Raw genomic sequence first — 115,343 nt, forward strand, 5'->3', positions numbered from 1 at the left:
CCCAGTGCCGACGGTTCGAGGCGTTGATCGCGAACTCCTCGCAGGCCTCGGAGATCTGCACGCCGCTGCGGGCGAGGCGGAAGCAGCCGGCCTTGCGGTCGAGCGTAAAGACGTCGACGCCGTCGCCGAGAGTGAGCACCAGCGAGGTCTGCGGACCGTAGGTGACGAACCCCGCCGCCAGCTGCGCCGAGCCGCGCTGGTGGAAGGCGAGCGAGAGATCGTCGGGCGCGGGCAGGATCGAGAAGATCGTGCCGACGGTCATGTTGATGTCGATGTTGGAGGAGCCGTCGAGCGGATCGATCGCGATGCAGATGCGGCCTTCCCGATCGACGATCTGGGCTTCGCGCATCTCCTCCGATGCCAGCGCCGCGATCGGCAGCCTGCCGATGCAGCGGCGCAGGATCGCGTCGGCCTGGACGTCGAGATCGCGCTGAACGTCGCCGTCGCTGTTGCGGCCCGTCGTCAGGCCCGAGGCGTCGGCGAGATCGCCGGAGGCAATGAGATCGGCGATCTCGATCGCCGCTGCCGCGATGGCATCGACGGCGGCCGCCACCGCGAGCGCATGCGGTGCGGTCTCAGAATACCGCTGAAGGAGGTCGTCCAGCCTGAGTTGCCCGGTCATCTGCGTCCATCCCTTGCTGGCGCCGCATCCGTTTCCCTCCCCAGTGGAGGTCGATGCGGTCAGTCCCAGCAGGATGAGATTGACAGGCCCCGCTTAATAAGGAAAATTTCTATTCATAATGAGCGTCAAAGAATTTTCTTATAATAGCCTCAGCCATGGGGCGGCCCAGCTCCGGCATCTGACCATCCGGCAGCTGCGCTCGCTTGCGGCGCTCTCGGCCAAGGGCAGCGTGACGGCGGCGTCCAGCCATCTCGGGCTGACGCAGCCGGCCGTGACCCAGCAGCTGCGGCAGCTTCAGGACCTTGCAGGTTTGCCGCTGGTGCAGCGGACCGGCGACGGGATGCTGCTGACCGAGGCTGGCAAGGAGGTCCTGGCGCTGGCCGAGCGGGTCGAGGCCGCCATCATGGACTGCCAGGGCGCGCTTGACCTGCTCGCGGGGCGGACCGGCGGCACCGTGCAGCTTGGCGCCGTCTCGACCGCGAAATACTTCGTGCCGCACGCGATCGCGGCGTTCTCCAAGCGGCATCCCAAGATCGAGATCAAGCTCACCATCGGCAACCGCGAGGAGATCCGCGAGGCCATGCACGGCTACGACCTCGATTTCGCGGTGATGGGTCGGCCACCGGCCGACGTCACGGTCGACGTCCGTCAGCTCGGACGCAATCCGCACATCATCGTCGCGCGCAAGGGACACTGGCTGGAGAAGGATTCCGGCCTCAACCTGACCGACCTCGTGCACGAGACCTTCCTCACCCGCGAGCCCGGCTCGGGGACGCGGACGCTGATGGAGGGCATGTTCCAGAAGTCGGATCTCGAGCCGATCATCGGCATGGAGATGAGCAGCAATGAGACCATCAAGCAGGCGGTGATCGCCGGGCTCGGCATTGCCTTCATCTCGGCCCACACCGTGGCGCATGAGCTCGCCGAGGGCCGGCTCATCGTGCTCGACGTCGCCGGCCTGCCGATCGTGCGGCAATGGTACGTGATCCGCCGCAGCGACAAGGTGCTGCTGCCGCCGGCGCAGGCGATGTTCGATTTCCTGGGCTCGGAAGGCTCGAACTATCTGCCCGATGTGCCTGAGCTCGGCGGACGCTAGCCCGCGCGCGCTCAGCTCATCAGCTTCATGGCGAGCGTCGCCGCCAGCACCACGATGATCTGGAGCAGGCGCTCCGTCGTGAAGATGCGGTTGAATGTGGTCATCGCTTGCCCCGGCCGGCGTGAAGGAGATGTCGGTCGGCTCGTGACTAGCACAGGCGGGCGGCGAGACAACTCCGTAATTGCCAGGGTCTTATCTGCCGTCAGCCTGTTGCAAGCGGACCGCAGCTCACGCCCTCCCCGACAGGCGATCGATCCACCACGCGAGAGCGCGCCCGGCGCCCGCCTCGAAGCCGATCATCGGCACGCCCGCGGCCACCTCGCGAAGGCGGCGAATGTCGGCGGCGATGATCGGCTCGGCATCGACGCCGGTTGCGTCGACGGCCCCGAACCGGACCAGTTGCCGCGCCTCGAGGCGATCGGCGACATGCTCGACCACGCTGCGCAGGCTGCGCGGCTCGCCACTGCCGAGATTGACTGCTCCGGTCAGATCGCTGTCGAGCACCGCGGCGATCATCTGCGCGAGGTCCTCGACATAGACGAAGTCGCGCAGCTGCCGGCCATGCGAACAGTCGAAGTTTTGGCCCGCGCGCAGATGCCGGATCAACGAGGGGATAAGACGCGCCTCCGGTTCGCGCGGGCCGAACGGGAAAAATACGCGGCCCCAGGCGGCACCGGCGGCGATGTAGGCTTCGGCTGCGCTGAGCTTGGCCTGTCCATACAGGGTCGTCGGACGGCACTCGCTCGCAAGTTCGTCGCACAAGCCGTTCTGCGGGCCGTATTCGAGACAGCTTCCGATGCCGAGGATGCGGCTGGTATCGCAGGCTCTGGCCCGCGCGAGCAGATCGATGCTCGCCTCCGCCCAGAGCCGGTTGACGGGATCGTCACGATAACGGCCCGGCCGCGCTTCCCAGGCGAGATGGACCAGATGCGTCGGGCGCGATGCCGATAGCACCTGCACGCGGCCGGCTTCCGTGAGGAGATCAGCAGCGAGCCACGTCACGCCCGCGGTTGACGGTTGAGCCGAGCGCGCGACGCCATGGACCTCGAAGCCGCGATCGGCCAGGGCAGGCAGCAGCGCACGGCCGAGGAATCCGGACGCGCCCGTGACCAGCACCCGCTTCATGCGAGAAAAGGCAGCGCACGGTCGCGCGCGGACAGAATCGGATCAGGAAGCGGCCAGGCGATCGCCAGCGACGGATCGTCCCAGCGAATGCCGGCCGCACCCTGCGGGTCATAGGGCACGTCGATGAAATACATCAGCTCGGTGCCGCCTTCGAGCGTCTGGAAGCCGTGCGCGCATCCGGCGGGAATGAACACTGCATTAGGCCGGTTGGCGGCGAGCTCGACCGCGCACCATTGCCCATATGTCGGCAGCGACCGGCGCAGATCGACGATCACATCGAAGGCGCGGCCGGACACGCACCGCACCAGCTTGGCCTCCGGCCGCCCTGCCTGGTAGTGCAGGCCGCGCAACGTGCCGGCGCGCTCGTTGCGGGACAAGCTGTGTTGCGAAAAATGCGTCGGCAGACCCTGTGCGGCGAAGGCTTCCGCGTCGAACAGCCGGGCGAAAAATCCGCGCGCGTCGGTCTCCGGCTCGATCCCGATTTCGATGACGCCCGGCAGGGTCAATGGCGTGAACTTCATCTCAAGCCCCCGCGCGGCGAGTTGCACACACCGCCATTGCGAACATCCGTTCACCGGAACGCGTTTTCGGTTGCATCATGCGCAACGTTAACGGAATTTGCGTGGCTTGAGGCAATTCAGTAACAGCCGCGGCATGACGGCACAACGGGGCGATCCGTCCATGGACAGGCATCGATGCCGCTTCTGCGCGGACGAGCTCGACGAGACCTTCATCGATCTCGGCCTGTCGCCTCTCGCAAACTCTTTCGTGCCGCCGGAGCGCGCGGACACGACCGAGCCGGCCTATCCGCTGCATGCCCGTGTCTGCCGGGCCTGCGGGCTGGTCCAGCTGCCGCAATTCGAGTCTGTGGCGAGCATCTTCGACCAATATCTCTACTACTCCTCCTATTCCGAGAGCTGGCTGCATCATTGCGAGAGCTACGCCGCAGCGATGATCGTCCGCGCGAAGCTCGGCGTAACGTCCGTGGTGATCGAGATCGCCAGCAACGACGGATATCTCCTGCAATATTTCCGGCGTGCCGGCATCCGCGTGCTCGGCGTCGAGCCCGCCAGCGGCCCCGCGGCGGCTGCCATCGCCAAGGGCATTCCAACCCGGACCTGCTATTTCGGGCGCGACGTCGCGCGCGCGCTGCGGGCCGAAGGACACAGGCCCGATCTGGTCGTCGCCAACAACGTGCTGCCCCACGTCACCGACATCAACGACTTCGTCGCGGCGCTGCGCATTCTCCTGCCTGAGACCGGGCGCGCGACGCTGGAGCTGCCGCATCTTCTGCATCTGATCGAAGGCATCCAGTTCGACACGATCTATCACGAGCACCTGTCGTACTTCTCGCTCGCAACCCTCGAGACCGTGTTTCGCGCACACGGCTTGCGCATCTTCGATGTCGAGGAATTGCCGACGCATGGCGGCTCGCTGCGCCTGCACGTCTGCAACCAGGCTGCGCCAGAAGGCCCCTCGCCCGCACTCGAGAGATTGCGCCGGCGCGAAGCTGAAGCGGGCATCGACCAGGCGGCGACCTATCGTGGTTTCCGTGAGAAGGTGGCGGCGAAGCGCGAGATGATCCGCGGCTTCCTCGTCGCGGCGCGAGGTGCGGGCAAGACGGTGCTGGCCTATGGCGCGCCCGCGAAAGGCAACACGCTGCTCAATTATTGCGGCGTCACGTGCGAGCTGATTCCGTTCACCGTGGACCGCAATCCGCACAAGCAGGGCTTGCTGCTGCCGGGATCGCATCTGCCGATCCGCGATCCCGCCGCGCTGATCGCGGCCAAGCCCGATTACGTCTTCATCCTGCCCTGGAATCTCAAGGACGAGATCATCGCCCAGTTGCCGGAGGTTCGTCGCTGGGGCGGGCAATTCGTCGTGCCCGCGCCCGATCTCACGATCATATCGTGAGCGATGGTTAACGATCAGGCCGCGCGCGGAGCGGCGTAATCCGTGCGCGTCGCGAAATAAGCTTCCAGCTCCGACAGCGCGCGCGCTTCCCAATCCTTCGCCTGCTCCAGCAGCGACCAGCTCTGGCCCGGACGGAATGCAGCGGTCTGGCGATAGAGCGATGCGATGCCGCGGTAGCGACGCACGTTCTCCAAGATGGCGTGACCGGTGATGTGGCCGTTCATGTCCGAATACTCCCTCGTCATTCCCGCGGGAGAAACTGCGACCAAATCTTTTTCGAAAAGTTAGCGGCGCGCGGCGAGCATGCGGATGGTTGCCGAACTGTTGCGCGCGCGCAACGCGCATGGTCGTGCACGGCCGATCTATTGCGGATTCAATGCCGCACTCTCGCCCGGATGCTTCAACCCGCCGCGGCCGACCATCGCCATGGTCGCGCGGCAGAGATCGGCAAGGCCGATCACCAGCACGGCGAGCAGGCAGAACAGGTTGATGGAATCGGCATTCGCGCTGGTCAGCGAATTGAATTCGAAGAAAGGCGGCATGAACGCCCACCACACCAGCGGAACGGTCACCAGCGCAGCCAACGCCGCCGACGGCACGCCAGCGACGAGCGCGAGCACGAAGAGGCCGGGCAGGAATGCCGCGAAATAGAGCTTTGCGCCGAGGGTGGCACAGATCCCTGAAGCACGGCCGACGTCGCAACGACGATTAGCCCGAGCAGAAATGCCTGCCACGACCATGGCCGTACCCGCGGTACGCCAAACAGCCCCGCACGCCTCATCAGCCTTCCCCTGCCGCCCGTTAACCAGGTCCGATTGCAACCAAAGTACTACAGCCGCGCCCGGACCACGAGGCGGAAATTGCGCCCGCGCGACGGGTAGGCAAACGGGCCGCATCGCGCAATTTGCGTCCGTGCCGGGCGGCTACTCGGTCGCCGCATAGAGCAGGCCGGCAACCGGCAGGGCTAGGCCAATGGCCGATGCCAATGTCCAGCCGCCTTGCGCGAAGGCGAAGGCGCCCAGCGCGGACCCGGCTGCGCCGGCGGCGAAGAACGTCGCCATATAGAGGCCGTTGAGGCGGCTGCGGTGCTCGTGCCCGAGCACGAAGATGGCGCGGAAGCCGAGGACGACATTCCCCTGAACGCCGATATCGATGGCGATCGCCGCCACGACCAGGCAAGCCAAGTTCAGCATCGATCCGGGCGCGCCGATATGCGTGATCAGGAATCCGGCGCCAGCGAGCAGCATCGCGACCCGCGTCGCCATGCGGCTGTGGCCGCGATCGGCGAGCCGTCCCGCGATCGGGGCCGCGAACACGCCGGCAACGCCGGCGAGCGCGAACAGCGCAATGCCGCGCTGGGTGAAGCTGAACTCGCTCGCCAGCAGCAGCGGCGCCACGGTCCAGAACAGCGTGAAGCAACCGAACAGGCTCGCCTGGTAGAGCGCGCGGCGGCGCAGCAGCGGCGTGGTGCGCACGAGCTCCGGCATCGACAGCAGCAGCGCGCCATAATGCATGCGCGCGACCGGCTTGCGCTTCGGCAAGGTCATCCAGAGCATGGCTGCGAGCACGATCATCAGCGCGGCCGAGCAGAAGAACACCGCATGCCACGACAGCGCCGCCGTGACGAAGCTCGCCACCGGGCGCGCCAGCATGATGCCGAGCATCAGGCCCGTCGAGACGTTGCCGACGACGCGGCCGCGGCTGGCTTCCGGCGCCAGATGCGCGGCAAAGGGAATGATGATCTGCACCGCGACCGAGCCGAGCCCGACGAACAGCGCGGCGAGCAGGAACGGCAGCGCGTGGGTCGCGAGCGCGGCCGCGAGCAGAGCCGCGGCGCCGAGCGCAATAACCGAGCAGATCAGCAGGCGATTCTCGACGAGATCGCCGAGCGGCACGATCAGCAGCAGCCCGGTGCCGTAGCCGATCTGGGTCATGGTGACGATCAGCCCGCCGGCTGCATTCGAGAGGCCGAGCGCGGCGCTGATCGGCGCGATCAGCGGCTGGGCGTAATAGATGTTGGCGGCGACCATGCCACAGGCCGCGGCAAGCACGATGGTCAGGCGCTGCGAGATCGCGTCCGGTTCGGGCGCGGTCTCGATCGTGGCATTCATCGTCATTCGCATCGGCTCCAGATAAGATATAGGGAATGACAATTCCCTATTCTGACAAAAAATTCAGGTAAGCAGCTTCATCGCGACGCTGACGAGGCGCAGCGCCTCGAGCCGCAGGCGGGTCTTGCCGACGACGCGCAGACCTTGCATGATGCAGATCATCAGCCGCGCGGTGTCCTCGGCGTCGACATGGCGGGGGATCGAGCCGTCGGCCAATCCTTCGCGAATGAGGCCGGCGATGAAATCTTCGTTGGACTTGAGCTGCGCGTTGACGCGGGCGCCGACCACAGGATCGAGCGCCGACAGCTCGACCGCGCTGCCGACGACGAGACAGCCGCGCCGCCCTTCGCTGCCGCGAGAGTGCTCGACATAGGACAAGAGCACGTTGCGGATTTTCTCACGGCCGTTTGCGCCGCGCGCCGCGGCCTTCTGCGTCTGCTCCTGGCGGAGATGGGTGTAACGTTCGAAGGCGGCGAGAAATATCGCATGCTTGTCGCGAAATGCCTTGTAGATGCTCCCCGTCGCCAGCCGCATCGCCGCGGCGAGGTCGCCGATCGAGGTCGCATGATAACCGCGCTCGCGAAACACCCGCACCGCCCTGTCGAGGGCGATGTCCATGTCGAACTCCCGGGGGCGGCCGGGCGGACGAGCAGGTCGAGATCGGCGGGCGGTCTTTTGCATTGCGGGATAATAGGAAATGAACGTTTCCGAATAAAGACACGAGCTTGTGAGTGGAGGAAATGAAGCTGGTACGTCTATCACCAGTTCTCGTGTTCCGGACGCGCTGCGGCGCGCAGTGGTGTGCGCAGAGCCGGGACTCATCCGATGCGGATTGCTCGGAGAGATGGGCCCCGGCTCTGCAGCGCATCGTCGATGGGACGCTGCGCTGCGTCCGGGCACGAGCGGAGTGGGGCGCGATACTCTCTCCACGTCATTGCGAGGAGCCCTTGCGACGAAGCAATCCAGAATCCCTCCGCGGAACGACTCTGGATTGCTTCGTCGCTTCGCTCCTCGCAATGACGGAGTGTGCGGCTGCAACGTCACTCTTGCGGCTCGCATTTCGAAGCCTAGCCACGCCTTCACAGCCTCGCGGCGCGTTTCGCCCGAGCTTTGCTTGATCGCTCCACCCTCTTTAGCCAAGAGGGCGCAGGGAAGGCCGGGTGCTGACATCGCACCCGCGGTCCGCTGCGCGAAAAGCACACGCAGGAAGAACCGCACAGCAGCATACAGGTGGTGCCGATCACTCGGCCTTCCCTGCGCGATGGTCGGACGGCTTATGCCGCGCTCTCCCGGGAGCCGAATTCCTTCTGGCCTCCCTCACCCTCACGGAATTCACCGGCCCTGCGCCGGTTGACGCAGATGCCGCATCCGCAAGAGCTTGACCGTAGCAACGACGGCCAGGACCACACGGTTTTGCCGTACGCACGGCCCGCCATGTCGCCGCAGTATTCCCAGCCCTGTCGACGGAGCCGGAAACTTACAGACGAGACGAACCTGACAGCGCCGTCCGTCCGCGCGATGCGAAGGGTTCACGGAGAGCAATCCGCCCTGCCCCTGGCTTTCGCGCCCGACGCTGCTGCGTCCACCGCAAACCCGGCTCTGCGATCACACGACAACATGACCGCCCCTCAAGGTGAGCCGGGATGGACGACACATACGTCAATTCCGAATTTCGGTAAAGTGGAATATTTTTGCGCGACGGGATTGACAGCGGGCGACACAGCCGCGCGAAGGATCGTCCGAGCGAGCGTAGCGCAATCCGAGGTTCTCGCGTCCGGACAAACAGATTCTTCAAGGCCAGTTGCTCGGATGAGGCTCTATGGCGCCGCTCCTTCGCTCAGCCGCGGCCCATGGAATAGAACTCCGCATTCGGACGCATGCTCGTCACGTTCGCAAGCCGGTTCGACATGCCGAAAAAGGCGGAGATCGCCGCGATGTCCCAGATGTCTTCCTCGGTGAATCCATGCTCCTTCAGCGCCGCGAAGTCGCTCTCAGACGTCTTGTGCGCTTCCGTCGAGACTCGAACGGCGAAATCCAGCATGGCCTTCTGCCGATCTGTGATGTCGGCCTTGCGGTAGTTGATGGCGACCTGATCGGCGATCAACGGATCCTTGGCGCGGATCCGCAGGATCGCGCCATGCGCCACCACGCAGTACTGGCACTGATTGAGGTTGCTGGTCGCAACGACGATCATCTCGCGCTCGGCCTTGGTCAGGTTGCCAGGCTTGTCCATCAGCGCGTCGTGATAGGCGAAGAATGCGCGGAACTCGTCCGGCCGGTGGGCGAGCACGAGAAAGACGTTCGGAATGAAGCCGGACTTCTCCTGCACGGCCAGGATGCGGCTGCGGATGTCGTCGGGCATATCGGCGAGATCGGGGACAGGGAAGCGGCTGACGGCGCGTGTTTCGGTCATGAGTTGAACTCCCGGGTTACTGCTCGTTGGAGATTGGCAAGATCGTCATTGTCCGTCACTTCGTGTCCGGATCATCGCAAGAAAGCCCGCAGCGAAGACGTCGAGCGCGTCGGGACGCCGTTCCAGCTTGGCGCGCAGCACCGCCCCCTCCCAGCCGGTCCAGAAGAATTGCGCGAGATTCTCGCAGTCGAGATGGTTCGATATCTCGCCCGCCCCTTGCGCCGACCGCAGGCAACGTGACGTTCGCGCTTCCCAATCCCGGAACACGGCGGCGAGGCGCTTGCGGAACGGCTCCGGCAGAACACCCATCTCCTGTCCGAGATTGCCGACGAGGCAGCCGCGCCGGTAGCGGTATCTCGCCATTCCCGAGCGAGCATCTGCGATGAAATCGTTGATACGGTCGAGCGGAGCACGTCCGGTGTCGTCGAACCAACGGTCCAGCTTGCGCGCGAAATAGCCGGCATAGGCGTCGATCAGCTCGAGGCCGAAAGCCTCCTTGCTGTCGAAATAATGGTAGAATGAGCCTTTCGGCACCTCTGCCGCGTCCAGAATCTCCTCGACCCCGACGGCGCTAAAACCCTTCTCGGTCAGGATCGCGACGCCGGCGCGTATGAGCCGAGCGCGCGGCGCGTCGGGCCGTGTCTGGTCCCTGGGCGGACGGCCACGGCGACGCTGTTCGGCTGATGGCGAAATCGCTTTCACGACGATTTATTAGACCGATCGCCTTGCAAAATCAATCCGTCCATCGAAGCCGCCTCTTCGATGGCATCGCGATCGACCGGCCACCGCGGATCCTACGCGGCCATGAAGATCGCAGGCTCGATTGAGAAGACGGGATGGCTGGCCGGCGAAGCGCGCCGACCGGGAAGTCTCGTTCACGACACCTGGGCACGCGATCCACATCCCGCGCCAAAGCACCTTGACAGATGGCCCGGCTTCGTTGATGTAATGTTATAACATTACATCACGTCATCCGAAATGCCCAATCCCAAGCGCCGCCGCCCTATCCCCTTGAAAAGGCTCTTCGATCTCCATGCACAAACTCCCCGTCACCGTCTTGTCCGGCTTCCTCGGGGCTGGAAAGACCACTTTGCTGAACCACGTCCTGAACAACCGGCACGGCCTGAAGGTCGCGGTGATCGTCAACGACATGAGCGAGGTGAACATCGATGCGGATCTGGTTCGCGATGGCGGTGCGAATCTCTCCCGGACCGATGAGAAGCTCGTCGAGATGACGAACGGCTGCATCTGCTGCACGCTGCGCGACGATCTCCTGAAGGAGGTCCGCGCCCTCGCCGAACACGGTCGCTTCGATTATCTGCTGATCGAATCGACGGGCATCTCCGAGCCGCTGCCGGTCGCGGCGACCTTCGATTTTCGCTCCGAGGACGGCGAAAGCCTGTCCGACGTGGCGCGTCTCGACACCATGGTGACGGTGGTCGACGCCGTGAACCTGCTTAGGGATTATTCGTCGACGGACTTCCTGGAGCAGCGCGGTGAAGCCCTCGACAACGACAAGCGCACGCTGGTCGATCTCCTCGTCGAGCAGATCGAATTCGCCGATGTGATCGTCCTGAACAAGGTCGATGACGCCCCGCCCGAGCAGCGCGAGGCGGCGCGCAAGATCATCCGCGCCCTCAACCCGGAAGCGGACCTGATCGAAGCCAACCACGGCCGGGTCGCTTTCGACCGCATTCTCGACACCGGCCGGTTCGACTTCGAAAAGGCGCAAGCACATCCGCTCTGGTACAAGGAGCTCTACGGCTTCGCCGATCACGTCCCGGAAACGGAAGAGTACGGCGTGAGGAGCTTCGTCTATCGCGCACGCCGGCCGTTCGACCCCGCCAAGTTCGACAGATTCATCAAGGAGCCCTGGCCTGGCGTCATTCGCGCCAAGGGGCACTTCTGGCTCGCGACCCGGCCGCAATGGCTCGGCGAAATCAGCCAGGCAGGTTCTATCATTCGCACCGAAGCCCTTGGTTTCTGGTGGGCCAGCGTGCCGGCCGAACGATGGCCGGACGATCCCCTTTGGCGGAAGAAGCTTCGACAGAACTGGAGCGACATCTACGGCGATCGCCGCCAGGAAATCGTGTTCATCGGCGCCGGCATGGATGAAGACTCGATCCGCGCCCGCCTGGACGCGTGTCTCGTCACCGGAAGGCCTGCGATGGACGTCGCGGAATGGGCACAGCTCGCCGATCCGTTTCCGGTCTGGCGGCGCGCGGACGAAGCAGCCTAGCGGAGGTACACATGGCTGATGTCATTCGACTCGTCCCGAAAGCCGAGCTCGAGCGGCTTCGCCTCATCCAGGAAGCTCGCGCAATCTACGACAGCATATTCCCGCCCAACGATCTGGACGGTGAGCCGCCGCATGGTTCGGCACGAAGCGCGCAAGGTGCATGCGAGTCCAACGGGAATTCAGTGCGCGAAAGCAACTGACGAAGATCCTTCTACGCCGGGGAGTGGGATTGCGCTTTTGTCCCGAGGGGGTTGCTGGAGCAATTAGCCCAGTTTAAAGAAGCCCTTATGCGCAAACTCGACCCGATCAAGCACGAGAAAAAGCGGCAAGAGATCCTGGCTGCCGCGATGCGCTGCTTTCTCAGAAGCGGACTGAGCGGCGCCTCGACGGCTCAAATCTGCGCTGAAGCCGGGATCAGCCCTGGCCACCTCTATCATTATTTCGAAAGCAAGGACGCGATCATCGCCGCGATGGCCGACGCCCGGCTCGAGGGCGCTTCCGAGCGATTCAAGCAGGAGGTCCATTGCGGCGGCTCGGTCATCTCCGCGCTGCAGTCGGAATTCGAACAGCCTGCAAATCCAGCCCAGTCGGCGCTTTTCTTCGAAATGCTCGCCGAGAGCCGACGCAATCCCGCGATGGGGAAGATCTTGCACGGCCGTAGTCGAAGCATGCGCAACCTCATCGCCGAGGTGATCCGCCACGGACAAGCGCAGGGGGAGATCCAGCCGGCATTGCACCCCGAGACTGCAGCTATGGCGATTCTCGGTCTGATGGATGCGAGAAAGGCGGTATCGCTGCACGATCCGAAACAGGACGCCAAGAAGGTCACGGCTCTCTTCAAGCTGTTCATCAATGGGCTCCTTTCCTCGGACGAAAAGACAGCAAAGCCCTCGCGGCCACGGACGCCTGCGCAACGATCGCGCTCCGCCTGATCCAGGCTCGAATAGGGACGGAGCTCTCACCGTCACGAGCTCTCACCGTCACGCCGCCTGATAGAGCAACTCATCCGTCAAATGCATCGCCACGATGGGACTACATCTTAATAGATTAAATGGTCTATAATTGGACTTCTGGATGAGGGATGATGGTCCTGTCGGACGCTGACGCGACCCGGCAATGTGCGCGAACATGCCGCCCCTCGCGCGGCAAGGCCGCCGGATCATTTCGCGGTTCGGTCAGACTGCGTTTGCAGTCCGCGCCTTTTTTCTGCGTGGCGAGGATGTTATACCATCATCCATTGGAACCATATCTTTAGCGGCCGGTTGGCTTGCTGTTGGGCCATCGCCCTCCAGGGCAGCCCGACAACCGGCGCGAGTTCTAGCCGAGCATCCGTCGGGGACCAATCCCATGATGGACCACGGGACTAGGGTTGGAAATCGGTTGTTAGCAGCGTTGCCGCCGGCGGATTTCGCTTTGCTTAAACCTCATTTGCGGAAAGTCGTGCTCGCGCGCGATGCCATATTGGTTCGATCGGGCGATCGGATCGAACACCTTCTCTTCCCCTGTGGTGGCGCGATAGCCTTCATCGTGGACTTGCCCAATGGTCAAACGGTCGCCACGGCGGTGATCGGCCATGAGGGTGCCATCGGTCTGTCGTCTGCGCTTGGCGTATCCCGCTCACCCGTCACAGCGGTCGTCCGCGTCCCAGGGGCAGTGCTGCAGATGCCGGCAGCGCAATTTCTGGCGGCTCTGCGTCGCAGCCCCGCGATCGCATCCATGGTGCAGATTTTCACGCGATCGCTGCTGACGCAATTGCAGTATGTTGCGGCCTGCAATGCCCTGCACTCCGTGGAAGCGCGGATGGCGCGCTGGCTGCTTCACATTCACGACCGGGCAGATGGCAGCAACCTCATCCCGCTCACTCAGGAGACTATATCAGAGCTACTGGGCGTCCGCCGCACCACCGTCACGCACGTTGTGAGTGCGTTGCGGGCGTCAAGGGGATTGAAATCGAATCGGCGCGGCCAGCTCGAGATTGACCGGCCGCGGCTCGAAGCCGTTGCGTGCGAGTGCTACAAGCTGATGAGCCGCAAGATCGATCGGATCGTTTCCCAGGGCGCAGCCGAGCTTCTTCACGCCACGACGGCGCGAGACGCTTGCCAGCTCCCCGGCTGACCATCCGGGGCAGGCTCGTGGACCCAGGCCTCTCTCGCGAACCACTCGTGTGTTGTCGCGCAGATCCGGCAATAGGTGCGCGAAAAGAAAACTGCACTGGATCGGAACCTCTCGCGATTGGTCTCGATACCCGTTGAAATGGCGCTCCCCGTTTCCGGGCACTTGATCATCACCATACCCATATTGATTTCCTGCAATCGTTTGCCGCCCCGGCTACGCGAACCCAGCGTCGGCTGGACCGCACCTCTTCTTCGCGAGATGCCTGTCCAGCCGATCCGCACGGCTGGTAGCCTCGATCAGACAGTCTTATGCGACGGTCCTGTTCAATACCCGGTTGAAGCCGGCCTTAATGGGATCGGTCGTGTCGATCGCGACCCGCTGCGCGAGCTGCCAAAGCTCCCGGTTCTGCGCGGAGGCGACTTCGAAGGCTTTGCGGCTTTGGGCAGTCGAAAGATGTACGACTTCCGGCAACGACCTGGTCTCAGCGAGCCGGGACAAGAATTCCAGACTGGAACTGGTATTGTCCTTGGAAATCTCCATGACCCTGGCGCCGTAATCGACAACACCCTTCACGTTCATGGAACAAGCTTCGCGGAGAACGTCGCTGATCTCCTCGGAAGTCGCCTTCATGCTCTCGATATTTTTCTTGGCCATGGCGGCGCCATGCTCGGCGAAATCGCGGAAGACTTCCTGGAAATTCATGATCGGGAAATCGAACCTCGGCTTTGCTCCATTCGCAATATCATTCACTGGATCAGTATGCGTTCCGACTTTCACATTGGCATCATTCACGAGCTTTCATCCCTTCAAGCGAAACTAGGTGATGGATTGAAGACCCCTACCGCTCCTGGCGTTTGCTGCGTCAGAAGCTCAGTGCCCCTGTTCTTGGCGTAGGGATGCCGCTGCGGATGAACCGCTCGCCCCCCGTACCGGCAACGACTATGATCGATTAAAATCGGGCCATCCGTTCGCTTTCGGACACTCGCCGCGATAATTCGATGGAATTGCGAACAAGCGGCGCAGGCTTGGATTTCAAATATACCAATTTGCAGCGCACGCTCGCTTGCCCTCTGAGCTGAATCGCTTTCCGCACATAGCCCGGCTTACACCGGCCGCGCTGACGCTCTTCTTCGCGATTAACTCGGTCTCTGAGACTCTCAAGTTCTGCGAACTGCGAGGCCAACGCTTCGAGACGTTGCAGAAGAACAGCAGCGGGGTTGTCCGACCGAGCGCGCATGGCAGGCCTCCTCTCGAAATGTCCTGGAAAATTCCCCAGCCTTGACGACCGGGAAAAATATGCAATCGATCGAGATGCCGCGCGCTAACATTTGGCATGCTGCGTCGCCCAAACGATGTGGCGGCGCGTCGGGATCGCGCTCGGGTGTCGACGCGGTGCCCTCATGCTAAGATCCGGTTGCGCTCGAAACTCGAGTGGCCGGTCGCTCGCAATCGGGATTGCGCTTGCGCGCATTGTCATCTTTATCTGCACAATCGACGCTTCCGGCCGCGCTCGGATTTCCAGAGCTCCCCTCGGTCGCGACAGGACCGTTACCGCCCGATACCCCTCGACCACCGGATCCACCGCCGGACGTCCCGCCGGCTCTGGCTGACCCGCTCTGACGACCGCCGGACGCTCCACCACCTCCGGATCCGCCGCCACCTCCAGATCCCCCACCACCGGAGCCGGAGCTCCCTGACGATCGATCGTTGTCGAAGAATGACCGCCCGCCGTCATCGCCCCGCGTCGCGCCGCGCAAACCGCCTGAGCGTGCAATTGCTGTTGATGTGAGGGACGTGGACAGGAGTAGGGTCATGACCGGGGGTGTAACAGCCGCGAATCGTCCGCAGGTTTTCAAGAATGTCCGCCGATCGTCATCTTTATCGTCGTCGCGGGTCACAATGCGCACTCCTCTATTTAATAGCTTGCCCCCCCACAATATTATAAATTAAATAAATGCTCAACAAATATTTAAATGGCGCCGGTACCCGCGTGCAGCTTGGTGGAACCCTCCGGGCGCGTAGCGGCTTGCGGGTAGAGCGACGCCCCGTCCAACAGGCGCCCGTCCCGGGTAATTCTGCCGCATTGAACCCCAGGGCATGCCCCAGGCGCCGGAAATTCAGCTTGCATCCCAGCTTGATATTATTTAATTATATAATCTCTTCGTCGAATTTAACGCCACCGACGGATCATTGCCACATGCCACTACAATTTCACCGTCCCGCTGCCGAGGGCATTGAGATCTGGAGCGCAAGCAGCGATGGCTTCTCTTTCGTGATCAGTTTCGGGAGCCCCACCGGTCCAGGCTTTCATGGACGCTCCGGCTACTTGGCGAGTTGGCGCCCGCTTTTCGAGAATATTGGAGCCATCAAGATCAGCGGCTCGCCGTTTCAAACGCTGGCCGAGGCCGAAGGGGCCTGCCGCAGCATGCTTGAATGTCTGAGCGCGATCGCCGACGCTGACAGCACAAAACAATGACCAATATGAATGGAGCTACGCGCGTGACGCTCGCGTCATTTTGCGCCGGCCGGATCTCGCTGTGGTAGGCCGGAAGCGTTGATTTCACGCGCCTCCAAATGCAGCTCGTTCCGCGAAATCGCCAGTGCCGCAAGAACAGTCCGGTTGCTGATATCCAGCTTCTGAAAGATGTGATGGAGATGCACTTTGATCGTACCATCCGTGATTTTCAGGCAACGACCGATTTCCTTGTTCGACAATCCCTCAGATACGAGCCGCATGATCTGCCGCTCTCGGCCCGTCAGCTGCGTCAGTGACTTCTCTTCGCCAGCCTGAGGCTCCTCGCCGAGCTCTCCGGGGCTGGCCGAACGTGATGCCAAGCGTTGGTTTTGGGCTATCTTCCGCAGGGTCGCGACCAACGTCTCCAGCTTGGCATCCTTGCCAACAATGAGACACGAGCCGTCCATAGCCGAGCTTTGCAGTTCGCGAACGCCTGCCGCATCTGCGAAGAGAACCACCTGAGTACCTTGGCCCTCGGCGTTTGCGAGAGCCAGCAAGTCCGGCAGCCTGATATCAGACATTGCAGCATCAATCAGCGCAATGTCCGGCACAAGAAGCCGTATCGACTGGATGCAGCTTGCTGCATCTCCGCAGGAGGCCACGACCGCGAGATCGCTCTGCGTCGAAAGGAGGCTGCTGATCCCCTGCAAGACGATCGGATGTCGATCCGCGATGACAATTCTGATGCGGCGCATGGTTCCTCTGCCCGAAGATCAAAACCCGCACGGCGGCGGTTTATTCCAGCACTGTCCCTGCTGGCTGGTGACGCGCGTTAACCATAAGGCGGGTCCGCAACGCAAAGCTCGGCATCTGCCACAGCACATATCGGCCGGGGCACCGTAACTTGCTTCGAAAATGCCTGCAGCACCGTATGAATGCGGGCTCCGCTCGCTAAGACCAGCCATGAATTCTTGTAAAGTCGGGCCCATTAGACAATTTTAAATAGACGTGCCAAACAAATTCTCGCAACGATATATTTGCGTTGACATCGACTCATCGTCCGCTGCGGATTATTACCAAGGATATATAGTTACGCTCGCGATTCAAATCTAACCTTCAGCAAAGTTTCGCCGAAAGTGAGGCGCAACTGGAAGGCAAGAAGCGTTTACCCATCCGCCGAGACGAGGGTGCGCACGGGTACAAATAGCGGCAATCTTTTGTTTTTGGCCGTAACGCCGGGAGGCTCAAAATGAGGAGCGCAAATTTTCTCAAGTGTCTGACTTCAAAAGAACTAAGCAGACAGACGTTTTTCAAGGAGAAGGGGTTTCAATCCCCATTATAGGACCGTTGAGTGCTGATCGGCAAAATGGATCGGCATCTTCGCCAGGCGGTCATCAGTAATCTTTAGTAGCGAGTAGGTGCTCACATGTATTCTGCGGCTATTCTGCGTCAAACTCATGAAGATTTGATCGTTCAATTCACCGAATTGCAAAATCTGCGTAGTCGTGTGTCGAAGGCCGAGCAGCGCATGTTCGGCAGAAGGCGAGCCAGTCGGCGAATCCTCCTTAGGAGACGCCCGCTCGGGCGGAACGTCGTCCCCAGCCGGTAGCGCAAACAAGCTTGCCCGACCGGGCTTGGACCTGATATGCCCCACTTCCTGCTTTGAGACTGGAAGTAGTGGGGACAGCTTCCAATGGACATCGACAACTGGACGTCCGCCAGTACGGCGGAGCTATGGCGGCTGTACGACGAAGTGACTGCGGTTCTTAGCCGCAGAATGACCGCGGAAAAAGTCAAGCTCGAAGAGCGACTTCGCAGGCTGGAGGGGACTGCCGAAGGCCCCGGGTCACGTGCACGCCGCCCCTACCCTCCGGTGCTGCCAAAGTATCGGAATCCCAAGAATCCGTCCGAAACCTGGTCGGGCCGCGGCAAACAGCCCCGATGGCTGAAAGCGCAGCTTCGCGCCGGCAAGAAGCTGAATGACCTCCTGATCAGCCGCCCATCTGGACAAAAGCGCCGCCGAACCGTCTGAAGCTCCGACTATCGTTAGGACGGCGGTGACAGAGCATTGCCGCAGGCGTCACTTTAACGGGTACCCTCCTCCTTCCCGTTGGGGCTGCCATCGTAGCCACCGTTGCCCTTGCCATTGCTGCCCTGCACAATCCGCCCACCAGAACTGGCGATAGCGGTTGAAGCCGAAAGCAGCAAAGCCATCGCTGGAGGAGTAACGACGGCGAATTCCCCCAGCTCTTCAAGTACTCCCGACGCTCGTCGATCTCGGCAGGGATGAGCCATGGCATCCTCCCGCCGGTCAGCCGGCACCACTCGGACCATCCGGCGACCGCCTGAAAATTATTTATTTTGACATTTGTATTTTGGGATTTAAAACTCAAATTAAATATGGAAACGCCGAGAGTAGGACAAACGAGGGCAATCAAAGACTTTTCCTGAGCGGTGCCTTGCGCCGAATAGGCATGCGCGAAACCTTGGCTGCACATTTTCATCGATGACGTCTTTCCAACAGAGTTATTGGACATGCCCGCGGGCCGAATGCACAGCCCTCAAAGAGTCCCTCTGACGACCACGAACAGCGGATTGAGGCCAGCCCTCCAGCATCTGTTGAGCTCGGCGGGTCGTCCCCGCTTCCGAGGATTCGCATCGGCAGCACCACCTGAGCGCTCATACGCGATCTGTTCTACATCGCGCTCCGGACAGCGCGCGGTTGGTTTCCGGAGCGCTCTGTTCAAAAACACGAGGAAGCCGGTTTCCTCCACGGGCAACAGCGGGGCAGATCGATGACCGTAACTGGAACAACGGTCGCGCAATTGCAATCTGGCGATGCGGGCATGAGAGCTTTTCGCAGACCGGGCTTCTCGCCTGTTCGTCTACGAACGCTGATGAAGCTCGCCGTCGCGGAAACGGGACTGGACATGTCGGGAATGACTGTGCTGACCGAAGCCGCGACTGGCGCTTATGCCGTGACCCCCGTCCTCGCAGCGATGGCCGGAGCCAAGCGCGTCCACGCGTTCGCGAGGCCCGGCCGCCACGGGACCGTGCTCGATGCCAAGCGCGAGACTATGGAGCTCGCGGCCCTTCTGGGTGTCGCTGACCGTATCGGGATTTTGGAAAGCATCAGCCCTGAGATACTCCACGGCGTCGATATCGTAACCAACAGTGGCCACCTTCGTCCTCTTACTAGTGAACTGATCGACCAGCTGCGCGACGACGCCGTGATTGCCTTGATGTTCGAGGCCTGGGAATTTCGCGGTGAGGACCTCGATATCGAAGCGTGCGCCCGGCGCGGAATTCCTGTGGTCGGAGTCAACGAGCGGCACCCCGCTGTCGACGTCTTCTCATTTCTCGGCCCGCTCGCCGTGAAGCAGTTGCACGACTGTGGTCTGGCGGTCCTTGGCAACAAGATAGGCCTGCTCTGCGACAACGACTTCCTTGCTCCCCTGCACACCGGGCTGACAAGCCTCGGCGCGAAGGTCAACACATTCAGCAGTGTTGCCGCTGTCCACCCCGACGCGTGGGACGCCTTCGTCGTCGCCTTGCAGCCAGCGACCACGCCACGCGTCGGCCAGGCAGAGGCGACACATTTGGCCGCCTGCGCGCGCGCCGGCGCTGTCGTGGTACAGTTCTGGGGCGATATCGATCGAATGGCGCTGGCGCGAAATGGCTTCGCTGTCTGGCCAACGAGCCCCGTCAAGCCGGGCCACATGGGCATTCTGCTCTCGGACATCGGCCCCGAACCGATCGTACGATTGCAGACCGGCGGCTTGCGCGCGGCCGAATGGGTTCGGCGCGGCGGCGCCGTAACTCCGGATGGCTTCGCCCAGCTCGTACCGTGGCCGGCGGCGACATGACGGAACCCCTGCAGCCCGATGTCGTGCTCCTCGCGGACGGGCCGACGGGCTTCGCGGCGCTTCGCTCCTTGGCTGCGCGGTGCCGTGTGGTCCAGATCTTCCGAAAACCGGACCAACCTGAGGCCCGCGCGTTGAGCGCATTCGCAGAAGCACGGGGCATCCCGGTTACGGAGTTGCTGGAGTTGAATCAGCTCCAGAAAGTGATCGAAGACCTGCGCCCGGCGGCAGTTGTGATCTCCTCGTTCGATCGGATCATTCCCCCGCGCATTCTTGCATCGTGTCGCTTCGTCAACGTGCACTATTCCCTTCTGCCGCGTTATCGCGGCCGCGCCAACGTCAATTGGGCAGTCATCAACGGCGAGACCACCGCCGGCATCAGCATTCACCTTGTCGTTCCGGAGCTTGATGGCGGCAATCTGCTGTTTCAGAAGGCGATCTCGATCGGTGCGAACGACACGGTCACCTCTCTCTACGAGCGCCTCAACGCGATCCAGGAAGATGAACTTGGCGGGGTCGTCGTTCGAGCGATCACCGGCTATCAGGGCACAGCTCAAGATGCCGATCAGGCCTCCTATGGCTGCACCCGTGTTCCGGACGATGGAGAGATTGACTGGCGGCAACCGACCGACACCATCGATCGGCTGATCCGCGGCTTGACGCCGCCATTTCCTGGTGCCTTCACCCACCTTGCCGGGCAGCGTCTCAGCATCACTCACGCCTCCCCCCAGCTTGATGCCCGCTGCTATGTCGGCCGCGTGCCAGGCCGGATCGTAGGGCGATCATCTTCCGAAGGCTGGGTCGATGTGCTGACTGGCGACGGCGTACTGCGTATGTTCAGCGTCCTCCTTCCCAATGCCGAGCAGCCGTGTGCCGCCGCTTCCGTCATCGGATCGACGCGAGCTACCCTGGGGCTGTCGCGCCTCGATCTTCTCCGCCGGATCGTCGCGCTTGAAGATCGGCTTGCTTCGCTCGAGCAGCTGAATAGCGCTCACAAGTAAGCGCAACCGGTCTGGCCAAGGCAGCCTCAGGCTCCGGCGTCGCCCATGCCTCATACCCCTTCGCGTCCAACGGTGGCCCACAGCCCGTCATTGCCTGCGCTTTGCACGCGAACCCAGCGATAGGGCGTCCGCGACCACGGCTTGACCCGTGGCGTGAGATTGTCGAGGACGAAATCGCCGCTCCTAGTCCGCACCAGAAGCACCAGATGATGTTCGCCGGACCTCATGACCACTTCGCTCAATAGGAGGACGCGCGCTGGCCAGCCGCGCCGAAGCAGCTCGTGACGCTTGCTCACCGCGTAATCGTTGCAATCGCCACGATCGGGATTGATGGTCCATTCTTCGCCGGCGAGACCGAACTCGTTGCGAGCCGGTTCTATTGCCTGATTGACCCTGCGATTGATCTCCTGCAGGTCTGCCCATCGCGTCTCGGTCAACCGGATCGGACCGCCGCGGAAGGAGCGCCGCGGGCGACATTCGGCCTCATACCGCAGGCAAAACACCGTATATGTGAGAGGCGGAAGCGTTGGGCGTCCGAGTTCAATGCGCGCAGGAGCCGGCGGCGCCCTTGGCGCGGTCGACAATCCCGCACGAGCCCACTGAACGCCTCCGATCATGACAGCAATGGCTGCCGCAACGGCCGGCCCCGAGGTTCGCTGCATCCGCCGCCCCCTGAGAACGCCAACTAGGTCAGGATTCGCTGCTTCGAGCCTCCCGGTCGCGAAAAGCCCTCCGGTCGCTCACACTATTTGATATTAAATCTATTTAATTTAAATAACAATAATAATCACACATTAAATCGACGCGAATGGCCGCACCCAGACGGCCGCCGGGATGTCGCAGACCGGCAGATGCAAAGATCAGGACGAGTGATAGCGGGAAGTTTTGGCCCGGTCGGGCCGCCCGACGGGACCCATCAAGAACGCCGGAGGGAGTTGCCCGCTCATCCAGCGGTCTCAGGATTTGCCGTCGCCAGGCGAAAGGGCGTGCCGAGCGGATGGCCGCTCGAGCGATCGCGGGCCTCGCGCCAGAGGTAACAGGCGTCCGTTGCGGTGATCCACCGAAAGCCGCGCGACCTGGTGCGGCTCATTCGGAGGCGGATGATCTCACGACATTCGCCACGCCAAATCTGCTGCGGCGAACCGCTTGCCCGGCGCGCCGGGCGTTCAAACCAAGTCGCAGGCTCCGTCACGAGGCGTGATGCGCTTTCGTCGCCGGCGCCCTGGGGCGCCGGCGACGAATGCTCGCGCGAAAGATCTCAACGCTCCTTGAACGCGTGCCCCGCCTGATCCTGCAGCGGCTTGAGCAGGTATGACAATGCGGTCCGACCCGCGGTCTTGATGAACACCTCGACCGGCATGCCGGGCAGCAGCTTGGCCGAGCCGAGCTTCGCCAACTCCTCCGGCTTCAGCAGGACGCGGCCCGTATAGTAGCTCGTGCCGGCGCGCTGATCTTGCGTAATATCTGCCGAGACCATGCTGACCTCCCCATCGATTTCGGGCGTGGTCTTCTGGTTGAACGCTGCGAAGCGCATCGTTGCGGTCTGTCCCACATAAACTTGGTCGATATCGCGCGGTGCGATCTTGACCTCGATCGCAAGCGAATCTGCATCAGGTACGATCAGCATGATCTGCTCGCCGGGCGAGATGACGCCGCCAACAGTGTGGACGTTCAGCTCGTGGACGCGGCCGGACTGCGGAGCCCGGATATCGACCCGGTTCAGCTGATCAACCGCGGCAGTCTTGCGCTCGCTCAGTTCGGAGAGTTTCGAACGTGTTTCGATCAGGTCCTTGCCGACTTCCGTCCGCAGGTCCTGGTCGACCTGAATGGTCTGGAGTCCGATTTCCGAGATCTTGCCCTTCGACTGAGCAATCATTCCGGCGAGCTGGCTGCGCTCGCCTTCGATACGGGCGGAGTCGCGTTCGAGGGCATTGAGCCGCGTGATCGGCACCAGATTCTTTTGCCAGAGGCTGCGCACGCCCTCCAGCTCCTGGCGGATGAATTCGACTTCCTTCTGCTTGGCCTCGGTCTGGCCCATATAGCCCTTGATCTCGTTCTCCAGCTGCGCGCTTCTCTCCTGCAACTGCGCTTTCTGGCCGCTCCTTGCCTGACGACGCAGGTCGAACAGCTTCCGCTCCGCGGTGATTGCACGGTTCGCCTCGGAGTTGCTCTCCTTGGCGCGGTCGAGCAGCACCTTGGGGAACACGACCTGGTCGGCGCCATCGCGCTCGGCCTCGAGACGAGCCTGCCGTGCGAACAGCTCATCGATGCTGTTGGTAACGATCGTCGCGTTCGCGAGCGTCTGGGTCTCGTCGAGGCGGATCAAAATGTCGCCTGCCTTGACCCGGTCGCCTTGCCGCACCCGCAATTCTCCCACGATCCCGCCCGTGGCGTGCTGGACCTTCTTGACGCTCGAATCCACAACAACCACGCCTTGGGTGATGACCGCGCCCGACAATTGGGTCGTTGTCGCCCAGCCGCCGACCCCGAAGGTCACCAGAGCCAGCATGATCATTCCGACGATCATGTAACGCTGGATGGATTGCAGCGCCGGCGCTACCTGACCGCTCATCGGCCACCTCCTTGAGCTTCCCCGACAACTTTGAGCGGTACCGGATTTCGCAACACTTTATTGAGAACCTCCTCTTTCTTGCCGAAGGACTGAACCCTGCCGTCTCCGAGACACAAGACATGGTCAACCGCTTCCAGCGCCTTCGGGCGATGGGCGACAACGGCGACAATTCCTCCCCGGCGGCGCACGTTCATGATCGCCTCGGTCAAGGCCTCCTCGCCCTCGGCATCGAGATTGGACGAGGGTTCATCGAGCACGACCAGGAAGGGCTTGCCGTAAAACGCGCGCGCAAGCCCGATGCGCTGCCGCTGCCCGGCGGACAGCGCCAGTCCTCCCTCGCCGATCTTCGTGCTGTATCCGTCCGGAAGGGAGAGGATGAGGTCGTGCGCACCAGCGGAATGTGAGGCTTCCAGAACAGCGGCGGCGGTTGCCTGCGGGTCGAATCTTGCAATGTTCATGGCAATGCTGCCGTCGAACAATTCGACATCCTGTGGCAGATAACCGATGTGCTTGCCGAGGGCGTCCGAAGACCAATGATCGAGGGCGGCGTTGTCGAGCCGAATCCGGCCTCGAACGCACGGCCACACCCCAACCAGCGCACGTGCCAGCGTCGACTTGCCGGACCCGCTTGGACCGATGATTCCGACCGCCTGCCCGCTTCGCAGCTGGAATGACACTTCGCTGAGGGTGGGCCTCTCGCAGTTCGGAGCGCCGACATAGAGATGCTCGGCGGTGAGGGTTCCAACGGGCGCAGGCAGCGCCAACCGCTCCTCCTCTTGAGGCAGAAGCTTCAGCAAGTGATCGAGCCGCTGTCCCGACTGTCGCGCAGCGACGAAGCCTTTCCAATTCGCAATGGCCATCTCGACGGGCGCCAGTGCCCGCGCGGTGAGGATCGATCCGGCAATGATGATGCCGGCGGTCGATTCCTGGTTGATGACGAGGACGGCCCCGACGGCCAGAACCAGCGATTGCAGGATTGCCCGGAAGATCTTCGAGGCGCCACCGAGTCCGTTCGCGACATCGCTGGCCCGCTCTTGCGCCGCGAGGTACTTCGCGTTGGCATCGCGCCAACGCAACGCCGCCTGCTGGCGCATGCCCATGGCCTGCAAGACTTCGGCATTCCGCCGCCCCTCGAGCACAAGGGCAGTTCTCGATACGGCCAGACGCGAGGTCGCCTTTGCCGGCCCTCGGGTTCGAGTTTCGGTGAGGATCGTAATACCGACAAGCACCAGGGCGCCGGCCAGCGCAGTGACGCCGATCCAGAAGTGAAAGAGGAAGCAGACGCCGAGATAGATCGGCATCCAGGGCAGATCGAACAGCGCCGTCGGCCCGCCGCTCGACAGAAAGCTGCGGACCTGATCAAGATCCCGCACAGGCTGCAAGCCGTCGCCATCCGCCCTGGTCTTGAGAGGCAGGCGAACAAGCGCGTCGAAAACGCGAGCGCCGAGCATTTCATCGAAATACCGCCCGACCCGGGCACTTATCCTGCTCCTGATGAGGTCGAGCCCACCCTGAAACAGATAAAGCACCGTCGCCAGGACCATCAAGGCGATCAGTGTCGGTATGCTGCGCCCGGGCAGCACCCGGTCATACACTTGCAGCATGAAGAACGAACCGGTGAGCATGAGGAGATTGCTCATCCCGCTGAAGGCCGCGAGCGCCCAGAAGATCCGGCGGCAAGACCGCAGGAAGGCCGACAGCTCCGACTGCGAATCGTCATAGTCATCCGCCGGCCGCCGTCGACCGGTGAACATTCGCTGCCGCAGAGCTTCGATCGGGCGCTTTGTCCAATCGACCAGTCGCGATGTCCGCAGCTCGGCGTTTTCCGCCCGCTGCCGTCCAGCCGCCCAGAGCTCTGATATGTGAAGAAGTGGAATTCTAATGAGATTAGCGGGCGGGGGGAATGCCCCCCGCCGTCCAAAGTCCATCATGGTAGCCGCCCTTGAACCATGCCTTTGTCTGAAGATCCCCCAAGAGATCCCCAAGGCAGTTGTTGAGTACTACTTGGTGTGGATGCCCACACTTTACGCGAAGTGGAAGTCCTGGCTGGTCAACGAACCGACCTTCATGTTCTTCAGCGTGAGCGTGTCGCCCCCCGTCGCGATGACGACGTCCTGACCCGACTGGGTCGCGTGGGAGAGAACACTCGCAAAACTGTCGAACACGCTCTTGCTGAACTGGATCGTGTCGTGAGCAGGTCCGCTGGCAGTGAAGTCCTTGATGACATCATTGCCGAAATTCGCGGCAAACGAGAACGTGTCGGCCTTGGTGGTGCCAACGAAGGCGTCATTGCCTGACGTGCTCGTCTGTACGTTGCTGCTCGTCGAGCTCGAAGTCGCAGCGAGCTGAGTGGTGCTCGTGGACGACGTAACTACGCTCGACGTACCGACCTGCCCATCGCCGTTGAGATCCTGATGGAAGCTCGGCTCGAGCGATTTGAGGCCGGAGGTCGACACGAAGCCTCCGGAACTCGAGCCCGTCAGGCTGCTCACGTGGGAAACGTAGTTACCATCGCTGTCGGTATTCCACGCCGTGTACTTTCCGGTGCTCGCCTCCTTCCAGACGACCTGATAGCCGGTCGCCGTCTTTTCGGCCGCAATCGGAGCCCAAGTGCCATCCGACCCATCGATGAAGGCGGCACCGCCATGCTTCAGCGTGGGACCGGTCCCGGTGCTGCTGTTGAGGTAGAATTTGTCACCACTCTCAACAAGACGTGTCGCGCCGGCCGACTCGACCACCGTACCAGCAGTGGGTGACGTCGGAGCAGTGGGTGACGTCGGAGCGGTGGGCGCCGTCGGTGTGCCCGTGCTGGAAGTACCGATCTGTCCGTCACCGTTCAGATCCTGATGGAAGCTCGTCTCGAGCGATTTGAGACCAGAGTTCGACACGAAGCCGCCTGATGAAGACCCGGTCAGGCTGCTGACGTGGGAAACGTAGTTCCCGTTATCATCTGTGTTCCAGGCCGTGTACTTACCGGTGCTCGCTTCCTTCCAGACGACCTGATAGCCGGACGCCGTCTTCTCTGCAGCAACGGGATCCCAGGTGCCATCTGACCCATCGATGTAGGCCAAACCGCCCTTCTTCAGCGTGGGACCTGTCCCGGTGCTGCTGTTGAGGTAGTACTTGTCAGCACTCTCAACGAGACGTGTCGCACCGGCCGACTCGATCACCGTGCCAGCAGTGGGAGACGTCGGTGTAGTAGGCGAGGTCGGCGTAGTGGGCGATGTCGGCGCCGTGGGGGACGTCGAGGTGACGCTGGCCGTGACCACGGAGGACGCCACACTGGTGTTGCCTGCCGCGTCCGTTGCCTTCGCCGTGAGGCTGTGCGCACCGACCGCAAGCGCAGCGGACGTATAAGCCCACACACCGCTCGTGTTCGCAGTCGCGGTCCCGATCTGGGTCGTGCCGTCGAACACCTTCACGACGCTACCCGCTTCGGCGTTGCCCGACATCACCACCTGATTGGCGGTATTCACCTTGTTGCTGGCAATCGTCGGCGCGGTCGGCGCCTTAGTATCAACGGTGACTGCCAGTGCCGACGATGCCGCGCTGGTCTGCCCCGACGAATTGGTCGCCGTTGCGGTGAGCATGTGCTTGGCGTCCGTCAGGACCTTCGTGATGTAGGCCCAATTGCCGCTCGAATCCGCAGTCGTCGAACCGATTTGGGTCGTACCATCGTAGAACTTGACCGTGCTGCCGGCAGCAGCGGAACCCCTGAGCTCGATGGTACTGTCGTTGGTGATCTGGTCACCAGCGGCTCCGCTATCAGTAGAGAACGACTTGATGACCGGAGAGGATGGTCCGGTCGGAGCAGGCGAGCTTGGGACCGTCGGGGCCGGCGGCGTGGGCGCAGGCGCATTGGCATCCTGCTCGACCCGCCCCGTGAGCATATTCACGTTGTTTGCGAATATAGACTTGGAGTAGCTGTCATTCGGCCCATACACCGGATAGCTCAGGCCGTTGACGCCACTCGGGTCGAAATAGTTGTCATGCACATTGAATGTGCCGGTCAGAGCGCCAGGCTGGGTATTCGGTCCCGATCCGGAAATGAAATAGTTCATCTGCCCGGTAAACGTGTTGCCGGCGATCTCGGCCGAACCCGTGTTGTCGGCAAAGAACCCCTGGGTAATCCCTCCGTTCTGGACGGTGGTATTATAGAGGATGTGGGTCGCGTCTATGTTCGGCCCATAAACCTGGAGAAAGTCACCATGGGTGGACGGACCACCCATGCCGGCCTGTTCCAGTACGTTATTCTGAATTGTGATGTCGCCACCAGTCTTGCCGTGGCGGCCGATGAGGTCCGAGTTGGAATTCTTCAGCCACGAATATTGGACCGTGAGGCCGGGACCTTCCATTTCGATGAGAAACTCGGCACGACCGCCGCCGCTCAGGCCATCTATAGTACAATTGCTGACAAGCAGATTGGAGGATGTCTGAGAGCCGGAAATGACACTGGTTTGCGGACCCCCTGGATTCAGCCCGTTGAACTTCGAGTTGATCAGGCTGGTGTTCGCCGCCGTCGTCACGACCGCCCAGCCGCCGAAATCATAGCCGTCGAGCGTAACGTTATTCCCCGTGATCGTGATGCTCTTTTGCGTCGCGTTGACCGAAACGCCGGCGATCGAGATCGTCGCCGGGTTCTTGAGCGTTAGCCCCTGCGGCGTACCAACATAATAGTCCACCCCGGCGACATTCCATCCGGGCCGGTTCGCACCGTAGGAATCGAGCAAGTTCGGAAGCTGCGGCGTTCCAACTGGAGCATTTGCGGAGCCGTCGTTAATTGCCATCTACCCTGTTCTCCTGATTTATTAGGAACGATAGGCGCGCGCTCAACCGCGAGGTCCCCCGAGCGACACGCTATCCTTAGAAGCCGATTATCTCGGCCGCGGCGACTCTTGGCCGAGCACCGCGGACTTTTTTTGGACTAGATCGAGGCTGTGCTGGGGTCATGTCTTGGCTCAGACCGCCACACTCACGTGCATTAAATTATTAAACACGCACCTTGCACAAACGCACCGGCACGAATCGCAGATCCACAGACAACATCGCACTATAACCAGGCACAGAGAAGACCGGTAGCCGATTTGCCAGCGATGAATTGACGCCAAGGGAGCACAATTGATTACGCAATCAAAATAGCGCTCTATTGCGAAATAATACTTTTAAATAAGCATATAACCAAACTCGATGCGGGAAGGTAAATCGGTGCTCCCGATCGAAGGCATTACGCCAAGCCCACGCCACAATATCCGGGCGAACCTGGCTTTCCTGGCGAACGAGTTCGTGGTGATCGATTGAGGGGCGGGTCGCCACGACCCAGGCCGCCCGGACTCAAACACGGGCGTCTTCTGCGGGACATCCGAATTGCATCACCTTATGCCGCGCCTCCCATTTGACGCGCTCGCCAACCTCGCCGCTCGCGCAAGATGAGCATGCGCCGCCTCTGCGATTGAAGCTGAACATGCGTAGCGCCTAGCCGGGCTGAGGCAATCGCACGGAAGCGTCGGGTTTCCCGGACTTCCCCTGGGCGCCGTCCATCAGGCCGACGAGGGTGACTTTCGCCGCCAAAGGCGCGCCGATAACGACGTACCTGACGGCGTGCAGCAAACCCCAGCCAAAGTGAAGCAGCCACCGGCGTTTGGCCCACCGACGCGCGAAGAGGATGCTGTTACGCGCCGACAGATAGACCGAAAGAAATGATTGCTTTTTCGGGTCAATCGCAGAACCAATAGCAGTGCCGCCAACGTGGCGTATGATCGCCCGTTCCGCGAAGCCTATTCTGTGCTTACCGCGGCGACGACCCCAGTCCACATCTTCCATATACAGAAAATACTCTTCGGCCATCAATCCGACGTCCTCAACAAACGCACGCGTCACCAGCACGCAAGCGCCACTAATCGAATCAATCCGCGAAAGTACCTCAGGTGTCGGAGAACTGCCCGCCATCGAATTCCTGCCGACTGCAAGAACACGGCCTGTGACGGGCGACCAATGAAGCCCGTAATTAATGATCTTGTCGGGGGCATGATCGAACACCAGGGTGCCACCAATCATTCCGAAACCCTGACTTGCCTTGACCATGAATTCCGTCAGGCAGCTCTCTTGGACATCAGTATCCGGATTGAGAACGAGCACGGCTTCCCAGCCGCGGCTGCCGAGTAGGCGCTCGAGCCAGGCGTTTATCCCTCCGCCATAGCCAAGATTGTCTCTCGCAAGTCCTACCCGAACCGAGATTGGCCGGTCCTGGAATCGACATTTGAAGATAGAGTCAAATCGTCCGCCGGGCGCGTCGATAACATCATCTTCGTCCTGAGTGCACGGCACCACCCGCTCCCGGCCGACAAGCGCAGCGACCAGCGTTTCGAACGCCTTCTTTCCTCCGTTCTCGCAGATATAGACTTCAAAATCCTGCCAGTCGGACGATGCGAGTGACCTCAAGCAGCGCTGAATGTCGTCGGGATTGCGATACCCGACGATCAGCACGGCAAGCTTTGCGCGATCAGAGCTCATGGCCGATCCGACTCTTCATTAGCTCCCGGCGCTGACTCGCGACCAGATCCCATGTAAAATGCCGCGCATGTTCAACGGCGGCAGCTGACATTCGCTCTCGAAGACCAGCATCCTCTGCCAGGGCACGAATGGCTGCTATCCAGCCTGACGCATCATGCGGATCGAGCACAAAGCCTTCACGTTGGTCACGCACGATACGTCCTGCACCCATTGAGGTGGTGACAACCGGCAGGCCACACCCGCAGGCTTCGTAGGTTACTTGCGGACCGCCCTCTTCCATGGTTGGGAAAACGAATATGTCTGACGATCTATAGAGCGATCCAATATCCTCGACATATTCAAGCACCGTCACGTCATCCCTTGCGAGAAGACTGGCGCATTTTTCCTTGACCACCGGCTCCATCTTTCCAGCCAGCACCAGCCGGCCCTTCACCCCGCTTCGCGCCCAATAGTCGAGGATCAAGTGCGCCCCTTTTCGCACGCAAATGATTCCGACAAATATCGCCGTTATTCCGCGATTCGGAGAAGGGATTTTTTGCTCCCCGGAGAGGCGGACCGGATCCCAGCCATATGCCGCCGTCAGGCATTTTTCCTTGGGCACGCCGCTGTCCAGCAAGGACGCTTCCACACGTTCATTGGGGCAGAATATATAGTCTATCTCTTTCAGGATCTCGGTTTCGCGTTCAACTGACGCCTCAGTTATTCCATGCATAGGTGCTGCGCCAAGCTTGGCGTACTCCCGATCGAGAATCACTTTGGCGGTCTTGGTATGGCAGTTGAATTGCTCACGAAAGACGGTGATGTCGCGCCTTTTCAATTCCCTGAGAAGCTCCGTGCTTGCGCTTGGCCAAAGATAGGCAGCCAAGTTCTGCGAACGAGTTTTGTCGATGCATGATAGAAATGTGGCCTCCATGCCTCGAGCTACACCGCCCTTTACCCACGAGAACGGCACGTATCGCTTCCATAGGGGCAGAGTCTCGATAACCTCGACTGAGGGCAGCCGCCGCCGGCTGCGCGGAGTTACGATGGTGACGCTAAAACTTTGATCAACCATACCCATCGCGAGCGAGCTGCACGTGTAGCTCACCCCCTTCCCCGTAAGTGGCAATGGCATCAAAACACCGGTCGAAAAGCTCAAGATCACCTCTGCGATTCAATCACGCGGATGGCACATAAAGGTACCTGGAGTGGTGGATCAGTGAATGACTAACACACCAGCCCCCTGCGCCTTACTCGTTAGGATGCCGCCTCCATTTGCTCTTCTGTCAAGTACCACGTGAAAGTAACCGACCGCGGTGCAATTCCCGCCTGAAAGTGCCCCTCGTTGTAGACATAAGGGCGATAACCGAGCTCGACCAAAAATTCAGTAAGCGGCTCCGACGCAAATGCACACATTAGTGCGGGCTTCTGACGCTTTAGCGTGTCTTGTCCGCCCTTCAAGATGTCCAGTTCCGCTCCCTGGGCATGCAGCTTGATTAATGCTGGCGCCAGCGCAAGGGAATCGAGACTCTTGCAGGTTACTCGATGCATGCGAACGGTCAGCTTCCTTTCGTCAAAACGGTACATCCTGCCTGGATTCTTTAACCACTCCGTCGCCTCATTGTACGAAGTGGCGGCCATCCCGTCGCATTCCCATCGGCCGTATTTCGGAAGAAACAACTCAATTGCGCCGGAACTGCCGCCAAGCGCACATTCAAGGACGCGCACGGAATCGTCTCGACGATGTCGCAATGCGAGCCGCTGCGCTGATTGTGGCTCAGGCTCAACGGCCACTATATGAGAGCCCGGCGAGAGCTTCTTGAAGGCTGCAATACTTTGGCCCCGGTTCGCACCAACGTCCACAATCAAGCCGCGTCCAATCGGAAGCAGCTTGATCCCGAGAAATTCCCGCTTCAAGAAATAAGACGCGGAAAAGTCCTTGACGGCGAATCTCGCTGCCGCTGCGCCAGGAACATTGGCGTAAAGATAGCGCGCCACCGCCTTCAAGTTCATAGTGCCCAACCATTGTTCTTCGGAAGAGGAAGCAAGCGCTCGATAAGCTGGTACGTGATCACCTCAGTCGGCGTTGATCCACTTGACCGGCTGCTGCTGAACGTCGCCCTCAATCGGCTCTCCGAGCATGATGTATTGCTTCGCAAGATGGTGTCGCAAAAGGCCCAACGAAAAACAGTTAAGGGCTCTTGCCCTGTAACCCTGCATTCCAGAAATCAATCCTTTCGAGACGTTCAGGCTCGCGGCGTTCATCAGACCAACGGCGGTACTTTCGACAAAGAACCGGACGTGAGTGCGATCCAGGATTCCCGCGTCCTGATAGTCAAACTGGCGCCTGAACAGGAGGGGAACTGCAACACTGAGGTGAGCGAGGTTCGGAACGGAAACCACGACATGTCCTCCAGGCTGAAGCAGCGCTCGGACGCTCTGGAGAACACTTGCCGAATCGACGAGATGCTCGAGCACATCGAGCATCAATATGAGATCGTATCTCTCAAGTCGAGGCAGGCATTCATCGATGCCCCCAATGATCGCTACATCCACGTTTCGACTGAGCTCCCCAGCCACCGCATGATTTATCTCGACGCCAGTCGTCTGAGCGTTGGGGTAGATCGTTTTAATCCATCGGAGCGTTTGGCCGGACGCCGCCCCAATCTCGAGGATGTTGCTTGCGTTCTTTGGCAGAAGCGGGCCTATCTCGTGTCGCTCGTGATGGAAGTAGCCGCTCATGGTGATCCTAATGGCAAGAAAACTTGTGATGACAGGTACGGCCCCGGCGACGCGACAACAATCTCAGTGAATTCAGCGGGCCAGTCATCGCGACCGACTCCACGCTTTTGTGAACCCGGACCGCCCATAGTACACCCGTCTCCTTGCGCCTCGGACCAATCGGAGACATTCGCGCGCGAGGGACGCTGAAATGGAGGGGGGCAAGGCCACTGGGCCCTGCGGTTCAAGCCATTCACGAATTCGCGGATGTCCGGGGGCGAGCGTGTTGATGAGCTTCATCCAGAGCTCCGGCTCCATTGAATCGTGGAAGTGGAGCACGCTTGCGTCCATTATCTTTGCCCCGTCATAATTTCCCGGGAGAAAGCTGCAAACTGGGAAGTTGCTTGTATCCGGAAGCGCCTGCCAAACCAGCCCAAGCCGGAGCACGGTCAAACCCAGCACCACTTGATCCATGAAATGCACTTGAGAGTGTGTCCTGGCCACGTGGTTATCGAGAAATCTCTTGAAATCGGAAAGGAAATTCTTTCCGAACCGCGTGTTGCGCCGATACACGTAGAGGCCGGCATTCCAGTAGAATCTGATCTTGTGTCCATCGCCTGTTTGAAGCCATGGAAGATCGTCCGACACTTTGCCGATAAGCGCAGCGGACCGTCCCCAGAACGGATCGTTCGGGTCTGTTATCCCCCTCGACCCGATCACTCCCGCATCCGGTGCACTGGCGAGGAAGTCCACACCAGGCGGGAGTTCGAGACCATTGGGCTCCTGCAAGAAGAGGATGTCGCTGTCGACCCATGCGATTGCCTCTGTCGTTACTCTCTCCTCGACAGCCACAATCGCTTCAGCCTTGTTCATGTAATGATGCCAGGCGTAAGGATTCTTCGGAAACACCCGCAGGTGCTTGATCCCAAGCTCTTCCATTCGGCGATGCGTTTCGCGCGCGAGCGGCGGCGTCAAACGTGGCGTTACCGCGAACACGTCCAGGTTTGCAAAGCGGCCGCCAAAACGTCTCAGGCTGTCCACCATCCTCAGCGTAAGCGGCTCGAGCATCCCAGACTCGATGCAGACAACAACGGTCATCGAAGTCGGACGACGGATCGATTTGTTGTCCTGCGCCCGAATGGCGCCATCCAGAACATCACTCAAGCGGCGTCCTCGCTTGCCAACACGAAGCCGAGTTCTCTGGCTTTCATCTCTGGGTATTCGAACGCTGAATGCAACGTCGATGCTCGCAAGGTGCCTTTGTATCTCAAGCGCATGCGACGGAGCAGGAGCGGTAAAGGGTTTCTGGTCAACTGAACGATCACCGTCGGCCAGGGGAGTAGCACCTGCCACTTCCGCACCATATAGCGGTAGGCTGCAACGTAGGTTTGATCGAGGCACACTGTCGGCTTGCTGTTATGAATGACCGGCAGATCGATCACATAGGATTTCATCCCAGCTTCTCGCGCTTCAAGCACGATATCCGTTCCGTAGAGATGGAAGGACGGCAGCGCGGGGTCAAATAGCGCACCCGAAGCCCGACGCACAATCAAGACGGCTTCATCAAGACTCGCCACCTCACGTGGTTCGCGAAATGGGCCACCGCATACGGCGCCAATTCCGGAATCCCACAGATGTCCAACATAGGTCCCCTGGGATGTAACGCCCGTAAGACCGAGGACGCCCCAAGAAGGGTCAGTCAAGCTCATTTTCTGACAGACGATCCGCAAGCGTTCGAACCAGCCCTCCGGAAAATAGACGTCTTGATGGCTGAACACGACAATGTCGGCCTGAGCACGAGCCATTGCATCGTGGTAGGCAACGGATGCGGCCTTCGCTCCCCAGATAATTGCCAGCGGAATGCGGCCGTCCGATATCTCCTTCGATCGCTGCAGATTGCGGCCTAGGATCATTCGATCATTAGCCACACAGAAGACCTGCACGGACGTCATTCTGCCGTTCCTTCGAACCTCTAATTGCGCCGCGATACGATTTATAAAAAGCTAGAATTAAACCATCGCAGAACTTGTACATTTAATTGCGTGGCCAATTTAATAGTATATATTCGTTTGTCAATTGAATTCAGGTGACGCATGCTTGCTGGCGAGGTCAAAATTGTTAACGCAACCTATTAGGGGCAGGTCTTTAGGCCGCGCCGGCGCGGCTCAACCGCTGCCGGCCTCGAATGCACTGGTGGCTTATCTCCTCTTGATCGGAGTCGCCCTACCCTCCTCCATCACGGTCTACGTCGGAGGAGCAAAATTCATTCCGGCCCGGATCGCAATCTGTTTGCTGTTGCTACCGGCGTTGTTTCAGCTGTTTCGAAATCGAAGGATAGGCGCGCCTGATATCTGCATCTTCGCGGCAGCGACCTGGATGCTCGCGGCGGTAGCGCAGACGGACGAATCATGGTCCAACACAGCTGCCGTGGTACTCGAGTTTGCCGGCGGCTATGTATTGGCGCGCGCATATTTCTTCGAGCGCTTGCAATTAGAGACGTTTGTCCGCGTCCTGAAAGCTGTCACCATTTCAATCGTGTTGATGGCGGCTCTTGAACACCTCACGGGCTACAACATTCCCGAGTTGCTGTTGGGCATGCCGAACTCGGGTCACGAGTATCGATACGGATTGATGCGAGCCTATGCAACATTCCCTCATGCGATTCTGTATGGCACGTTCTGCGCCGTTGCGGGTGCAATCCTCTTGTACTCAGAGCGCACCTCGTCCGGCCGGATTATGTATGGCGGGATATGCTTGATTGGATGCTTGCTCGCGATGTCGACCGCTCCGCTGATGGCCTTTTCCATCGCCATAGCCGTCTATTGTTACGATCGCTTCATGTCCGCGTATCCATGGCGTTGGCAGGTCATACTCACAATCATGATCGCCTTCCTTGTTATCGTGTTTGCGACAGCCAACAAACCTGTCTCCTGGCTTGTTGCACACCTGACGCTCGATCCCGCCACCGGATACTTTCGAGTCGCTACATGGGATAATGCTCTGCACTACATTGGCCTCTCCCCATACGTCGGATACGGCTTTGCAAGCTATGCCCCGGAGGATTTCTTCGCAAACGCCTCAGCCGACGCCGTTTGGCTAACCATGTCCCTCCGCTTCGGCGTTCCAGCAACTGCGCTTTTGTTCCTGGCTAATATCGCCTCCTTCTACCGTTCCGGACCTTCCAGCGGGACCTGGCGCTTCACTGACCCGTGCATGAGCAACTTGCGCACGGGATTTACTCTGGCGCTTGCCTTGTTCATGTTTGTGGGTTTCACGGTTCACTATTGGAACAACATTTGGATACTCTGGGGTATCTGCATCGGAATCCGCGCTTCACTTCGGGAAGAATACTTCAAAGGAAATTTGAGCCCAGCTTTTGCTCATTGGCAAGGCGACAATAGAGAGGTCTTTGCCCAAACAGTTCCGGGAGTTTCTCGAATAGCAAGTCATCCATTGCGGGGAATAGATGGGGTTCGACCGTGACTCTCCTTCACCCCGCGGCATTTTTCGGAGCAGTGCTGGTCTTGCCGTCAATTCCCACTCAGATCCAGCAAAGGTCTATCGAGCATACTCGCGATGTAGCCGGCATTGCTCGTGCGTCCGACGGGGTGGACCAGACAGCCGGATCTCGCTGTACGATGCAGCATCCGAATCTATTGGAACGATATAGGATTCGTCCCAACTGGATGGTGGCGGGTGTTGACTATTGCGTCGGTTATCCAGCGAATGCCGTTCTCAAGGATCCTGCGACCATTTCAATGCCAGGAGTGCGCCTCGATAACGATGTCAAGACAATCACCGTCAAGGGAGATGACGTTACACTCGATGGTTATGATTTTAGCGGCTGGGCGGTCGTGACGACGGCAGCGAACACCAGCCTGATCAACTCGAAGTTCAATGGGCTGAATCCAGGAGGTCCGCAAACGAGTGTGATTACCGGCTCCCAGACATCGTCCAGTTTGCTCGTCAGCAATTGCACCATAGATGGCCTGAGCGGCGGCGGTCGCGCCCAATTTCTTATCGAAATGGAGGGTCCCGGCCTCACGGTCCAATATTCGTGGCTGAAGAACTCCAACTCGGACCTCATCGGTCGCCATGGCAAGAGTGGCGGCGACATTATAATCCGAAACAATCTCATGGAGCAGGCCGGCATGGGTGGCCCGGCCACCCATGGCGATTATCTCCAGGTTTACGGCCCCAACATAAATGCAATCCACATCCTTCATAACACCACCGTCCAGAACGGGGGAATTACCCAGGGTTTCTTTGCCGACAACACGAATTCGGCCGAGATCGCCTGCAACACGTTTACCGGGGCTATGAACTATTTCATCTCCGGATCCGGACCAAATACCCAGCCTGCCGCCCTGACCGGCACATTCAATGTGCACGACAACTATTTCGACCCGAGCCGCGTCAGCGGCCTGAGCTATCCGGTGTATGGGCCGAATGACCGCTACTCAAAGTCTATGTTCGCAAACAACGTGAACATGGTGACCGGCCGGATCGTGCAAGATGCTGACCGCGCGAAAGCCACGCCATGCCGCACGCATCCATAAGCTGAACTGCCGGGCCTCCGAAGCGCTATCAGTGCTTTTCCGAAGAGTCTGACGCCGCCTGGAACGCAGCCTTCGATACCGGGACGTACGAATTGCAGAAGCCCAGACTGGTAGTCCTGCATTCACCTGCCACTGCTAGGTGCAACCGCTTACTTTGTCTTGGATAAGTGTTGCCACTCGGGCAGCGCCAACATCTATTGCATGGCGGACAAGGACTTTTCTCTTGCCAGCGAGCCCCATCTGATAGCGAAGCCCTGCCGATGACAGCAATTGAATTATCCTGTCCGACATGTTCTCAACGCTAAGCTCCGGAACTACGAAGCCCGCGTCGGTCTCTACGAACTCTCGAGCGCCCCCTGCAGCGCCAAAGCAAACTACAGGCGATCCTTGCTGAGCCGCCTCCATCACGACCAAGGGGAATGGGTCTTCTCTTGATGTAAGGACAAATACGTCAGCGGCCTTGAAGTACGCTTCCGTATCTGAGGTAGCGCCTGTGAAGTGAACGACACCTCGAAGCGAAGACTTTGCAACTTGCCGCCGCATCGCATCGACTTTATCGGACGTGCCTCCAATCCACATAAAATGAACCGGTCCCTCCCGGTATTGCTGAACAACTCTGGCGGCGACTTCTAGAAAAATGTCCGTCCCTTTGCGAAAGCCAATGGAGCCGCATGCGCAGATCAGTTTAGCTTCCTCCGGTATACCTAGTCGTCTGCGCACTACCTGTTGTGCCGTCTCGGGCTCGGTTGTGCCGCGGGACTTCGGCACAAATCCATGGACAACCTCGATTCTGTTGGGTGAAATTCGCTGATCAAATACCAGACTATCTTTCACCGCCTGCGAAACAGCAATGTAGAGAGGTTTGCGCACTTCGAGACGAGCCATATTCTCGGTGCCCAACGCGTCTATCGCCCCAGCGAGCTCATGCACATGGCATATCACCGGACAATCAAGGAACGAAAGAAACTCAAGCATGTTTGCGCTTGCGACCGAGTTAACATAAATCAACTCAGGTTTGTCTTTGACATATGTCTCTCTGAGGCGTCTTAGATGGTTGGACCGATACCTGCCATGAAGATTCAGCCGGCGTATGCCCTTGTACCATATGGATGCGCTGGGTTCGAACGAATCGACCGTCCCAACGGCTGCAAAATCGTCGGTGAGTTCACCCGGCCTTCCGATCAGAACCCGCACATGCCCGTCTCGGTTTCGACGAAGCCATTTCAAGAAATTGAGCAGCAGCATCGGCGCTCCGGTCTGAGAGGCATCGTGACTCAGGAATAGGAGTGATCCGGCCATCGTCGCTTCCAACTCTCAATTGCCTACGCGCGACAAGAATACATTTACTGGGCAGCTACCGAAGCGCCTCAGACCCATATGGCGTGACGAGCATTCGGACTGCGTCTCCGAAACTTCGACCGATCACGCGCCGCCTGCGGGAAACTTACGGCGACCGGCGAGTTCCTCGATTCATCGCGTCGGCCTCCATCGGTTTGTCGCGATGGTTACATACCTTGTCGTTGCGAGGCGCCTTCCTGCTTCAGGTGTAAACCCAATGCACGCGCGACACTGCTTCGTATCGCGGAGAACGCTCGTTGGCGTCCTTCAGGACCCGGAACTTTAAATAGACGCCAAAGCGGGGGGCGGCGACTCAATTGGGGTTCCATGCTAAAGGCCTCTCGGATTAGCTGAACACCGTCTTTGGGCCGTCCGCGCCGAAGCAATAGAATGCCATGATTGAATACTCGTTCGGCCAACGCCCGTCGGGCTACAGCTTGCAACCCGAGCGACACACCGGCGCGGTTCCCGTACAGCTCCCAAAAACTGTCGAACGTCAGTTGGCACTGTCGATAATCGGAGAGCATCTCGGCGAAATATGCATTCGACATCGCCGCCTGATGCTTCCTGTAGATTGCTTGCATGGCGTCGATGCGCGCCACCGCTCCGTGCGCCGCGAACCGAAGCCACATCTCCATATCGCCGGCATGGGGTAATGACGGCCGGTATCCACCGATTGCCTTTTGCGTTCTCGTCCGCACGATGGCGGTTGGCGTGGGTACGACGTTCGTCGCCGTCGTGCAGATCTCTTTCAAGAGATCATGGCGGCTCCAGGTGTATTCTTGGCCGGGAACCATGCGCGGCATCGGATTTTCATCGTGCCAGCTCAAGCATTGTCCGTACGTCATCACGACGTCCGGATTGTTTTCCATGACGTCAACAGCCCGCTCAAGCGCCCCCGGCAGGAGCAGGTCATCTGCGGATAGCAGCAAGAAATAGTCGCTGGCGGCCCACTCGATGCCCTCATTGAACGTTGCAATATGCCCTCGGTTGTGCGCATGCCCGATCACATGGACGCGCTTGTCGGCGGCGGACAGGCCGTTTGCCACCTCCAAGGACTCGTCTGAAGAAGCGTCATCGATCACCAGAACTCGCACGTCCTTGATTGACTGATCGAGAACGCTGCGGACGCAGTCGGTGAGATAGCGAGCGTAGTTGTAACAGGGTACGAGGACGTCAACCTTGGCCATGCTCCTCCTTCTCCCTCAGGGAGTCACATTGGGTACGGCTCCGCTGACTGCTTCGCAAAATGGATGCGTTCGCTAGCGCAAGTCGGAGGCATTCTGTGACGCGAAGCTGCTCTGCCTCGCTCATCTGCGCATAGATCGGCAGCAGGATTGCACGATCCTGTGCCAGTTCTGATTGACGGAGATCGTGGCGCTGCTTTGCCTGCGCGTAGGGCGGCTCGCGATGTGAACACATAATGCCGCGTCTCGTGGCGATGCCCTGATCGAGCAGGCTTTGCATCACTGAACGCTGGTCGATCCGACCCGGCAGGCGCACACAATAGCTCTGCCAATTTGACCGCGCCCACGTTGGCTCGAAAGGCAATTGCATTCCCTCTATGTTCCCGAGCACCTTGGTGTAATAGGATGCCAGCCTCCTTCGGCGAGCGACGAGCTGCGGAAGCCGCTCCAGCTGCTTGCGCCCGATCGCAGCCTGCATGTCCGTCATTCGAAAATTGTATCCGGAAACCAGGTACTCTTCGAAGATCACCTGCGAAGAGCCATGCCTCACCGTATCGGGAACGCTCATCCCGTGCTGGCGCAGGAGCCTGAATTTGCGGTCGAGTTCGGCATCTGCAGTGGTTAGCATCCCTCCCTCGCCTGTCGTGATCACCTTGCGGGGATGAAAGGAAAAGCAGGCGATCCGTCCGTGCGGCTTGCCGATCCGCTCCCAATTCTCCTTGATCTGGATCTCGCTGCCGGCGGCACAGGCAGCGTCCTCGATCAGAGTGATGCCATGACGATCCGCCACGGCCGTCAGGGCTGACAAATCGCACGGCATGCCCATTTGGTGAACTGCGATAATCGCGCGCGTGCGCGGAGTAATCGCATCCGCCAGCCGGCGGGGGTCTATGTTGTAGGTCTCCGGATCGACATCTACAAAGATGGGCACAGCGCCCTGATTTCGGATCGAATTGGCCGTTGCGATGAAAGAATGGCTTGCTGTGATGACTTCGTCGCCGGGTCCGACGTCCAGCGCCGCCAACGCAAGTTGCAGGGCCGTCGTACAGTTGGACACGGCACACGCAAAAGGCGCGCCGACGAAAGCGGCAAATTCACGCTCGAAAGCTGCCACTTGCGGACCCTGTGACACCCATCCGGAGAGGACGGCTGCTCGCGCCGCATCGGCTTCTTCCTCCGCAAGGAGTGGCATTGCGATAGGAATCATGATGCTGCCGCCTGGCTCTGGTCGCCGGCGGCGAGCTCGCGTTCAGCCCGCCACCATTTCACCAGATCTCCAAGCCCCTGTTCAAGCGAGACGGCGGTACGGAAGCCCAGCAGACGTTCCGTCTTTCCAGTCGAGGCTAGCCGGCGCGGCACCGGATTGACCGAACGTTCCGGCGCGAATTCGGGCATCATTCTGGGCTGCCCCATGACGGAAGCGAGGGCCTGGGCAAGCTGCACCAGGCTCGTTTCGGTCCCGCTGCCTACGTTGAACACCTCGTCGGTCACCTTGGCCCGCGCTGCCAGTATGTTTGCACGGGCCACATCGCGCACATGCACGAAATCCATGGTTTGTTGGCCATCGCCAAAGATGACCGGCGGCAGACCGGCTTCGAGCCGCTCCATCCAGCGGATCAGCACCTCGGTGTAGCGCCCGTGAATGTCCATGCGGCTGCCATAGACGTTGAAGTAACGGAACGCCACGTAGTCGAGGCCGTACATGTCGTTGAAAGTGCGGAACAGGCCTTCGTTAAACGCCTTTGCGGCGCCATAGAGAGTTCGGTTGTCGTAGGGATTCTGTCGCTCGGTCGTCGGGAACTCCTCCGCCATACCATACACGGATGCGGAAGACGCCGCGATCACCTTCTCGACGTCGTGCTTGACGCAGAGCTCGAGCAGGTCGAACGTGGCATCCACCATGACTTCCTTGGCCAGGCGGGGCTCAGCGGCGCAGTGCGTGATCCGCAGCGCTGCTTGGTGAAATACGATATCGGCCGCCTTAACCAGCGCTCCCATGAGCTTGTTGTCGCGTATGTCGCCGTGGACGAGCCGTACCGGCCCGCGCCCCAGCGCTCGCCGCAGATTCGCCGGCCGGCCTCGCACCATGTTGTCGAGGGCGACAATCTCGATGCAGCCTTCGTCGCACAGAAGGTCGACGATATGGGAGCCGATGAATCCCGCTCCGCCCGTAACCAAAATGCGTTTGCCCTTGAGATCGATCAAGACGCCCTCCTGTTTATGGGTCCTGCCGGAATTTGTTCCCGCTCGCCGTGCAGATCCCGAGCGAATTCCAGCGGCGCGACTCTCTTGAGAGTGGAGACGACCTCGGCAACCTGCTCCGGCAAAAGCTCAGGATAGATGGGAAGCGAGAGAAACTCGTTCGCCAGCAACTCCGTGACGGGAAGATCGCCTGGTTGATAGCCAAGCTCCGCATATGCCTTTTGCAGATGAACTGGAACCGGATAGTGAATCCCGACGTCGATGCCGGCATCGCGCAGCGATCTGATCGCATCGTCGCGCCGTGACAACCTGACGGCATATACGTGATAGACGTGGCGGCTGTACCAGGGCGGCTGGGGGCACGCCAATTGAATATCTGACAGGAGTGTATCGTATCGCTCCGCGAGAGAACGGCGCGCGTCCGTCCAGGACTCGATGTGATTCATCTTGACGCCCAGCACCGCGCCCTGGATGCCGTCCATGCGGTAATTGTATCCGGCAACGACGTGCTTGTACTTGGCCTCCTGCCCCCAGTCCCGCAGCAATGACACACGACGCACAAGGTCAGGCTGATCGGTCACGACTGCCCCACCCTCGCCAAACGCGCCGAGATTCTTGCCGGGATAGAAGCTGAAGCACCCCAGATCGCCGATCGAGCCGGCGCGGCGGCCCTTGTACTCCGCACCATGCGCCTGTGCCGCATCCTCGATGACGACCAGACCATGACGACGGGCAATGGACATGATCGGATCCATGTCCGCCATCAATCCGTGCAGGTGAACCGGTATGATCGCCTTCGTCCGCGGCGTTATCGCTGCCTCGATCAAGGCAGGATTCATCGTCCACGTATCGGGATCGACATCGACGAACACCGGTTTGGCACCGCTGTAAAGAATGGCCGCCGTTGTCGCGACGAACGTCATCGAAACCGTGATGACTTCATCGCCGGCGCCTATTCCGGCCGCGAGCAGCGCAAGGTGAAGTGCCGACGTGCCGCTGTTCACCGCACGGCAGTGAGAGGTCCGGCAATACTCGGCGAAACGTTCCTCGAACGCCGACACGTCGGGGCCAAGCACGAAGTTCGCACTTCCGATGACCCGCTCCACCGCTGCGTCGATCTCAGGCTTGATCTTGGCGTATTGCGCTTTCAAATCCAGGAAAGGAATCAAGGTCAAAACTTTCAGGTAGCCGCGCTGCATTTAAATTAGTTTAAATCTCATTATCATATTAAATCAACAGTCAATATGCGATAACTCCCTTTAATAGTTTACGGCGATAGCCCGGCAACGCGTTCACGCCGCAGAGCCGGTGCTACGTCAGCGAACAGCGGTCGCGCAGGCACTCCAGCCACAATCGCGCCCGGCGGCACGTCCCTCGTCACCACCGCGCCGGCTCCGATGGTCGCGCCGGCGCCGATCGTCACACCACACAGAACGGTCGCATTCGAGCCGATGGATGCGCCTCTGCAGACACGGGTGCGCTGCAAGGTCCAATCAGAGGCGCCTTGCGGCCGGCCATCAGCCGTGGTCGCCCTTGGGTGCTTGTCGTTCGTAAACATGACCCCATGACCGACGAACACCTCGTCCTCGATCGCGACGCCTTCGCAGACGAAGCTATGCGAGGAAATCTTGCAGCGCGCGCCGATCGTGGCGCCCTCTTGGATTTCGACGAAGGTACCGATTCTCGTCTCATCACCGACCGTGCAACCGTAAAGATTGACCAGTTCCGGATGAAAGATCCTGACATCGCGGCCGAGCTGTACATCATCTTTAATCGGCATCTTCGTCTCCATAAAGTCCCAAGACCTCAAAGGGCCGAACGCGACAGTCGCAGCCTTGGCGCAAGGCGGGCAAGGTCCGCCACCACCTGATGAAGCTGATTCAGCAAGGGATGGCCGGTCAATAGCAGCCCCAGCCACCAGCAAAGCGCCGCAGCACAGGTTGCCAAAACGAGCCCGGCCAGGGGGCTCAGCACCCCCGCTTCTATCAACGTCGCACAGCCGGCGACACCGAATGCAGTTGCCACAGTGACGATTACGCTCCCTTTCAGCGCCTGCACCAGATCCTTTAGTCCAAAGCGCAAGTGCCGTCCGATGAAGTAGATTGCGACTGCGGCCTGAAAAGGCAGCGTCACAAGTGCCGCTCCCGCGACCGCCTGCACACCGAAGAAGGATGCGCCCAGAAGGACGAGAAGCGACGGCGGTAGCGAGATGCAAGAGGAGATCAAGGCGTCCCGAACGCTTCCGACGGCGACGAGCACCGGATAACTCAAGCACGCCGCAAAAAGTGCCATGTTCGCGAAGCACAGCAGGCGCACCAGCGGCACGATCTCCAGCCAGGTCGGACCGAGCCAGATCGCAATGATCGGCCGGGCCATGAAGGCCACGAATATCAGGAAGGGCCATTGGGCGACGGAAAGCAGTTGGATCGCCTCGAGGTAAACAGCCTTCAAGTCCTCGCCGGCCTTCCGCCTGGCGACAATCGCCGGCATGATGACGGGACTCAAGACCTGCGTGACCATCCTGTCGAACACTTGAGTGAGATTGATCGCGCGGCTGTACAGACCGACGGAGACAAAATCAAGAATTCTGGCCAGAAATAGCTGAGGCGCCAAATTGTAGAAGATGTTGATGACGCCTACCCCGCTGGAATAGAGGCCGAAGCTGACGACGTCGCGGTAGGCGAGAAGCGAAGGTCGCAGCGCGCTTAGGTCGCGATGGCCTGCCAGTAACGCCAGAGCAAGAACCACGCTTCCTGCCAAACCACCCCAGACCGGGGCCATATAGCTCAATCCGGCTATCGCAAGGCCAACCGAGGTCACAGCGGCTGCCACGCCAGACAGCAAATTGCATATGGCCACCGTTCCGAAACGCATGTCCCTTCGCAATAAGGCAGAAATCGTCCCGGAAATCGGCAACAGCAGAAAATTCAGGGCTGAGACCTCGATGGCTTCCTTGAGGCTGTCCTGAGCGAACAACAGCGCCAAGCTGTCAGCGAAGACGAACAGAAGAAGGACAAGCGCGCCCGAAATGATTAGCGTGATGGTGAAGGCCGAGCGGACATCCTCAACCGACAAGTCGCGCTTCTGGATCAGATAATTTCCGCCTCCAAACTCCTGAAACGAGGCCGCAATGATCAATGCGATGGCGTTGGCGACCGCATAGACTCCGAATTCCGCCGGTGACAACAAGCGAGAAAGGACCGCGGTGGCCACGAAGAATACGACAAGGCTGCCGTAGCGGTCGGCCGCGGAAAGCAGAATGGAACGTTGGACCGAGTTCATCGCGAAACCGTCGCTTGTCGGCTCATGGCAATGCCCGCTGGCATCAGGATCTAGGCCGTCGCGCGGGCGCGCTCCCGAACCAGCTGCGGTTGCTTGAGGAGGACCGGCTTGCCGTGCTCCGCGATCGAGCGCGACGCCGCCTCCAGGACTTCGATGACCCGCAATGCGGAGGTGCCGTCGGAGATCGGCCGGCTACCGCTGCGCACACAGTCCAGAAAATGCCCGACTTCCGTCTGCAGCGCCTCATGGGGCGCGATATGCGGAGCCCACATGTCGCCGGCACGATATCCAATTCGGAACTGGTGTGCGTCCTCGGTGCTCGCATCGAGCGTGATTCCCTTGTCGTAGACCTTGATCTTCTCGGTCGGCTCGAGGTCGTCGTAGACGATCATTTTCTTGCTGCCGCCGATGAAGGTCTGGCGTACCTTGACGGGCGAGAGCCAGTTGACGCTCACGTGGGCCACACATGCGTTGGCAAAGAACAACGTGATATGCGCCATGTTCTCCGGCGAGCCCGCAACATGGCACGATCCGGTCGCCGAAACCGCGACCGGCTCCTCGTCCAGGATATGGTGGATGATCGAGATGTCATGCACCGCCAAATCCCAGATCACGTTGACGTCTTTCTGAAATAGGCCGAGGCTCGACCGCGTGCTGTCATAATAGTAGATATCCCCGAGCTCTCTCTTCAGGAGCAGCTCACGGATCTTCTGAACCGCAGGGGTGTAGAGAAAGGTGTGATCGACCATCAGCGTCAATCCGCGCCGGTCGGCCTCTTCGATCAAATGCATGGCCTGCACTGCGCTCGATGCGAGGGGCTTCTCGACCAGCACGTGCTTGCCGGCCCGCAAAGCCGCAAGCGCAAGCTCGTAATGCGTGCGCACCGGCGTCGCGATTGCGATTGCATCGATGGAGCTATCCTTCAACAGATCGTCATAGCGTGTTGTCGTCTCTACCGCAGGGTAGAGCTGTCCAATCGCACCGAGCCTGCCCGGCTCCAGGTCGCTTACGCTGACGACGCGCGCGGAGGGATTGACCGAGAAATTGCGGACGAGATTGGGGCCCCAATAGCCATAGCCCACGACCCCGATTCCCAGCTGACTGTCTCGCATGCTAACCTCGAACCATTTGGGAGTTGCTGTGTGCCTTACGTCCGCGCCGGCATATCCTGCCATATGCCTCGCGTATCGATGACGTCCAGATGTCGACGCTCGGACAACGGCACCATTCTGAACTCATCATGATCGACAAGGAGAACCGCAATCTCGCAACTGCGCAGGGCTTCCTCGATGTTCATGAATGCGACGCGATAGTCGGCCAATTGAGGCGGCAAGCGACGCAAGTTCGGCTCGACGACCTTGATCCGCTCGCCGTATTTCGCCGCGAGATGCGTTGCGATCTCCATCGCCGGGCTTTCACGCAAGTCGTCGACATTGGCCTTGAATGTCAGTCCGCAACAGGCGACGTTGGCATAGGGATGATCGTCGATCAGCGCCTCCGCGCGCTCGATGATCTTGTGCGTCTTGGCGTTGTTCACTTCACGGCTTGTTCGCATCACACGCGCAAGGTCCGGGGCAGAATCGATGATGAACCAGGGGTCGACCGCAATGCAGTGCCCGCCCACGCCCGGTCCGGGGCGTAGTACGTTCACCCGCGGGTGGCGGTTGGCGATATCGATCACCTCCCAGACATTGATGTCGAACCTGTCGCAGATCAACGAGAGCTCGTTCGCAAATGCGATGTTGGTATCGCGATATGCGTTCTCGGTGAGCTTGACCAGTTCCGCCGCGCGCGCCGTGGTGCCCACGCAAGCACCGCGAACGAACATCTTGTAGAAGCGCTGAGCGAGCCGGGTGCAGGTCGGTGTGATACCGCCGATGCACCTGTCATTGTTGATGAGTTCGGTCAATATCCGCCCCGGCAGCACCCGTTCGGGGCAATAGGCGACGTAGATCGCTCCGTCCTCCTTGCCGTTCACCCCGATGTGCAGGTCCGGCCTGCGCTCCACGATCCGCTTTGCGATCGCTTCGGTCGTTCCGATCGGCGATGTCGATTCGAGAATGACAAGGTTGCCAGGCGTGAGGAGATCCACGATGCTGTCGACTGCGGCATTCACGCTCGACAGGTCGGGGCGGCTCTCGCGATCGATAGGTGTCGGTACAGCGATGATGAAGACGTCGGCCGGCTGCGCCGTTCTGGACGTCGTCAGAGCGCCACTCGACACGACCTTGGAGACGAGACCGTCGAGATCCGGCTCCGCAATGTGAATCTTGCCAGATGCAACGGTCTCGACGATCCGCTCGTTCGTGTCGATACCGACTACCTGCAATCCCCGGCTCGCGATCAGCGCAGCCGTCGGCAGTCCAATATAGCCAAGTCCAACGACATTGATCTTTCTGAATTCAGGCATCGAGGAGCACCTTCACGATCCGCTCGCTCGCGTGACCATCACCGAAGGGATTGTGCGAACGCGCCATGGCAGCATAAGTCTCGTCATCGTCGAGCAGACGAAACGTCTCGCCAACGATCCTGTCGTAGTTCGCACCGACCAGCCGCGCCGTTCCCGCTTCCACTCCTTCGGGGCGCTCGGTGGTATCGCGCATCACCAGGACAGGCTTACCGAAGGTCGGAGCCTCCTCTTGGACGCCGCCTGAATCCGTCAGGACCAAATGCGAGAGCGACAGCAGGCTAACGAAATCGGTGTACTCCTGGGGAGAAATAAGGACGACCCGCGGGTGATCCGACAGCCGGGCCGCAAACAGGTCGCGGACGTTCGGATTCGGGTGCACGGGAAGCACCACCGCGACGTCCTCCCTGCGCAGGATCGTCTCCAATGCGTTCACGATGTTGGCGACGCCGCCTCCGAAGTTCTCCCGGCGGTGGCAGGTCACCAGGATGATGCGCCGATTGCCATGGCGCTGCTTGATGCCGTCCCAGCGGCTCGACAGATCTGGATCGGACTCGACCATGGCTTTCGCGAGAATGAGAGCATCCACCACCGTATTGCCGGTGACGTGGATACGGTCATCCGAAACGTTTTCAGAACGTAGCGCGCGCGCGGCACGCTCTGTCGGAGCAAAATGTTGATCGGCGATCGAACCGACGATCTTGCGGTTCACCTCTTCGGGCCAGGGCGCGAAGATGTCGCCGCTGCGAAGTCCCGCCTCAATGTGCGAGACCGGTATACGGTGATAATAGGAGGCCAATGCGCCCGTCATGGCGGTCGCCGTGTCACCTTGGACGATGACCCTGGTGGGCTTCACCTTTTCGAGCAACTCGCCGATCTGCCCGAGCAGCCGAGCAGTAAGGTTATCCAGCGTCTGGTTGGTCGTCATGACATTCAGATCGAAATCAGGGACCACCTTGGCCAGCTTCAGCACCTGATCGAGCAACTGTCGATGCTGCGCGGTGGCACAAATCGTCAGGGAAATGTCCTTACGATTCTCCGCCTTGAGCCGGTTGATAACGGGAAAGAGCTTGATCGCCTCAGGCCGTGTTCCCAGAAGGATGAAGAAATGCTTGTGCACGCGTCACCCTCCGATCCGGCTCGGACCCGGCGGCACGGCACCCGGCGCGTGAAGTGCATGTTGAAGCGTCTGCTTGATCAACGCTTGCGCCAGGACAACCGCAAACAGCGTGTTCGTCTTGGCGTATCGCCACCACATCCGTCCGGGCTCCTGATAGATGCGGTACAGCCATTCCAGACCGAGCTTCTGAATCCGTACCGGCGCGCGCCGAACGGTGCCTGCTAAGACGTCGAACGCCCCGCCCACCCCCATGATGAAAGGCACGCTCAGATCGTCGCGATGAGCAGCGAGAAATCGTTCCTTCCGAGGCGTCGGCATACCGATAAAGAGGCAGTCGGCCCCGCTGGATTGGATGTCCCGGACGACGTCGTCCTCTTCCTCGCGCTTGAAATAGCCGTCGTGCCAGCCGGCAAAAGCGAGTGAAGGATACCTCTCGCAGGCGGCCTGCAGGGCTTTCTGCAGAACGGCGGGAGTAGCGCCCAGGAAATAGGGCTTAAAGCCTTCCTGCGCACATGTGGCGAGCAGCTCGGCAAGGAGATCGACGCCGGCAACCCGCGATGGCGCCCGCAGCCCCAACGCTCGAGCACCCCAAAGAATTCCCATCCCGTCGATACCGACTATATCGCTGTTGGCAACGTCGGCTGCGAGTACGGCGTCAGACCGCATGTTGACGAGTTTGGCGACGTTGAGTGCCACGTGCTGCAGTCGCCGCCGGCTGCGCATGGCGCCGCGCGCCAGATCGATTGTTTCCGCCATCGTCAGCAGATCAACTGGGCATCCCAAAAATGACGCGCGCATCGAAACCCAACTCCCAGTAAAATATACAAATTTTAACAGTTTGCATTTAACTTTATTATCGAGATAATACGCATCCAATATTTAATTGCAAGATTTAAAATCAAGCAGTCGCGTCATTTGCTGCCGACATCCTCAGCCCGGTGCCAGGCGACCACGGCCTAATTAAATGAAGGATTTAACTGATGATCTCCGTCATTATTCCGCACCTCAACCAGCCTGACGCGCTCGGGGCCTGCTTGCGAAGCCTGAATGCACAGACGCTGCGTCGGGACGCGTTCGAGATCATCGTGGTGGACAACGGCTCGACGACGCCCCCGGTGGACGTCGTAGCCAATCATCCCGGTGTACGGTTGGACTACGAACCGCGTTCAGGCCCTGGCCCGGCGCGAAATGCAGGCGTGGCTGCTGCCAAAGGCGAGATCTTGGCCTTCATCGACGCGGATTGTAGAGCTCATCCGGATTGGCTGAGCAGCGTGCTGAAATGGTCTTCGTTATCGCCAGCTGGCACGGTTCTCGGTGGCGACGTTCGCATCTGGCGGCCGGACGACGCCGAGCTCGACGCCATTGCAGCTTATGAGAGCGTCTTCGCTTATCGCTTCAAGCTCTATATCGAGCGCCATGGCTATTCCGGAACCGGCAACATGGCGGTGTTTCGGCGCGACTTCGATCGTGTCGGTCCTTTTGCGGGCATCGACGTCGCCGAAGATATGGAATGGGGAAAACGTGCGCTGCGCGCGGGACTTCGGTTTAGATACACCCCTGAAATGATCGTCTTCCATCCAGCCCGGAGCTCGCTCCAAGAGCTTTACGCCAAATGGGATCGACACATCGCGCACTATCGAAACATGGCGGAAGCGAAACCGGTCTGGCAATTGCGCTGGATCATGCAAGCGTTGTTCGTCTTCGCGTCCCTCGCACCAAACGCTGTGACCGTGCTCACCAGTGACCGCCTGCATGGTGGCAGTATCCGCCTCAAAGCCATCGCCGTATTGTGTGCTGTCCGAACGCACCGCGCCATGACGATGCTCTCGCACCTACGAGGCCGGCGGGCGGTCGCTTGGAATCGTTAGCGAAGGAGCAATGCTGTCAGGTGTCGCCGAAGGCACGATTGTGCGTCAGCTCCGGCAAGTCAGTGCGCTGGCCGAATGACCACAGGATCCAACCCAGTTCGTAGCTGCGGCATTCAAGCCTGACCCCGACGTCGGCGCTGTCGATCAGCCGCGCCTCGCTTCCGGTCCAGGCGTTCCTGAGTGCGCGCACCATCCGCGGCGCCTTTGTCGTCAATTCACCCTTTCGAACCTGCGAGCGGATGGTCAAGCTCAGCTCAGGCACGAGCATGGTCCGGCCCAGCTGGTTATGGCCAAATACCCAGTTGAAGCCCTTGACCAGAGCCTCCCGCGCCCCCCGCCGCCCGAAGCGCTCGGCCCATTCCAACAGTGCCGGGGCCATACCATACTGATGGACCGAATAGACCTCATAGAAGTCGAGAACGCGGCCGGTCAGCGCGTCGAAAAACCAGGGCCATTCGCCTTGCGGGCCTTGAAGCGCGATCAGATTCCGCACACAGGTATCGGCCATGATGAGCGCGGACGCCTCGCCGGCGAACTCGCCATATTGATAGCAGGCAATCGAGAGATATGTCTGCGTGGCAAAGGACGAAAATCGTCGCCGAAAGCCGAACGGCGCATCGAAGAACAATCCGGATTCACTATGGAAGCGTTCTTTCAAAAAGCGATAGAGCGGCCCGGCGTGGCACCACCACTCGCTCTCGCCTGCCCTTGCCTGGGCGACGATCCCCGTGAGCAGCATGCCGAGGTCTTGGGCACGGAGGCTCTTCCACCGGGATTCGTTGGCAAGAAACGCCTTCAGCTCGCGTTTGACCGGGTCCGGTAGCTCGAGGCCGAGCTCGGCACCACTCCATAGAGCCATACCGAACGCATATTTGCGCACCGGAAGCTTTGTGAGTTGTGTAACGTTGCGTTGGAATACTTCAGGAAGGTCAATGCCATCTGGCACCTCGGGGATGCGCGACATTCCGAGCAGAACATTGAGGGTATAAAATACGTCGCTGTTTGGCACCGACTCGTTGGGCGAAGAACGTCCGTCGAGATGATAGATATGCGACCATCGGCGGTGCTCAGGTAGCCAACAACGTTCAAGCCCGTTGAGCGCATAGTTCACCAGCGGTGAATTCTCCGACAGTTTACCTGCGGCGGTTGGCACCACCAGCCTTACCCCACAATTCGGACTAATGATCATGATAAATCGCCATCCTGAGCCAAGTTAGTATTCACGGATGCTTTCATCCAATCCGCGCAATAGCGGGTAGAGGAAATAGGAAATCACGGTGCGCTTGCCGACCTTCAGCTCGGCGGTCACTGCCATACCCGGAATCAGTTGAATGCGCTCAGCCGGCAGCCGAAGGTGCGTGTCCGACAAATCGACCAGTACGCGGTAATAGGGGGCTGGCGCGCGGCGCGCACCTTCGGCCTTCGTATCCGGCGAGAACGTATCCTGACTGATGACGCGGACTTCCCCCGTTGCAGTTCCATACTTCTGGAAAGGAAATGCTTCAAACTTGATACGGACTGCCTGCCCCAGCGCGACCTGCCCGATATCCCGACCCTCGACGTTGACTTCCGCCTGAAGCGGCACGTCACGGGGAACCAGGACAAACAGCGTTTCTGCTTCGCGAACCACCGAGCCGACCGTTCTGCTTGCGATGTCGAGCACCACCGCATCTGCCGGCGCCTGAAGAACGATCAGCTGTCGACGAAGTTCGGCCTTCTTCAATTCCTCTGCCGCGCTATTGCGCTTCGGCAACGTCTCCACCAGCTCCTGAAACGCGGTGCGACGAAACTCCTCGGCAAAGACCTTCTGGTCTGCACGGGCCTTCTCCAGCCGATGCGTCGTATCGGCGATACTGCCGCGAACACGCGCCAGATTGCTCTCAACGTCGAGCCGTGCATCACGAGATAGTAGAAAGTTCAACCTCGAACCGACCTCCTTGTCCATCAACGTGGTGCGCATGGCCTCGATCGAACGCATCGTATCGAGCCGCTGAAGGAGTACTCCCTCCTCTTCCTGCGCCGTCTTCAGATTGGCCCGAGCCGACGCGATCTGGGCGTCGTAGTTCTGGATCTGCGCCTCATAGGCGGCTTTCCTCTGCAAGAACAACTTTCCCTGGAGAATCTGATCTGCACTGGTGAGGTCCTTGACTGTATACTCGGCCCCGTTCAGTTCGGCGCCCAGGCGATCGATCGACGCATCGAGCCCAGCCACTCTGCCGCGCAATTGGTCGAAATCCGCCTGTGAAAAGGTGGGATCGAGGGTCGCCAGAAGATCGCCGCGGTTGACGCGATCACCGGCCTTGACGTGGATCTCGCGTATGACGGACGTTTCCAGAGGCTGCACGACCAGGTTGGGACGTGTCGTGGTCAATTTCCCCTGCGCCGTGACGATCATCTCGACTTGCGAAACGGACGCCCAGGTGACCGCGAAGGCAATCAGTGCAAGTAAACCGTAGAGGGTGATCCGAGCGAGCCGCGGGGGCGCTTGCTGCTCGACCTCGGTTGCATCCGATTGAAACTCGGCGACCACTGGCATTCGCCGAGTCGTCGGCCTGAATGGCTTTTGCCGTCGCTCGACTGATCTGGCGGGAACCAGACCGTCCGGCTTGGCATCCGTGCGTGTTTGCGTCTTCTCCTTCATGCGATCTGCTTCATCTGTTGATTCCACAAATGCCTGTAGATGGTGCATTTCGACAGGAGATGATCGTGGCGATCCACGTCGACGATCCGGCCGCGGTCCATCACCAGGATCTGGCTCGCTTCGGTCAGCATCGACAGCCGATGCGAGACGATGATGACGGTGCGCCCTGCCGCCAAACGACGGAGATTGCGCCTGATGATCATCTCGCTTTCGGAATCAAGTGCGCTCGTGGCCTCATCGAGGATCAATATCCGTGGATTGACGATCAGCGCTCTCGCTATCGCGAGCCGCTGCTTCTGCCCGCCGGACAGGTTCGAGGCGTCTTCCTCGAGCTGCGTGTCGAAGCCTCGTGGCAACCGCTCGATGAACTCGTCAGCGCCGGCGAGCTGGGCCGCAGCGACGACCTCGGCAAAGGTCGCATCACGTTTCACACAGGCGATATTGTCGCGGACCGTTCCACGGAACAGGAAATTATCCTGCAGGACAATGCCGAGGTTTCGGCGCAGATGTGCCAAATCGAGCTCCCTCGCATCATACCCGTCGATACGCAAGAGCCCCTGCTGCACCGGATACATGCCCGAGATCAGCCGTGTGAGCGTCGTTTTGCCAGAGCCGCTCCGCCCGACGATCCCGAAGATCGAACCCGGCTCGACGGTGAAAGAGACATCTTCGAGCGCCGGCGCTCCTTCAGCTCCGTAACGAAAAGAAACACTCTCGAACTCGATTTTTCCGGCAAAGTCAGGCCGCAGCCCATCTTTCTTACCATCACGCTCCGACGCTTGATTCATGACCTCGCCGAGCATCTTCACGGCGAGAGCAACTTCCTGGTACTCGTGCACCATGGTCACGAGTTGAACCAATGGTCCGGAGACCCTTCCGGCCAACATATTGAAGGCGACCAGCGCACCGATCGTCATTTCGCCAGCGAAGACATCGAGTGCTCCGAGCGCTATGATCCCAAGCGTCATGAGTTTTTCGAGAAACCCGGTGAGCGCCTGGGCGCCTGCGGAAATCTTCTCGACACCAAAGCGCATGGCCACGGACTGTGCACAGCGGTTATCCCAAACCCCGCCCTGCACGGGCTCCATTCCGAGCGACTTCACGGTGCGCATACCGTGAACTGTTTCGACTAGCAGAGCCTGCCGCGCCCCTTCGGCCTGGTAAAGATCGTAAAGACGTCGCCGGAAAGGCCCCATCAGCAGGCCGACGACAGCACCGCTGGCGGCGGTGAATGCGAGAACCATCAGCGTCAGCTTGACGCTGTACAGCGCAAGGACCGGCAGGAAGACAGATAGCGAGAGCGCGTCGAGGCTCGTCAAGAATAGTCGCCCGGTCAGAAATTCTCGGATGCGGGCCGCTTGCTGCATGTGCTTGACCAGCACGCCTGCGGCCATGTGCTCGAAGAAAGTGACCGGCAGCCCGAGAAGATGCGCGAAGGTCTTCGTGGCAACTCGAATGTCGACCTTGTTCGTCGCATAGAGCAGCAGGTAGCGCCGCAGAAAACCGAATATTGCGTCAAAGACAAGTGCTACGGCCGCTCCTGCCGCAAGTACGTACAGCGTGGTGAAGCTCTCATGAACCAGGACCTTGTCGATGACGAGTTGGAAAAAGATCGGAATAACGAGGCCCAAAGCGTAGAGCAGGATGGCAGCAATCGCGACATCCCTGAACAATCGCCATTGACGAAGCAACTCCGGTACGAACCACCGTAGACCGAAACTCCTCCGACCATCCCGAGCCGACTGCTCGCGCTTGACCAGGATCGTGTCACCGGCCCATCGGGCACAGAATCGGTCCCTGTCGACAATCAAGACCTCGTGCTTGCGGTCGGCGAGCGGATCGAAGATACAGACGAGATCAGAGCCATCGGCGCCCCGTTCCGTACCAAGAACCACGATGCAGTTGCCATTGGTAAGCCGAACCAGCGCCGGATAGGCCTCACCGAGGCGTATCAATGCGCCCCAATCCAGTTTCGTGCTTTTCGCGCGCAGGCCCGCATCCCTCGCCATGCGCAACAGGAGACGCAACGACGGCGGAACGGCCACGGCGTAGGCGTGCTTCAGGCGTTCGACCGGCAGGTCGATACCATGATGCCCGGAGATCTTCGACAGGCATTCCAATGCCGTCTGCGTCGCCAGCCCCGGCGTGCCTGCCGTGTGGTCGTTCGCGCCGTCAGCGGCGGCGATTTCAGCGGAAATTTGAAGAGACATTCACAGGCCGTGTGTTAGGCGTCCCCCCATCACGTGCTCCCGACGTGGCATTTTGCACCTCAACTGGTGGGGTCCTACGCACGACACCCGCGTCTACCAGACCCTGCAGTGCCTTCTGCATCACGTCGATCGAATTGGCGAAGGATTCGACCGAAAAGATCAGTCGCTGAGAAAGCACTCGCTTGGGGGCATTGTTGGCGTCGCGTTCGGTTGGTGAAAGACTGACCAGATCGACGCGAACGATGGTTCCGCTGACGGTGATTTCTTCGATTCCATCGGTATAAAGTTCGGGGTGCATATATGTCTCCTATGCTGCGAGCTGCGGTCTAAACATCAGGGGCTCAGCACCGCTATTGGGACGCAAATTGCGGGAGCGCCGTGATTTCGCTCAGATATTTGCCATAGCCACTCTTCTCCAGCGGTCGCGCCAGCGCGAGAAGTTGATCCCGATTGATGAAGCCGAGCCTGAAGGCGACCTCTTCAAGACAGGCGATCTTCATTCCCTGCCGCTTCTCCAGGGTCTGCACGAACGTACCTGCATCGATGAGAGACTCGACCGTGCCGGTGTCCAGCCAGGCAAAACCCCGCCCCATACGCTCGACGTGGAGCGCACTTGCCGAAAGATAGCGCATCTGAAGATCGGTGATCTCGAGTTCGCCGCGCGGTGACGGCTCGACGCGGCGAGCGTACCGAACGACGCGATTGTCGAAGAAATACAACCCCGTGATCGCCCAGTTCGAAGCCGGCCGTTTGGGTTTCTCCTCGATCGATACCGGGCGGTCCGCCGCATCAAACGCGACCACGCCATATCGTTCAGGGTCTCGGACGTGATAGGCAAAAACCGTCGCTCCTTCCTCACGTCCTGCCGCCCTGGCAAGCAGATCGCTCAGGCCATCGCCAAAGAAGATATTGTCCCCGAGCACCATCGCGACACGATCGTCTCCGATGAAATCGGCACCAACTATGAAGGCGTCCGCGAGACCGGCGGGACGTATTTGTTCCGCGTAGCTGAGCCGAATGCCCCATTGGCTGCCGTCACCCAGCAACAACTCGAACTGACACCGGTCAGAGGGCGTGGTGATGATCAGAATTTCACGAATCCCCGCCAACATTAGCGTCGACAGGGGATAATAGATCATTGGCTTGTCATAGATCGGGAGCAACTGCTTGCTGACCACGCGCGTGATCGGATAAAGGCGCGTTCCGCTGCCGCCGGCCAACACGATTCCCTTCAGCATCGGTTTCTCCCAGTTGCTCCAGACAAGCTTTCAATGCATGGCGCCACGGCGCCAATCGAATCCCGAACACGCGTTCGGCCTTGGATGAGTCGAGGCGCGAATTCCGAGGTCGGCGGGCAGCGGTCGGAAACTCCTCCGTCGTGATCGCCTCCAGCGCCGGAACTCTCGCTCCGAGACGGGAACGCTCAGAGAAGATTGCTCGTGCGAAGTCGTGCCAGTTCGTCTCACCTTGGCCCGCGAGATGAAAGATGCCGGCCGTCGCCCTGCGATCGTCCATTACCGACCGCTCTGCGATCTGAAGGACGGCCTCCGCGAGATCGAATGCAGAGGTCGGATTGCCATGTTGGTCACTGACCACCCTGACAATCTGCTGCGTCTCACACAGTCGCAGCATCGTTCGGACGAAATTGCTGCCATAGGGGCTGTAAAGCCACGAGCACCTGATCACGGTCGCGAGGGGGTGCGCTGCCAGTACAGCAGCTTCGCCGGCCAGCTTCGACGCTCCGTAGGCGTTCAGCGGTGCGGGAATGTCGCTTTCATCGTATGCATCTGGCTTCGAGCCGTCGAACACATAGTCGGTCGAATGATGAATGAGCGGGATATTCATCTGCCATGCGACATCCGCCAATGCCGCCGCACCATCGCGGTTGACGCTGAACGCCTTCGCCGTCTCAGTCTCGGCCTGGTCGACCGCCGTATAAGCGGCCGCGTTGATGATCGCGGACGGCCCGATTGAAGCAATGAGCTTGTCAATCCCCTCGCGGTTCTCCAGATCCAGTTCCGGGCGCCCGAGAGCCACCACGGGCAGACTGCGCATTGCGGCAAGTTCACGAAGACACCTTGCCAACTGACCATTTCGGCCGGCAATGAGGATCGGTCGCACCATCGTCTTCACCTCAGTGTTGGGAGGCCAGGAGACCGAGACGCGAGCCGTCATAGGCGCCGCGACGGGTACGCTCCCACCACGCACGATTCTTGAGATACCAGCCGACGGTCTCCGCCAGCCCCTGTTCGAAGGTTCTCGTCGGCTTCCAATCGAGCTCCCGACGTGCCTTTGACGCATCGATTGCGTATCGCGCATCATGCCCCGGACGATCCGGCACGAATGTGATGAGAGATCGTCTTGTGCCCGTCGATGGAGACAATCGGTCCAGCACGTCACAGATCTGGGTGACGACCTCCATGTTGGATCGCTCCGCATCTCCACCGAAATTGTACTTCTCGCCCGGTTTCCCTTCGTGCAGCAGTCTTATCAAGCCGGCCGCATGATCATCGACGTGAAGCCAATCGCGAATATTCTTGCCGTCGCCGTAAACCGGTAAAGGCTTTCGGTCGATCGCGTTGAGGATCGTCAGCGGGATGAGCTTCTCGGGGAACTGGTACGGCCCGTAGTTGTTCGAGCAGTTCGATACGATAACCGGCAAGTCATAGGTTCGAAACCACGCGAGCGCGAGATGGTCCGATGCGGCCTTGCTCGCCGAATACGGCGAGCTCGGTCTATAGGGCGTGTCCTCCCGAAACAAATCGTCCGGGCCCAACGAGCCGTAGACTTCGTCTGTCGACACATGGACGAAGCGAAACTGCTTCCGCCTCGGAAGCGGCAGACGTTCGTAGTAGGTTCTGGCGGCCTCCAGTAGCGTGTAGGTGCCAACTATGTTGGTGTTGACGAATGCGCCGGGTCCGTTGATCGAGCGATCGACGTGGCTCTCTGCCGCCAAATGGATGATCGCATCCGGCTCGTAGTCGGCGAACGCAAGATCGATGACCTCCCGATCACAGATGTCGGATTGCAGGAACGAATAGGGCTCCAGTCTCTCGACGTTGGCAAGCGAGGCCAGATTGGCTGCGTAGGTCAGTTTGTCAACGTTGATCACTGCGGCACCGGTCTGCAGCACCAAACGACGACACACCGCAGAACCGATAAAGCCTGCTCCGCCAGTCACCAAGATACGCATCTACTCGCCCTCCATCAGTCGAACACGCAACCGAGTTGGCTCAGCGCAGGAAGGATCTGGTCCTTCGGCGACAACTGAGCCTCTGAGGTTGTCACGGGCCACTCAATCTCTAGCGCTGGATCGGCCCAATAGACGCCACCGTCATGGCTCGGGGCGTAGACCTGGTCGACCTTGTAGAGGACGACGGTATTGGCTTGCAGCGTGCAAAAGCCATGCGCAAAACCTTTTGGGATGAAAACCTGCTCGCCGCTTTCACCATCCAGCTGGATGGCGATGTGCCTGCCGAAACTCGGCGATGAACGCCGGAGATCCACCGCGACGTCGAGAATGGCGCCGCTCAACACCCGTATCAGCTTGGCCTGCGCGAAAGGCGGACGCTGAAAGTGCAGGCCGCGCACCGTGCCGATGCGCTTCGAGCTGGACTGATTATCCTGAACAAAGTCATGGAGGATTCCCTTCTCCGCAAAGGTCGAGCGCTGGAAAGTCTCGGAGAAATAGCCGCGGGCGTCGGAAAACCGATCCGGGCGAATTACTTTGACATCAGGGATCGCCAAGGATCGTAATTCCAGCATCGACTACTCTCCTGCCCTTCCAAACACGAATTTGGCTTCGATGCGGCAGGCCATAATGCACGGAATTAATATTCCGCCGCTCTCGTCTCGGGCCCGGACGCTCGATTTAATTTTGGCCAGAATCATCAATTACATCGTAAACCTCGGAAATACCTCAACTTTAACGACATCGACTTGCGCGGATTTGGCGCGTCGGGATTTTTCTCTTGCGGCTACTAATATATGATTTATTTAATTTGGCAATATGATTTTTATCAGATATATAATCAACCGCCGGCTGCAGGTCTCCTCGAATGAGCCCTGCGAGCGGACGGCCGCAACGACCCACCCGTCGAGACAGGTACGTGATGCTCCAGAACAACATCAAAGACACGGACAGACTACGGCTGCCGGTGAACTTGACCCCACCCGGCCAGACCGACGGCGGAGGGATCACCGAGATCATCAACTTCGGGATCGGGCTGCTTCGGCGTCAATATCTCGTAATCCTTTTCACTGCTGCACTCGCCATTGCAGCCAGCCTGCTCTATCTCCGGCTGGCAACTCCAACTTATACGGCGCAGGTTCAGATTCTTTTGGCCAATCCAAGGGCCCAATTCGTCCAACAGCAGTCACTTCTGGCCGAGCCGCCTTTCGATCTCAACCAAATCGAGACGCAGATTCAACTGGTGAGATCGAAGGTCTATGCTGTTACGGTAATCGATCAATTGAAACTGACCGACGATCCTGACTTTAGTGCGTCGGGGCCATCTTTACACTCGGTCTGGCAACGAGTTCGATCATGGGCTTCGACGGGAACGAGAAAGGATGCGCATTCCGACAGGCATGGCGTACCGTCGGACGAGATCGTCGACGCGCTTCTCAGTCGACTTTCGGTGTCGCGTGTCGGGTACAGCAATGTCATCGAACTAGGTTTCAGTTCGAGCTCCGCAGCTCGAGCCGCAGAGATCGTCAATGCGATAGCCAACACCTATGTAGCGGATCAGCTCAACGCGAAGTTCGACGCCAACCGCAGAGCAACAACCTGGCTGCAGGACCGGCTCAGCGAGCTCGGTGACCAAGCCATTGCCGCGCAACGCGCCGTCGACGTCTACAAGACACAGAACAATATCGTTTCTTTGGATGGAAGGCTCATCGACGAGCAGCAGATCACGGAGATGAACAATCGATTGGCCGTTGCACGTGCTCAGACCTCTGAGGCCACGGCCAAGCTTGCCCGCTATGAGACCCTCCTTACCTCCGATCCGAACAAGACCTCTTCAATGGTCGATCTGGACGCCATCGGGACCGATGGGTTGAATAGTGCGATCATCACGGGGCTTCGGCAGCAATATCTCGAACTCACCCGACGTGAGGCCGAATTAACCGCGAGAGTCGGCCGCGACCACTTGGCCGTCGTCAATGTCCGCAACCGCGCGCGGGAGTTTCGCGTCTCAATTTTCGCCGAGATCAGGCGACTCGCCGAAGTCAGCCGAAGCGAATTCGAACTCGCCAAACAGCGCCAAGAGGAAATCGAGAAGCAGCTATCTAGGGCCGTTACGCAATCCCGTTCAGTCAATTCTGCCGAGTTGACCATTAAGGGGCTGGAAAGCCGGGCGAAAGGCCTCCGAAGCTTGTACGAAACGTTCCTGCAGCGTTACATGGGCTCCGCACAGCAGGAGACATTTCCCATCTCGGAAACTCGGGTGCTCTTTCCCGCTTCGCCCCCATCAAGCAAGAGCAAGCCGAAGACAAGACTGGTGCTGGCACTTGGCATTGTCGGCGGTCTAGTACTCGGTATCGGGCTGGCGCTCCTCAGAGACCTCATGGACCGTGTTTTTCGCACCTCTTCACAAGTGGAGACCGTGCTGGAACTGCCTTGTCTCTCCATGGTGCCGCTGTTGCCCACCGACAAACCTTCGAAACCACCGGTTCGATCACTGAAATCCGATGATGTTGTTCAGCGCCGGATCGTTTCGCCTCCAACCGCAATCCATCGGGCGGTGGTCGGGATGCCACTTTCTCGATACACCGAGGCCATTCGTTCGATAAAGCTGGCCATCGACCACAATCCCGCGAAGATCTCCTCGCACGTCATCGGCATTACCTCGGCTCTTCCTAATGAGGGAAAGACCACAATTGCAGCCTCGCTTGCACAGTTGATCGGACACGCCGGCAAAAGAGCCATCATCGTCGATTGCGACCTCAGAAATCCCTCACTGTCCTCCATCTTGGCGCCAAAAGCGACCTGCGGGCTCATCGAAGTTGCAAACGGCAGCAGGTCACTCGCCGATGCAATCTGGCAGGATCCTACAACTAATCTGGCGTTCCTTCCCGTCGTGCGGCGGGGAGCTCTGCTTCACACTAGCGAGATTCTTTGCGCCGACGCGATTAGCAAGTTGTTCGACCGATTGCGGGCTGACTATGACTACATCATCGTCGACCTCCCCCCCCTGACCCCGTTGGTCGATGTCCGAGCCACTTCATCTCTCATCGACTGCTACGTCCTAGTCGTTGAATGGGGACGAACCAAAATCGACGTCGTGCAGCACGCACTGCACACCGCCCCGAACATTCACGAAGCGCTGATCGGAGTCGTGCTCAGCAAAACAGATACTAAAGCAATGGCCCGATATGATGGTCATCGGAGCTACTACTATCATGACAGCCACTACATCCGTTATGGCCTTTCCGGCTCTTGAATCTGTCTCCAGCGGCCTGCACGTTCTCCGGCCCGCGGACAGCGGAGTGGCCGCACCACACGATGGTGTTTGATGATTATCCGGCTTGTCATGTTGGCCGAACTGGTCGCGATTACCGCGGCGCTCGCAATGCCGGAAGACTTGCGAAGCTGGGTGATGGTAGCCTTCGTCCTTGCGACGGCGTCGCTGATCGTGGCGATTTTTCTACCAGCCTCCTCGCTCGGGCTCGCCAAGCTGCTCCGGCCGGGCGTGGTCATTGTTCTTGCGACTCCGGCGTTCTTGATGGCCCTACAGGCAGTGCCCTTGCCAATCGGCACACTGGGAAATCCCATCTGGGCAACTGCATCGATGGCCTTGAACGAGCCCCTCGCCGAAATAATCACGGTCGATACTGGGGCGACCATGTTCTCGCTCGCGCAGTATTGCGCCGTCCTCGCCGCAGCCCTCGTCACTGCGGTCGTCGCGCTTGACCGGATTCGCGCAGCCCAAGTCCTGCATCTCCTGCTGTCGCTAACCACGATTGCTACGGCTCTGTGGTTCAGCAAGGAAACAAATGGCGCCGCCGGCCCCGATGGTGCGACCCTCGTAGTACTGGGCGTCTTGGTGTCCACCGCCTCGGCGATACGCGCCGTCGATCAGTTGCGGAGGCTCCGTCGACCAGGAACCATTGCGTCGGCCCCCTACCCCGCTCTGTTCGCCGCGATCATCACGATGATCGTCTGCATGGCCGCGCTGCTCATTCGGGGCAACTTGGCCTCCATCGTTGCCGCCCTCCTCGGATCGGGACTGTTGCTCTCGGTGTTCGCTATTCGCAGGTGGTTCTTGGGCGTGTGGGGCACCGCTGGCGTTCTGGCCGCCGCCCTGATCATCTTCATTGCCACTCTAACCGTCATTCCGCTCAGAACGAACACTGATCCAACGATTGCGTTGTCGACGAACAGCCAGACCGCAACCGAGCGCATGCTGCTGGATGTCGGGCCGGCGGGATCCGGTGCAGGCGCTTCGACGGTCCTTCTGCCGATCTATCGGGACGCTGGGGCCACCGCCTCGCGAGAGCGGCCAACCGCCGCCGCCACGGTCGTTATAGACATGGGGTGGGTCTTTCTTTGCGGCGTCCTGATTGTTGCAATGCTAGGCGCAGGTGTTCTGATCTGGCGTTCTTTGTCGCGAGTTCATGATTACTCATATCCAGCCCTGGGGGCCGCAGCTTCAATTGCGCTGATGATACTCGCCTTTGCCGACCATGGAGTTCTGGGTTTGGGCGCGTCGCTTTCGGCCGCCGTACTTTTCGGACTTGCGTTCGGTCAAAGCATCCCCGGCGCAGGGCGCGATGCCCTATCCTTGGAATCGAAGGAGGCGCCCGACCGAGCTGCCGATCCAGTTCCAGCTTCTTACCCCAAGTTCGCGTCAGCGCTTGTCGCCGCTTGGCCCCGCGTCACTCTGATGGTGCTAGGGATCACGCTGATGATGCAGGCACTGTGGATGGTGGTGCCTGAGTGGTATCTTGGTGGTCGACCCTCCTTATCGAAGATTGTGTCGACTGCAACATGGCCGAACGGGATATCGAAGCCGGCTTCGATTGCGGCAGCGCGTGAAGACTTGTGGACCCGAGGGGGATCAAAACCCGAGGTGAATTCGACTTCTTCTACGGGTGAGCAAGAGACGGCTCTTCCAGAACTTTCGAATACGCTTGCTCGCGCATTGCGCTCGTCGCCACTCCGCGGAGACATTTGGCTCATGCTCGCGGCGGCGTCCAAGCACAGTTCGCCCCAGCCTGGCACGGCAGCAATGCTCAAGATGTCTTACTACACTGCACCGAACGATTTGGATCTGCTGCCGTTGCGCCTATCCGTCGCGCTCGCTACAGATGCTGTGGTACGGGAGCCGGAATTTCGCGACTTGATCAAGCGCGACGTGAATCTGGTCGTCACGCATCGGCCAGCCCTCAGACCGGCGCTTGCGAGCGCGTACCGGTCAGCCTCGGCCGACGGCAAGACCTATCTTGAGAGCCTGATTTCCGAGCAGGATCCGTCATACCTCGACCAAGTGCGCGCGCGCCACTTCCGACAGGGCTCTCGGTAAAATCCAGGCGCCGGCGCCCCCCTGGTTCGACGGACGGTGGTGGACCGGCGGCAAGACAGCGCACGGCCAAAATTTATTTGCCGGAACTGCCATTTTTTTCCTTGATAATTTCAGTTAATTAATAATAAATTAAATATTAAATTGCAGGGCACGTGCGATGAATTTCGTGAATCGACATTTCCCTGATCCTGAGATTGCCGATCGTGTCAGTCCAGGACTGCCAGCATCCCGCCAGCACAAATGGCCTCTTCGTTATGACGCGGTCGAACACGTGGCCGTCTGTGTGGACATTGCGGCGATCCTGTTTGCTGGCGTCGTTTCTACATTCCTGTTCCAAGCTCAGAATGGGCGAGCCGCCGCCGAGCTGAGTGACATGATTGGCCTGGCGCTGGCGAGCGCAGCTTGCCTCGTTTGCCTGCTGAAGACCCAAGGCCTTTATCGGCCAGTTGAGCTCCTCCTCCTCCGAAACCAGATACGCGCTGTCTGTATGGCCTGGGCGTCATTGCTGGTCTTCTTTTGGGTCCTGCATGGCTTAGAGGTTCGCCCGGGGACCTCTCAGCAAGCGGCCCTGCTTTTCGGCGTCGTCGCCTTGGGCCTGCTTACAGCCGAGCGGTGGGCGGTCAAGGTGCTGCTCGGAAAGGGGCTGAGCGGCAGAAAGTTCGCCAATACGAATATCGTCCTGATCACCGATCAACCACTGTCGACGAACGTCGGGCTGTCAGAAACCCTGTCAATGCACGGGTATTGCATCAAGGGACGGTTCAGCTTGCCTCCGCTTGGCTTCGGTCCTGCCTGTCGAAAGCGGCTGAGAGCCCGTGTGATTGACTACATTCGCAATTGCCAGCTCGACCAGGTGGTGGTCGAAGCTGACCCGGAGCGATGGCCCGAACTGCGAGCCTTCGTTGCCGAGTTGCGAGTATTGCCATTCCCGATCATGTTCGTGCCCGTCGGCACGACATCCGAGTTGCTTCGGCATCCTACCCGGACGCTCGGAAGCGCCGTTTGCGTAGAACTCCAGCGTGGCCCCCTTACGCCGCTGGAATGCGGAACAAAGCGGATGATCGATCTTATTGGCGCGGGCCTCGCCTTAGCGATATTTGCCCCGTTGCTGGCGCTGGCAGCGGTCGCGATCAAACTGGATTCTCCCGGCCCGGTATTCTTTCGGCAGCAACGCTGCGGTTTCAACGGCCGGGTCTTCTTGATCCGTAAATTCCGGACCATGGATGTGCTCGAGGACGGACCCGTGATCCTTCAGGCCAACCGCACGGATCGGCGCGTCACCCGCGTCGGCAAATGGTTGCGCCGGACAAGCTTCGATGAGCTGCCACAACTGCTGAATGTTCTCGACGGAAGCATGTCGTTGATCGGGCCGCGTCCTCACGCCTTGGCTCACGACGGAAAATTCGACAAGCTCGTACGGAACTACGCCCTTCGCCGCAGGGTCAGGCCAGGATTGACCGGATGGGCCCAGGTCCATGGCTGCCGCGGCCCGACGCCCACGGCGGCCATGGTCGAAACGCGGGTGCAATACGATCTCTGGTACATTGATAACTGGAGCCTGCGGCTCGATCTCGCGATCCTACTGCGAACCCCGGTCGAGGTGCTGAGGGCGCGCAATGCCTACTAGCGGCTCAGTTCTGTCGGGCTGTGCCGTCGAGCTTATCCGAACCCGTCCGCTCGAAGAGAGACCGCAATCCGGTCAGGCCCGCTGACGGAGCTTCGACCCCGCCTCCCCGATACGAAACTCCTCAATCCGCTTGCCGGACTTCATCGCAGCAACCAACCAACGCGGCCGCTTGCCACGCCCTGACCAGGTCTCGGAAGTCTGGGGGTTACGATACTTCGGCAGCACGCGCGGATATTTGCGCCTTGGCTTGCCGGTCTGAGATAGGCCTGACGCACTCGAGTCTGCCAAAGAAGCTGCCCCGCCCCCGAGAGCGGCCAGTCGTTTCTCTAACTCCTGCTTTTCTGCCTTGATCCGGTCGGACAAGATCCCGCTGATCTCTTCATGCAGCGACCAAAGATCGTCGAGCGACATGGATTCTAATTCGAGTTTCTTTGCCGACATGATTCCACCGTGTAGTTGTGCCCAAACTGATAATGTTCCCGCCAACATTAATCAAGCGGGAGAGTTCAAGGGTTTACAAAAAAATACATGGAACCGTGCGGAAACCCGCGCCCACATAACCGCGCCGCGCCGACTAATCAAGCCAGAAAATGAACGATTCGCACAATTAACTGCGGGACGGGGTTATACTGCACGCCTGAGATGCAGCCGCGGAACCGTTCACGCGATCGCCCACGTTGACGGGTGACATTAACTAGGTCGCGTGAATGGCCTCCCCCGCCGCCCCCTCGATGCGCCACGTGGCGAGCTGCCTTTCGCTCGTCGAGACACCCTTGTTATCGGACGGCCGTCCCATATTTGCAAACGAGAGCGAATAACTTCGATATCCCGGAGCGCACGACGTCGGAGCTCAATTTGGGATCTCAAGGCCTGGATATCCAAGCATGCAGCTGAGGGAACGACAAACCGGCTGATCGAATCCTGAAGACGTTCAAGAGGATACTCAATCAAAACAATTCCTCCGCTACGCGCGCCTCGAGGCGCCTCGCCTTTTTTAAGGCATATAATAAAATAATCATCGTAATAACTATTAAATACAATATAATGATTTTTATTGCTACGTCAATTTCGACACTGACGCAATTTGGAGGATGGTGGATGAATGACCAGTCCGTCGAGCGGTGACGAGAATGCCATGCGGAGGCAGGATCTCGAAGCCATGGGTTTTGAGGAACTTTGGCTCCTCCACGAGGAGCTCACGAAGATTCTCGCCGAAAAAATTACAGCCGAAAAGCGGGAACTGGAAAAGCGCCTTGCGCAGCTGAACCAGCCGGACCAGTTCGGTGACTCTGAAAGCGCGGCGACCGAAACGGGGTCAAGCCAGCCCCAGCCGCGCCGCAAATATCCGAAGGTCTTGCCGAAATACTGTAACCCTCTGCAGCCGACCGAGACCTGGTCCGGACGCGGTAAACAGCCTCGCTGGCTAGTCGCCGCCCTTCAATCCGGCCACACGCTGGATGAATTCAAAATCCGCGAGAACGGCGACTCGCCTGACCGGAATGCTGGTGGGCAAGGGCATTCGTAGCTCTACGCCACTGGGAGGATTTTCCTTCATCTCCAAGGTCGACGTCGCCGTCGTCGCCTATCCCTAGACCTTCCCCGCACGAACTGCGGCGGCCGCCTTCAGCAGAAAGTGCAAGGTGCCCGCTTTTGGGATGGACCACAGCCCGCGGCGCGCGCTCCGCGCGGAGCCAAGGGACGCGTCGCGCCGGTAGTTTCTCAGATCCAGAACGGTCATCGCGAGGAGGGGCACGCGTGAGCTCGGAAAACGCGCCTGCGTCAATTGGCGAACGAACTGCAGACGCGGAATCAGTCGGCAGCGCAGCGCATGCGGGATCTCGACCCCAAGCAGCCGCGCAAGGGCAACCAGCTGGGTTTCAACCGCGTTCTTCATCAGTTCGCCGGAGCTATGGGAGCTAAGTTCCTCCCAATCGAGACCTCCAACGGAACTGTTCAGATCGCGTAGTTCGACCAAATGCCGAAGGTCCAGGTCGCCGAGCCAATAGCCGTAGTCTTGAAACTGATCATGGATGATCAACATGAGCGCCCGGTCCATGGGCATCGGAATTCGCACGCTCCCCCGCCCCAGCGCCGCAGTGACGCAATGGCTCAGCGCAGGGTCGCGGTAGAAGTGGGCAGGACCTGGAGCCGCCTGTTGCAGATCGATGGTGCCGACATCCTTCGATCGGATCAGTTCGACGAACCATCTCCGGCTTTCGCGAGACGCCTGAACATGAATGCCATAGCCAATTTCACGAAGAGCAGCGATCGCTGTTTCAGCTTCATCCGGCATGACCATGATATCCAGATCGGACATCAGCCGAACTCCTCGCCGCTCGTTGGGCGTGGCAGCCAGCGTCGCGGCCCCTTTAAGCAGCACCGGCGTGACTCCGCGGCCATTCATCGCAACGACGGCTTCCTCCAATTGCTCCGCCAACCGCTCGTTGCGATGAACATTCCGACGATAGATCTGACGGACATACTCGCAGAGGTCCTCAGGCAGCACCGATTCATATCGATCGACGAAGTCAATAAGCGCGGGCGTCGTCAGCGTCTGGTTCGCAAGCCCGATTACGGACATCCAGTCCACGTCGACAGGCGGTGCACCCCGCAGGCAATCACAAAGGCTGATCAGCGCCCTACTATGCTTTCCCATCGCACAAATCCACCAACAGCTCCCGAGCTTCTACCGCTTCGCAATAGGTAAGCAGAAATGATCGTGCACCAGAAACAATCTCCTTCAACGCGAAAAAGCCGGTCGTCGACAGCCTTCCATCGGCGGCAAATGCGCCCTCGATGAGCCGCTTCATCGAATCGAGTTGATCCAAGGCGGTCAGCTTCGGCGAACCGCTCGCGACCCTGTTCAAGAAAATGATCCAGCTAACGGAAAGACTGCCGTTGTACGCATTCGAAACCTGCAAATACCGCACCTGAGCGCCATCGGCACGGCGATGCGTGACGCCGTCCCAATTGCTGCGCAATGCCGACAGCCGCTCCCACGATCCTTCCTTGAGGGTGAGAGCAAATGGGATTCCACAGGCAGTGCCGTCACCCTCGATCAGCACAACATCATCGCCGGAATACTGAAATTCCGCGTCCACCAACTGGAGTGTAAGTGTCGACTTGCCGGCTCCCGCGTCTCCGCATAACAGCAAGCCAGCCCCGTTCTTCGCAAGAGACGCAGCATGGAGAGCGAAGACCGACCGATCACTTCGGATAAGCCGGTCGGTGAGGTGAGCTTTGATTGTAGGCGCAAGTGCCTCGACACCGCACCTATGGAGGCCAGCGTCAGTTCCGCTGAAGAGCACATGGTCATCCAGCATCATCGCCTCGACCGCAATATCGGCTTGGCCGCCCACGTTGTTGTCCGAAGCACAGAACAGCGAAACCATCCGCTGCAAGAGGTCCCGGCTTTCAGCCCTCACACTGATACGATGCCGCCCTAACACCGCCGAGAACGCGCAATTCGGCGACATTCGCCGATCAACGTCCAGCAGCCCTCGATCGATCCAAGCGCTTATGGCCTGCCGCACGAACTGGCGAGCTACGGGCTCACCAATGTCCAGCGTGCCCAGTTCGTGATACAGATCGGCCAGAGACGCTCCTTGTGCCAACCTGCACCAGATAAAGCCGCCAACCTGGTCCAGCTGATAAATCTTCTGCCCTGTGGCGCTGAACAGCACCGGCTGACCATCGAACAGCGCAAAGACTGCATCGATCGCCGGCTTAAGCACCACTTCCGCAGAGGATTTTTCCAGCACAAATTCTACCAAATGAGCAATCGACCTCGTCCCTGTATCAAGTCAGCGGCGAGCGGATCCTCGCCATACAATTCGCAGCATCGATCGAAAGAACAGCGAGCTCAGCTTGGAAGTGTTTGAAAAGCGACCTAGGCCCAACGGTCAACGCCGGCATACATCGCTGCCGGCGCCTCGTTCGAACACAGATGCCGCACCCGATCAGATGGCCAGCTGATTGCTTTCACCCTTTCCGATTGACGGGATATTCAACACGTCTTCATCAGCATTTGGCCACGCAGCCACACGATGAGCATCGAGTAGATATCGGTAGACTTCCCGAGTCGCACTCCGCTCTCTTAGAACGCGCTCTTTCTCGCCGATAATTGCAAGCTCCTCGCGCATTTTCGCCAATTGCTGCGCAGTGGACCTGGAGTTGCGCATCTTGTAAATTAATCGAGACATCGCTCCCTCCCAACCGAACGAACCCAGAAAAAATAGTTTACGTCATCCGACAAAATTAACAACGGAAACTGATAATATAAAATGGCAAAAATTTTGCTCTTTTGAATGAACCCGCAGCATTCCCTTCGATACAAAGAAACGCTTGATGCTCGCTGTCCCAGCCGGAACTAACCCAACAGCGTTACAAAAGTCGCGGATCTCGAAATGAAACAAAGCGTTAGATACTTAATTCGCAAATTGAATTTCTGATGTTTGCAACGCATTAGGCAAAGCCGCACTCACGACGCGGCTCACCTTTCATCCACCAGTGAGCTATGTCCAGGAACGGTCATATGGGTATGATTATGATCAAATGCCCCCAGACCGATCGCGTCGTTCCCACCGGAATTGCGTGTGATCGTGAGACGTTTCTGCGAAGCGCGGTATTCTTCGGCAATACTCGTTGCCCGGTCTGTCGCGTCAATCACAACTGGTTCGCTCGCGAGGCCTGGGTCGAGGAGCCGTTGCTCCGCCCTGCGAAGATGTTCGACGCGGCGCGGACCTGCTGACCACAGAAACTCGTCGGTGCACAGTTGGGAACCGATGGTCGGCGGCCTGCGAGCCCAAGCGCGCGGCTATGGATTGGGTGCCCCGCTCGTGAGTTTCTCCTCGGTCCCTCGCCCTGCCTCCCCAGCACACACCTGCTCACCTCCCCAGTGCGAGTCATCGGCGGCGCGAATGCGGGTTGAAGGCGGGTGAGCCGAGACCCACCAGCCTTCGTCTACGAGGAACCGGTACGCAGCTAAGCCGCATGAGGATTGACGATGGTGTACCCTTTGAGGGAGCGCGCATGGATTCTCGTTGCGCGCCCACCCGAGTTTGCGTCGTACGCTATCCAAATGTCACCGGTGACGTGGCGCTCCAGGACGAAGACGTGTCCACGCCGCGCGGCAACCATTCCCGGTGCCGGCGAGGAGCGGGGAAAGCGCAGCCAATTGGCCGCGAGGTTCAGCTCGGGCACGATGCGACCAAACACTCGTATGGCCGCGCCACACCCGCAGAATGATCGAGGGCATCCCGCCGGGCGACCACCGACGATCTTGGTTCCAGACGAATCTAGGTTGCCCAGGGACATTCGAAAGCTGCGTGCGCCGTGTCGCTCTGGATTCCAGGCCGGTGCAATGACTCTCTGGGTGCGCATCACCGAGTATGAAAAATCGCAAGGCATACTCACATTGCATTCAGGCGGGGGCGTGGCCCGTAGAGGGCGCGCCTCCGAGGAAATAGAGGTTGCCAACACGACAGCTGACGCAATTACTATTCGGCCGGACATGCAGGACTCCAGGTTTGATGGGCCCTGCCCCGACGTAAAAAGTGCGATGCATTCTGTCGGAATTAAGTCTTAAATACCTCACATTAAATATTAACTGCGAGACTTTTAAATCATTCCAGTCTCTCTACTGGGCTTTCCCGAACATTGTCGCTGTCGACACTTGCAGCATCTTTCGATCTTCCACTGCTGCCGCGTGGGCGGCCATTTTTGACTGGAAAGATCGGCTTTGCCGTTTGGTCCAGTGCAGAAGACAGGCCTAGCTGCAGAGCGCGGGGGCGCCATCACTGGCGTCAGCGCAAATCATGCGCAGTTCGTCCTCTCGAAGTGACCGACTCGTGCGCGGCCTCGCTTCGGCTGCGGCTTAGATTCGCCCAGACCAACACTTACTTTTCCAAACTTGCAGCAAGCGTAATCGGGATCACCGTCGGCTCGCATCATTGTCAGCCCCTGCCCCGCTACGCAGACAGTTGCGGACGGAACAGAACATCCACGCCGTAACTCGTTGAGTTGTAGGTGTTGGTCGGGAAGAGGCTGTTTGATCCATATGCATACACCCCATTGCCCCCGCTCGAGGCCGAGGATGGCGCAGTCAGTGGTCCGTTTGTGACCTCCGAACTAAACAGGTTGGGATCGACGGAGTAATTTCCTGACGTGTGATACGATGCAACATACGTCGTCCCTGGCGTGAGGGTCACGGCCGTGGGGAAGTTGACTTGCTGCCAGCCGCTCGCCGTCTCATTGGTGAAGGTGGTCGTTGCCAGCAGGTTGCCGGTGCTGCTCCATAGATTGGCGGTATGAGTGCCGGTGTTCGACGGGCCCTTGTAGAAGCGTAGCCCGGTGACATCGCCGGCGCTCGACGCCCGGAATTTGAACCCAAGCTCCACCGAGTTCGGATCATTGACCGATACCACCCTCGGCGTCGGATTGTTGCTGAACAGACTTACGATGCTCGCAGATGCCGCGTTGACGGTCAGAGAGGCGGACGCGCTTGCCGTCCCACCTCGACCGTCGGAGATTGCATAAGTGAACGATGCCGGTCCTGTGTATCCCGAATTCGGTGTGAAAGTGACGCTGCTGGTCTGCGCGTTGAAGCTCGCGGTGCCGCCGGCACCGTTGCTCACGCTCGTGATGGTCAGGGCATCCCCGTCGGGATCGGTGTCGTTGGCCAGCAAGGCCGAAGCTGGGATCGAGAGCGGAGAGTTCTGAGTAGCGCTGAACCCGGAGTCATTCGTCGCAACTGGTGTTCGGTTGGCACCGCCGCTCGTGGGACTATACACCACGTCCACCCAGTAATTGGTGGCCCCGAAGGTGCTCGTTGGAAACAGATTGCCGGTGCCGTAGGTGTAGACGCCATTGTTGCCGGCGGGCGCTGTGAGCTGACCATTGACGCGCGGGGTGGTAAAGTAGTTGCCCGTGGACGTGTAGTGCCCATTGCTGTGGTAGCTTGCCACATAAGTCGTGCCGGCGGCGATCGAAACCGGATTATTGAAGATGACGGTCTGCCACCCACTGCTGGTTTCATTCGTGAATGTCGCGGTCGCCAACAACGTGCCTGTGCTGCTCCACAATGACCCTGTATGGGTGCCGGTGTCGCCCGTACCCTTGTAGTACTTGATGCCGTTGATGGTGCCGGCCGTGGATGACGTGAAACGCACCCCGAGATTGACCTGGGCCGCGTCAGGATCCGAGAGATTGGCCGGCGTGTCGGAACTTGAGAATAGGCTCACCGCCGGCGTGGTCACTGTCAAATTAGCCGTTGCAGTTGCGGCGCCGCCGCGACCATCCGAGATGGCATAGCTGAAGGATGCGGCGCCGGTGTAGCCGGTGGTCGGCGTGAAGGTGACACGATTGGTCTGGGCATTGAAGCTGACGGTGCCGTTGACACCGGCGCTCACGCCCGTGATCGTCAGCGGGTCGCCATTCGGATCCGTGTCGTTCGCAAGCAGGGCAGATGCGGCAATAGTGAGAGCCGTGTCCCGCGTGGTGCTGTAGCCGCTGTCGTTGTTGGCTACCGGCGGCTGGTTAGTTGCCGTATTTACCGTCAGGCTGACCGTTGCAGTTGCTGTTCCGCCCTGTCCGTCGGCGATGGCATAGCTGAAGGAAGCCGGACCGGTATAGCCGCTGCTCGGCGTGAAGGTGACCGTATTGGTCTGGCTGTTGAAGCTGGCCGAGCCGTTGACAGCGCCGCTCACCCCCGTGATCGTCAGCGTCCCGCCGTTCGGATCGGTGTCGTTGGCGAGCAGCGCCGCCCCTGCAATCGAAAGTGCCGTGTTCTGGGTGGTGGTGTAGCCGCTGTCGTTGTTGGCAACCGGCGGCTGGTTGCTGCCGCTGGACGGCGCGAACACAACATCGACCCAGTAATTCGCAGCGTTATAGGTGTTGGTCGGGAAGATGCCGGACGTGCTGGTGCCGCCATAGGAATATACGCCGTTGCCACCGGCCGTCGTGGTCGAAAGCGCGGTCAAGGGGCCGTTGGTGACAGCCGTAGTGAAGTAGTTGCCGGTCACCACATAGGCGCCGGTGGTGTGATAGGAAGCAACATAGGTCGTGTTGGCAGCGATCGAAACCGGGGACGGCAGGGTAACGGTCTGCCAGCCGCTGACCGACGTATTGGTGAACGTGGCCGTAGCGAGGCGGGTGCCCGTCGACGTCCAGAGATCAAGGACGTCGGGACCAGTGTCGCTGGCGCTGCGGTAGAATTTGAGAGCCGTAATCTGACCGGCGACCGAGGACGTGAACTTCATCCCGACTTCAAGTTGGGATCCGTCGTTGAGGTTGGTCTGCGCTGGTGTATTTGACGCGCTGAAGAGGCTGAAGGGGCCCGTTCCGAGCGGTGCCACCGTGAGGCTGACATTGGCCGTAGCCGTGCCGCCGCGCCCGTCCGAGATCGTGTAGCTGAAGCTAGCCGGGCCGCTATAGCCGGCGTTGGGCGTGAACGTGATGGTGTTGTTCTGCGGGTTGGGCTGAGTATTGAGGGCGACCGTGCCGTTTGTTGCTGCGCTCACGCCGGTTACGGTCAGCAGATCTCCATCGGGGTCGCTGTCGTTAGCGATCAGCGACGCCGCCGTGATCGTCGTGGGTGTATTCTGTGTCACGGTCGCGGTATCGTTCGCAGCCACCGGCACCCTATTGGTGGTGGAAGGGTTGAACATGACGTCAACCCAGAAATTGGTCGATTGGAACGTGCTGGTCGGGAACGCCGTATTGTTGCTGTAGGTATAGACGCCATTACCATTGGCGAGGGCGGTCAGCGGACCGCTCGTCACATTGCTCGTGAAGTAGTTCACGCTGGAGGAGTAGTGGCCCACATTCGTGTGATAGGACGCGACGTAGGTGGCGCCTACCGTTAGCGGAACCGGGTTGGAAAAGGTGACACTCTGCCATCCGCCCACCGTCTCATTTGTAAAGGTGGCGGTTGCCAGCAAGGTGCCGGTGCTGGTCCAGAGCTCACCGGTGTGGATGCCTGTATCCTGGCTGCTCTTGTAGAAGCGGATCCCGCTTACGGTGCCGGCGGTCGACGTCTGAAACCTCACACCGAGCTCGACGGCGCTTGCATCGATGGTGTTGACTGTCGCGGGAGTTGCCGAGGTCGGAAAGAGCGAGATGTAGGTCGGCGCGCTCACAGTCACCGTGCGACCCGCCGAAGGCGTTTCCAGATTGATGCTGTCGTCCACCGCGCGTGATTTGATGGTGTAAGTACCGGCAACCTGCGGCGCCCAGGTATAAGTCCAAGTCTCGTCACCGATCGCGTTCTGCCAGCTCAGTCCACCATCGGTCGAGACTTCCACGCCGGCGATCACGCCGCCGCCGACATCCGCTGCCGTGCCGGAAATCGTGACCGCAGTCCCGACGCTGAAATTTGCCAGTGCGTTGATGGCGGACGTCGGAGCCGTCGAGTCCGTCGAGGCGGTACCCGCGATCATCCCCGGCTGTAGCGTTCCCGGTTGAATCCCCATCTCGGCGAGCAGGTTGATCATCGCCTGTTGCACGCGCGGATCGGTTGGCGTCGGCGCCAGATCGTGATTGTCGCTCAGGCCCCACGACCAATAGACTGTTCCGGCGCCGAAGACCAATGCGCCGCTCGGAGCGCGGTAGAGCGTCAGATTATGGGTTGAGACGCCGGGTCCGGTCGTGTTGCCGTAATCAAGCAGATAGGAATTGACCGGAACGGTTGTCGAGGAGAGCCGGACCAGACCGGCTGGATCGAATCCATTGTCGGGCGCCTCGTCCCACTCATAGCCGAGGTAATTCTTTGTCAGCGTGGCTGTTTGGCCGGGCTGAAGATTGGCAACGCTGGTGTTGCGCCAGAATCGCAGATTGGCGTCATCATAGGGAATTGTGATTGATTGCAGGCCGCTGCCTTGGCCGACATCATCGACCTGGAACATCTGCCCGATCAGGGCATTTTCCGGGATTCCCCCGCCGACCGCCGGCGGGCTGAGGCGGGGATCACGGAATGTACCGGTCCACTGGTTGCTCGGATCAATCGAGGCTCCTGGTGACCAGGTCTCCTTATAGGAGATCAAGGTGCGGTAGGCGGTGGCGTCGCTGCTTATGCTGTTGCCCCAGCGCGTGCGCCAATACATCTCATTGCCGCTCCAGAACGCGAGATTCACGCCGGCATCGCGGGCCGCCTGGACATTGGCGCGTTGCTGCCCTGACCAATACTCGTCGTGACCAACGTCGAGGTAGAGCTGGTGGTTGAGGAGGAGACTGCCGTAACGGTCTGCATCGACTCCCGACATGTAGGAGACGTCGTAGCCATTCTGCTCGAGCCAGTAGATTGCGGAATATTCGGCGCCGAACAAATAGTCCTGCGGACCGGCATAGGTCCCGACGTTGCCGCGGGTGGCGATCGGCCGGTTGTAGCTCAACGCGTAAGCGCGTCCCGCGCCTTGACCGGTCGCAGGACCGTTGCCGCCATAGAAATTGGCGCCGCCCCAGCCGTTATAGGCCTGCCAGGTTGTGTCCGAGGTCTGGAAGATCACATCGCTGGTGCTGCTGTCGTCTCGAACGATGAAGGGGATGTGATTGGCGCCGGCAGTTCCATCCTGGCGCACAAGCTTTGCGATATAAACGCCGGACACGGCATCGGCCGGAATATCCCAGGAGGCTGAGACGGACCAATTGCCCGCATCGACCAGGCCGGTCGCCGCGTCGCGCAGCGGTGTGGGCTGATTTTGCACGCCCGTGTGCTGGATGGTGTGGACCTTTCGCGCTCCCATTCCGCCGTAGTAGCCGAGGCGGTAGATATCGATCCGGTAGTTTGATGAATTCGTATTGATCTTGAAGTCGACCCGGTTGCCCCGATTGACGCTGATGTCGGTGGCAAAACCCTCGATGTTCGAACTGCCCGCGCCAACGATATCCCATTCGCTTTGCGGGTTTCCCGGCTTCTGGTTCTCGAGAACGACTGGATTTGTAGAAGTCGCTGCGGCGGCAAGGCTGGTCGACTCAGTCGTGGCCGCCTGCCGGCCGGCTGGGGGAGCAATTGCGGTCGTTACAGAGCCCGACAGAATTCCGATTTGACCCGGCAGTGTCCCGTTTCCGATCTCTCCTCCGCCTGGCAGGGCGTTCCAGTTGGCAAGCGGCGCAACGTGCTGCAATGACATGTCGGCACTGGTGGAGGCTCCCATGATTCCAGCTTTGCCTGTCAGCACGAAATCCGCTCCGCCAGACACGCGAGTACCCTGCAATTGCCCGCTGTGGGCTGCACTTTGATCGAGCAATCGTGTGGGGGCGATGAAGTAGCCGCAACCACAGACCTGCGCGGCCGCTGGAATTGTAGACGATCCGACAATACTCGGGGCCAAGGCCGCCGAGGGGATCCGACCAAGGATGACGACGGGGTTTGAAGTCGTTTGGTCGGCCGCCGCAGAGGTCGGCGTTCGCAATCCTGCGGTCACGCCTGCGAAACCGGCATTCGAATCCATGTTGGATGAAGACAGCGCAGCGATATCCGAGGCGCGCAGGCCCGTTTCCAACGGATTTCGCGCGGGGTGCGGTGACAGCCTCTCGTCCTCGGCCTCTGGATCAGACGCCCAGATCGTTCTCCGGTGCGGGGTCCGTGGCCAAGTCCGCAATCCGAGAGCTAACTGGCTCAAGCCAGACTTTTCGTACAAGGACCTCATGACATCCTCGCGAGAGATGGGGAAATGTGAATGACGGGTTCTGATGGCCGTCGCCGGGACGACGGCGTGGACGCCGAAGCGGCATCTCAAATGTTCGCGAACGAGCCAATTTTGGACTAACAGGCGGGGCTCTGAACCAGGAGGCGAGCGCGAAGCCGCACTGTTCGATCGGCAGTTCGGATGCGATTGCACCGTTGCTCGTAGCGATTGCTATAACCATGGTCGCCAAAGATTCAATCGGAACCCAGTTAAGTGGAATTAAAGTGAATATAATAATATATTAACTATTTAATATCAAGTTTTTTCAGATCACATGATCGCCATCGAGAGCTTTGACCTAGCGTCCCCGGCGCCGCCTAGCTTGCGTGATCAGGATAATGCCAAGGCGGAAAGGGATCGCTGAGATTGCGCCAGCTCTGGGGTTCGAACCCATTCTCCGCATCGGCAAGGCAAGCATCCAGCGAGGCTCGAATGGACGCTTCGTCCATGCCTGAACCGATAAACACAAGCTCCTGACGGCGATCCCCCCAGGTGTCGTCCCATTGGTGACCGAGATGTTGTTGGACCTGAGGATGGCTTGGCCACGCCGACTTCGGGACCGTCGCCCACCAATGTCCCATGGGCTCGCATCGACGCTGCATTCCTGCGACGGAGAGAACACCCACCCAATCCGGTCGGGTCGCAAGCCAGAAATGTCCTTTGGCGCGTATCACGCCTGGCCAGGGCTTATTGAGAAAGGACAACAGGCTGACGGGATCGAACGGGCGTCTTTCCAAGTAGACGAAACTTGATATGCCGTACTCCTCGGTTTCCGGAACATGCGAATCGGGACTGTATAGCTCCTTGTCCCAGAGAGGATGAGCCGCAGCCTTCGCTTCATCGAAGAGACCGGTGTTGAGAATTGTGCGGAGAGGAACGTCACCGAAGTCGGTCTCGATTTGGCGCGCCCGTGGATTGAGCGCGGCAACGAGCTTGCGAATTTCCGCACGCGCCACCTCAGTAGCTTCTGATACTTTGTTGATCACAACCACGTCAGCAAACTCGATCTGCTCGACCAGGAGATCAACGAGCGTACGTCCATCGGAGGGATCGCGTACCTCGCCGTGGTCGCGCAGCAGCTCGCGGCTGTTATACATGGCGAGCAGGTTCAAGGCGTCCACGACGGTAACCATTGTATCAAGGTTCGCAAGATCAGAGAGCGAGGCACCGGCCTCGTCGCGAAAGGAGAAAGTTGCGGCGACAGGAAGGGGTTCAGAAATCCCGGTACCTTCGATCAGAAGGTAGTCAAAGCGCCGCTCTTCGGCCAATCGCCTGACTTCCAGCAGGAGATCGCCGCGCAGCGTGCAGCATATGCAACCATTGCTAAGTTCCACGAGCGCTTCGGTTGTATGCGACAGATTCGCCCCACCGTTACGAACCAGATCCGCGTCTATATTCAACTGACTCATGTCGTTGACGATGACCGCAACTCGGAGGCCCTCGCGATTGCTCAGCACATGGTTGAGCAATGTCGTCTTCCCCGCACCCAGAAATCCACTGAGCACGGTGACTGGTAGCCGATTGGCGGCCGGTGCTGCCTCTTTCATAAGCCTCCCGGCTGGCTGATGACTTGCGGACTGAGCGACGTTGGATGAAGGCTGGCGCTGGTGCAGAAGCTCACACCGCAACCATTTGGACGTCCATGCGACGACGCCCCGCTCAACAGGGCGTGAACCAGCCGCAGGAGGCGAAAACACACCGCGTCAACGATCTTCACTCACGGTCCTCTGCCCCACATCAGCGAGACGTAGAGGTGAACCGCGAACAAGAAAATAGCCGCGTACCCCACAAAGAACAGCATTTGCGGCATCGCGCGGAGAATAGCTTCTTTGATATTGCCCATAAGAGCCTCCAGGGACTACCGGTTCCCTGCCATGAGCTTGGAGGTCATACACTATTGCCTTCGAGGCCACTTTGCAGATCGCTATGCTCTTTAAGGAGTTCGCGAAGACGTTCTGCATTGCCAAGTTGTGTTTCCTGCCACTCAATTCGATCCTCTGCAGTCCACAAATAGGACTCGCGATCGAACCGAGCTTTCTCCTCTCTCTCGATTCTTACGTATACTTCGATTTCACGCTCAACACTGTCCAATCTCGCCTGTAGATCACCTCGCCGGCTCAGCGAGCACGACTCGTTATTATCGGAAGCCCGTTTAAATCTGCTCGCTAAAGGAAGAGCTCGGATGCACTCATTCTCCGGCCTTGTAATTGGCAAGGTTGGGGTCTGTTCGAAATACAGCCTGTTGAGTGTGGCAATGTGTCTGCCCCTCAATGAGTGCACCGTCATGAAACGCACCTTCTCAACGAAGCGAAATAATGCAAAGTTTAAGCCATTCGAAAATATGGAATATATATCTTAAGCTATAGCCACGGCTCGTTGCCGCGCCTTGGCCGCAGCACCGCAGCACGCTTGGTGCCTCCGAGGTGGATACGCCCGGACCCAGATTGCCAGCCTGTCAGCCAACCACTGTTCACGGCGAAGCCCACCAGCCCTCCGGAAAGATCTCTAGCGGCTCCTGCGTTGCATTCTCCTGCGCTGGCGCATCAAGGGGCGCTTCAGGTTGTCGTTCGAAACCTTGGTCTATGAAGACGGGTCCAGCTGATGGCCGCCAAGTGACCGCCCTTATTTGCAGAACGCGCACAGCATCATGTCGGTCTTTGCTCATGTTGCCCTGTGGGTAATCGTTACTCTGTCGAGCAAAACATGGTCTTTCCTGGCACACGACGGGGTATGCCACCGGCTGCCTTGAACCACTTCAAGGGCAACCCGAGGCGATAGCCTCGCTTCTTCAACTCATCTTCGGTTCTATTCAAAGCCTGGGCGATAGAGCTCGACGATGCTCGAGAACTTACCAAACTTCGAAAAAGCTCATCTTCCCGGCTCGTCCAGCGATTAGCGGTCGTATTCATCTCGCGTCCTCATGACCTCCCGCAACTCGGGATGCCTCTCCCTGGCAACGACGCGATTATAATCGCATTCTAAGCGATTTAAAATATTTAATTTTTTATAATTAATTGACTAGAAACATTGATCGATCGCCGCAAACGCCCGCTGTGCGGTCGATGATCATTTGCGAACTCCTGCTCGGCATGTCGCCGGTCCCATGCTCTTTGAAGCCGGTGCGGACGTAGCCATTCTCTTCGCCGAAATCCGTGATGACGAGACGTCCGTCGCGTCCTCCCTGTCAATGGTTTCCCGGAGCAGCGCTGGTGAAAATCGAAAATCGCTTCCTTAAATCGACTTTGCGGCGCGGCGCCCTACATAGGAGCAGCACCAGACGGTGCGACATCGAGGCGAACAGCGACGCCCTTCAGCTCCGGTCCCGCGGCGGGATAAAGCTTCATGACCAGTGGATCATGACCTGGGACGATGTGGTCCGCATCCGGTGCCGCAGCGCGCAGCTTGTCGAACCCCACCAGCATGTCGCCGACATGAAACGCCGTCGTAAAGGGACGCTCGCTGGTCAGGTTTTCGTAGAAATGACTGACGTCGGAAGCGAGCACGACCGGACCGCGGCGCGTGTTGACCCGGACGAATTGAAGCCCGGCGGAATGTCCGCCGGCCGCATGGACCGTCAGCCCGGGAGCGATCGCGGCATCGCCATCGTAGAACAGCACCCGGCGCGCATAGTTCAGCCGCACGATGCCGCAGACGTCCTCCACCTCGAAGGAATGCGACAGACGCGGATATTGCATGTACCGCCCGGTGGCGTAGGCAAGCTCGCGCTCCTGGAGATGAAACCGCGCGTTCGGAAACCGGTCGAAATTGCCGGCATGGTCGTAGTGTAGATGAGTGAGAATCACATCCCCGACGTCGGCAGGGCCGATGTCGAACGCGGCCAGCGTCTCCACCGGACAGCGCAGGAATGTCCGCCTGCGCTGCTCCGCAATTTCGGCGTTGAACCCGGTATCGATGACGAAGGTGCGCCCACCTCCCCGCGCCAGCCACATGAAATAGTCCATCGGCATCGGCCCGTCATGCGGATCGCCGCCGATGAAGTGCTCGCTCCGCTGCGCGTCCCGCGTTGCGTAGCGGATGGCGAAGAGTTCGTATTCCGGGTCAGCCATGGCACCCTCGTTCAGGAGCCGGCAGCGTCGACCTCGTTAAAGGCCTCACGCGCATTGCGGAAGGCATCGATGCCGGCGGGCACGCCGCAATAGACGGCGACCTGGAGCAGGATCTCCTTGATCTCCTCCTTGGTCAGGCCATTTTTCAGCGCACCCTTGACGTGAAGCTTCAGCTCGTGCGGCCGGTTCAGCGCACCGAGCATCGCCAGATTGACGATCGAGCGCGTGCGCCGGTCGACGCCGGGCCGGGTCCACAGCGCGCCCCAGCAGAACTCCGTGGACCACTCCGCCATCGTGCGCGTGAACTCGTCCGCACCGGCGATCGACTTGTTGACGTAGTCCTCACCGAGCACCTCTTTGCGTACCTTGAGGCCTTTTTCGAACAGTTCGGTCTTGCTCATGATCGTCCCTTTCAGGTCTTGAGAGATTCGAGTTGGCGATTGTCCAGCGCTATCGCGGCGGTCGTAGCGATTCCAGGAGCTCGGCGATGTCATCCACCGTGTCGAGCCGCCGGACCGCGTCGATGACGCGGTCCGCGCTCCAGTCGCTTTGTCCGGTCCGCACGCCCTCGCGCAGCTTGGCTTCCAGATCGCGGTCTGCGAGCGGAGCGGCCAGGCTGCCGCGCGGCGAGACGACAGTCTCGGTGATGACTTCACCGGACGACAGCCGCACGGCGACCCGCGCGGCGCCATCGGGCATCTGGTCATCGCGCTCCGCCCTCACCTTCTGCCGCAGCTGCGCGATCTCGGGCCGGACCACCGTCTCGCTGGCAAATTCAGCGACCCCGGCCCTGCCGAGCAGCAAGCCAGATGCCACACAATGATGGATACTGACGCGCGCATCGCGCGCGTTGTTGACCGGGCGATCGCCGCGGGCAAGCAGCAGCGCCGAGCCTTCGACGGTCACGGCGTCAATCTGGTCGAGCCTCCGGCCAATCTGCTCCCGCAGTTTCAGACAGGCATCGATGACCGAATGGAAGACGATGCCGGCAGGATAAGGCTTGTACGTATTCTTGGCGATCTCCCAGGTCTTGCCAAGCCCATTCAGCAGGCGAGCAACATCCGGCTCATCACCCATGGTACGGGCCCAGCCGAGCGGACCTTCAATGGCGCGCGGGGCCGCCTCATAACCCTGCTGTGCCAGCAATGCAGCGAACAATCCGTTGCGCGCTGCGTTGCCCACGCTGACATTCTTGGCGGCGCTCGGCAGGTTCTCGACATTGCCCGCGGACTGGCTTGCGGCGAGGCCGATGGCGTTGGTAATCCCCTCCGCGGGCAGGCCAAGTAGTTTTGCACAAGCCGCCGCGGCGCCAAAAATGCCGCAGGTCGAGGTGATGTGCCAGCCGCGCGCATAGTGGCGCGGCGAGACGGCATTGCCGATCCGGCACTCGATGTCCACTCCGAGGATGAACGCTGTCAGCACCTCGCGGCCCGACAGCCTGCGCGTCTCCGCAAGCGCCAGCACGGGCGCTGCGACTGGTGCCGCCGGATGGATGATCGTCTCGGGATGCGTATCGTCGAAATCGAGCAGATTGGCCGAGACGGCGTTGAGGAACGATGCGCACATCGCGTCCATTTGCTGTGAATGACCGATGACCGTTGCAGTCGCCGCGCCGCTGAACGGCGACAAGGTTCGCATCGCAGCCATCACTACCGGATCGCGCGCCGAGCCGAGGGCCGTTGCGAAGAAGTTGAGGATCGAGCGCCGCGCCTCAAGGCTCTGCGCTTCCACGTCCGTCCATGACGCGGACGCGACGAAATCGGCGAGGATCTTGCTCACGCTTGGAATTTGGTGTTGCGGCACGCGGGTCGCTTCCTCGTTTTCTCGGACCTTATGCCGATCCGCGGCAAACTGTCGACCCCAAATGTTATGCTTGACAGCTTGTCTGACAATCATAACAATCCGGCCGCTGGCGCGGGATCCCCGCCGCCGCAATGACGGCGGTCGTCCAGGCCGTCTGGCCAAGGCAACGACAAGATCAAGACGGCGCGCCCATCAGGGGACCGCGCGACAGGGAGTGAACGATGGCGGGAGAAACGCTCGGCGTGATCGGAACGGGCCGCATGGGCGGCCCCATGGCGGGGCGATTGATGGACGCGGGCTATTCGCTCGTCGTCTACGACACGCAGAGCGACGCAACTCAGCCGCTGGTCAAGCGCGGCGCTCTCCTCGGCCAGTCGCCGGCGGACGTCGCCTCCCGCGCCGACATCGTGCTCGCAAGCCTGCCGACGCCTGATATCGTCAAGGCGGTGACGCTCGGCCAGGATGGCATCAGCAGCGGCAACCGCGCGAAGATCGTGGTCGACCTCTCGACCTCGGGTCCTGGCGCGGCCAAGTTCGTCGCGGAAGGTTTGAAAACCAAAGGCATGACGCTGGTCGATGCGCCCGTCAGCGGCGGCATCAAGGGCGCAGTCAACGGCACCCTTGCCGTGATGGTGTCATGCCCGCAGCCGACCTACGAGACCGTGCAGCCGATCCTGAAGAACTTCGGCAAGCTGTTCTATACCGGCGACAAGCCCGGTGTGGCGCAGACGGCCAAGCTCGCCAACAACCTGATGGCGGCGGCGGCGCTGGTGATCACGTCGGAAGCCGTCGCCATGGGCGTCAAGGGCGGCGTCAACGCCAAGGTGTTGATCGACATCATCAATGCCAGCAGCGGCCGCAACAGCGCTTCCGAAGACAAATTTCCCCGCTCGGTGCTGCCCGGCACGTTCGATTTCGGCTTCACCACCGGCCTTTCCTACAAGGACGTCCGTCTCTGCGTAGACGAGGCCGAGGCTATGGGCGTGCCAATGGTCTGCGGCGCTGTCGTGCGGCAGATGCTGGCGATCACCAACGCCAAATACGGCGCGTCATCCGATTTCACCTCGATCGCCAAGGTGCTCGAGGAGTGGGCCGGGGTCGAGATGCGCGGCTGAGCGCTAGAGGGAGAACAACTTGCGATGACGAACGGCTTGACCGGATCCGGCAAGGTATCGCTCGCGCGCCTGATGGCGCGTAGCGCACTTGCTGTTGACCTCGGTGATTTCGAGCCCCAAGTCGTTGCTAAGGCCAAGCTCTGTCTGCTGGACTTCCTCTCCTGCGCCTTCGAGGCCTCCCAGCATCCCTGGAGCCGCCAGGCGGTTCAAATCACCCACGACGGCGGCTGCGCAACCATCATCGGGACGTCGCAACTCTCCTCGCCGGCCGACGCGGCGTTCGCCAATGCCGTAATGGGGCACGGTCTCGTGCGGGAAGACATGCACGCCGCCAGCATCGCGCACCACGGCGTCGTGATCTGGCCGACATTGCTCGCGCTGTCCGAACAGGCGCCGCTGCACGGCGCGAAGCTGCTCGCGGCCGCCATCATCGGCTATGAGACCGGCGCACGGATCGGCCGCGCGTTGCTGACCTCCGATCTTGCTCGCCTCTATCGTCCGACCGGCCTCGTGGCCCCGTTGGGCGCGGCGCTCGCCGGAAGCTTTGCGTTCGGCCTGTCCGAGGACGCAGCGACCAGCGCCGTCGCGATCGCTGCCAACACGTCCAGCGGGCTGAACGAGTGGCCGCATGCCGGCGGCTCCGACATGTATTTCCATCCGGGCTTTGCCGCCAGCAACGCGATCAAGGCGATCGGGCTGGCCGCAGCCGGCGCCTTTGGCTCCGAAACCATCATCGAAGGCGAGGCCGGTCTGTTTGCCGCCTATCGCCGCCAGGCTGCGCCCGACAGCATCGCGATCTTCCCTGGCGGCGAGTGCGAGATCATGGCGGTCTACAACAAGCCGGTCCCGGCCTGCAATTTCGCGCAGACCGCCGCCCAGGCCGCGCTCCGCGTCTCGCACGAGCTCGCCGGCACCGATGAGATCGACCGCGTCGTCATTCGCGCTCCCGATGCTGCGGTTCGCTATCCCGGCTGCGATTCCATGGGGCCCTACCGCAATGCGCTGCAGGCCAAGATGAGCATTCCCTTCAGCGTCGCGGCGACGCTGGCGCGGGGTGAGATCGAGGAAGAGAACTACGCCGAGCTCGGCAATGCCGACATCATCCGCCTGGTTTCGGTCACGGACCTCGAGGTCGATGCCAGCTACACCGCCACCTTCCCCGCCAAGCAGGGTGCGGAGGTGACCGTCCATCTGCGCGACGGCCGCACGGTTCGGCACGCTTTGCCCGACGTCATTGCCGCAACGCCTTCAGATATTCGCGCGCGCTTCCGCGCTGCCGCCAGCCGCTTTCTCGGCGATGACCGCGCGCACCGGCTCGAGCAACTCATCGAGAGCAGCGAACGGCTCGGCAATGCCGGCGACATCGCAGCGCAATGCCGCCTGGATACGGCGGAACGGGTTTTACGATCGGCATCATAAGAAGTGCCGGAGAGTACGGGGGAAACATGGTCGATTTCGAGACCCGCTTAGGTTCGTCAGCCGCGCGGAGGCGAAGCTGATGGAAGGATTTCTGCAAGCGCTCGCCGCGGGCCTTCTGATCGGCGCCGTCTACGGCCTGATGTGTGTCGGGCTCGGCCTGATCTTCGGCGTCATGCGCGTCATCAACTTCGCCCATGGCGATTTCATGATGCTCGGCATGTACACCGCCTTCTATCTATTCACCGCCGCCGGCGTTCAATCGTTCTTTGGCAATGCCGTCGGACCGTTCGTCGCTATCCTGCTGGCCGGCCCCGTGCTCGCTGTATTCGGCTACTTCGTCCACCGGGCACTGATCTCGCACGTCTCCGGGACGCGCACCGCCTCGCTGGAAGGCGAAGGCCACTACGCGCAGCTCATCCTCACGCTCGGCATCGCGCTGATCCTCCAGAACGGCGGCCTCCTCGTGTTCGGCTCGGTGCTCGCCTCGATCCGCACACCGCTGTCGAGCTCGGCCTGGGAGCTCGGTCCCTTCTTCGACATGAGCATCTTCCTCAACAAGGCGCGCAGCATCGACATGATCGTTTCGCTGATCATGATGATCCTGCTCTCGCTGCTGATCACGCGCACGCGGATCGGAAAGTCGCTCCGGGCGGCGGCCGACAATCCGACCGCCGCGACCTATATGGGTATCGACGTCGACCGGGCGCACCGCACCGCCTTCGCGCTCGGCTGCGGCATCACGGCAATCGCGGGTGGTCTCCTCGCCACAAACTATCCGTTCCACCCGTTCGTCGGCCTCGAATACGTCATCGTCATGTATGCGGGCGTGGTGCTTGGCGGCATGGGCAGCATCATCGGCGCGTTCTGGGGCGGCATGACCATCGGCCTCGTGCAGCAGATGTCGACGCTGATCCTGCCGACGCAATTGCAGAACGCAGCGATCTTCGCAGTCTTCCTCCTGATCATCTTCTTCCGTCCGCAAGGCTTCTTCGGACGGATGGTGGAGAGAACGTGACCATGCTCCGGATGCGCTCCTTTCTGCCTCCCCTGCTCTTCACTCTCGCCTATGCTGCGCTCTCGCTCGGCGTCACTAACTCCTATTACCAGCTGATCCTGACGCTGGTGCCGGTATGGGCGGTGTTCGGCCTGTCCTGGAACCTGCTCAGCGGCTACACCGGATTGATCTCGTTCGGCCACGCCGCGTTCTTCGGTATCGGCGCCTATGCGACCGCGCTCGGCCAGATCTACTTCGACATCTCCCCCTGGCTGCTGATTCCCGTCGCCGCCGTGCTCGGCGGCGTCGCCGGGCTCCTGATCGGGTTTCCGACCTTCCGCCTCCAGGGCCATTACTTCGCCCTGGCGATGCTCGCCTACCCGCTCGCCATCCTCTACGTGTTCGAGTGGCTCGGCTTCCAGGAGGTGACGCTTCCGATCAAGCGCAATGCGCCGATCGCCTACATGCAGTTCTCCGACCCGCACATCTACACGCTGCTGGGGCTCGCGATCATGCTGGCGACCATCGTGCTGACGCAAGTGATCGAGCGTTCCCGCTTCGGCATGGCGCTGCTCGCGATCAAGCAGAACGAGGCCGCGGCCGAGGCGGCCGGCATCAACACACTCGCGTGGAAGCTGCGCGCGATCACGCTGAGCGGCGCCATCGCCGCAGCGATCGGCGGTTTCTACGCCCAGGTGCTGCTGGTCGTGACGCCGCAATCGGTGTTCGGCATGCTGGTGTCGGCCCAGGCACTGACCGTCGCCATGTTCGGCGGCGTCGGCACGGTCTGGGGTCCGGTGATCGGCTCGGTGATCCTGATTCCGCTCGCTGAGGTCCTGCATGCCGAGGCCGGCGACCGCTTCCCCGGCATCCAGGGCGTCATCTTCGGCTTCGCCATCGTTTGCGTCATCCTGCTGGCGCCGGAGGGCCTGTTCTGGAAGCTGCGCGATCTGTTACGCAAGCGGATGGCGCCGAAGTCGGCTGCGGCTGACGTCCCCGAAACAGCGGTCGCCAACGTCACCGCGCTGAAGCCCGCCTCGCAGCAGCGTGCGGCCGCCGGCGAGGTCATGCTCGAGGTCAAGAACCTCTCGCGTTCGTTCGGGGGTCTCAAGGCGGTGCAGAATGTCAGCTTCAAGCTGCACCAGAACGAGATCCTCGGCATCATCGGCCCCAACGGCGCCGGCAAGACGACGCTGTTTAATCTCCTCAACGGCTTCCTGAAGCCGAGCGAGGGCGAAGTCTTGATCGGCGGTCGCAACATGTCCGGTCAACGGCCGCACGTGATCTGCGAGGCCGGCATCGGCCGCACCTTCCAGGTCATGCGGCCGTTCCTGCGCATGTCGATCCTCGACAATGTCGTGGTCGGCGCCTATGTGCGGGCGCGGTCCGACGAGGACGCGCGCAAGCTTGCTGCCGACGCGGTCGCCCGCGTCGGTCTCTCTGCGGTTGCCGACCGCGTGGCCGGCGAGCTTTCGACGAAGGAGCTGCGGCTGATGGAGCTGGCCCGCGCGATTGCCGGCCAGCCGCGCATCCTGCTGCTCGACGAGACGCTCGCGGGCCTCGGCCACGGCGAGGCGGACGAGGTCGTCGCCGTGATTCAGCAGCTCGCGCGCGACGGCACGACCATCGCGATCATCGAGCACACGATGCAGGCGATGGTCCGCCTGGTCGACAGGTTCGTCGTGCTCGACCACGGCGCCGTCATCACGGAAGGCCTGCCGGAAGTGGTAACGCGCGACAATCGCGTGATCGAGGCCTATCTCGGCAAGAAATGGGTGGGCCATGCTGCGAATTGAGGGATTGAGCGCGGGCTATTCCGCCAAACCCGTCCTGAACGACATCTCGATCAATGTCGGCGCCGGCGAGTTTGTCGCGATCGTCGGGCCAAACGGCGCCGGCAAGACCACGCTTTTCAAGACGATCTCCGGCATCGTCAAGCCGAGCGGCGGGGCCATCACCTTCGACGGCGTCGATCTGCTCGCCGTGCCGCCGCCGCAGCGCCCCCATCTCGGCATCGCCCACGTTCCCGAGGGCCGGCAGGTCTTCCCGTCTCTCACCGTGATGGAGAACCTGGAAATGGGCGCGATGACCGAGAGCGGCCGGCGCGACTGGCAGAGCAACATCGAGCGCATCTTCGAGTGGCTGCCGGTGCTGAAGGAACGCCGCAACCAGTTCGCGGGCACGATGTCCGGTGGCCAGCAGCAGATGCTCGCGATCGGCCGCGGCCTCGCCTCCTCGCCGAAGCTGTTGATGCTCGACGAGCCCTCGATGGGCCTGGCGCCTTCGACCGCCGACTTCATCTTCGAGCGCCTGATCGAGATCCGCCGTCAATCCGGCCTGACCATGCTGCTGGTTGAGCAGCGCGTCGCCGAAGCGCTGGAATCGGCGGATCATGGCTACGTCCTCGAAGCCGGGCGCGTCGTGCTCGAGGGCAACAACGACACGCTGCGCGCCGACGATCGCGTGCGCAAGGCCTATCTTGGCATGTGACGACAAGAACAAATGACTAGGGAGAGAAAACAATGAAAAAGACATCGAAGGGACTCACGCGCCGAACCGTGCTGTCCGGCGCTGCCGCCGTGGGGCTTGCCGGCGTTGCACGCGCGCAGACACCGGCCGAGATCAAGGTCGGGCTGATCGTGCCGCTGTCGGGCATCTATACCCGCCCCGGTCAGGTGATGAAGATGGGCGCCGAGATGGGCATCGAGCACATCAATGCGCAGGGCGGCATCAAGGCGCTCGGCGGCGCCAAGCTGAAACTGGTCGTGATCGACTGCGGCGACACCACCGAGAAGGCCAAGAACGCGGCGCAGCGCATGGTGGCGCAGGAGCCAGACCTGGTCGCCGCGACCGGCTCCTACCTGTCGTCCTTCACGCTTGCGGTCACCGAGGTGACCGAGCGTGCCGAGCTGCCGGTGCTGACGCTGTCCTATTCGGACCTTCTGACCGATCGCGGCTTCAAATACATCTTCCAGACCGCCGCGACCGCAAGCCGCCAGTCCGAGCTCGGCCTGCCGACTCTGATGAAGCTCGCCGAGAACGCCTCCGGCAAAAAGCCGAAGACCGTCGCGATGCTGATGGACAACACCGCGACTTCGGTTGCCACCGCGAAGGCGCTGAAGGAAAGACTGTTCGCGCAGGAAGGCCTCCAGCTCGTCGTGGAGGAGGTCTGGACCCCGCCGCTGTCGGATGCGACGCCGCTGATCCAGAAGGTTCGCTCGGCTAAGCCAGATCTGCTGTTGTTCATGCCGAACGCGGTGTCGGACGCCAAGCTCGGGCTGGAGAAGATCAGCGAGTTCGGCCTCGGCCAGGGCAAGATCCCGACCGTGTCCTTCAGCATCACTATCGCCGAGCCGGACATGCTCCAGAGCGTCAGCCCGGAGACCGTGCAGGGCATCATGACCATCGTCGCCAATTGGGGCTCGAAGGGCCACGAGGCGCTGATCGCCGAGCTCAAGGCCAAATACAAGGAGCCTTGGATGACGCAGAACGTCATCTCGACCTACGGCGACATGTGGCTGATGAAGGAAGCCCTGGAAAAGGCCGGCAAGGCCGACCGCAATGCGGTCGCGCAGGCCTTCCGCACCATGGATGCCGGCCCGTCGAAATATTATCCGGGCGGCCAGCTCAAGTTCGACGAGAAGGGCCGCAGGATCGGCGCCGGCGTCGTCATCGTGCAATGGCAATCGGGCGTGCCGGTCACCGTCTATCCGCCCGAACTCGCGCAGGCACAGCCGTTCTGGCCGAAGAAATAGCATCGCGCAATTTTTCAGGGAGGAAGATTTGTCATGAGTAAATTCACGCTAAGTCGACGAACGCTGCTTGCCGGCGCGTCCAGCACGCTGATCGCATCTCGCGCCTGGGCCCAGCAACCTGCGGAAGTGAGGGTCGGCCTCCTAGTGCCGATCTCCGGCATGTACGCCCGCCCGGGTACGGTGATGCGTCACGGCGCCGAGATGGCGGTCGAACACATCAACGCGCAAGGTGGCATCAAGGCGCTTGGCGGCGCCAAGCTGAAGCTCGTGGTGCTCGATTCCGGCGACTCCACCGAGAAGGCCAAGAACGCGGCCCAGCGCATGGTCGCGCAGGAGAGCGATCTGGTCGCTGCCAGCGGCGCCTATCTGTCGTCGTTCACGCTCGCGGTGACCGAGGTCACCGAGCGCGCCAACCTGCCCGTCCTCACCCTCTCCTACTCTGACCTGATCACCGATCGTGGCTTTAAATACGTGTTCCAGACCTCGGCGACGGCAGGCTCGCAGGCCCGTCAGGCCCTGCCGCAGATTATCAAGCTGGCGGAAACGGCGTCGGGCAAACGGCCGAAGACGGTCGCGATCCTCACCGACAACACGGCCGCGTCGATCGCCTCGGCGAAATCGATGCGCGAGGGCCTGCTGGCCGAGAACCAGCTGCAGCTGATCGTCGACGAGACGTTCACCCCCCCGCTGGCGGATGCGACATCGCTGGTGCAGAAGATTCGCTCGGCGAAACCCGATCTGCTCTTCTTCCTGCCGACTGTTATCTCCGATGCCAAGCTCCTGCTCGAGAAGATGAACGAGTTCGGTCTCGGCCAAGGCAAGATTCCGACGATCTCATTCGGCATCGCCATCGCCGAGCCGGACATGCTGCAGACCGTGAGCCCCGAACTGCTCCAGGGGGTCCTGACCTGCGTTGCGAGCTGGGGCGCCAAGGGCCACGAGGCGCTGATCGCGGAATTGAAGACGCGCTACAAAGAGCCGTGGATGACGCAGAACGCGATCTCCACCTATGGCGACATGTGGGTGATCAAGGACGCGCTGGAGAAGGCCGGCAAGGCCGACCGGGTCGCCGTCGGCGAAGCCCTGCGCACGATGGATGCAGGCCCTTCGAAGTATTACCCGCTCGGTGAGATCAAGTTCGACGAGAAGGGCCGCCGCGTCGGCGCCGGGATGACCATCGTGCAGTGGCAATCCGGCGTACCGGTGACGGTGTTCCCGCCCGAGCTCGCGCTGGCAAAGCCGTTCTGGCCCAAGAGCTAAGGTGAGAGCTGAGCTGAGAGCTGATACCGCCCGAAGGAGAAACGGAGAACAGAATGGACAAGGCGACCTACGACCGCGGTCTCGAAATCCGCAAAAGCGTGCTCGGCAACGAGTTCGTCGACAAGGCGATCGCATCCGCGGACGACTTCAACCGGCCCATGCAGGATCTCACCACGGAGTATTGCTGGGGCTACGTCTGGGGGCGCGAAGGCCTAACGCGGAAGACTCGCAGCTTCCTCAATCTTGCGATGCTCTGCGCGCTCAACCGGCCGCACGAGCTGAAGACCCACGTCCGCGGCGCGCTCGCCAACGGCGCAACCCGCGAGGAGATCCGCGAGGTCTTCATGCAGGTCGCGATCTATTGCGGTGTGCCGGCCGGCGTGGACGCGTTCCGGAACGCGAAGGAAGTCTTCGCCGAGCTCGATAAGAAGTAACGGAGCGCGGCTGCGATGAAGGACAAATGGGCGCTCGTGACCGGTGCGACGGCAGGCCTTGGCCTCGCCGTGGCCGAGGGCTTGGCCGGCGCGGGGGCGAATATTGTCCTTCATGATCTCGTTGCGCCGAAGCAGGCCGCGGACGATCTCCGCACCCGCTTCGGCGTCGAGGTCATCCCCGCCGCGGCCGACCTGGTCCGGCGCGACGCCATCGAGACCATGATGGCCGACCTGCTCGACCGCTGCGGCGCCATCGATATTCTCGTCAACAACGCGGTTGTCAGGCATTTCTCGGCCATCGAACAGTTTCCACCCGATCGCTGGGATCAGGCGCTCGCCGTGAACTTGTCAGCGCCGTTCCACCTGATCCGCCTTGCCTTGCCTGCCATGAAGCAGCGCGGCTGGGGCCGGATCATCAACATGGGCTCGATCTATTCGAGCCGCGCGGTCGAGGACCGCATCGATTACGTCACCACCAAGACGGCGATTCTCGGCTTGACCCGCGCGGTGGCCATCGAAACCGCCCGCAGCGGCATCACCTGCAACACTCTGTGCCCCGGCACGCTGCCGACGCCGGCAATCCTGAACAAGATCGCGACGATGGCAACGAACAGCGGTCGCGAGGTCGACGACGTCACCCGCGAGTATCTCGGCGAGCGCCAGCCGACGCAGCGCTTCGTCGGAATGGACGCCGTCGCGGCCATGGTCGTCTTTCTCTGTGGTCCCGCCGCGAACGATATCACCGGAGCCAGCCTGCCGATCGACGGCGGCTGGTCGGTCGCATGAGAACAATTTGAATGGGAGTGCTGCCATGACTGAACAATCGGGCCAGACCGTCGTCCTGACCGGCGCTGCCGGCGGCATGGGGCGCGCCATCACCAAGGCGCTGTTGGACAGCGGCCGCCGCGTCGTGCTGGTCGATCGCGACGCCGGGGCGCTGCAGGAACTCGCCGCTACGGGCGGCAACAAGGTGTTTCCGATCCAGCTGGATGTCAGCGATCCCAAGGATGTGGATAGTCTGCCGGATGCTATTCCCGGCCATTTCAAACCGGTCGATGTCCTCATCAACAATGCCGGACATGACATCGGCGGCCGGACGCGCTTCGACGCCGGGTCTGCCGACGATTGGTCCAACATCATCCAGACCAACCTGATCGGACTGATGCGCATCACGCGCGCTATTCTGCCGGATATGGTCGAGCGCAACGCCGGCCATATCGTCAACATCAGCTCGATTAACGCCGTACGTATCGTGCCTGATATGGCGGCCTACAGCACCAGCAAGGCCGGCGTGCACATGTTCACTGAGACCCTCAGGGGTGAGCTTGCCGAAACCGCGATTCGGGTCACCGAGCTTCAGCCCGGTCTCACCCGGACCAACATCATCCTGACCCGCTACCGCGGCGACAAGCAGAAGGAAAAGGACTATTTCGACCAGTTCAGAATGGCGCTCGAGCCGGCCGATATTGCCCGCTCGATCGTGTTCGCCTTGGACCAGCCTGCCCATGTTCAAATTGCCGAAATGATGATTCTGCCTGTAAACCGGTACTAACTTTTCCCGAACCAGGGCCTGGACATGGAAAGACGTAGCGATTTGCAGTCGACACTCCGCATCGAGGACGTCCCGACCGTCCGGGCGATGGTGGCGCAAAAGCTGCGCGAGGCGATCATGTCCGGGACGCTGAAGCCGGGCCAGCGTCTGGTCGAACGTGAGCTCTGCGAGATGATGGGCGTCAGCCGGCCCTCGATCCGGGAAGCGCTGCGCGCGCTGGAGGCCGACGGGCTGGTCAATACCGTCCCCCATCGCGGCCCCGTGGTTTCCACGATCAGCCTCGAGGAGGCCCGGCAGCTCTATGCGGCACGCGCGGTGCTCGAAGGCTTCGCCGGCCGCGAATGCGCGAGGCTTCACGATCCGGACGTGGCTCGCCGGATCGGGGAGGCCCTGACGCGACTGAAGGCGGCCGCGGCCAAGCAGGACCTCGTCGGCTGCCTCGAAGCCAAGACCGAGTTTTACGCCGCGCTCATCGGCGGCTGCCGCAACGCCTTCATCGAACGCGCGCTGAAGCCGCTGCACGACCGCATCCAGCTGCTGCGGATCACCTCGATGTCGCAACCGAAGCGGATCAACAAGAGCTTGCGCGAGGTCACCGCCATCTGGCGCGCAATCCAGAGCGGCGATGCGGACCTCGCCGAGCGCTGCTGCGTGGACCATATCAATGCGGCTGCGGTGGCCGCGCTCGACATGATCGAAAAATCGTCGGCGGCCAAGGAGGCGGCGCCGTCCGACGACTAGAAAAATGCCGCCAGGGAGTGTTCGATGCCGTATCTCGTACGATCGCTGATCCTGCTTGTCTTGCTAACTCCCTGCGGGGCGGCTATCGCGGACGACTACCCCTCCCGTCCGGTCACTTTGATCGTGCCCTTCTCTGCCGGCGGCCCCGGCGACGTGATCGCACGGATCCTCGGCAGCGCCATGAGCGCCACGCTGAAACAGTCCGTCGTGATCGAGAATGTGGTCGGCGCCGGCGGCACGCTCGGCACCAACCGCGTCGCCAAGGCGGCCCCTGATGGCTACACGCTTCTGCTGATGCATGTCGGCCAGGCCACGGCCCCTGCCCTCTACGCCAAGCTGCCGTTTGATCCCGTCGGTGACTTCGCTCCGATCGGACTCGTCACCGACGTGCCGATGATCCTGGTAGCGCGGCCGAACTTTCCGGCCAAGGATCTCCGCGATCTGGTTACGACCGTTCGCAATGCTGGTGACAAGATCACCTTCGGCAATGTCGGTCTCGGCTCGGCCTCACAGCTCTGCGGCCTGATGTTCATGAGCACCACCGACACCAAGCTGACGCCGATCTATTACAAGGGCGGCGGACCTGCGTTGAACGACGTGATCGCCGGCCACATCGACGTCTATTGCGATCCCGCCACTGGCCCGACCCCTTACATTCAATCAAACACGATCAAGGGCTACGCGATCACCAGCAAGAAGCGGGTTGCGACTCTCCCGGACGTGCCGACCTCCGCCGAGGCCGGCGTTCCGGCATTCGACGTGACGACCTGGTACGGTCTCTACGCGCCGCGCGGCACACCAAAGCCCGTGGTCGGCCAACTCGTCAGCGCGTTGCAGACGGCGCTGAAGGATCCCGCGCTGGTCAGCCGCTTTGCCGAACTCAGCATGTCGCCGGTCGAACCCGAGCGCGCGACGCCGGAGGCACTCCAAGCCTTTCTGGAGGCGGAGACTGCCAAATGGGGAAAGATCATCAAGGCGGCGGGAATTTCGCCGCAATGAGTCCGGATGAGCATGTCGGCGCTATCAATCACACAGGAGCCTGAGAAGCCGCTGAGCGGACGACTGACCATAAAGTTCATCGATCCACGCAGAATGACCGCTTCCGACAGGATCGACAATCATTCCAGGGGTAGTCACGCGGCGCCCCATAACGAGGGCGATTCTCCCCCTTCACACCACCGCGACGCGCGCCTTGATTTCGCCGGCCAGTTGTCTTCAGCAGTGTCGATAGCACCTCGGCATGGCAATGCCGAACCTGTCGTTTAGTAGAGCCTCGTACGATACCCTTCTTCCAGCGTCTTCTCGGCAACTTCTGTCTCGATGGCGGCAGTCTGTTCGGCGATGATCCGGCCGAGTGTCGGGAAGCTGTTGCGCTCGACCTGTGCCGCCGGGCTCCACAGATTCGAGCGCATGAGCGCCTTGCCGCAGTGGAAGTAGGTCTCCTCGACATGGATCTTAAGCCCGATGATCGGGACGACGTTCTGCATCGCGAGCGGCGCCAACAGCTCGGCATCCTGCGAGATCTCCGCCCGGCCGTTGACGCGCAGGGTCTCGTTGATTCCGGGCACCATGAAGATCAGGCCGATGCCGGGCGAGGCAATGATGTTGCCAAACGTGTCCACGCGGTTATTGCCGCGCCGGTCGGGAATCAGCAGCGTCTTGTCGTCGAGCACGGCGACGAAGCCCGGCGCGTCGCCGCGAGGGCTTGCATCGGCGTGGCCATTGCCGTCGCTCGTCGCGAGGACAAGGAAGGGAGACAGCGCGATGAAATCACGGCAGAACTTGTCTAGATGATGGAGAACCTTCTTCTCGGCGATAAGGTTCACCTGCCCGAAATACGCGCGCAGATCCTCTTGGGACTTGATTGGCGGCCTGCCGCCTGCACCCTGGTTGTCCATTGCGAACCTCCCTGTTTGGCGAGCTTGCCTATGTTCTGCTCGAGCATGATCTTCGGAGGGATGCTGCACACCTTCCCCGATCATGCTCTGGCTATCTCGCCTCGATTCCGCACCAGCTCGCGACGAACAGCGCGAGCGTCTTGGTGACCCTCTTGACCGACGCAAGATCGACGCGCTCGTTGAAGCCATGTGCGCCCTCCATTTTCGCACCGAAGCAGAATGCCGGAACTCCGAAATCGAGGCCATAGAATCGTGCGTCGGTCAGCGCGGTGGACGAAAAATCAGTGAGCTTGCGACCAAATACATGCTCGTAGATCGGAGACAGAACGGCTTCGCTCTCCTGGATCTCGGTTGCTTCATAGCCCGGCGACAGGAAGCCGGACCAGACGATCTCCGGCGGGTTGTTGGCAAGGAAAGGATGCGAGCGCGCCGCCTTGCTGACAAAATCCACAATCTCGGCCTGAGCGTCGGCAATCTTCCAACCGGGCAGAACGCCAATGCGGCAATCAACGTCGCACCAGGCGGGAACGCTGGAGGCCCAGTCCCCGCCCTTGATGATGCCGGGATTGAAGTTGAGCGGGTGATGGACCGACTTGAAGGATGGGTGCGTCTTGGCGCGCTCGTTCCATTCGGCTTCGAGACCTTCGAGCTTCTGGATCAGATGAATGGCAGCCTTGATCGCATTCGATCCGGTACCGGCGCGTGCGACATGGACGGGTATTCCCCGCACTTTCAGCCGGAACCAGATCACGCCGACCTGGGCACGCATCAGCTTTTCGTCGGTTGGCTCGGGCAGGATGCAGGCATCGGCGCGATAGCCGCGCTGAAGGGTTGAAAGCGCCCCGAGGCCGGTGCTTTCCTCTTCGATTACCGACTGGAGGTGAATGCGGCCCTTGGGCCTGTAGCCCGCCGCCTTGATCGCATCGAGAGCGTAGAGTGCCGAGATGGTGCCGGACTTCATGTCGCCGGCACCGCGGCCATATAGCCAGCCGTCTTCGACCACGGGCGCAAACGGCGCCCGCTCCCACATGTCGAGAGGACCTGCCGGCACGACGTCGCAATGGCCCTGGAGAATCAGGGAACGGCCCTCCTCCTTCGCCGGCCGGTAAGTGCCGACGACGGAGCGCGCACGCGAGAAATCGGTCTCAACGGTTCCGTAACCCGGCAGTGTCTTGAGATCGTCCTGATTGATGACCCAATCGTCGACCTCATAGCCGCGATCGCGCAGCAGCTTTGCGAACATGTCCTGACAAGGCGCTTCGGCGGCACGGGTACTCGGAATCGCGGTGAACGCGATTGTGGTGTCGATCTGCTTGTCGAAGGCGGCATCCACGGCGGCCTCGATGCGTTCGCGCGCCGCGGCTGGAAGGGAAACGTCGGTCATGAACTCATCCTTGCTGTCGGAATATCGCCGGTCGCGCTGGCGAAACCCGGCTGGTTGAAGAACTTGCGGCCCGGGATTGCATCCAGCAGGTCGCGGGTATAGGCCGCTTGAGGCGCGGTGAAGACGTCGGCAGTTGCCCCCTCCTCCACGATGCGGCCCTTCTGGAGCACGATGACGCGGTCGGCGATCTCGGCGGCGATGCGCAAATCGTGTGTGATGAAGACCATGGCGAGCTTCATCTCTTGTCGCAGTTCGGCAAGCAGCCCCAACACCTGCGCCTGCACGGAGACGTCGAGGGCCGATACAGCCTCGTCGGCAATCAGCACGCGCGGCCTCAACGCCAATGCCCGAGCGATGCATATGCGCTGGCGCTGGCCGCCGGAGAATTCGTGAGGGTAGCGATCGGCGGCAACGGCGTTGAGGCCGACTCGCATGAGCAGCTTCTCGGCCTGCCGCATGGCTTCAGCGCGCGACGTGCCAAAGGCCATTGGGCCGCGGGCGATTGCGTCGCCGATCCTCTGCCGCGGATCGAGGCTGGCGAAGGGATCCTGGAACACGATCTGAAGCTGCTTGCGCGCCTGGCGGAGCGCCTCGCCACGAAGCTGGCGCAGATCCTGACCGTTGAACCGAATGACTCCGTCGTCAGGCTCGGTCAGCCGCAGGATCATTCGGCCGAGGGTGGACTTGCCCGAACCCGACTCGCCGACCACGGCGAGCGTCTCGCCTTGATGGAGCGTCAACGAAATGCCGTCGGCCGCGACGTCCTCGCGTGGTGGCTGAAGGAAACCGCGCTTGACCCGGAACGTCTTCTGAAGCCCGATCACCTCAAGCAGAGGCTCCGGATGAACGGCCTTCCGGCTGATTTGGTCGAGGCGAGCCTTCGGCACCGCGTCGATCAGTTCTCGCGTATAGTCGGCCGTGGGATGGCTCAGAACTTCCTCGACCGTCCCCTGTTCCACCACCTTGCCATGACGCAGCACCACAACACGATCTGCGACGTCGGCGACGACGCCGAAATCATGGGTAATGAGCAGCACGCCCATACCGCGGTCGCGCCTGAGTTCGTCGATCAGACCCAGGATCTGACGCTGGGTTGTGACGTCGAGCGCAGTGGTCGGCTCGTCCGCGATCAGCAGCGCCGGCCGGTTGGCCATCGCCATCGCGATCATAACCCGCTGGCGCTGGCCGCCGGACAGCTCGAAGGGATAGCTCTTTTCAAGCAGCCTTGGATTGGGCAGTCCCACCTGCGTCAGAAGCTGCTGCACGCGCTCGTATACGTCGTTTGCTGACGGCGTCGGCTTCTGATGCGTGAGGATCATCTCCTCGATCTGCTTGCCGACGCGCTTGAGCGGGTTCAATGAGGACAGCGGTTCTTGAAAGATCATCGCAGCGTCGCCGCCGCGCAGGCGACGCAGCGCCTGCCGATCCAGCTCGACCGGGTTCTGTCCTGCAACTGTCACCGTGCCTGAGGCGAAGGTGACTCTCTTTGGCAGCAGCGACAACAGCGCATGCGCGATCATCGACTTGCCCGAACCGGACTCGCCGACGAGGCAGACGATCTCGTTCGGTCTCACCTCGAACGAAACATTCTCGACTGCGAAGGGACGATCGCCGCCTTCGGGCAGCGCGATCGAGAGATCCTGCACCGAGAGCGCGGGAGCCATGGCTTGCACGGTGCCCCTCATGACCGGCGCCTCGAAACACGGGGATTGAGGACATCGGAGAGGCCTTCGCCGAACAGGTTGATTGCGAGCACCGTGATGAGGATGGCAAGCCCGGGAAACACGCTCATCCACCAGGCATTGCGAATGACGGTGCGCCCCGCACCGATCATGAACCCCCAGGACATCAGGTTCGGGTCGCCGAGGCCCATGAACGACAGCGCGCTCTCCAACAAGATGGCGGTGGCGACCGTCAGCGACGTCACGACCAGAATCGGCGAGATCGCATTGGGCAGGATATGCCCGAGCACGATGCGCAGGGTGCCCTCGCCCTGGCAGAGCGCCGCCTCGACGAATTCGCGGTTGCGCAGGCGCAGGAATTCTGCACGAGTGAGGCGCGCCAGCGGGGGCCAGCTCACCGCACCGATGGTCAGGATGATCGTGAGCAGAGACGGGTTGAAGGTCGCAACGAGGAGAATGGCCAGCACAAAGGCGGGGACGGTCTGGAACAGCTCGGTCATCCGCATCAGGACAAGATCAACCTTCCCGCCGAAATAGCCGGAGATCGCGCCGATCGTGACACCAATCACCATGGCGGCCATCGCCGAGGCGATGCCGATCACGAGGGACACGCGCGCACCATAGGCAACACCCGCCGCGACATCGCGGCCGAGCGTATCGCCGCCGAGCAGAAGTCCGTCCTCCCCGGGCGGCGTGAAGGGCGCACTCACCATCTCCCAGGGCGAGACCGGAAAGACGATCGGAGCGACGACCGCGACGATCACGACTATGAGCAGCACGAAGAAGCCGACCATGCCGGAGGGATGGCGCAGGAAGGAACGGACCGCATCCATCACGCCGCTCCCGTGGTCATGCGAGGATCGATCAGCTTGTAGATCAGATCGGTCAGGAGATTGAGCACGATGACGACGATCGACAGGATCAGGAAGATGCCGAGCAGCACAGGATAGTCGCGCTGCAGCAGGGCATCGAAGGTGAGCCGCCCGAGCCCCGGCCAGGCGAACACGGTCTCGATGACAACGGCGCCGCCGACCAGCGCGCCCGCTTGCATGCCGGCGACGGTGACGACGGGCACCAGCGCGTTGCGCAGCATGTGGCCGACCACGATGCTGGGTCCGGACAGGCCCTTGGCGCGCGCGGTCTTGATGAAGTCCTGCTGGGCGACCTCGATGATTGAGGACCGCATCAGACGAGCGTAGATGGCCAGGTAGATCGCCGCCAGCGAGGTCACCGGCATGATCATATGCTTGGCGACATCGAGCGCACGCTCGACCGGCGAGAGCTTGACGTTGATGGTCTCGTAACCGAACGGCGGCAACCAGCCGAGCGTCACCGAGAAAATCAGGACCAGCATCAGCCCGAGCCAGAATACCGGCGTTGCATAGAGCACCAGCGACAGCACGGTGAAGACCGTGTCGAGCACTGTGCCTGCCGCAAGCCCCGCCAGTGCACCGAGCGTCGTGCCGATCAGGAGCGCCAGACAGAATGCGGTGACAGTCAGCAGCAATGTCGCCGGCAACCGTTCGAGAACGAGATCGACCACCGGGCGACGTTGCCGGTAGGAGTAGCCGAGATCAAGCGTGAGCACGCGGCCAAGATAGCTCGCGAGCTGCACGGCGTACGGCTTGTCGAGACCGTATTCCCTACGCAGGTCCTCCAGCAATTTCGGATCGGATGCGCCCGACTGCCCGGCCATGACCTGGGCGGGATCACCGGGGGCAGCCCGCACCAGAACGAAGTTGAAGGTGGCGATGAGGAGAATGACGACGATGAGCTGGGCGATCCGATTCAGCGCCATCAGCCCAATCGTCGCTGCGCTGCCGAGGCGTATCACGATTTGTAGACCGCTCCGAAGGTCTCATGCGACCCGATGCCGGTCGATACGATGTTCTTGAACGCCTTGTCGTAGATGATGGGATATTCGAGTTCGAGCGTCCAGGCGACCGGCACGTCTTCGACCAATATCTGCTGGACCTTGGAATACAGTTCCTGGCGCTTGGCCTCGTCGAGCGTGACCGCAGCTTCGTCGAACAGCTTGTCCACCTCGGGATTAGAGTAGCCCTGCGTATTCGAGAACAGAATGCCCTTCTTGATGTTCGACGACACGTAAGTGCGAGAGACACCGAGTGCAGGGTCGCCAAGCTGATAGAGCAGGTTTTGGGTCATCTCATAGTCCCAATTGCCCACCTTCTCGGCCCAGCCCGCCATGTCGGTGCCGACAAGGACGAGATCTATGCCGACACGGGCAAAGCTCTGGCGGAAGAATTCGCCGGCGCGCTGGTAAGATTCACCGTAGGGCGGCACGACGTATTTGATCTCAGCACGCTTGCCGCTGGCATCGGGCTTCAGCCCCATCTCGTCGAGCAGCGCCTTGGCCTTATCGATCGAATAATCGTACCGCTTGACCTTGCCGTCATAGAACTTCGTCTTGGACGAGATCGGGCCGGTCGCAACCTTGGCGTTGCCGAAATAGACGCGCTTGGCGAGCGCGTCACGATCGATCAGGTGCATCACCGCCTGGCGGAACCGCTTGTCGTTCATCGGTGCGATGCGATTGTTCATCTCGAGCCACTGGTGCGGCGCAAAATATTCATAGCCCTTGGTGGTGACTTCGAGGTTCTTCTGCGCCTTGAAGCGCTGCACGTCGAAGAACTCGATGTCTGTCCATTGCACGAGTTGCACCGTGCCGTTCTCAAGCGCCAGAGCGCGCGAGGCCGAGTCCGGAATGATCCGATAGATGATCTCGTCGAGATAGGGCTGGTCCTTCAGATAATAGCCCTCGTGCCGCACGAGATGGACATGCGAGCCGCGCACCCATTCCTTCAGCTTGAAAGGGCCAGTGCCGATTGCCTTGTCGTTCAGCGGATTCTTGCGGAAATCGGTGCCTTCATAGATGTGCTTGGGTACGATTGGCGCCGATGTGCAGTCGAAGCAGCCGAGGAACGGCGCGAAGGGCTGCTTCAACTTGAACACGACGGTGAGCGGATCCGGCGCTTCGGCGGAGGCGACGCGGGCGAAGTTCTGCCGCGCGCGCGGATGGGTCTCGGTCAGCACCTTCATGCAGCTGAACACGACGTCTTCGGACGTCATGGGCTTGCCGTCGTGAAAGGTGATATTAGGAAACAGCTTGAACGTATAGGTCAGGCCATCAGGCGAAATCTCCCAGGACTGCGCCATGCCGGGCATTGGCTTGAGATCGGCGCCGTATTTGAGCAGGCTCTCGTAGATCTTGCCGCCTAGCGTCAGCGTCGGCTGCTGCTGGTTGAAGGCGGTCACTAGCAGTGGCGGCTCGGGTTGGATGATGGTGTTGAGCGTTCCACCGCGGGTCTGGCCGGCTGCGCGGGTGATGCCGAACGGAATGGCGGCACCAGCGGCCAACATGGCCTGGGTGAATTCGCGTCTGTTCATCGAGCTCTCCGTGTCGCGTATCGACTGGCCAAGCCTCGCATTCGGTTCGGGCGAATGTCGCGGGCGGCGCATTGTTGCCAAACCCGCTGTCCCGCGCTACCTGATGGAGGACAATAATCATCGCGACCGGGCCATATCTGGCCTGGAAGATGCATAAGAGCCTTGCGAAAAGGACCTTATCAGGGAGTTCACGACACGTGAAAGTCGTAGCGCGGCGAGATGTCACTGGCGAATTGCGCGCCTGCAATAAACAGGCGGGCCCGACAGCAGCAGCAAACTATGCAGGACATCTTCAGACGATCGCGCGCCCGGTCGCCGCGATGACCGCAACCTATCCGAACGAGAGCACCAGCACGCGGCATTCGCACCGACGTGACCAGTTCATCCTGCAGATCACCGGCGTCACGGCCATGATGACCGAACGCGGTCATTTCGTGGTCCCACCCGGGCATGGTCTGTGGATTCCGGCCGGCGTCGTACATCAGTCGCGGGCCTGGGGTGAAGTCGAGGCCCAGACGATCTATGTCACGCCTGATTGCCGGCGAGAGACGTCGGAGACATGCCGCCTGATTCGCGCATCCTCGCTGGTTGAAGCCTTGATGGACGAGGCGGTGCGGATGCCGCAGACCTACGACCAGGATGGACGCGACGGCAAACTGCTCGAGCTTCTGCTTACCGAAATCGCAGGCATGCCGGAGGTGACGCTGCACGTGGAGGTGCCTCCGGATCCCCGGCTGGCGGAGATCTGCAAGGCCGTGCTCGGCGACCCCTCCTCCGACCTCACTCTCGACGATTGGGCCGACAAATGCAGCCTCAGCCGGCGGACGCTGACACGGCTGTTCCGGCGCGAGACGGGCCAGAGCTTCTCGGTCTGGCGCCAGCGTGTGCGGCTTCTGGAAGCCCTGGCTCGCCTGGGCGCGGGCGAACCCGTGACGTGCGTGGCACTTGACGTCGGTTATGACAGCCCGAGCGCGTTCGCCGCCATGTTCAAGCGTGAGCTGGGCGCGGCGCCGCGGCACTATCTCCGTTGGACCGATCAGGAGGTCGTGCTGCGCTAGGCCGCCGGCTTCTCGCAGGAATGCGCGCACCAGTCGCCCGGCACGCGCACTCCATCATCCAACGCTGTCCGCCGATCATAAGGCCGGATGGACAGCTCCAGTCACCTCAGCTCTATTTTTTGATCAGCGGGCACCGCGACATCGCTAGGGGCTGGAAAGCTTGATCTGCCGGGATTGTGGCGAGCAGCTTGTAGTAGTCCCATGCCGCTTTGGACTCTTCCGGCCTCTTGACCTCGAACAGATACATATCGTGGACCATGCGGCCGTCCACACGAATCTTGCCGTTTTTGTAGAAGACGTCGTTGATGGGCAGTTCCCGCATCTTCTGCATGACGTCCTCGGTCCGGTCGGTGCCCGCGGCCTGGACCGCCTTGAGGTAATGCAGAACCGATGAATAAGTCCCGGTCTGAAGCATATTCGGCATCGCGTTCATGGTAGCGTAGAAGCGCTTCGACCATTTGCGCGTATCATCGTTCATGTCCCAATAGGACGCTTCGGTGATCGTCAGCCCCTTTGCTTCCTTCAGGCCGAGACCGTGAACGTCGTTGATGAAGCCGGCCAGCGCGGCGAGCTTCTGGCCGCCCGAGGTCAGACCGAACTCGGCAGCTTGCTTGATCGAGTTGATGGTATCGCCGCCTGCATTCGCGAGCGCGACCACCTTCGCCTTGGAGCCTTGTGCGGTCAGCAAGACAGAGGCGAAGTCTGCCGTTCCGACCGGATGCTTCGTGCTGCCCAGCACCTTGCCGCCCAAGGTCGTGACGACTTCGCCCGTGTCCTTTTCAAGGCCCTGGCCGAAGGCATAGTCCGCCGTCACGAAGTACCAGCTGTCAAAGCCCTGGCCGACGAGCGCCTTGCCCGTGCTGTTGGCAATCGCGAAGGTGTCGTAGGCCCAATGGACGACATAGGGCCCGCAGACTTCGTTCGTGATCCGGGTTGAGCCGGGTGAGCTCAGTGTGACGATCTTTTTCTTCTCCTTGGCAATCTCGAGGACAGCCAAGGCGGGCGAGGAGGATGCGACATCGAGGATTGCGTCGACTTTCTCGGTATCGAACCATTTGCGCGCGGCGTTAGCGGCAATGTCGGGCTTATTCTGGTGATCCGCCGAAACGATCTCGATCGGCATGCCCAGCACCTTGCCGCCAAATTCCTCGACTGCCATCTGTGCGGCAGTCACGGCACCCTTGCCGGTAATGTCGGCATAGACCCCCGACATGTCCTCGATCAGCCCGATGCGGACAACGCCATCTGAAATCTTCTCGCTCTGTGCCAGCGCGGGAGCCGCGCATAACAACAGACTGGCCGCCGCGCTCGCCAGATAATGCAGACAGAATTTCGATTGTGCCATCCCCTACCCCTTTCAATGTAGTCTTCTTGTTCCCGTGGCCGGTGAGCGGCCGCGCGGTGTCACTTGTTGCCAGCCCTGCTCGCGAACGCGGCAAGGCCTCTTTTGGCATCTTCGCTGGTGAAGGTACGCTGACCAAGCGCGGCCTCGATGCGGAATGCCTCGGTCAGCGGCAAGTCCTGTAACGTCAGCGCCGCCTCTTTGATGGTCTGGATCGCGACGGGGCTCAGCGCGGCGATTTTTGCCGCGAGCTCGTAGGCCAGCGGCTCGACCTTTTCGGCGTCGACCACGTGGTTGATGACGCCCCTGGCGAGCATGTCGTCCGCCGAGAACCGCTGCGCCGTCAGCATGATCTCCATCGCATGCGCGTACCCGATCTGCCTGACGAGTCGCACCAGCGTGCCGCCAGCCGGGACGAAACCGTGTTTGGGCTCAGGCAGCTGAAACACCGCCCCGCGCCCTGCGATGCGTATGTCCGTTGCCAGCATGATCTCGAAGCCTCCGCCCATGCACATGCCGCGGATGGCGCTCACGACCGGCTTGAAGAAGCCGGGAACCTTGATGTGCGCCGGATCCCACTCTGAGATATCGAAGCGATCGGACGCAAGCGCAGGGATGGATTCCGTGAGATCGGCGCCAACGCAGAACGCCCGATCGCCAGCACCGGTCAGCACCACCGCGCGAATGTCGTCGTCATCCTTGATCTCGACGAACGCGCGGCCGAGATCGTCATACATGGCAAGTGTCAGCGCGTTGAGCTTGTCCGGCCGGTTGATCCTGACGGTGGCGACGTGGCCGTCTCGGGTGAAATCGATGGACATCAAATCGCTCCCGAAGCCTTGAGACGCACAAGCTCGTCAGGCGTCACGTCCGCCAGGCGTGCGAGAATCTCGGCATTATGCTCCCCGGGCAAGGGCGCCTTGTCGAACGACGTTGGCTCCCCTCCAGACAGCTTGATCGGCTGGCCGAACATGCCGATCAGCTTCCCCGCCACGGGAACGTTGACGATCATGTTGCGCGCGGCGATGTGAGGGTCTTCGACCACCTCGGCGATGGTCTTGATCGCGCTGAGCGGGATCTTGTCGCCCGCCATCTCCTCGAGCTCGGCCTTGGTGTACCGGCTGAACCAGCGTTCCAGCAGCGGCTTCACCTTGGTCTCGGCGACGGTCCGATCGAACCGCTTCTCCATCGTGTCGATGTCCGGATCGCTTGCACGTTCGGGCTCGCCGAACAGCGTGCAGGTGATCGCCCAGAACTTGTCGGTGTAGCCGCCAAAGAAGACATAACCGTCCTTGCAGGGAAACTGCCCATAGGGCCGCACGAACGGATGATCGTTGCCGAGTGGCGAAGCCACGTCCTTCTCCGCGGTATAGCGGACCACCGCATTCTCGGTCAGCGTCAGGACCGAATCCTGCTGCGAGACGTCGACGACCTGACCGTTGCCCGAGGTCTCGGCCTCGCGGAGCGCCGCGAGTGTTCCAATGGCTGCATACAGCGAAGCGGCGAGATCACCGATGATGGTCCCGACGCGGACCGGAGGCATGTCGGCATAGCCGTTCATCGACCACAATCCACCAGCCGCCTGCCCGGTATTGTCATAAGCGGGCTTGGATGAGTTTGGACCGGTGCGCCCAAAGCCGCTGATGGCGGTGTAGATAAGTCTCGGGTTTTCCGCGCGCAGCACATCATAGCCGAGGCCCAGCTTATCCATGGTGCCGGGACGGAAATTCTCGATCAGGACATCGGCTTTGCGCACCAGTCTTTTCAACAGCGCCTTGCCGTCATCGGACTTGAGATTGAGCGTGATCCCCTGTTTGTTGCGGTTGAACTGCGTGAAGAACGCGCTGAGTTGCTCATCGCCGACAAAGGGCGGAAATGTCCTGGCGTAATCCGGGTCGCCAGGATGCTCGACCTTGATCACGGTGGCGCCGAGGTCGGCCAACAGCATCGCGCAGAACGGGCCTGCGACGACGCGCGTGACGTCGAGAACCACGACGTTCTTCAGAGGGCCGCTGCGCGCGGCGAGGCCGCTCGTGTTTTCTTTGTTCAAGTCATCCTCCCAGCCTCCGCGAACGGCCACCGGCATGGGGCGCGATCTCGCTTAGAAGGCGTGAGCAGCGAAGATACATTTTCGAGCCCACAGGTCGAGGCGACGAAATGCCTGCACGTCATGCAGGCATTGCCACCTCACGAACGCAACTTTTCCAAAACCTCCCTGGCGCGATCGACGCGCACGTCGTGATCGGCGGCGAGCGCCGCCGCGACCTTCTCGATCTCATCGCCCTCGGCCCCTGCAACAATCGCGATGTTCCTGGCGTGGAGCGCCATGTGCCCTTTCTGGATACCCTCGGTCGCAAGCGCGCGGAGCGCGCCCATGTTCTGGGCGAGCCCGACCGCGACGGTGACCTCCGCCAGTTCCTGTGCACTCTGCACGTTCAGGATCTTCAGCGCAGCGCGCGCGGCGGGATGTGTCTTGGTGGCGCCGCCGACGAGCCCGAGCGCCATCGGCATTTCCAGCGTGCCGACGAGGTTGCCCTTGTTATCGATTTCCCAGTTGGAGAGCGACGTATAGCGGCCGGAGCGTGAAGCCCAGACATGGGCGCCCGCCTCGATCGCACGCCAGTCGTTGCCGGTGGCCACGACGACCGGATCGACACCGTTCATGATGCCCTTATTGTGGGTCGCGGCACGGTAGGGGTCGACAATCGCGAAGGCGCACGCCTCGACGATGCCGCGCGCGACGCGCTCGCCGCTGTATTCATCTGTGTTCAGCGCCTCCGGCGTCACCGATACCATGGCACGGGCGATGCGTAGATCCGCATAGTTCGAAAGGATGCGCAGGCGCACCGTGCCGCCGGTAATCCGCTCGACGATCGGCGCGACCGTCTCTGCCATCGTATTGACTGTGTTGGCACCCATCGCATCGCGGACGTCGACGATGAGATGCACAGCGAGCATCGGGCCGACCGGCGTCTCCTCGAAGATGTGAACCTCGATGTCGCGGCAGCCGCCGCCGAGCGAGATCAGCACCTTGTCCCTGGCGTTGGCAGCCTCGATGATGCCCGAGCGCTCCTTCAGCACCCGCGCGCGGGCGCCGTGGACATCGGTCACGCCGAGCACCTGCACCTGTGCGCGCATGATCGGACCGGTGCTGGAGGTGTGGAAGCCGCCGCATTTGCGGGCAATGCGCGCCATGTAGGAGGCGGCGGCGACGACCGAGGGCTCCTCGATGGCCATCGGAACCAGATAGTCGCGGCCGTTCACCGTGAAGTTTGTTGCGACGCCGACAGGCAGTTCGAAGGTGCCGATGACGTTCTCTATCATGCCATTGGCGAGTTCGACCGGCAGCGTGCCGGCGCTAAATGCCTTGCTCTCGGCTTCGCCAAGTGACGTCGCCTCGGTCACGCGCCCCAGCCGCTGCGCGGGCGAGAGGTTGCGAAGGTTCTCCAATCGCGAGTTGATCTGCCTGGGCCGCTTGCCCGCCTCGGGTCCTCCGGCCATCGCCGCGCCTCCCAACAAGAGTTCTAGGTTGGCACGACGTTAGGCAGCATCGCATTGCGGTCAAAAGAGACAATTTCAAAATACTGTCCGCAACTGTACCCATCAGGCCATGTCAATGACTTACAACCTGGTTGCCAATGGCAAGGCGGCATTCCGGACCGGACTTCCCCATTGAATCGTCGGGCAGCATCTGATTACTGTCGCCTCATGGGTACACCGCCGAGCGACCGTCAGATACTGTACCCATCTGGAGACATTGCGTGGCGCGAGCGCCGAATGAACGCGACCGCGGAGCGACCCTCGCGGGCGGATTGGCCAATCGGCTGCGGGCGCAGATCCTATCCGGAGCAATGCCTGAGGGGGCCCGACTGCCCTCGATCAGAAAGGCGGCCGCGCAATTCAAGGTTTCCAAAAATACGGTCGTCGAAGCTTACGACCGACTGGTGCTCGATCGGCTCATCACCGCCAAAGCGGGATCAGGCTTCGTCATAACCTATCGCGGCGACGACGGCGGAAGACCAAAGCACGTCTCGGAAGCCGTCGATATCGCTTCGCTGTTGAACGCCCAGCTCTCGCAGAACTTCGAGATCCGGGTCGGCGATGGGCGGCCGCCCGCATCGTGGACCGAGCACTCCGAGATCAAGCGCTATCTCGGCAGCAACGGGCGGATGCTGCCGGCTGACGCCGATGCCTATGGATCAGCGCTCGGTTTCCTTCCGCTCAGACAGCAGATCGCATCACGTCTGCAGGCGCAGCAGGTTTCAGTCAAGGACGATGGACTCCTGCTGACCTTCGGCGCAAACCATGCGCTGGACCTCGTGATCCGAGCGATGCTGTCACGAGGCGATACCGTGCTGGTCGACGAGCCCGGCTATTATCCGCTGTTCGCAAAACTCACATTGGCGCAGGTCCGGATCGTCGGCGTCCGCCGGACGCCGGAGGGACCCGATGTCGACGACCTCACGGCCAAGATACAAACCGAGCGCCCGAAGCTGTTCTTCACGCAGTCGATCGGTCACAATCCGACCGGCGGCTCGATCACCCTGCCTGTGGCACATGCAGTGCTCAACGCGGCCGCGCGATCGAACCTCGTGATCGTCGAAGACGATCCGTTTGCCGACCTCCCCCTCGGCACGGTCAACCGGCTGGCCACGCTCGACCAACTCGACAATGTCATATCCATCGGGACTTTCTCGAAAACACTATCGGCGAGCCTTAGGTCCGGTTTCATAGCAGCCCGCAGCGATCGCATTGCGACGCTCGCCGAGCTCAAGATGCTCACCACCGTCAACAGCTCGGGGCATGTCGAACGCCTGCTCCACCGCCTGCTCGCAGAAGGCCACTACGACCGGCATCTAAAGAGACTCGGGCAACGGACCGAAGCGGCGGCGAGCCGGGTTCAGGCCGATCTGATGCGGACAGGCCATCGGATCTTTTCAAGTGCCAAGGCTGGCTACTACGTCTATCTGCTGCTCCCGGAAGGCGTGGACGACATGAAGCTTGCGCGCGACGGCGCGAAGGAAAGCATCTTCATCGCGCCCGGAAGCTTGTTCTGCCTGGACAAGAACAGCTCACTCGCCAGAGCCATCCGGATCAACATCGCACGAGCCGACAACCCGAAGTTCTACGAATTTCTGCTGCGCCAATTGTAAACTGGAAGCAGAGCCGTCTTCTTCCCATCTCCATCCGCACGGCATGTGGAACGAGATAGGGAGCCTTCCTGGCATTTCGGTGAGCCACACCCTAGGAAACGCGCAAGACTGAGGAGCGGGCAGTGGACGTCGAGCGCTCAGCCCGAAGCCTGGGCTCGCTTGGCGGAGGTCGCTTCCCGATTGCTCGATGTCTCACATCCAGAACAGCGACCGTGTTAACTTCGTTGACGGCGCCACCCTTCTGCACGGCGATCTGCTCGACCACTCCGTCAGCGCGTCTGCTGGCTTAAACGCACGGCGCGCGTCGCATTCACGTCACCGGTTGCAGCCTGCGACAATCCATCCGACGTTATCAAATACCGTCAAGGGATTCGGTCCCCGCATTCATGTAAAGATATTGACATATATGGACCTCCGTGAAACCTTGGACCTCAACATCGGTTCAAAAACATCGGGAGGAAGAAAATGACGTGGACGAGATCAACACTCGCATCAGTTGCGCTGATGGCGACCCTCGCATGCATGAGCGCTGCTTCGGCCCAAGACAAGCCCGTCAAGATCGGCATTTTGAACGATCAGGCCTCGGTCTATTCAGCCATCACCGGACCGGGATCGGTCGCGGCCGCTCGCCTCGCCATTGAAGACATGGGCGGCACCCTGCTCGGCAAGCCGATCGAGATAGTCTCCGCTGACCACGGACACAAGCCGGATGTCGGCTCGGTCATCGCCCGGCGCTGGTTCGACACCGAAGGCGTGGATGCGATCTTCGACATCTACAGCTCCGGCGTTGCGCTCGCCGTACAGGGCATCGCAGAGCAGAAAAACAAGCTGCTGGTCGTCTCCATGGCGTCGAGCCGCGACATCAGCGGTAAGTCCTGCTCGCCTAACGGCATGCAGTGGGCCAATGACGGATACGAAGTCGCCAACCTCACGATCAAGGGTGCCTCCGACGGCAAGCCGACGTCCTGGTTCTTCCTGACGGTTGACTACGCGGCCGGTCACTCGATCGAGCGCGACTCCCAGAAGATGATTGAGAAGGGTGGCGGCAAGTTCGTCGGCGCGGTGCGCTTCCCGCTCAACACACCGGATTTTAGCTCGTTCCTGCTGCAGGCGCAGAATTCGGGCGCCAAGAACATCGGTTTCATCGGCGGCGGCGCCGACATGACCAACGCGATCAAGCAGACCGCCGAGTTCGGCATCGAACGCACTGGCCAGCGCTTCGTGCCGTTCTCGCTGACGACGGTCGATATCGACGCGCTCGGCAACGAGGCGACGCAGGGCATGCCTCTGGTACTGAGCTATTACTGGGACGAGAACGACCAGACCAAGGCTTTCGCCGCGCGCTTCAAGAAGGCTTTCGGCAAGATGCCGAGCGATCCGCAGGCCAACGTCTACAGCGCGGTCCTGCACTATCTGAAGTCGGTGAAGGCGGCCGGGACCACGGATACGACGGCGGTACTGACGAAGATGAAGGAGACGCCGGTCGAGGATCTCTTCACCTCGGGCGCCCGTATCCGCGAGGACGGACGCCTGATGCGCGACGTCTACTATGCCGAAGCGAAAAAGCCGGGGGCGATGAGCGGCGCCACCGACCTGATCACGCTAGTCAAGAAGATGCCGGGATCGGAAGCCTTCATCCCGGTCAGCGAAAGCGAATGCAAGGCGTTCAAGAAGTAACGCCGTCAAGAAATTTCTAACCTGACAACTCGCTCAGCCATAAAGCTGAGCGAGTTCTTCCTTTTTGACCTTGCCGGTCGCCGTCATCGGCAACGTGTCGACGATCCGGATCTCCGGGATCTTGTAGACCGCAAGGCGCTCCCGGCAGAAGGCAGCAAGCACCTCGGCAGTCGTCGTGCCCTTGCGCCCCGGCAACACGGTAACGAAGGCGACCGGCACCTGCCCGCGAGTGTCGTCCACCCGCCCGATCACACCGCTCCCTGTCACGTCCGGATGCTGGCCGAGGGCGGCCTCGATCTCCGACGGAAAGACGCTCATGCCCTTCACCTTCAGCATCTCCTTGCGCCGGCCGAGGAAATGGATAGTGCCTCGCTCCGAGATCATTCCGATATCGCCGGTCCGCAGCCAGCCGTTGACGAGGCCTTCGGCCGTTGCATCCGGCTTGTTCCAATAGCCCTTCAAGAGCGAGGGCGTACGTACGCACAGCTCGCCTTCCTCGCCGAGCGGCAGCAGCCTGTCCGATCCGAATTCCATAATCTTGAAATCGGTCTGCGGCACCGGAATGCCGCAGAAGATCTGACGCTGCTTGAGATCGCGATCGTCATCCTGCCAGCCGCGATTGAAGGCGTCGTAGGAATGCGTCTCCGTCATCCCCCAGGCCGCTTCGCGCAGGGTCGTGCCCGTGAGCTTGCGCCAGCCATCGCGGAAGACCGGATTGAGCTTCTTGACGAACGACGCCACCATCACTTCCCGCAGCGAGCTGAGGTCATAGTCGCGCGCATCGGTTCGGCTCATGATCTCGACCGCGTTGTCGACGACCATGTTCGAGATCGTCGCGCGATAGCGCTGCACGGCATACATGTAGGCCTGCGCATCCCAGCGGGCCATCAACACGCAGGTCGCGCCCGTCACCATTGGCAGGATGATGCCGAGGTCCTCGCCCGCCATCCAGAAGATCGGCCAGAAATTGATGACCACGTCTTCGGAAGTGACCGTCATCGAAACGGACCCCATGACGGCACCCGTGAACAGCATGTCGAACTGCGAATGAACGCAGCCCTTCGGCATGCCGGTGGTGCCCCCCGTGTAATTCAGGGCCGCGATATCGTCGATGCCGACATCCACCTGCGGCGGCGCGGCGGTCTCCTTTGCGAGCGCGCCCATGAGGTCGATCGAATTGGCGATCGCAACCCGCGGCGCCGTCAGCGCGGGCGGCAGCGGCCCTTCCGGCTCGGCACCCAGCGCATCGCCAAAGCTGGTGACGACCAAATGCTCGACGCCACACTCTTGCCGGACCTCCTCGACGAGAGCGGCAAGCTGATCGTGCGCGACCACGATGCGCGCCTGCGTATCGTTGATCTCGTAGGCCAGCTCGGGCCGGGTGAACATCGGGTTCACCGGCACGTGGACACAGCCGGCCTTCAGGATGCCGAAGAAGCAAACGTAGAACTGCGGGCAGTTCGGCAGGAACACCGCAACCCGGTCGCCCTTGCGCGCGCCGAGACGGTTCAGGAGAGCGGCAAAGCGGTCGCTGAGGCGGTCGAGTTCGGCGTAGCTCATGGCCCGGCCGTAGAACAGCACTGCCGCCTTGTCCGGCTGCCGCCGCGCCCATTCGCGAAGGTAGTGCGTCAACGGCCGGCGCCCGAGAGGGAACACCGGCTCCTTGGGAACGCCGCTCGGCCAGACCGCCGCCTGCAGGCCGCGAACGTGAGCCAGATAGGCTTCTTCGCTGCGGAGGTAGCGTGTGTCGGATTCGCTTTTTGTCATTGTTTCCTCCCTTGCTCGCCCGTGTTCACCACAGATCGACGCGCGTGGTTCGTCTCTCGCTGAAGCGGCCCGGCTGCATCGACGCCTTGAGCCCGCGGACAATCCAGCGCCGGGTCGCGCAGGGATCGATGACATCGTCGACCTCAAGGAAGGTCGCGCCGCTGAGCGCCTTGTTGTCCTCGTAGGACTTGGCGACCATCTGGTCGAACCAGGCTTTTCTTGCAGCCGGATCCTCGATTGCAGCGAGCTCCTTCCGATAGGCGAGCTTCACCGCGCCTTCGAGCCCCATGGCGCCGAACTCGGCGCTGGGCCATGCCACCATGAAGAACGACATCTGGCTCGATCCACCGGCCATCGCCAGCGCCCCGAGCCCGTAGGCCTTGCGCAGCACGACGGTGAAGTACGGCACCGTTGCCCGGGATGCTGCCACGAAGACGCGCGAGACGTGCCGCACCTGGGCGGTCTTCTCGACCTCCGGCCCCACCATCATGCCCGGCGTGTCGCAGAGCGACACGATGGGAATGCCAAACCCGTCGCATAGCTGAATGAATCGCGCCGCCTTGTCACCGCCGTCGGCATCGATCGCACCGCCCAAGTGACGTGAATCGTTTGCGATCAGGCCAACCGGGGTGCCCTCGATGCGGGCGAACGCCGTGATCATGCCGCGCCCGAAGGATGGGCGCAGTTCGAGCACGGAGCCTGCATCCGCAAGCGTCTCGATGATCGGCCGGACGTCGTAGGCGCGCAGCCGGTTTTCTGGCACGGCGTGGCGCAACAGGCGCTGGTCAGCGCATGACCAGTCACCGGTCCGCCCCTGGAAATAGCCGAGATACTTCTTGGCAGCGGCAACGCCCTCCGCCTCGTCCTCGACCAGCACGTCGATCACGCCGTTCGGCGCCTGGACGTCGACGGGGCCGATGTCCTCGGGGCGAAACACACCGAGACCGCCCCCCTCGATCATCGCCGGACCACCCATGCCGATGTTCGAGGTACGGTCGGCGATGATGACGTCGCAGCTGCCGAGCAGCGCGGCATTGCCCGCAAAACACCGCCCCGAAACCACGCCCACCAGTGGCACCTTGCCGTTGATACCGCCGAGCTTCGTGAACGTCGTGGTCTCGAGTCCGGCGGGCGTCGGCCATTCGTCGCCGGGCCGGCCACCGCCACCTTCCGCAAACAACACGACGGGAAGCGACCATCGGTCAGCGAGCGTCAGCAGCCGATCCTTCTTCTTGTGATTGACGACGCCCTGCGTGCCCGCGAACACCGTGTAGTCGTAGGCCATGACCGCGCAGCGCGACTGCTCGTCACCGAACAGCTCGCCATTGACAGCGCCAACGCCGGTGATCAAGCCGTCGGCAGGACTCATGCGGCGCAGCTCCTCCAGCGAGCGACGCTGGCGCTGCGCGGCGAGCGCGAGGCCGCCATATTCGATGAACGAGTCG

Annotated in this window: 94 protein-coding genes and 2 pseudogenes (1 of these 96 cut by a window edge); 33 read left to right on the plus strand and 63 right to left on the minus strand. The window is 60.8% G+C overall.

Annotated elements, in window-relative coordinates; genetic code table 11:
• Positions 1-622: pseudogene (locus tag SE91_RS22860) on the minus strand (class 1 fructose-bisphosphatase); the annotation flags it as partial.
• A gap of 118 nt (positions 623-740) precedes the next feature.
• Between SE91_RS22860 and SE91_RS22865 the strand changes: the two are divergent.
• Positions 741-1,718 (plus strand): LysR family transcriptional regulator, encoded by a 978-nt coding sequence (locus tag SE91_RS22865; protein ID WP_061849209.1) that lies wholly within the window; start codon positions 741-743, stop codon positions 1,716-1,718.
• Positions 1,719-1,946: 228 nt separating this feature from the next.
• Here SE91_RS22865 and SE91_RS22870 read toward each other — a convergent pair whose 3' ends face one another.
• Together SE91_RS22870 and rfbC (SE91_RS22875) are read right to left on the minus strand one after the other, a co-directional pair.
• Entirely contained in the window at positions 1,947-2,843 is an 897-nt protein-coding gene (locus SE91_RS22870; RefSeq protein WP_061849210.1) for an NAD-dependent epimerase/dehydratase family protein, read from the minus strand.
• Positions 2,840-3,364: a dTDP-4-dehydrorhamnose 3,5-epimerase gene (rfbC, locus tag SE91_RS22875; protein ID WP_061849211.1), complete on the minus strand. Its 525-nt coding sequence runs from the start codon at positions 3,362-3,364 to the stop codon at positions 2,840-2,842. The genes SE91_RS22870 and rfbC (SE91_RS22875) overlap by 4 nt, the downstream gene beginning before the upstream one ends.
• 160 nt (positions 3,365-3,524) lie before the next feature.
• Here rfbC (SE91_RS22875) and SE91_RS22880 point away from each other — a divergent pair, with 160 nt between their 5' ends.
• Positions 3,525-4,757, plus strand: a complete 1,233-nt coding sequence (locus SE91_RS22880) for a class I SAM-dependent methyltransferase (RefSeq protein ID WP_061851260.1) — start codon at positions 3,525-3,527, stop codon at positions 4,755-4,757.
• Between the two features lie 14 nt (positions 4,758-4,771).
• On the opposite strand, the gene SE91_RS22885 is transcribed toward SE91_RS22880, so the two are convergent.
• From SE91_RS22885 to acuR, 6 genes are all read right to left on the minus strand, one after another.
• The gene (locus SE91_RS22885) at positions 4,772-4,981 is read right to left on the minus strand and encodes a hypothetical protein (RefSeq protein WP_061851261.1); all 210 of its coding nucleotides are present in this window, start codon (positions 4,979-4,981) and stop codon (positions 4,772-4,774) included.
• 138 nt (positions 4,982-5,119) lie between these two features.
• Positions 5,120-5,578, minus strand: coding sequence for a DUF4118 domain-containing protein (locus tag SE91_RS22890; protein WP_245318495.1), 459 nt, complete (start codon positions 5,576-5,578; stop codon positions 5,120-5,122).
• A gap of 102 nt (positions 5,579-5,680) precedes the next feature.
• Positions 5,681-6,874 (minus strand): MFS transporter, encoded by a 1,194-nt coding sequence (locus SE91_RS22895; protein ID WP_061849212.1) that lies wholly within the window; start codon positions 6,872-6,874, stop codon positions 5,681-5,683.
• Between the two features lie 57 nt (positions 6,875-6,931).
• Positions 6,932-7,549: a TetR/AcrR family transcriptional regulator gene (locus SE91_RS22900; protein ID WP_061849213.1), complete on the minus strand. Its 618-nt coding sequence runs from the start codon at positions 7,547-7,549 to the stop codon at positions 6,932-6,934.
• A gap of 1,156 nt (positions 7,550-8,705) precedes the next feature.
• Positions 8,706-9,281 carry a peroxidase-related enzyme gene (locus tag SE91_RS22905; RefSeq protein ID WP_060735308.1) on the minus strand — a complete coding sequence of 192 codons (576 nt, stop codon included), beginning with the start codon at positions 9,279-9,281 and terminating at the stop codon, positions 8,706-8,708.
• 45 nt (positions 9,282-9,326) lie between these two features.
• Entirely contained in the window at positions 9,327-9,983 is a 657-nt protein-coding gene (acuR, locus tag SE91_RS22910; protein ID WP_008557490.1) for an acrylate utilization transcriptional regulator AcuR, read from the minus strand.
• Between the two features lie 331 nt (positions 9,984-10,314).
• Here acuR and zigA point away from each other — a divergent pair, with 331 nt between their 5' ends.
• The 4 genes from zigA to SE91_RS22925 all read left to right on the plus strand — a co-directional run bounded on the left by zigA (position 10,315) and on the right by SE91_RS22925 (position 13,635).
• Positions 10,315-11,520 carry a zinc metallochaperone GTPase ZigA gene (gene zigA / locus SE91_RS22915; protein WP_061849214.1) on the plus strand — a complete coding sequence of 402 codons (1,206 nt, stop codon included), beginning with the start codon at positions 10,315-10,317 and terminating at the stop codon, positions 11,518-11,520.
• An 11-nt stretch (positions 11,521-11,531) separates the two neighbouring features.
• Positions 11,532-11,720, plus strand: coding sequence for a hypothetical protein (locus tag SE91_RS35470; RefSeq protein WP_082813783.1), 189 nt, complete (start codon positions 11,532-11,534; stop codon positions 11,718-11,720).
• A gap of 87 nt (positions 11,721-11,807) precedes the next feature.
• A complete protein-coding gene (locus SE91_RS22920; protein ID WP_008557488.1) occupies positions 11,808-12,452 on the plus strand; it encodes a TetR/AcrR family transcriptional regulator in 645 nt (214 codons plus the stop codon).
• A gap of 415 nt (positions 12,453-12,867) precedes the next feature.
• Positions 12,868-13,635, plus strand: coding sequence for a Crp/Fnr family transcriptional regulator (locus SE91_RS22925; protein ID WP_060735306.1), 768 nt, complete (start codon positions 12,868-12,870; stop codon positions 13,633-13,635).
• Between the two features lie 306 nt (positions 13,636-13,941).
• On the opposite strand, the gene SE91_RS22930 is transcribed toward SE91_RS22925, so the two are convergent.
• Positions 13,942-14,427, minus strand: a complete 486-nt coding sequence (locus tag SE91_RS22930; protein ID WP_060735305.1) for a phasin family protein — start codon at positions 14,425-14,427, stop codon at positions 13,942-13,944.
• An 818-nt stretch (positions 14,428-15,245) separates the two neighbouring features.
• Positions 15,246-15,542: pseudogene (locus SE91_RS37750) on the minus strand (hypothetical protein); the annotation flags it as partial.
• Between the two features lie 290 nt (positions 15,543-15,832).
• Here SE91_RS37750 and SE91_RS22940 point away from each other — a divergent pair.
• Entirely contained in the window at positions 15,833-16,111 is a 279-nt protein-coding gene (locus tag SE91_RS22940) for a nuclear transport factor 2 family protein (protein ID WP_008557470.1), read from the plus strand.
• A 35-nt stretch (positions 16,112-16,146) separates the two neighbouring features.
• Here SE91_RS22940 and SE91_RS22945 read toward each other — a convergent pair whose 3' ends face one another.
• Complete coding sequence (locus SE91_RS22945; protein ID WP_061849216.1) at positions 16,147-16,845, minus strand: response regulator transcription factor; 699 nt, start codon at positions 16,843-16,845, stop codon at positions 16,147-16,149.
• Between the two features lie 938 nt (positions 16,846-17,783).
• On the opposite strand from SE91_RS22945, the gene SE91_RS35485 reads away from it, so the two are divergent.
• The 3 genes from SE91_RS35485 (at position 17,784) to SE91_RS22955 (ending at position 20,954) form a co-directional block, all read left to right on the plus strand.
• Complete coding sequence (locus tag SE91_RS35485; RefSeq protein ID WP_082813785.1) at positions 17,784-18,122, plus strand: H-NS histone family protein; 339 nt, start codon at positions 17,784-17,786, stop codon at positions 18,120-18,122.
• Positions 18,123-18,987: 865 nt separating this feature from the next.
• Positions 18,988-19,956, plus strand: a complete 969-nt coding sequence (locus SE91_RS22950; RefSeq protein WP_061849217.1) for a hypothetical protein — start codon at positions 18,988-18,990, stop codon at positions 19,954-19,956.
• Positions 19,953-20,954, plus strand: a complete 1,002-nt coding sequence (locus tag SE91_RS22955) for a methionyl-tRNA formyltransferase (RefSeq protein WP_063921357.1) — start codon at positions 19,953-19,955, stop codon at positions 20,952-20,954. Before SE91_RS22950 ends, SE91_RS22955 begins: the two co-directional genes overlap by 4 nt.
• 50 nt (positions 20,955-21,004) lie before the next feature.
• On the opposite strand, the gene SE91_RS22960 is transcribed toward SE91_RS22955, so the two are convergent.
• The 10 genes from SE91_RS22960 to SE91_RS23005 form a co-directional block, all read right to left on the minus strand.
• Positions 21,005-21,616 carry a transglutaminase-like cysteine peptidase gene (locus SE91_RS22960; RefSeq protein WP_061849219.1) on the minus strand — a complete coding sequence of 204 codons (612 nt, stop codon included), beginning with the start codon at positions 21,614-21,616 and terminating at the stop codon, positions 21,005-21,007.
• Positions 21,617-22,212: 596 nt separating this feature from the next.
• Positions 22,213-23,526 carry an HlyD family type I secretion periplasmic adaptor subunit gene (locus tag SE91_RS22965; protein WP_061849220.1) on the minus strand — a complete coding sequence of 438 codons (1,314 nt, stop codon included), beginning with the start codon at positions 23,524-23,526 and terminating at the stop codon, positions 22,213-22,215.
• Positions 23,523-25,280 carry a type I secretion system permease/ATPase gene (locus SE91_RS22970; protein ID WP_061849221.1) on the minus strand — a complete coding sequence of 586 codons (1,758 nt, stop codon included), beginning with the start codon at positions 25,278-25,280 and terminating at the stop codon, positions 23,523-23,525. The genes SE91_RS22965 and SE91_RS22970 overlap by 4 nt, the downstream gene beginning before the upstream one ends.
• Before the next feature lie 270 nt (positions 25,281-25,550).
• Positions 25,551-28,313, minus strand: coding sequence for an Ig-like domain-containing protein (locus SE91_RS22975; protein ID WP_245318497.1), 2,763 nt, complete (start codon positions 28,311-28,313; stop codon positions 25,551-25,553).
• 685 nt (positions 28,314-28,998) lie between these two features.
• Complete coding sequence (locus SE91_RS22980) at positions 28,999-30,036, minus strand: glycosyltransferase family 2 protein (RefSeq protein ID WP_061849222.1); 1,038 nt, start codon at positions 30,034-30,036, stop codon at positions 28,999-29,001.
• Positions 30,026-31,174 carry a glycosyltransferase family 4 protein gene (locus SE91_RS22985; RefSeq protein WP_156489736.1) on the minus strand — a complete coding sequence of 383 codons (1,149 nt, stop codon included), beginning with the start codon at positions 31,172-31,174 and terminating at the stop codon, positions 30,026-30,028. Before SE91_RS22985 ends, SE91_RS22980 begins: the two co-directional genes overlap by 11 nt.
• 98 nt (positions 31,175-31,272) lie before the next feature.
• Positions 31,273-32,028, minus strand: coding sequence for an FkbM family methyltransferase (locus SE91_RS22990; protein ID WP_061849224.1), 756 nt, complete (start codon positions 32,026-32,028; stop codon positions 31,273-31,275).
• Positions 32,029-32,091: 63 nt separating this feature from the next.
• Positions 32,092-32,757, minus strand: coding sequence for a class I SAM-dependent methyltransferase (locus tag SE91_RS22995; protein ID WP_061849225.1), 666 nt, complete (start codon positions 32,755-32,757; stop codon positions 32,092-32,094).
• An 84-nt stretch (positions 32,758-32,841) separates the two neighbouring features.
• On the minus strand, positions 32,842-33,900 hold the full coding sequence (locus tag SE91_RS23000; protein WP_156489737.1) for a GT-B fold glycosyltransferase domain-containing protein: 1,059 nt from the start codon (positions 33,898-33,900) through the stop codon (positions 32,842-32,844).
• Positions 33,897-34,688, minus strand: a complete 792-nt coding sequence (locus SE91_RS23005; RefSeq protein WP_061849227.1) for a glycosyltransferase family protein — start codon at positions 34,686-34,688, stop codon at positions 33,897-33,899. The genes SE91_RS23000 and SE91_RS23005 overlap by 4 nt, the downstream gene beginning before the upstream one ends.
• A gap of 241 nt (positions 34,689-34,929) precedes the next feature.
• Here SE91_RS23005 and SE91_RS23010 point away from each other — a divergent pair, with 241 nt between their 5' ends.
• Positions 34,930-36,219, plus strand: coding sequence for an O-antigen ligase family protein (locus SE91_RS23010; RefSeq protein WP_061849228.1), 1,290 nt, complete (start codon positions 34,930-34,932; stop codon positions 36,217-36,219).
• A 155-nt stretch (positions 36,220-36,374) separates the two neighbouring features.
• The gene (locus tag SE91_RS23015) at positions 36,375-37,295 is read left to right on the plus strand and encodes a hypothetical protein (RefSeq protein ID WP_156489738.1); all 921 of its coding nucleotides are present in this window, start codon (positions 36,375-36,377) and stop codon (positions 37,293-37,295) included.
• Positions 37,296-37,430: 135 nt separating this feature from the next.
• Here the strand turns inward: SE91_RS23015 and SE91_RS23020 are convergent, their stop codons facing one another.
• From SE91_RS23020 to SE91_RS23070, 11 genes are all read right to left on the minus strand, one after another.
• A complete protein-coding gene (locus SE91_RS23020) occupies positions 37,431-38,540 on the minus strand; it encodes a glycosyltransferase family 4 protein (protein ID WP_197489505.1) in 1,110 nt (369 codons plus the stop codon).
• A 260-nt stretch (positions 38,541-38,800) separates the two neighbouring features.
• Positions 38,801-39,823: a glycosyltransferase family 2 protein gene (locus SE91_RS23025; RefSeq protein WP_061849231.1), complete on the minus strand. Its 1,023-nt coding sequence runs from the start codon at positions 39,821-39,823 to the stop codon at positions 38,801-38,803.
• Complete coding sequence (locus SE91_RS23030; RefSeq protein WP_061849232.1) at positions 39,810-41,027, minus strand: DegT/DnrJ/EryC1/StrS family aminotransferase; 1,218 nt, start codon at positions 41,025-41,027, stop codon at positions 39,810-39,812. The genes SE91_RS23025 and SE91_RS23030 overlap by 14 nt, the downstream gene beginning before the upstream one ends.
• The gene (locus SE91_RS23035) at positions 41,024-42,025 is read right to left on the minus strand and encodes an NAD-dependent epimerase/dehydratase family protein (RefSeq protein ID WP_061849233.1); all 1,002 of its coding nucleotides are present in this window, start codon (positions 42,023-42,025) and stop codon (positions 41,024-41,026) included. Before SE91_RS23035 ends, SE91_RS23030 begins: the two co-directional genes overlap by 4 nt.
• Positions 42,022-43,191 (minus strand): DegT/DnrJ/EryC1/StrS family aminotransferase, encoded by a 1,170-nt coding sequence (locus SE91_RS23040; protein ID WP_061851262.1) that lies wholly within the window; start codon positions 43,189-43,191, stop codon positions 42,022-42,024. Before SE91_RS23040 ends, SE91_RS23035 begins: the two co-directional genes overlap by 4 nt.
• A gap of 98 nt (positions 43,192-43,289) precedes the next feature.
• A complete protein-coding gene (locus tag SE91_RS23045) occupies positions 43,290-43,802 on the minus strand; it encodes an acyltransferase (RefSeq protein ID WP_061851263.1) in 513 nt (170 codons plus the stop codon).
• A 26-nt stretch (positions 43,803-43,828) separates the two neighbouring features.
• Entirely contained in the window at positions 43,829-45,304 is a 1,476-nt protein-coding gene (locus tag SE91_RS23050) for an oligosaccharide flippase family protein (protein ID WP_061849234.1), read from the minus strand.
• A 50-nt stretch (positions 45,305-45,354) separates the two neighbouring features.
• Positions 45,355-46,416, minus strand: a complete 1,062-nt coding sequence (locus SE91_RS23055; protein WP_061849235.1) for a Gfo/Idh/MocA family protein — start codon at positions 46,414-46,416, stop codon at positions 45,355-45,357.
• 35 nt (positions 46,417-46,451) lie between these two features.
• Positions 46,452-47,714 carry a UDP-N-acetyl-D-mannosamine dehydrogenase gene (gene wecC / locus SE91_RS23060; RefSeq protein ID WP_061849236.1) on the minus strand — a complete coding sequence of 421 codons (1,263 nt, stop codon included), beginning with the start codon at positions 47,712-47,714 and terminating at the stop codon, positions 46,452-46,454.
• Positions 47,707-48,831, minus strand: a complete 1,125-nt coding sequence (gene wecB / locus SE91_RS23065; protein ID WP_061849237.1) for a non-hydrolyzing UDP-N-acetylglucosamine 2-epimerase — start codon at positions 48,829-48,831, stop codon at positions 47,707-47,709. The genes wecC and wecB overlap by 8 nt, the downstream gene beginning before the upstream one ends.
• Before the next feature lie 3 nt (positions 48,832-48,834).
• Positions 48,835-49,629, minus strand: coding sequence for a WecB/TagA/CpsF family glycosyltransferase (locus SE91_RS23070; RefSeq protein WP_061849238.1), 795 nt, complete (start codon positions 49,627-49,629; stop codon positions 48,835-48,837).
• A gap of 182 nt (positions 49,630-49,811) precedes the next feature.
• On the opposite strand from SE91_RS23070, the gene SE91_RS23075 reads away from it, so the two are divergent.
• Positions 49,812-50,699 carry a glycosyltransferase family 2 protein gene (locus SE91_RS23075; protein WP_061849239.1) on the plus strand — a complete coding sequence of 296 codons (888 nt, stop codon included), beginning with the start codon at positions 49,812-49,814 and terminating at the stop codon, positions 50,697-50,699.
• A 16-nt stretch (positions 50,700-50,715) separates the two neighbouring features.
• Here the strand turns inward: SE91_RS23075 and SE91_RS23080 are convergent, their stop codons facing one another.
• The 8 genes from SE91_RS23080 to rfbC (SE91_RS23110) form a co-directional block, all read right to left on the minus strand.
• Entirely contained in the window at positions 50,716-51,888 is a 1,173-nt protein-coding gene (locus SE91_RS23080; protein ID WP_061849240.1) for a hypothetical protein, read from the minus strand.
• Positions 51,889-51,912: 24 nt separating this feature from the next.
• Entirely contained in the window at positions 51,913-53,229 is a 1,317-nt protein-coding gene (locus SE91_RS23085) for an HlyD family type I secretion periplasmic adaptor subunit (RefSeq protein WP_061851264.1), read from the minus strand.
• 107 nt (positions 53,230-53,336) lie between these two features.
• The gene (locus SE91_RS23090) at positions 53,337-55,550 is read right to left on the minus strand and encodes a peptidase domain-containing ABC transporter (protein ID WP_245318499.1); all 2,214 of its coding nucleotides are present in this window, start codon (positions 55,548-55,550) and stop codon (positions 53,337-53,339) included.
• Complete coding sequence (locus tag SE91_RS35490) at positions 55,528-55,848, minus strand: hypothetical protein (RefSeq protein WP_082813788.1); 321 nt, start codon at positions 55,846-55,848, stop codon at positions 55,528-55,530. The genes SE91_RS23090 and SE91_RS35490 overlap by 23 nt, the downstream gene beginning before the upstream one ends.
• A gap of 52 nt (positions 55,849-55,900) precedes the next feature.
• Positions 55,901-56,788 carry a glucose-1-phosphate thymidylyltransferase RfbA gene (rfbA, locus tag SE91_RS23095; protein WP_061849241.1) on the minus strand — a complete coding sequence of 296 codons (888 nt, stop codon included), beginning with the start codon at positions 56,786-56,788 and terminating at the stop codon, positions 55,901-55,903.
• Entirely contained in the window at positions 56,697-57,674 is a 978-nt protein-coding gene (rfbD, locus tag SE91_RS23100) for a dTDP-4-dehydrorhamnose reductase (protein ID WP_245318500.1), read from the minus strand. The genes rfbA and rfbD overlap by 92 nt, the downstream gene beginning before the upstream one ends.
• Positions 57,675-57,684: 10 nt before the next feature.
• Positions 57,685-58,743 (minus strand): dTDP-glucose 4,6-dehydratase, encoded by a 1,059-nt coding sequence (gene rfbB, locus SE91_RS23105; RefSeq protein WP_061849243.1) that lies wholly within the window; start codon positions 58,741-58,743, stop codon positions 57,685-57,687.
• A 14-nt stretch (positions 58,744-58,757) separates the two neighbouring features.
• Positions 58,758-59,315: a dTDP-4-dehydrorhamnose 3,5-epimerase gene (rfbC, locus tag SE91_RS23110; RefSeq protein WP_061849244.1), complete on the minus strand. Its 558-nt coding sequence runs from the start codon at positions 59,313-59,315 to the stop codon at positions 58,758-58,760.
• Between the two features lie 347 nt (positions 59,316-59,662).
• On the opposite strand from rfbC (SE91_RS23110), the gene SE91_RS23115 reads away from it, so the two are divergent.
• The 3 genes from SE91_RS23115 (at position 59,663) to SE91_RS23125 (ending at position 65,705) form a co-directional block, all read left to right on the plus strand.
• The gene (locus SE91_RS23115) at positions 59,663-61,996 is read left to right on the plus strand and encodes an AAA family ATPase (RefSeq protein ID WP_061849245.1); all 2,334 of its coding nucleotides are present in this window, start codon (positions 59,663-59,665) and stop codon (positions 61,994-61,996) included.
• 72 nt (positions 61,997-62,068) lie between these two features.
• A complete protein-coding gene (locus tag SE91_RS23120; RefSeq protein WP_061849246.1) occupies positions 62,069-64,078 on the plus strand; it encodes a hypothetical protein in 2,010 nt (669 codons plus the stop codon).
• Between the two features lie 157 nt (positions 64,079-64,235).
• Positions 64,236-65,705 carry an exopolysaccharide biosynthesis polyprenyl glycosylphosphotransferase gene (locus tag SE91_RS23125; protein ID WP_061849247.1) on the plus strand — a complete coding sequence of 490 codons (1,470 nt, stop codon included), beginning with the start codon at positions 64,236-64,238 and terminating at the stop codon, positions 65,703-65,705.
• Positions 65,706-65,777: 72 nt separating this feature from the next.
• Here SE91_RS23125 and SE91_RS23130 read toward each other — a convergent pair whose 3' ends face one another.
• Positions 65,778-66,146 carry an H-NS histone family protein gene (locus tag SE91_RS23130; RefSeq protein ID WP_061849248.1) on the minus strand — a complete coding sequence of 123 codons (369 nt, stop codon included), beginning with the start codon at positions 66,144-66,146 and terminating at the stop codon, positions 65,778-65,780.
• Positions 66,147-66,840: 694 nt separating this feature from the next.
• On the opposite strand from SE91_RS23130, the gene SE91_RS23135 reads away from it, so the two are divergent.
• Positions 66,841-67,230, plus strand: a complete 390-nt coding sequence (locus tag SE91_RS23135) for an H-NS histone family protein (RefSeq protein ID WP_061851266.1) — start codon at positions 66,841-66,843, stop codon at positions 67,228-67,230.
• A gap of 63 nt (positions 67,231-67,293) precedes the next feature.
• On the opposite strand, the gene SE91_RS23140 is transcribed toward SE91_RS23135, so the two are convergent.
• From SE91_RS23140 to SE91_RS23185, 9 genes are all read right to left on the minus strand, one after another.
• The gene (locus SE91_RS23140) at positions 67,294-68,361 is read right to left on the minus strand and encodes a nucleotidyltransferase family protein (RefSeq protein ID WP_061849249.1); all 1,068 of its coding nucleotides are present in this window, start codon (positions 68,359-68,361) and stop codon (positions 67,294-67,296) included.
• A complete protein-coding gene (locus tag SE91_RS23145) occupies positions 68,348-69,478 on the minus strand; it encodes a PqqD family peptide modification chaperone (protein ID WP_245318501.1) in 1,131 nt (376 codons plus the stop codon). The genes SE91_RS23140 and SE91_RS23145 overlap by 14 nt, the downstream gene beginning before the upstream one ends.
• A 186-nt stretch (positions 69,479-69,664) precedes the next feature.
• Complete coding sequence (locus tag SE91_RS23150; protein ID WP_082813789.1) at positions 69,665-69,907, minus strand: hypothetical protein; 243 nt, start codon at positions 69,905-69,907, stop codon at positions 69,665-69,667.
• Positions 69,908-71,674: 1,767 nt separating this feature from the next.
• A complete protein-coding gene (locus tag SE91_RS23165) occupies positions 71,675-77,203 on the minus strand; it encodes a DUF4082 domain-containing protein (RefSeq protein ID WP_245318502.1) in 5,529 nt (1,842 codons plus the stop codon).
• 503 nt (positions 77,204-77,706) lie between these two features.
• A complete protein-coding gene (locus SE91_RS23170; RefSeq protein WP_061849253.1) occupies positions 77,707-78,936 on the minus strand; it encodes a GTP-binding protein in 1,230 nt (409 codons plus the stop codon).
• Positions 78,937-79,106: 170 nt separating this feature from the next.
• Complete coding sequence (locus SE91_RS38080; RefSeq protein ID WP_283806271.1) at positions 79,107-79,232, minus strand: hypothetical protein; 126 nt, start codon at positions 79,230-79,232, stop codon at positions 79,107-79,109.
• Between the two features lie 1,414 nt (positions 79,233-80,646).
• The gene (locus SE91_RS23175; RefSeq protein WP_061849254.1) at positions 80,647-81,456 is read right to left on the minus strand and encodes an N-acyl homoserine lactonase family protein; all 810 of its coding nucleotides are present in this window, start codon (positions 81,454-81,456) and stop codon (positions 80,647-80,649) included.
• 11 nt (positions 81,457-81,467) lie between these two features.
• A complete protein-coding gene (locus SE91_RS23180) occupies positions 81,468-81,857 on the minus strand; it encodes a carboxymuconolactone decarboxylase family protein (protein WP_008557256.1) in 390 nt (129 codons plus the stop codon).
• A gap of 49 nt (positions 81,858-81,906) precedes the next feature.
• The gene (locus SE91_RS23185; RefSeq protein ID WP_245318503.1) at positions 81,907-83,391 is read right to left on the minus strand and encodes an MmgE/PrpD family protein; all 1,485 of its coding nucleotides are present in this window, start codon (positions 83,389-83,391) and stop codon (positions 81,907-81,909) included.
• An 89-nt stretch (positions 83,392-83,480) separates the two neighbouring features.
• Between SE91_RS23185 and SE91_RS23190 the strand changes: the two genes are divergently transcribed.
• The 12 genes from SE91_RS23190 to SE91_RS23245 all read left to right on the plus strand — a co-directional run bounded on the left by SE91_RS23190 (position 83,481) and on the right by SE91_RS23245 (position 95,528).
• Positions 83,481-84,374, plus strand: coding sequence for an NAD(P)-dependent oxidoreductase (locus tag SE91_RS23190; RefSeq protein WP_061849256.1), 894 nt, complete (start codon positions 83,481-83,483; stop codon positions 84,372-84,374).
• A 24-nt stretch (positions 84,375-84,398) separates the two neighbouring features.
• The gene (locus SE91_RS23195) at positions 84,399-85,793 is read left to right on the plus strand and encodes an MmgE/PrpD family protein (RefSeq protein ID WP_061849257.1); all 1,395 of its coding nucleotides are present in this window, start codon (positions 84,399-84,401) and stop codon (positions 85,791-85,793) included.
• A 79-nt stretch (positions 85,794-85,872) separates the two neighbouring features.
• Positions 85,873-86,808 carry a branched-chain amino acid ABC transporter permease gene (locus tag SE91_RS23200; RefSeq protein ID WP_008557243.1) on the plus strand — a complete coding sequence of 312 codons (936 nt, stop codon included), beginning with the start codon at positions 85,873-85,875 and terminating at the stop codon, positions 86,806-86,808.
• Between the two features lie 2 nt (positions 86,809-86,810).
• Positions 86,811-88,583 carry a branched-chain amino acid ABC transporter ATP-binding protein/permease gene (locus SE91_RS23205; RefSeq protein ID WP_197489576.1) on the plus strand — a complete coding sequence of 591 codons (1,773 nt, stop codon included), beginning with the start codon at positions 86,811-86,813 and terminating at the stop codon, positions 88,581-88,583.
• Positions 88,570-89,277 carry an ABC transporter ATP-binding protein gene (locus SE91_RS23210; RefSeq protein ID WP_024341826.1) on the plus strand — a complete coding sequence of 236 codons (708 nt, stop codon included), beginning with the start codon at positions 88,570-88,572 and terminating at the stop codon, positions 89,275-89,277. The genes SE91_RS23205 and SE91_RS23210 overlap by 14 nt, the downstream gene beginning before the upstream one ends.
• A gap of 32 nt (positions 89,278-89,309) precedes the next feature.
• Positions 89,310-90,542, plus strand: coding sequence for an ABC transporter substrate-binding protein (locus SE91_RS23215; RefSeq protein ID WP_061849259.1), 1,233 nt, complete (start codon positions 89,310-89,312; stop codon positions 90,540-90,542).
• Positions 90,543-90,575: 33 nt separating this feature from the next.
• Positions 90,576-91,802 (plus strand): ABC transporter substrate-binding protein, encoded by a 1,227-nt coding sequence (locus SE91_RS23220; RefSeq protein WP_060735279.1) that lies wholly within the window; start codon positions 90,576-90,578, stop codon positions 91,800-91,802.
• 53 nt (positions 91,803-91,855) lie between these two features.
• Entirely contained in the window at positions 91,856-92,236 is a 381-nt protein-coding gene (locus SE91_RS23225; protein ID WP_008557226.1) for a carboxymuconolactone decarboxylase family protein, read from the plus strand.
• A gap of 15 nt (positions 92,237-92,251) precedes the next feature.
• Positions 92,252-93,022, plus strand: a complete 771-nt coding sequence (locus SE91_RS23230) for an SDR family oxidoreductase (protein WP_061849260.1) — start codon at positions 92,252-92,254, stop codon at positions 93,020-93,022.
• 25 nt (positions 93,023-93,047) lie between these two features.
• Positions 93,048-93,788, plus strand: a complete 741-nt coding sequence (locus tag SE91_RS23235) for an SDR family oxidoreductase (RefSeq protein WP_061849261.1) — start codon at positions 93,048-93,050, stop codon at positions 93,786-93,788.
• A gap of 24 nt (positions 93,789-93,812) precedes the next feature.
• Positions 93,813-94,529, plus strand: a complete 717-nt coding sequence (locus SE91_RS23240; RefSeq protein WP_060735277.1) for a GntR family transcriptional regulator — start codon at positions 93,813-93,815, stop codon at positions 94,527-94,529.
• 24 nt (positions 94,530-94,553) lie between these two features.
• Positions 94,554-95,528 carry a tripartite tricarboxylate transporter substrate-binding protein gene (locus tag SE91_RS23245; RefSeq protein ID WP_061849262.1) on the plus strand — a complete coding sequence of 325 codons (975 nt, stop codon included), beginning with the start codon at positions 94,554-94,556 and terminating at the stop codon, positions 95,526-95,528.
• Positions 95,529-95,791: 263 nt separating this feature from the next.
• Here SE91_RS23245 and SE91_RS23250 read toward each other — a convergent pair whose 3' ends face one another.
• From SE91_RS23250 to SE91_RS23275, 6 genes are all read right to left on the minus strand, one after another.
• A complete protein-coding gene (locus SE91_RS23250) occupies positions 95,792-96,427 on the minus strand; it encodes a pyridoxamine 5'-phosphate oxidase family protein (protein WP_061849263.1) in 636 nt (211 codons plus the stop codon).
• A gap of 91 nt (positions 96,428-96,518) precedes the next feature.
• Positions 96,519-97,811 (minus strand): ArgE/DapE family deacylase, encoded by a 1,293-nt coding sequence (locus tag SE91_RS23255; RefSeq protein ID WP_061849264.1) that lies wholly within the window; start codon positions 97,809-97,811, stop codon positions 96,519-96,521.
• Positions 97,808-99,496 (minus strand): dipeptide ABC transporter ATP-binding protein, encoded by a 1,689-nt coding sequence (locus tag SE91_RS23260; protein ID WP_061849265.1) that lies wholly within the window; start codon positions 99,494-99,496, stop codon positions 97,808-97,810. Before SE91_RS23260 ends, SE91_RS23255 begins: the two co-directional genes overlap by 4 nt.
• Positions 99,493-100,326 carry an ABC transporter permease gene (locus tag SE91_RS23265; protein ID WP_061849266.1) on the minus strand — a complete coding sequence of 278 codons (834 nt, stop codon included), beginning with the start codon at positions 100,324-100,326 and terminating at the stop codon, positions 99,493-99,495. The genes SE91_RS23260 and SE91_RS23265 overlap by 4 nt, the downstream gene beginning before the upstream one ends.
• Complete coding sequence (locus SE91_RS23270) at positions 100,326-101,291, minus strand: ABC transporter permease (protein WP_245318506.1); 966 nt, start codon at positions 101,289-101,291, stop codon at positions 100,326-100,328. Before SE91_RS23270 ends, SE91_RS23265 begins: the two co-directional genes overlap by 1 nt.
• Positions 101,292-101,323: 32 nt before the next feature.
• Entirely contained in the window at positions 101,324-102,901 is a 1,578-nt protein-coding gene (locus SE91_RS23275) for an ABC transporter substrate-binding protein (protein WP_061849268.1), read from the minus strand.
• Between the two features lie 197 nt (positions 102,902-103,098).
• On the opposite strand from SE91_RS23275, the gene SE91_RS23280 reads away from it, so the two are divergent.
• Positions 103,099-103,959 (plus strand): AraC family transcriptional regulator, encoded by an 861-nt coding sequence (locus SE91_RS23280; RefSeq protein WP_061849269.1) that lies wholly within the window; start codon positions 103,099-103,101, stop codon positions 103,957-103,959.
• 112 nt (positions 103,960-104,071) lie between these two features.
• Here SE91_RS23280 and SE91_RS23285 read toward each other — a convergent pair whose 3' ends face one another.
• The 4 genes from SE91_RS23285 to SE91_RS23300 all read right to left on the minus strand — a co-directional run bounded on the left by SE91_RS23285 (position 104,072) and on the right by SE91_RS23300 (position 108,802).
• Positions 104,072-105,304 carry an ABC transporter substrate-binding protein gene (locus SE91_RS23285; protein ID WP_061849270.1) on the minus strand — a complete coding sequence of 411 codons (1,233 nt, stop codon included), beginning with the start codon at positions 105,302-105,304 and terminating at the stop codon, positions 104,072-104,074.
• A gap of 59 nt (positions 105,305-105,363) precedes the next feature.
• The gene (locus SE91_RS23290; protein ID WP_061849271.1) at positions 105,364-106,122 is read right to left on the minus strand and encodes an enoyl-CoA hydratase/isomerase family protein; all 759 of its coding nucleotides are present in this window, start codon (positions 106,120-106,122) and stop codon (positions 105,364-105,366) included.
• On the minus strand, positions 106,122-107,351 hold the full coding sequence (locus tag SE91_RS23295; RefSeq protein WP_245318507.1) for a CaiB/BaiF CoA transferase family protein: 1,230 nt from the start codon (positions 107,349-107,351) through the stop codon (positions 106,122-106,124). The genes SE91_RS23290 and SE91_RS23295 overlap by 1 nt, the downstream gene beginning before the upstream one ends.
• Before the next feature lie 137 nt (positions 107,352-107,488).
• Positions 107,489-108,802 (minus strand): hydroxymethylglutaryl-CoA reductase, degradative, encoded by a 1,314-nt coding sequence (locus tag SE91_RS23300; RefSeq protein ID WP_061849273.1) that lies wholly within the window; start codon positions 108,800-108,802, stop codon positions 107,489-107,491.
• A gap of 260 nt (positions 108,803-109,062) precedes the next feature.
• Here SE91_RS23300 and SE91_RS23305 point away from each other — a divergent pair, with 260 nt between their 5' ends.
• From SE91_RS23305 to SE91_RS23310, 3 genes are all read left to right on the plus strand, one after another.
• Positions 109,063-110,454 (plus strand): aminotransferase-like domain-containing protein, encoded by a 1,392-nt coding sequence (locus tag SE91_RS23305; protein WP_061849274.1) that lies wholly within the window; start codon positions 109,063-109,065, stop codon positions 110,452-110,454.
• A gap of 187 nt (positions 110,455-110,641) precedes the next feature.
• Positions 110,642-110,923 carry a hypothetical protein gene (locus SE91_RS36465; RefSeq protein WP_156489739.1) on the plus strand — a complete coding sequence of 94 codons (282 nt, stop codon included), beginning with the start codon at positions 110,642-110,644 and terminating at the stop codon, positions 110,921-110,923.
• A gap of 53 nt (positions 110,924-110,976) precedes the next feature.
• Positions 110,977-112,131, plus strand: a complete 1,155-nt coding sequence (locus SE91_RS23310; protein ID WP_197489506.1) for an ABC transporter substrate-binding protein — start codon at positions 110,977-110,979, stop codon at positions 112,129-112,131.
• 33 nt (positions 112,132-112,164) lie between these two features.
• Here SE91_RS23310 and SE91_RS23315 read toward each other — a convergent pair whose 3' ends face one another.
• On the minus strand, positions 112,165-113,898 hold the full coding sequence (locus SE91_RS23315; RefSeq protein WP_061849276.1) for an AMP-binding protein: 1,734 nt from the start codon (positions 113,896-113,898) through the stop codon (positions 112,165-112,167).
• Positions 113,899-113,923: 25 nt separating this feature from the next.
• A protein-coding gene (locus tag SE91_RS23320; protein WP_245318508.1) for an acetyl-CoA carboxylase family protein crosses the window boundary here: on the minus strand, positions 113,924-115,343 show its final stretch. Its footprint extends 1,913 nt past the window's final position; only the last 1,420 of its 3,333 coding nucleotides appear in the window; its start codon lies off the right edge, out of view — the gene reads right to left on this strand; the stop codon is at positions 113,924-113,926.

The organism is Bradyrhizobium sp. DOA1, assembly GCF_001593325.1.
GTDB lineage: Bacteria > Pseudomonadota > Alphaproteobacteria > Rhizobiales > Xanthobacteraceae > Bradyrhizobium.

Coding starts and splice junctions, on each gene's coding strand:
- SE91_RS22865 (WP_061849209.1), top strand. CDS start 741: ATGAGCGTCAAAGAATTTTCTTATAATAGCCTCAGCCATGGGGCGGCC.
- SE91_RS22870 (WP_061849210.1), bottom strand. CDS start 2,843: ATGAAGCGGGTGCTGGTCACGGGCGCGTCCGGATTCCTCGGCCGTGCG.
- rfbC (WP_061849211.1), bottom strand. CDS start 3,364: ATGAAGTTCACGCCATTGACCCTGCCGGGCGTCATCGAAATCGGGATC.
- SE91_RS22880 (WP_061851260.1), top strand. CDS start 3,525: ATGGACAGGCATCGATGCCGCTTCTGCGCGGACGAGCTCGACGAGACC.
- SE91_RS22885 (WP_061851261.1), bottom strand. CDS start 4,981: ATGAACGGCCACATCACCGGTCACGCCATCTTGGAGAACGTGCGTCGC.
- SE91_RS22895 (WP_061849212.1), bottom strand. CDS start 6,874: ATGACGATGAATGCCACGATCGAGACCGCGCCCGAACCGGACGCGATC.
- SE91_RS22900 (WP_061849213.1), bottom strand. CDS start 7,549: ATGCAAAAGACCGCCCGCCGATCTCGACCTGCTCGTCCGCCCGGCCGC.
- SE91_RS22905 (WP_060735308.1), bottom strand. CDS start 9,281: ATGACCGAAACACGCGCCGTCAGCCGCTTCCCTGTCCCCGATCTCGCC.
- zigA (WP_061849214.1), top strand. CDS start 10,315: ATGCACAAACTCCCCGTCACCGTCTTGTCCGGCTTCCTCGGGGCTGGA.
- SE91_RS35470 (WP_082813783.1), top strand. CDS start 11,532: ATGGCTGATGTCATTCGACTCGTCCCGAAAGCCGAGCTCGAGCGGCTT.
- SE91_RS22920 (WP_008557488.1), top strand. CDS start 11,808: ATGCGCAAACTCGACCCGATCAAGCACGAGAAAAAGCGGCAAGAGATC.
- SE91_RS22925 (WP_060735306.1), top strand. CDS start 12,868: ATGATGGACCACGGGACTAGGGTTGGAAATCGGTTGTTAGCAGCGTTG.
- SE91_RS22940 (WP_008557470.1), top strand. CDS start 15,833: ATGCCACTACAATTTCACCGTCCCGCTGCCGAGGGCATTGAGATCTGG.
- SE91_RS22945 (WP_061849216.1), bottom strand. CDS start 16,845: ATGCGCCGCATCAGAATTGTCATCGCGGATCGACATCCGATCGTCTTG.
- SE91_RS35485 (WP_082813785.1), top strand. CDS start 17,784: ATGGACATCGACAACTGGACGTCCGCCAGTACGGCGGAGCTATGGCGG.
- SE91_RS22950 (WP_061849217.1), top strand. CDS start 18,988: ATGAAGCTCGCCGTCGCGGAAACGGGACTGGACATGTCGGGAATGACT.
- SE91_RS22955 (WP_063921357.1), top strand. CDS start 19,953: ATGACGGAACCCCTGCAGCCCGATGTCGTGCTCCTCGCGGACGGGCCG.
- SE91_RS22960 (WP_061849219.1), bottom strand. CDS start 21,616: ATGCAGCGAACCTCGGGGCCGGCCGTTGCGGCAGCCATTGCTGTCATG.
- SE91_RS22965 (WP_061849220.1), bottom strand. CDS start 23,526: ATGAGCGGTCAGGTAGCGCCGGCGCTGCAATCCATCCAGCGTTACATG.
- SE91_RS22970 (WP_061849221.1), bottom strand. CDS start 25,280: ATGTTCACCGGTCGACGGCGGCCGGCGGATGACTATGACGATTCGCAG.
- SE91_RS22975 (WP_245318497.1), bottom strand. CDS start 28,313: ATGGCAATTAACGACGGCTCCGCAAATGCTCCAGTTGGAACGCCGCAG.
- SE91_RS22980 (WP_061849222.1), bottom strand. CDS start 30,036: ATGAGCTCTGATCGCGCAAAGCTTGCCGTGCTGATCGTCGGGTATCGC.
- SE91_RS22990 (WP_061849224.1), bottom strand. CDS start 32,028: ATGAACTTGAAGGCGGTGGCGCGCTATCTTTACGCCAATGTTCCTGGC.
- SE91_RS22995 (WP_061849225.1), bottom strand. CDS start 32,757: ATGAGCGGCTACTTCCATCACGAGCGACACGAGATAGGCCCGCTTCTG.
- SE91_RS23005 (WP_061849227.1), bottom strand. CDS start 34,688: ATGACGTCCGTGCAGGTCTTCTGTGTGGCTAATGATCGAATGATCCTA.
- SE91_RS23015 (WP_156489738.1), top strand. CDS start 36,375: ATGCAGCATCCGAATCTATTGGAACGATATAGGATTCGTCCCAACTGG.
- SE91_RS23020 (WP_197489505.1), bottom strand. CDS start 38,540: ATGCTGCTGCTCAATTTCTTGAAATGGCTTCGTCGAAACCGAGACGGG.
- SE91_RS23025 (WP_061849231.1), bottom strand. CDS start 39,823: ATGGCCAAGGTTGACGTCCTCGTACCCTGTTACAACTACGCTCGCTAT.
- SE91_RS23030 (WP_061849232.1), bottom strand. CDS start 41,027: ATGATTCCTATCGCAATGCCACTCCTTGCGGAGGAAGAAGCCGATGCG.
- SE91_RS23045 (WP_061851263.1), bottom strand. CDS start 43,802: ATGCCGATTAAAGATGATGTACAGCTCGGCCGCGATGTCAGGATCTTT.
- SE91_RS23050 (WP_061849234.1), bottom strand. CDS start 45,304: ATGAACTCGGTCCAACGTTCCATTCTGCTTTCCGCGGCCGACCGCTAC.
- SE91_RS23055 (WP_061849235.1), bottom strand. CDS start 46,416: ATGCGAGACAGTCAGCTGGGAATCGGGGTCGTGGGCTATGGCTATTGG.
- wecC (WP_061849236.1), bottom strand. CDS start 47,714: ATGCCTGAATTCAGAAAGATCAATGTCGTTGGACTTGGCTATATTGGA.
- SE91_RS23070 (WP_061849238.1), bottom strand. CDS start 49,629: ATGCGCGCGTCATTTTTGGGATGCCCAGTTGATCTGCTGACGATGGCG.
- SE91_RS23075 (WP_061849239.1), top strand. CDS start 49,812: ATGATCTCCGTCATTATTCCGCACCTCAACCAGCCTGACGCGCTCGGG.
- SE91_RS23080 (WP_061849240.1), bottom strand. CDS start 51,888: ATGATCATTAGTCCGAATTGTGGGGTAAGGCTGGTGGTGCCAACCGCC.
- SE91_RS23090 (WP_245318499.1), bottom strand. CDS start 55,550: ATGTCTCTTCAAATTTCCGCTGAAATCGCCGCCGCTGACGGCGCGAAC.
- SE91_RS35490 (WP_082813788.1), bottom strand. CDS start 55,848: ATGCACCCCGAACTTTATACCGATGGAATCGAAGAAATCACCGTCAGC.
- rfbA (WP_061849241.1), bottom strand. CDS start 56,788: ATGCTGAAGGGAATCGTGTTGGCCGGCGGCAGCGGAACGCGCCTTTAT.
- rfbD (WP_245318500.1), bottom strand. CDS start 57,674: ATGGTGCGACCGATCCTCATTGCCGGCCGAAATGGTCAGTTGGCAAGG.
- rfbB (WP_061849243.1), bottom strand. CDS start 58,743: ATGCGTATCTTGGTGACTGGCGGAGCAGGCTTTATCGGTTCTGCGGTG.
- rfbC (WP_061849244.1), bottom strand. CDS start 59,315: ATGCTGGAATTACGATCCTTGGCGATCCCTGATGTCAAAGTAATTCGC.
- SE91_RS23115 (WP_061849245.1), top strand. CDS start 59,663: ATGCTCCAGAACAACATCAAAGACACGGACAGACTACGGCTGCCGGTG.
- SE91_RS23120 (WP_061849246.1), top strand. CDS start 62,069: ATGATTATCCGGCTTGTCATGTTGGCCGAACTGGTCGCGATTACCGCG.
- SE91_RS23125 (WP_061849247.1), top strand. CDS start 64,236: ATGAATTTCGTGAATCGACATTTCCCTGATCCTGAGATTGCCGATCGT.
- SE91_RS23130 (WP_061849248.1), bottom strand. CDS start 66,146: ATGTCGGCAAAGAAACTCGAATTAGAATCCATGTCGCTCGACGATCTT.
- SE91_RS23135 (WP_061851266.1), top strand. CDS start 66,841: ATGCGGAGGCAGGATCTCGAAGCCATGGGTTTTGAGGAACTTTGGCTC.
- SE91_RS23140 (WP_061849249.1), bottom strand. CDS start 68,361: ATGGGAAAGCATAGTAGGGCGCTGATCAGCCTTTGTGATTGCCTGCGG.
- SE91_RS23150 (WP_082813789.1), bottom strand. CDS start 69,907: ATGTCTCGATTAATTTACAAGATGCGCAACTCCAGGTCCACTGCGCAG.
- SE91_RS23170 (WP_061849253.1), bottom strand. CDS start 78,936: ATGAAAGAGGCAGCACCGGCCGCCAATCGGCTACCAGTCACCGTGCTC.
- SE91_RS38080 (WP_283806271.1), bottom strand. CDS start 79,232: ATGGGCAATATCAAAGAAGCTATTCTCCGCGCGATGCCGCAAATGCTG.
- SE91_RS23175 (WP_061849254.1), bottom strand. CDS start 81,456: ATGGCTGACCCGGAATACGAACTCTTCGCCATCCGCTACGCAACGCGG.
- SE91_RS23180 (WP_008557256.1), bottom strand. CDS start 81,857: ATGAGCAAGACCGAACTGTTCGAAAAAGGCCTCAAGGTACGCAAAGAG.
- SE91_RS23190 (WP_061849256.1), top strand. CDS start 83,481: ATGGCGGGAGAAACGCTCGGCGTGATCGGAACGGGCCGCATGGGCGGC.
- SE91_RS23195 (WP_061849257.1), top strand. CDS start 84,399: ATGACGAACGGCTTGACCGGATCCGGCAAGGTATCGCTCGCGCGCCTG.
- SE91_RS23200 (WP_008557243.1), top strand. CDS start 85,873: ATGGAAGGATTTCTGCAAGCGCTCGCCGCGGGCCTTCTGATCGGCGCC.
- SE91_RS23205 (WP_197489576.1), top strand. CDS start 86,811: ATGCTCCGGATGCGCTCCTTTCTGCCTCCCCTGCTCTTCACTCTCGCC.
- SE91_RS23210 (WP_024341826.1), top strand. CDS start 88,570: ATGCTGCGAATTGAGGGATTGAGCGCGGGCTATTCCGCCAAACCCGTC.
- SE91_RS23215 (WP_061849259.1), top strand. CDS start 89,310: ATGAAAAAGACATCGAAGGGACTCACGCGCCGAACCGTGCTGTCCGGC.
- SE91_RS23220 (WP_060735279.1), top strand. CDS start 90,576: ATGAGTAAATTCACGCTAAGTCGACGAACGCTGCTTGCCGGCGCGTCC.
- SE91_RS23225 (WP_008557226.1), top strand. CDS start 91,856: ATGGACAAGGCGACCTACGACCGCGGTCTCGAAATCCGCAAAAGCGTG.
- SE91_RS23230 (WP_061849260.1), top strand. CDS start 92,252: ATGAAGGACAAATGGGCGCTCGTGACCGGTGCGACGGCAGGCCTTGGC.
- SE91_RS23235 (WP_061849261.1), top strand. CDS start 93,048: ATGACTGAACAATCGGGCCAGACCGTCGTCCTGACCGGCGCTGCCGGC.
- SE91_RS23240 (WP_060735277.1), top strand. CDS start 93,813: ATGGAAAGACGTAGCGATTTGCAGTCGACACTCCGCATCGAGGACGTC.
- SE91_RS23245 (WP_061849262.1), top strand. CDS start 94,554: ATGCCGTATCTCGTACGATCGCTGATCCTGCTTGTCTTGCTAACTCCC.
- SE91_RS23250 (WP_061849263.1), bottom strand. CDS start 96,427: ATGGACAACCAGGGTGCAGGCGGCAGGCCGCCAATCAAGTCCCAAGAG.
- SE91_RS23255 (WP_061849264.1), bottom strand. CDS start 97,811: ATGACCGACGTTTCCCTTCCAGCCGCGGCGCGCGAACGCATCGAGGCC.
- SE91_RS23260 (WP_061849265.1), bottom strand. CDS start 99,496: ATGAGGGGCACCGTGCAAGCCATGGCTCCCGCGCTCTCGGTGCAGGAT.
- SE91_RS23265 (WP_061849266.1), bottom strand. CDS start 100,326: ATGGATGCGGTCCGTTCCTTCCTGCGCCATCCCTCCGGCATGGTCGGC.
- SE91_RS23270 (WP_245318506.1), bottom strand. CDS start 101,291: ATGGCGCTGAATCGGATCGCCCAGCTCATCGTCGTCATTCTCCTCATC.
- SE91_RS23275 (WP_061849268.1), bottom strand. CDS start 102,901: ATGAACAGACGCGAATTCACCCAGGCCATGTTGGCCGCTGGTGCCGCC.
- SE91_RS23285 (WP_061849270.1), bottom strand. CDS start 105,304: ATGGCACAATCGAAATTCTGTCTGCATTATCTGGCGAGCGCGGCGGCC.
- SE91_RS23290 (WP_061849271.1), bottom strand. CDS start 106,122: ATGTCCATCGATTTCACCCGAGACGGCCACGTCGCCACCGTCAGGATC.
- SE91_RS23300 (WP_061849273.1), bottom strand. CDS start 108,802: ATGGCCGGAGGACCCGAGGCGGGCAAGCGGCCCAGGCAGATCAACTCG.
- SE91_RS36465 (WP_156489739.1), top strand. CDS start 110,642: ATGTCTCACATCCAGAACAGCGACCGTGTTAACTTCGTTGACGGCGCC.
- SE91_RS23310 (WP_197489506.1), top strand. CDS start 110,977: ATGAGCGCTGCTTCGGCCCAAGACAAGCCCGTCAAGATCGGCATTTTG.
- SE91_RS23315 (WP_061849276.1), bottom strand. CDS start 113,898: ATGACAAAAAGCGAATCCGACACACGCTACCTCCGCAGCGAAGAAGCC.